The sequence below is a fragment of the Mesorhizobium sp. L48C026A00 genome, assembly GCF_000502375.1.
Lineage (GTDB): Bacteria > Pseudomonadota > Alphaproteobacteria > Rhizobiales > Rhizobiaceae > Mesorhizobium > Mesorhizobium muleiense.
On sequence record NZ_AYWU01000005.1, the window covers coordinates 1 to 114,641 of the forward strand.

The following is a 114,641-nucleotide window of genomic DNA, read 5'->3' on the forward strand; positions in this document are numbered from 1 at the left end:
CTTGCCATGATCGACATGGCCAATCGTGCCGATGTTCACATGAGGCTTTGTACGCTCGAATTTACCTTTTGCCATGTGATCTCTCCATTCCTGCTCGCCCGTGCGGGCTTTGAATTAAGTTAGCGCTGCAACCCGTTGGGGTTACGCGTATTTCTTCTGGACTTCCTGAGCGACCGCGGTGGGGACCGGCTCGTAGTGATCGAACTGCATCGTGTAGGCCGCGCGGCCCTGGCTCATCGAGCGCAAATTGTCGACGTATTTGAACATGTTGGCGAGCGGCACCATGGCGTTGACAACAACCGCCACGCCACGCGATTCCTGGCCCTGAATCTGGCCGCGACGGCCGTTCAGATCACCGATGACGCTGCCGACATAATCTTCCGGCGTCACCACTTCGACCTTCATGATCGGCTCAAGCAGCTGCACGCCAAGCTTGGGCGCCGCTTCACGGAAGCAGGCACGGCCGGCGATTTCGAAGGCGAGCACCGAGGAGTCGACATCATGGTAGGCGCCGTCGATCAGCGTCGCCTTGACGCCGATCATCGGGAAGCCGGCGAACGGGCCGGAGGTCATGACGCTGTTGATGCCCTTTTCGACACCGGGGATGTATTCCTTCGGCACGGCGCCGCCGACGATCTTGGATTCGAACAGGAATTCGCTGCTTTCCGGATTCGGCTCGAAGAGGATCTTGACACGGGCGAACTGGCCGGTGCCGCCGGTCTGCTTCTTGTGGGTGTAGTCCTGCTCGTGCCTGCGGGTGATCGTCTCGCGATAGGCCACCTGCGGCGCACCGACATTGGCCTCGACCTTGAACTCGCGACGCATGCGGTCGACGATGATGTCGAGGTGCAGTTCGCCCATGCCGGAGATGATCGTCTGGCCGCTTTCCTCGTCGGTCTTGACGCGGAAGGACGGGTCCTCGGCGGCCAGGCGATGCAGCGCAAGACCCATCTTCTCCTGGTCGTTCTTGGTCTTCGGCTCGATGGCGATCTGGATGACCGGATCGGGGAACTCCATGCGCTCGAGGATGACCGGATGCAGCGGATCGCAGAGCGTGTCGCCAGTCGTCGTGTCCTTGAGGCCGGCCAAGGCGACGATGTCGCCGGCGAAGGCCTCTTCGACGTCAGCGCGCGAATTCGCATGCATCTGCAGCATGCGGCCGATGCGCTCCTTCTTGCCCTTCACCGTATTGTCGACCGAAATGCCCTTGGTGAGCTTGCCCGAATAGATGCGGGCAAAGGTGAGCGAGCCGACGAACGGGTCGTTCATGATCTTGAAGGCGAGCATCGACAGCGGCTCGCTGTCGTCGGCGTGACGCTCGATCTCGGCGTCGGTCTTGGCGTCGACGCCCTTGATGGCCGGAACGTCGGCCGGCGACGGCAGATATTCGACGACTGCGTCGAGCAGCGGCTGCACGCCCTTGTTCTTGAAGGCCGAGCCGCAGAACATCGGGTAGAACTTCACCGCGATGGTGCCCTTGCGGATCAGAGCGCGGATCTCGTCATTGCTGGGCATCTTGCCTTCGAGGTAATTCTCGAGCGCCGTCTCGTCCATTTCGACGGCGGCCTCGATCATCTTCTCGCGATATTCTTCGGCGCGAGCCTTGAGGTCGTCGGGGATCTCGACGACGTCCCAGGCGGCGCCCAGCGTCTCGTCGCGCCAGACCAGCGCGTTCATCTCGACGAGATCGACGACACCCTTGAACTCGGTCTCAGCGCCGATCGGCAGCTGCATGACGACAGCCTGCGCACCGAGGCGCGAGCCGATCATTTCGACCGAGCGATAAAAATCCGCGCCGATCTTGTCCATCTTGTTGCAGAAGATCATGCGCGGCACGCGGTACTTGTCGGCCTGGCGCCAGACGGTCTCCGTCTGCGGCTCGACACCGGCGTTGGCGTCGAGCAGCGCAATGGCGCCGTCGAGCACGCGCAGCGAACGCTCGACCTCGATGGTGAAGTCGACATGGCCGGGAGTGTCGATGATGTTGAAGCGGTGCATCTTGCCGTCACGAGCCTTCCAGAAGGTCGTGGTCGCGGCGGACGTGATGGTGATGCCGCGCTCCTGCTCCTGCTCCATCCAATCCATGGTGGCAGCGCCGTCATGGACTTCGCCGATCTTGTGCGACTTGCCCGTGTAGTAGAGGACGCGCTCGGTGGTCGTCGTCTTGCCGGCGTCGATATGCGCCATGATACCGAAATTGCGGTAGTCTTCGATTTTATATTCGCGGGCCATGGGAGGTGCCTCTTCAGTCTCGTTCGCGCTTTACCAGCGGTAGTGCGCGAAGGCGCGGTTGGCTTCTGCCATCTTGTGGGTGTCTTCACGCTTCTTGACGGCGGTGCCGCGGTTGTTGGCCGCGTCCATCAGCTCGCCGGAGAGGCGGTCGACCATCGTGGTCTCGTTGCGGTTGCGGGCGGCGGCGATCAGCCAGCGGATGGCCAGCGCCTGACGGCGCTCGGGGCGCACGTCGACCGGAACCTGATAGGTGGCGCCGCCGACGCGGCGCGAACGCACTTCCACATGCGGCGCGACATTGTCGAGCGCCTGATGGAAGACCGTGACCGGCTCCTGCTTGGTCTTGGACTGGACCTGGTCGAGCGCGCCGTAGACGATGGTCTCGGCAACCGACTTCTTGCCGTCATACATGACGGCGTTCATGAACTTGGTGACGATCAGATCGCCGAACTTCGGGTCCGGATTGATCTCACGCTTTTCTGCACTGTGACGACGGGACATTTTTTCTCTGCCTCAATTCTGCGTGGTGGCCTGGATCCCGGATCGTCGCCTGGCGCCGTCCGGGATGACCTTGGCTACGCTTCGGTCACTTCGGACGCTTGGCGCCGTACTTCGAACGGCGCTGCTTGCGGTTCTTCACACCCTGCGTGTCGAGCACGCCGCGGATGATATGGTAGCGGACGCCCGGAAGATCCTTGACGCGGCCGCCGCGGATCATCACCACCGAGTGCTCCTGAAGGTTGTGGCCTTCGCCGGGGATGTAGCCGATCACTTCAAAACCATTGGTCAGGCGGATCTTGGCCACCTTGCGCAGCGCCGAGTTCGGCTTCTTCGGCGTCGTTGTGTAGACGCGCGTGCAGACGCCCCGCTTCTGCGGGTTCTGCTGCATGGCCGGGACCTTGTTGCGCTTCACCGGCGCAATGCGCGGCTTGCGGATCAGCTGGTTGACGGTAGGCATTAAACCCTCTTGTCTCTCAATTCCGTGTCTCGCCCGGTCAGGGCCGCTCAAAGCGTCATTTCCATACGCAAAGTCGGGCCACAAACCGCGCCTCGCGGTCTTACCCGAACAAATGGCAGAGGAAGCGGAAACCGCTTCATGCACGCCGGAAATGTCTTTTCGCTCGTAAAACGAACCCTGTTTGAGGCAAACTCCAAAGCGTGTCGCTTCGGAAGGGAGAGCCTCACATCGGTTCTGACTGGGCGGCTTCTACTCGCAAGCCTGTTGCCCGTCAACCCCGGAGCACCAAATATTACGCTGAAACCGAGGCTTGGCAGCCATGCGAAAAGCGCATGTAATTTTCTTTCGCCATTTTGCAAGAGCAAGGAAGAAAGTGACCGGCCGTCGGCTGTTGCATAGCCACGCTTCATGCGAAAAAGCGACATGAACAGCGCAAATCCCCTCGCCCGGAGGAATCGGCCCGTGAACGACAATGATGAGCGCCCGGTCACCATCATCACCGGCCGGGCGTGGAAAAGAAAGGGCGGCAAGCCGGAAGGCGTCCACCTCATGCTGGTCGCGCCCGACGACGATTCGGCGGTGCGCCGGGCGCTCGAATCACTCGCGGCCGAAGGCTACGCCGAGGCGGAGCTCGACCAGATCGGCGACCTCGACGGCGTGCCCGACGAAGAGCCGCATTTGTCGGCCTATCAGGGCGCGCTCGAAGGCGAAGTGTCGATCGTCACCTTCGACGTGCCGCTGTGACCAGCCATGTCCCTGGCCGTCGCGGTTTGGGGCCGTCGCGGTCTGGCACTGCTTGCCCGGTATCGGTTCTCTGGTAAGAACCAAGCGCAATATCAACCTGCGGAGTCCCCATGTCCCTGAATAGCGGTCCCATCAAGCTCGGCATCGTCGGCGTGGGAAAGATCGTTCGCGACCAGCACCTTCCGGCCCTGGCCAAAGACCGCGACTACCGCCTCGTCGCCGCCGCCAGCCGGCACGGCAAGGTGGACGGCATCGCGAATTTTCCTGATATCGAGACGATGCTCGACGCCGTGCCCGAACTCGAGGCCGTATCGCTCTGCATGCCGCCGCAGTTCCGCTACGACGCCGCGCGGACAGCGCTCGAAGCAAAAAAGCATGTTTTTCTGGAAAAGCCACCCGGCGCCACCGTCAGCGAGGTCGAAGACCTGAAAGCACTGGCGGCGGCAAACGGCGTCTCGCTGTTTGCCAGTTGGCATTCGCGCTATGCGCCGGCGGTTGAAGCGGCGCGCGCATTTTTAGGCTCGACCCAGATCAGGTCGGCCGCCATCAACTGGAAGGAGGACGTGCGCCGCTGGCACCCGAACCAGGACTGGATCTGGGCGCCGGGCGGCTTCGGCGTCTTCGATCCCGGCATCAACGCGCTGTCGATCGCGACCCACATATTGCCGGCGATGTTCATCAGCTCGGCGATCCTCGATTTTCCCGAAAACCGCGCCGCCCCGATCGCCGCCCATATTGCCTTCCGCACCTCGAACGGCTTGCCGGTGGCGATGGAACTCGACTGGCGCCAGACCGGCCCGCAAAGCTGGGACATCCTGGCCGAGACCGACAAGGGCGCGATGGTGCTGTCTGGCGGCGGCGCAAAACTCGCGGTCGACGGCCGCGTCGTTCACGACGAGCCGGAAGCGGAGTATCCGATGCTCTACAGGCGTTTCGCCGAGATTGTGCGCGCCGGCGTTTCCGACGTCGATCTCGCTCCGTTGCAGCATGTCGCCGACGCTTTTATGCTCGGCAAGCGCAATGTGGTGGAAGCGTTTTTCGATTGACGCCGCGGCGCTGCAAGGAGTGGCCTTCGCTCCGGCCCTGACCATCTTGCAAGCGTCGCGCCGCCCCTCATCTGGCTGCCGCCATCTTCTCCCCGTGAACGGGGAGAAGGACGCCGTCATCAAAGATTTCGCCGTACTCCAGCGTCCCTCCAGCCAGCTTCTTTCTCCCCGTTTACGGGGAGAAATGCCCGGCAGGGCAATGAGGGGCGCCGGAACGATCGAAACAAGTCGCAACACTCGACGACGCCTCCTCCAGTCCGTCGCCAACCTCAACTCACAAAAAAGCCGCCGGGTTGCCCCGACGGCCTAGTTGCCTGAGATCTTTACCCGCCGCGCTTACTGCGCGGCGGAAGCCATGTCGGTCAGCATCGGATCGGCGACCTCGACGCCCGACGCCTTGCGGCGCTCGTCGATGATCAGTTCGTCGCGCGAGGTGGCGATGCGCCGGATCTGGCTCATCGTGCCGCCGGTGCCGGCCGGGATCAGACGGCCGACGATGACGTTTTCCTTCAGCCCCTGCAGCATGTCGGTTTTGCCGGCAACCGCCGCTTCGGTCAGCACCCGGGTCGTCTCCTGGAAGGAGGCGGCCGAGATGAAGGACGGCGTCTGCAGCGAGGCCTTGGTGATGCCCAACAGCACCGGCTGGCCTTCGGCCGGCTTCTTGCCGTCCTCGACCAGGCGCTCGTTGACCTCTTCCAGCTCGATCACGTCGACGTGGTCGCCCGGAATGTAGGTCGAGTCGCCCTGCGCGGTGATCTCGACCTTCTGCAGCATCTGGCGAACGATCACCTCGATGTGCTTGTCGTTGATCGACACGCCCTGCAGACGGTAGACCTCCTGGATCTCGTTGACGAGGTAGGACGCAAGCGCCTCCACGCCCTTGATCGCAAGGATGTCGTGCGGCGCCGGATTGCCGTCGAGGATGTAGTCGCCCTTCTCGATGACGTCGCCGTCCTGGAGATGGAACGGCTTGCCCTTCGGGATCAGGTATTCGACCGGCTCAAGCGTCGAGTCATGTGGCTCGATGATGATGCGACGCTTGTTCTTGTAGTCGCGGCCGAAGCGGATCGTGCCATCGATCTCGGCGATGATGGCGTGATCCTTCGGACGGCGTGCCTCGAACAGTTCGGCAACACGCGGCAGACCGCCGGTGATGTCCTTGGTCTTGGCGCTTTCCATCGGGATACGCGCCAGCACGTCGCCGGGGCGAACCTGTGCACCCGGCTCGACCGAAAGAATGGCCTCGACCGAGAGCAGGAAGCGAGCGTCGCCGCCCTTCGACAGTTTGCCGACCTTGCCCTTGGCGTCCTGGACTACGATCGCCGGCTTGAGGTCGTTGCCGCGCGGCGTCGAACGCCAGTCGATGACCTCGCGCTTGGTGATGCCGGTCGATTCGTCGGCCGTTTCCTGGACGGAAATGCCGTCGACCAGATCCTCGAACGCCACCTTGCCCTCGATTTCGGTGAGGACCGGGCGGGTATAGGGATCCCACTCGGCGATGCGCTGGCCGCGCTTCACCTTGTCGCCATCGTCCACGAAGATGCGCGAACCATAGGTGAGGCGGTGCGTGGCGCGCTCCTTGCCGGCCTCGTCGAGGATCAGCACGGCCATGTTGCGGCCCATGACCATCTGCTGGCCGTCGGAGTTGCGCACCACGTTGCGGTTGCGGATCTCGACCTTGCCCTCATACGAGGCTTCAAGGAACGACGAGTCCACCACCTGCGCCGTACCGCCCATGTGGAAGGTACGCATGGTGAGCTGGGTGCCCGGCTCGCCGATCGACTGCGCCGCGATGACGCCGACGGCCTCGCCCTGGTTGACCGGGGTGCCGCGGGCCAGATCGCGTCCGTAGCAGACCGCGCAGACACCGACCCTGACGTCGCAAGTCAGCGCCGAGCGGATGCGGACCGACTGGACGCCGGCCTTTTCGATCTGCTCGACGTCGCGTTCGTCCATCAGCGTTCCGGCCTTGACCAGAACCTCACCGGTGACCGGATGCGTGATGTCGTCGAGCGCCGTGCGGCCGAGAACCCGCTGGCCGACGGAAGCGACGACCTGGCCGGCATCGACGATCGGCTGCATGGTGAGGCCCTTGTCGGTGCCGCAGTCGACGGAGTTGACGATGCAGTCCTGCGCCACGTCGACCAGACGACGGGTGAGGTAACCCGAGTTCGCCGTCTTCAAGGCGGTGTCGGCCAGACCCTTGCGGGCGCCGTGGGTCGAGTTGAAATACTCGAGCACGGTCAGGCCTTCCTTGAAGTTCGAGATGATCGGCGTCTCGATGATTTCACCGCTCGGCTTGGCCATCAGGCCGCGCATACCGGCAAGCTGACGCATCTGGGTGGGCGAGCCGCGCGCACCGGAGTGCGACATCATGTAGATCGAGTTCATCGGCTTTTGACGACCATTGTCCTCGAACTCGACCGCCTTGATGCGGGCCATCATCTCGTCGGCGACCTTTTCCGAGCACTTGGCCCAGGCGTCGACGACCTTGTTGTACTTCTCGCCCTGGGTGATCAGGCCGTCATTGTACTGCTGCTCGTATTCCTTGGCCAAGGCCTCGGTGTCGGAAACCAGCTTGATCTTGGCATCCGGGATCAGCATGTCGTCCTTGCCGAACGAAATGCCGGCGCGGCAGGCGTGGCTGAAGCCGAGGGCCATGATCCGATCGCAGAAAATGACCGTCTCCTTCTGACCGCAATGGCGGTAGACGGTGTCGATCATCTTGGAGATGTTCTTCTTGGTCATCTCCTGGTTGGCGGTCTCGTACGGCACGTTGGCGTTCTTCGGCAGAAGCTCGCCGATGATCATGCGGCCGGGCGTGGTGTCGTAGATTTTCGACACGACCTTGCCGTCGGCATCGACCGTGCGGAAGCGGCCCTTGATCTTGGAGTGCAGCGTCACCGCCTTGGTCTCGAGCGCGTGCTGGAGTTCGCCCATATCGGCAAACACCATGCCCTCGCCCGGCTCGTTCTGGTTGACGATCGAGAGATAGTAGAGACCCAGAACCATGTCCTGCGACGGCACGATGATCGGCGCGCCGGAAGCCGGGTGCAGGATGTTGTTGGTCGACATCATCAGCACGCGGGCTTCAAGCTGTGCTTCCAGCGACAGCGGCACGTGAACCGCCATCTGGTCGCCGTCGAAGTCGGCGTTGAAGGCCGTGCAGACCAGCGGGTGAAGCTGGATCGCCTTGCCTTCGATCAGGATCGGCTCGAACGCCTGGATGCCGAGACGGTGCAGCGTCGGCGCACGGTTCAAGAGCACCGGATGCTCGCGGATGACCTCGTCGAGGATATCCCAGACCTCCGGACGCTCCTTCTCGACCAGCTTCTTCGCCTGCTTGACGGTCGAGGAATAACCCTTGGCGTCGAGACGGGCATAGATGAAGGGCTTGAACAGTTCGAGCGCCATCTTCTTCGGCAGGCCGCACTGGTGCAGCTTGAGCTCCGGACCGGTCACGATGACCGAGCGGCCGGAATAGTCGACGCGCTTGCCGAGCAGGTTCTGGCGGAACCGGCCCTGCTTGCCCTTCAGCATGTCGGACAGCGACTTCAGCGGACGCTTGTTGGCGCCGGTGATGACGCGGCCGCGACGGCCGTTGTCGAACAGCGCGTCGACGGCTTCCTGCAGCATGCGCTTTTCATTGCGCACGATGATGCCGGGCGCGCGCAGCTCGATCAGCCGCTTTAGGCGGTTGTTGCGGTTGATGACGCGGCGATAGAGATCGTTGAGATCGGACGTGGCGAAGCGGCCGCCGTCCAGGGGAACCAGCGGGCGCAGGTCCGGCGGGATCACCGGGACCACCTTCATGATCATCCATTCCGGACGGTTGCCGGACTCCATGAAGTTCTCGACGACCTTGAGCCGCTTCAAATACTTCTTCTGCTTGAGCTCGGACGTGGTCGAAGCCAGCTCCGAACGCAGGTCGCCGGCGATCTTCTCCAGGTCCATGCCGGCCAGAAGGTCGTGGATGGCCTCGGCGCCGATCATGGCGGTGAACGAATCTTCGCCATATTCGTCGACGGCCATCATGTACTCTTCCTCGCTGAGCAGCTGGTGCTCCTTCAGCGCGGTGAGGCCGGGCTCAGTGACGATGTAATTCTCGAAGTAGAGAACGCGCTCGATGTCCTTCAGCGTCATATCGAGCAGCGTGCCGATACGCGACGGCAGCGACTTCAGGAACCAGATATGGGCGACCGGCGCGGCCAGCTCGATATGGCCCATGCGCTCGCGACGGACGCGCGACAGCGTGACTTCGACGCCGCACTTCTCGCAGATGACGCCCTTGTACTTCATGCGCTTGTACTTGCCGCACAGGCATTCGTAGTCCTTGATCGGGCCGAAAATGCGCGCGCAGAACAGGCCGTCGCGCTCCGGCTTGAAGGTGCGGTAGTTGATGGTCTCCGGCTTCTTGATCTCGCCGAACGACCAGGACAGAATCTTCTCAGGGCTGGCGAGCGAAATCCGGATGGAATCGAACACCTGTGCAGGCGCCTGGGGATTGAAGAGATTCATGACCTCTTGGTTCATGCCGTTCTCCTTTTCGGGGGCATCGAAAACCCCTTGCATCTAGCGCGGGCCAAACGCCCGCCGACTTGATCGGCCATCGGCCGAGAAAACTTTTGTTTGAGCATGATCTTGGCCGAAAACCGGTAACCACTTTTCGGGATCATGCTCGGCGTCCGGTCGCGGGGATCCGCGACCGGACGTCTTGCTTATTCGGCCGCGTCGGGCAGCCGGATCGNGTCCGGTCGCGGGGATCCGCGACCGGACGTCTTGCTTATTCGGCCGCGTCGGGCAGCCGGATCGGGTTGTCGTCGAGCTTGGTGTTCTCCAGCTCGACATTGAGGCCCAGAGAACGCATTTCCTTGACGAGAACATTGAAGCTCTCGGGGATGCCGGCCTCGAAGGTGTCGTCGCCTCTGACGATCGCCTCATAGACCTTGGTGCGGCCGGCGACGTCGTCCGACTTCACCGTCAGCATCTCCTGCAGCGTGTAGGCGGCGCCGTACGCTTCGAGCGCCCAGACCTCCATCTCGCCGAAGCGCTGGCCACCGAACTGCGCCTTGCCGCCCAGCGGCTGCTGGGTAACGAGCGAGTACGGCCCGATCGAACGCGCGTGGATCTTGTCGTCCACAAGATGGTGAAGCTTGAGCATATATATGTAGCCCATCGTCACTTTGCGATCGAACGGCTCGCCGGTGCGTCCGTCATAGAGCTGCGACTGACCGCTGGTGTGCAGGCCCGCCTGCTCCAGCATGATGTTGATGTCGGCCTCGTGCGCGCCGTCGAACACCGGTGTCGCGATAGAGACGCCGCGGCGCATCTGCTCGCTGAGGCGAACGACGCTCTCGTCGTCATAGTCGCGGACCGGCTCGTTGCGGTCGTTGGCCGGCATGAAGCTCTCGAGCGTCTTGCGCAGCGGCTTGATGTCGCCGCCTGTCTTGTACGCGTCGATCAGCTCGCCGATCTTCCTGCCCATTCCGGCGCAAGCCCAGCCCAGATGCGTCTCCAGGATCTGGCCGACATTCATGCGGCTCGGCACACCCAGCGGGTTGAGCACGATATCGGCATGCGTGCCGTCCTCGAGGAACGGCATGTCCTCGACCGGAACGATCCGCGACACGACACCCTTGTTGCCGTGCCGGCCGGCCATCTTGTCGCCGGGCTGCATCTTGCGCTTCACGGCCACGAAGACCTTGACCATCTTCATGACGCCGGGAGGCATCTCGTCGCCGCGCTGCACCTTCTCGACCTTGTCCATGAAACGCTGTTCGAGCGCCTTCTTGGAATCGTCGTACTGGCCACGCAGGGCTTCCAGTTCGCTCTGGAGCTTTTCGTTCTCCACCGCAAACTGCCACCACTGCGAACGCGGATACTCGTCGAGCGTATCCTTCGACAGCTTCGAGCCTTTCTTGAAACCCTTCGGCCCGGCAATCGCATCCTTGCCGACGAGAACGTCGGACAGGCGCGAATAGACGTTGCGGTCGAGGATCGCCTGCTCGTCGTCGCGGTCCTTGGCGAGGCGTTCGATCTCCTCGCGTTCGATCGCCATGGCGCGCTCGTCCTTCTCCACGCCGTGGCGGTTGAAGACGCGCACTTCGACGACGGTGCCGAAGGTTCCGGGCGGCATGCGCATGGAGGTGTCACGCACGTCCGATGCCTTTTCGCCAAAAATGGCGCGCAGAAGCTTTTCTTCCGGCGTCATCGGGCTTTCACCCTTCGGCGTGATCTTGCCAACCAGGATGTCGCCCGGCTGCACTTCCGCACCGATATAGACGATGCCGGCCTCGTCGAGGTTCTTCAGCGCTTCTTCCGAGACGTTGGGGATGTCGCGGGTGATTTCCTCCGGCCCGAGCTTGGTATCGCGCGCCATGACCTCGAACTCCTCGATGTGGATCGAGGTGAAGACGTCATCGGCGACGATGCGCTCGGACAAGAGGATCGAGTCCTCGTAGTTGTAGCCGTTCCACGGCATGAACGCGACCAGCACGTTGCGGCCGAGCGCCAGATCGCCGAGCTCGGTCGACGGACCGTCGGCGATGATGTCACCCTTGTTGACCAGGTCGCCCATGCGCACCAGCGGACGCTGGTTGATGCAGGTGTTCTGGTTCGAACGCTGGAACTTCATCAGCCGGTAGATGTCGACGCCCGACTTGCCGGGATCGAGATCTTCCGTGGCGCGGATGACGATACGCGTCGCGTCGACCTGGTCGACGATGCCGCCGCGGCGGGCGCCGATGGCGGCGCCGGAGTCACGGGCGACGATCGGCTCCATGCCGGTGCCGACGAACGGCGCTTCGGCGCGCACCAGCGGCACGGCCTGACGCTGCATGTTCGAGCCCATCAGCGCACGGTTGGCGTCGTCGTTCTCGAGGAACGGGATCAGGGCCGCGGCCACCGATACCATCTGCTTGGGCGACACGTCCATCAGATCGACGTTTTCGCGCGGCGCCATCATCACTTCGCCGGCATTGCGGCAAATGACGAATTCGTCGACGAAACCACCATTCTTGTCGAGCTCGGCATTGGCCTGCGCGACGTGGTGCTTGGCCTCTTCCATCGCGGAGAGATAGACGACCTCATTGGTCAGCTTGCCGTTGACGATCTTGCGGTACGGGCTCTCGATGAAGCCATACTTGTTGACGCGCGCAAATGTGGCCAGCGAGTTGATCAGACCGATGTTCGGGCCTTCCGGCGTCTCGATCGGGCAGATGCGGCCGTAATGCGTCGGATGCACGTCGCGCACCTCGAAGCCGGCGCGCTCGCGGGTCAGACCACCGGGTCCAAGCGCCGAGAGACGGCGCTTGTGGGTGATCTCCGACAGCGGGTTGGTCTGATCCATGAACTGCGACAGCTGCGAGGAACCGAAGAACTCGCGCACGGCGGCAGCCGCCGGCTTGGCGTTGATCAGGTCCTGCGGCATCACCGTATCGATCTCGATCGAGGACATGCGTTCCTTGATCGCGCGCTCCATGCGCAAGAGGCCGACGCGGTACTGGTTCTCCATCAGCTCGCCGACCGAGCGCACGCGGCGATTGCCGAGATTGTCGATGTCGTCGATCTCGCCCTTGCCGTCGCGCAGTTCGACCAGCGTCTTGACCACGGCCAGGATGTCGTCCTTGCGCAGCACGCGCACGGTGTCCTCGGCCTTGAGCTCGAGGCGCATGTTCATCTTGACGCGGCCGACGGCCGACAGGTCATAGCGCTCGCTGTCGAAGAACAGCGAGTTGAACATGGCTTCGGCGGTTTCCAGCGTCGGTGGCTCGCCGGGGCGCATGACCCGGTAGATGTCGAACAGCGCGTCCTGGCGGCTCTCGTTCTTGTCGACGTTGAGCGTGTTGCGGATATAGGCGCCGACATTGACGTGGTCGATGTCGAGAACCTTGATCTCGTCGTCGCCGGCGGCGAGAAGCACTTTTAGCGTCTTTTCGTCGATCTCGTCGCCGGCTTCGAGGAAAATCTCGCCGGTCGCATAGTTGACGATGTCCTCGGCAAGGTAGTTGCCGAGCAGATCCTCGTCGGTCGCCTTGATCGCCTTGAGACCCTTTTCGCCGAGCTGACGGGCCTGGCGTGCGGTGATCTTCTTGCCGGCCTCGACGACGACCTCGTTGGTGTCTGCATCGATCAGGTCGCCGACAGCCTTGAGGCCGCGGAAACGCTCGACGTTGAACGGGATGCGCCAGTGGTCGCCGGCGCGCTTGTAGGTGATCTTGTTGTAGAAGGTCGACAGGATCTCCTCGGCGTCCATGCCGAGCGCCATCAGCAGCGACGTCACCGGGATCTTGCGGCGGCGGTCGATGCGGGCGTGCACGACGTCCTTCGAATCGAACTCGATGTCGAGCCACGAACCGCGATAGGGAATGACGCGCGCGGCAAACAGCAGCTTGCCCGACGAGTGCGACTTGCCCTTGTCATGGTCGAAGAAGACGCCCGGCGAACGGTGCATCTGCGAGACGATGACGCGCTCGGTGCCATTGACGATGAAGGTGCCGTTCAAGGTCATGAGCGGCATGTCGCCCATGTAGACGTCCTGCTCCTTGATGTCCTTGATCGACTTGGCGCCGGTATCCTCGTCGATATCGAACACGATGAGGCGCAGCGTCACCTTGAGCGGCGCGGCATAGGTCAGGTCGCGCTGACGGCATTCGTCAACGTCGAATTTCGGTGCTTCGAACTCGTACTTGACGAATTCCAGCATCGAGGAGCCGGAAAAGTCGGAAATCGGGAACACCGATTTGAAAACCGCCTGCAGTCCCTCGTCAGGACGCCCGCCCTTGGGCTCCTCGACCATCAGGAACTGGTCATAGGATGCCTTCTGAACCTCGATCAGGTTCGGCATCTCCGCAACTTCCGGAATCTTTCCGAAGAATTTGCGTACGCGTCTGCGGCCATTGAAAGTTTGTGTCTGGGCCATCGTCGCTCCTTAGCTCGATTCTCGGGGCGAGCCTCGCCGCGGCTCGCCTTGCATTCTCGGCCACCTTCGGCGGCGGCCTTTATTTGTTCACCCGCCACCTGTCGGTGGCCGGCCAAAACGGGAGAAAACCCGTTTCCTGAAGGCCGGCTTACGGCCCTCAGGAAAGAGGTTTTCGTACTCTTCGCGTTACGCAGCCTCCCTTCGCGCCAAGGGAGCGGCGGACGGCGCGAAGCCGCCCGCCGATATCAAACGCTTACTTCAGTTCGACCTTGGCGCCGGCTGCTTCCAGCTGGGCCTTGAACTTGTCCGCGTCGGCCTTGGAAACAGCTTCCTTGACCGGCTTCGGAGCCGCCTCGACCAGGTCCTTGGCTTCCTTGAGGCCAAGACCGGTGATGGCGCGAACTTCCTTGATGACGTTGATCTTCTGAGCGCCCGCCTCGGTGAGGACGACGTCGAATTCCGTCTTTTCCTCGACCGGAGCAGCAGCAGCCGCAGCACCGCCGGCGGCAGCAACCGCCACCGGAGCAGCAGCGGAAACGCCCCACTTTTCTTCCAGAAGCTTCGACAGCTCGGCCGCCTCCAGGACGGTCAGCTTCGAAAGGTCGTCTACGATCTTTGCCAGATCAGCCATTGCAATATTCCTTCATAAGGTTCGAACGTGTGTTTGTGATAGCGAGGAACGGCCTCATGCCGCCTCGTCCTTCCGGGCGTAAGCGCCGATGACGCGCGCGACCGAAGCCGCAGGCGCATTGACGATCTGGGCGATCCGGGTTGCCGGCGTGGCGATCATGCCAACCAGCCTGGCGCGCAGCTCATCGAGCGACGGAAGTGTGGCGAGTGCCTTCACACCGTCGGCGTTGAGCGAGGTGGTGCCCATTGCGCCGCCGAGAATGACGAGCTTGTCATTTCCCTTGGCGAAATCGGACGCGACCTTCGGCGCCGCAATCGGATCCTCCGAATAGGCGATCAGCGTCTGTCCCTTGAACAGGTCGATGATCGATGCGGAGTCCGTGCCCTGAAGAGCGATTTTGGCGAGACGGTTCTTCGCGACTTTGACGGTGCCACCGGCGACACGCATTTTCGACCGAAGGTCGTTCATTTGCGCGACGGTAATACCGGCGTAGTGGGCCACGACGACTGAACCAGCGCCCGAAAACGCTTCATTCAGGCCCGTGACGAGTTCGCGTTTTTCCGCTCTGTCCACTGCCTATCTCCAGTTGACCCCAATCCTGTTAACGGGAACATTCCCATTACGAGGACAGGTGTCGGGTTGCCTTTTGCCGGCCGGGCCATCCAGTAACGGATCTCCCGAACGACGCTCGAGGATCCTGCCCCCTTTCGCCACACCAGCCGGCAAGCCGAATGGTGCGCAGACAAAAGGCAAACACGGTTCGAACCTTTCATTGGAGCAATCGCTCCGTTGTCCGGTCTTCACCCGTCTCATGCAGGCCCACATGAATTAAGGCCCCCCTTGAACCAAGGCCTGGGGCCGCCCGCAATCTCGGACAGGATGTCCGGAAGCCTTCCGACTTCCGGTACCGGGCCGCCGAGATAAATCGGAGGCCCGGAATTCTGTTTGCGGATCAGCCCTTTTAGCGGCAGATCCAAATGGTTCGTATCAGGACGCTGCCAGCGTCGAGACGTCGAGCTTGAGGCCAGGTCCCATCGTCGAGGTGACCGACACCTTCTTGACGTAGTTGCCCTTGGCACCAGGCGGCTTCGCCTTGGTTACCGCGTCAGCGAAGGCGCGAACATTCTCTTCCAGCGCCTTGACGTCGAACGAGATCTTGCCGACGCCGCCATGAACGATGCCGGCCTTCTCGACGCGGAACTCGACCGCGCCACCCTTCGACGCCTTGACGGCGGCGGTAACGTCGGTGGTGACAGTGCCGACCTTCGGGTTCGGCATCATGCCACGCGGGCCGAGCACCTTGCCGAGACGGCCGACCAGCGGCATCATGTCCGGCGTAGCGATGCAGCGATCGAAGTCGATCGTGCCCTTCTGGACGATGTCGACTAGATCCTCGGCGCCAACGATATCGGCGCCGGCCGCCTTGGCTTCCTCGGCCTTGTCGCCACGCGCGAAAACCGCGACGCGGACGGTACGGCCGGTGCCGTTCGGCAGGTTGACCACGCCACGGACCATCTGGTCGGCATGGCGCGGGTCGACACCCAGGTTCATCGCGATTTCAACGGTCTCGTCGAACTTCACCGAGGACCGGTCCTTGAGCAGCTTCAGCGCATCACCCAAGGCATAGGCCTTGTTGGGGTCGATGCCTTCGCGGGTCTTCGATACACGCTTTGCAATCTTTGCCATGATCTCAGCCCACCACTTCCAGACCCATCGAGCGGGCGGAGCCCTCGACCATGCGCATGGCCCCCTCGATATCGGTCGCGTTCAGATCCTTCATCTTCTGCTCGGCGATGGCGCGCACCTTGTCGCGGCCGATCGTGCCGGCCTTGACCTTGCCCGGCTCCTTCGAGCCCGACTTCAGGTTTGCGGCCTTCTTCAGGAAGTAGCTCACCGGCGGCGTCTTCATGACGAAGGTGAACGACTTGTCCTGGTAGTAGGTGATCACGACCGGAACCGGCGATCCCTTTTCCATTTCCTGGGTCTGCGCGTTGAACGCCTTGCAGAACTCCATGATGTTGATGCCGCGCTGACCAAGCGCCGGTCCGATCGGGGGCGACGGCGTCGCCGAGCCCGCGGAAACCTGGAGCTTGAGCTGGCCTGCAATTTTCTTAGCCATCTCTTCCTGCCTTTATCTCATGCCGGCCCAAAATCTGGGCAACACCGGCGGTTGCAGTCTGGTGGTGCGGTTCCTGCAGCGGGCTAAAGCCGCATTCGCCTCCCACCCGTTTTGGCGGCGATTTCCACGCCGCCTCCCTCACCGCCGAATTGGCGACAAGGATTTCGGATCAGCCCTTTTCGACCTGTCCGAATTCGAGATCGACCGGCACGGCGCGCCCGAAGATCGAAACCTCCACCTTGAGCCGCGCCCGCTCCTCGTCCACTTCCTGGACGAAACCGTTGAACGAGGCGAACGGACCGTCCGAGACGCGGATCGCCTCGCCGATCTCGAAAGTGACCGACGGCTTCGGCCGCTCGACGCCTTCCTGCACCTGGTTCAGGATGCGCTGGGCCTCGGCCTCGGTGATCGGCACCGGCTTCGAATCACCCAGGAAGCCGGTGACCTTCGGCGTATTCTTCACGAGCGAGAACACTGCGTCGGTCAGGTTGGCCTTCAGCAGCACGTAGCCCGGGAAGAACTTGCGCTCGGCATCGACCTTGCGGCCGCGGCGTATCTCGACGACCTTCTCGGTAGGCACCACGATCTGCTCGATGTCAGCGGACAGGCCTTTCTGCTTGGCCTTGTTCTCGATGTCCTCAGCGACCTTTTTTTCAAAGTTCGAATAGGCGTGGACGATGTACCACCGCGCAGTCATTTCAAGGCTTCTCCGTAATCGCCGGACTCAGCGTCCAATGCCCAGAATCTGCTCGACCGCGAGGCCCATGAGCTGATCGGCAGTAAAGAAAAAGATCATCGCGATCACAGCGAACGCCAGAACCATCACCGTCGAGATCATCGTTTCGCGACGCGACGGCCAAGTCACCTTGGCGGTCTCCGCGCGAACCTGCTGGAGAAAGACGAATGGATTTGTGGTTTTCGAAGCCATGTGCCGCTCTGTCTGCAAGACCCGTTGACCGGATCTCCTGGATGATCCCGCTGGCCGGGATGTGCCGCCTGAGCCTGTGTTCGCGCCGAATCAGCGCAATCATTTCGCCCATGCAAATCGGACGCGTAAAGCCGGCTTCCCAGCTCCACGCGTCGCGTGTCTGTTTCGTCTACATAAAACCGATTCTTGATCCACGCAAGTGGCAAGTGTCCGCTTTATGCCAAACGCCGCCTCGGAACCATCCAGTCGTCCCGTCCCGGCTATGGCGCTCTTATGCCTCAAGACAGCCTATATGGCAAGCCACCGCGCGATTTTCAAAAGGTCGATGCGCGGAAGACGAGAAATTTTTTCATGAATTGGCCATTTCGAAAAATGGCACGGGCAGCAGGGCTCGAACCTACGACCTGCGGTTTTGGAGACCGCCGCTCTACCAACTGAGCTATGCCCGTATCGCGCGCTGCTATTTCATAAAGCGGACAAGAACTCAAGTCGAGTTTTCAGGCGTGGCCGCGCCGGGCTGCAATCGTCGAAATCCGAGGGCCAGCGCCCAGGCGCATATCAGAAGTTCGAGGGCAAAAGTCCAATGCAACATGAAGCTCATGACCCAGTTGCGATACATCGCCGGAACCGTGACGAGTTCGAGCGCGCGCCGGTCGAACGGCATCAGCCACATGATAGGCGACGCCACGCTGTCCAGGATCATGTGTATCATTGCGGCGGCAAAGAAGGCGCCGACCGGGGCCAGATATCGCGGATTCCGCCATTTCGCGACCGACAGTGCCACAAGGCCAACCGCTGCCCAGAAGAGCGGCCAGTGCGTGACGTAGGCGTGGTGATGGGTTCGTCCGCCATCGACGAAATGGAAATAGACCATGTCGAGGTCCGGGACGACGCTGCCGAGCATTGCCGCCGCCATGATCCCCGATCTGCCGGGCCAACGGTTTCGTGCGAAACTACCGAGTATGTAGCCAGCCGGAAGATGAGCGATCAGCATCGTCAAACCTTGTTCATTGCCGAATCGGTCGAACGTCGCGGCGGATTGTGGCGCATTCAGGAAGGACTGCCCCGCCTCGCCTTATCGCGCTCGGCTGGGGTGTGACTGCGCCTTACAGCTTGACGGCCGCCTCAGCCTGAACCTCGAACGTCGACACGACGCGGCAATTCTCCGGCATTGGCTGCGACTTGCAGATGGTCGGGCCGGTAAATTCATCGGCCGAACCAAGCCCGGTCGTCAGCCCGATTTTCAGCATCATCTCGGGTTCGAGCTGCCGATGGCGCGAGGCCGGCACCGACCNGCACCGACCGCATCGCCACCAGCAGACCGGATCCGACCGCCATATCCCTGAGATAGGTTTTGACCCGCTGCTCCAACCCGATCGGGTGCACGGTCAACTGCGCGCGAGGACCGACAAGGCGTCTGACACCGCCGGCAAGCATGATCGGACAGGCCGCGCCACACGCGCCGCTCGCATCGATCGTCAGCCCGACATGGACGCCATCCTCGGCGGTGCAATCCGCCTTGTCCGGCTCGCATCCAATGAAGTCCGTCCGCGCAACCGCCACGTCGAGCTTGCGTTCTCGGATCAACCTTCCGGCGGCCAGAGCGCCAAGCACGTCGCCTCCCGGCGAGTTGATCACCACGGGAAGTCGCCGGTCACCGATCGTGTCCAGCAGTTGGCGCAGCCGTTCCGGCGTTTGAGCGCTGATCGTGCCTTCCGCCGAGATCCATTCGGGACAATTGGGATCGCAGAGAAAACTTCTGCCGCGAACCAGGACGAAGCGCATATCGCCAACATCGGCCTGCTGCCCGGTTTCAGGTTCGAGCGGCGCGGCGGGAGCGGGCTTGGCGTACGCCACCACATCGCCGGCCGGCGCCGGTATTTCCCTGCAGTTCGCGGCCACCGGATCGGTGTTGCACAGGGTTGTCGCGGTCAGCAGGTCGACGGCATCCAGGCTGGTCACCAGCTTCGCCTGCAGCATTTCGTAGGGGGCCAGCTGCTGGATGGTGCTGGCCGGGGTGTTCTTCATCGTCTCGAGCACGGCTTGGCCGACGCCCATTTCGTTCAGATAGTCAGCCAGTCTTTTCTCCACCGACTTGCTCATCTCGTAGGTCTTGTAGCTGCCGGCGTTCTTGCGGCCGACGATCTTCTTGCTGAGGATCTTCTTCTTGCCTCCGACCACGCGATAGGTAGTCCGGTACTGCAATTTCGTCTTGATGTAAGTCGTGGTGATCTGATGGACGCCGAGAAAGGCCCATTGCCCGACGACGCGCCTGATGCCGCCGGCAAACATCAGCGGACAGGCGGAATTGCAGATGGCGCCGTCGGCATAGGCATTGCCGAAATAGCGAGCGCCCTTGCCGTCGTTTTCCTTGCAGTCCTTGGCATCGGGCTGGCAACCGGTGAACCGGGTTTTGCCGACCGCGATATTGAGCTTGTTCTTGCGCAGCAGCCGGCCAAGCGCCAGCGCCGCTTCGACGTTGCCGCCGGGAGAATCCACGACAACGGGCAGTTTTCGGCCACCGAGTGCCTTGAGCGTGCGTTTGAACAGGGCCGGCGTGCCGGCCACTATCGAGCCTTCAGCCGATATCCATTCCGGGCAGGTCGGTTCGCAACCAGGCGCGCTGCTGCGGACGACGACAAACCGCATCGTCGGACCAAAATCCGGCGCGGATTTTTTGGTGTTCGCCGCGAAGGCAGCGTGTCCCATGACCAGGAACGACGCCAGGCAGATCACCATCCACCGTGCCTGGCCATTCAGACGGTGCCACGAAACCATTCGGGAAGCCCCCCGCAATGCAATCTATACTAGTTCAGCTTTGAAGGCTTGCAATAGGGTTTTGCGACGACGCCGCAGGCGCCGGCTATACCTAAAAAGGCAAGTCGTGTGTACGCAAATAAGCAAAAAGGGCAGCCCGAGGACCGCCCTTTTTGCATTCGATCTGACCGGCCAACGCCGGCGCCCACTACTCTTTGATGGTGACGACGATGCCGGCACCGACGGTGCGGCCGCCTTCACGGATGGCGAAGCGCAGCTTCTCTTCCATGGCGATCGGCACGATCAGCTCGACATCGACGGTGATGTTGTCGCCCGGCATCACCATCTCGGTGCCTTCCGGCAGCGACACGATGCCGGTCACGTCGGTCGTGCGGAAGTAGAACTGCGGCCGGTAGTTGGTGAAGAACGGCGTGTGACGGCCGCCCTCGTCCTTGGTCAGGATGTAGGCTTCGGCGACGAACTTCTTGTGCGGCTTGACCGTGCCCGGCTTGGCCAGAACCTGGCCGCGCTCGACACCTTCACGGTCGACACCGCGCAGCAGCGCGCCGATGTTGTCGCCGGCCTGGCCCTGGTCGAGCAGCTTGCGGAACATCTCGACGCCGGTGCAGGTCGTCTTGGTGGTCGGACGGATGCCGACGNACACGTCCTCGATCGGCATCAGGAACGGCTTGTCGAGCGGGCGAACCGGCGTCGGGATGTAGTCGTCGACCGCAGCCATCAATTCGCGGATCGAATCCTCGCCGATCTTCTTGTCGGAATCTTCCAAAGCCGCAAGCGCCGAACCCTTGACGATCGGAATGTCGTCGCCGGGGAACTCGTTCTTGGTCAACAGCTCGCGCACCTCCAGCTCGACCAGCTCGAGCAGCTCGGCGTCGTCGACCTGGTCGACCTTGTTCAAGAACACCACGATCGACGGCACGCCGACCTGGCGGGCCAGCAGGATGTGCTCACGGGTCTGCGGCATCGGGCCGTCGGCGGCCGACACGACCAGGATCGCGCCGTCCATCTGCGCAGCACCGGTGATCATGTTCTTGACATAGTCGGCGTGGCCGGGGCAGTCGACATGGGCGTAGTGGCGGTTGGCCGTCTCGTATTCGACATGCGCCGTCGAGATGGTGATGCCGCGCGCCTTCTCCTCGGGCGCCGCATCGATCTGGTCGTAGCGCTTGTATTCGCCAAAATACTTGGTGATCGCCGCCGTCAGCGACGTCTTGCCATGATCGACATGGCCAATCGTGCCGATGTTCACATGAGGCTTTGTACGCTCGAATTTACCTTTTGCCATNCTTGCCATGATCGACATGGCCAATCGTGCCGATGTTCACATGAGGCTTTGTACGCTCGAATTTACCTTTTGCCATAGTCTCTTTCCTTGGACGGCCGGGACCTTCAGTTCAGTCGAATGCGGGGCGATTAGCGACTGCGGCCGAAAAACACAAGTGTCTTGTGGCCGGGCTTTCTCACCCGGTCTGAACCCATGATCCGGTTTTCGGGGATGTGGCGCGGATATAGGAACGAACAAGAAGAAATGGAATGGCCGAAGATAGGTTCCGCGGGTATGGGCATTCGGCGGACAGATATTGCCGCTTCCGCCTGTACGCCTTGCCGGATGTACTGCCGGATCTGGCCCATTGCCGGTGTGACGCCTGTCTGATTTCCTGATCCGATGCATTTCATTCCGATCGCCATCCGCGGCCCGCTGTTCATGATCCTGTCGACCGGGTCCTATGTCGCCAACGACACCATGTTGAAGCTCGCGACGGTTGGGCTGCCGCCCTATGAAGTGCTGTTTTTGCGCGGGACGGCGGCAACGCTGTGGGGCATTCCGTTGCTGTTTGCGCTGGGCTACGCCAGGCAGATACCGCTGATCCTCGACAGGAGAGTGTTGCAAAGAAACCTGCTCGAGCTGGCGGCAATCCTTTGCTACGTGGTGGCGCTCGCCAACATGCAGATCGCCGATTCGACCGCCCTGGGACAGATCACGCCGCTGCTCATGCTGATTGGCTCCTCTGTCCTGTTCGGCGAACGGATCGGCGGCTTGCGCATGGCGCTGATCGGGCTCGGCTTCATCGGCGCGGTGATGGTGGCGCAGCCGACGATGCAGGGAATCTCGGTCTACGCCTTGCTGGCGCTCGGCAATGCGGCGTTCGCCGCCGCGCGCGATCTCGCCGGGCGCCGGGTCGCCGCCGACGAGCCTGGCATGATCGTCGCAATTTCCGCGGTGGTGGTGGTGCTGGTCGGATCAGGCGTCGCGCATCTGATGTCAGAGCGTTGGGTGACGCCCGAGACGCATCATTTGCTGCTGATGGCCGGGGCCGGATTGTTCTTGATCTTCGGCCATTTCTTCATCTTCATGGCCTATCGCGCCGGGCCAACCGGCGTCGTGGCGCCCTTCTACTACTGCTTCACCGTCTGGGCGGTCATTTCCGGCCTGGTGGTGTTCCAGCAATTGCCGAACGCGCTGGCGATCGGCGGTATCCTGCTGGTGGTGGCCAGCGGGCTGACCATCGTGTCGCTCGACGAGCGGCGGCGCCGACCGACCGTCGTCGCATAATTTGGGCAGTGGTGACCAAACGGTTACATCACAATTTTCAACTTGGCCGCTGCCCGCAAAAAATGGAGAAACCTGTGACAAGCCAGGAGAACGTCGGCAACCGCATGCTTGCCGGAAAATGCCTGTGCGGCGCCGTGCAATACGCGGTGGCCGACGAGTTCATCTACGCCGCCAACTGCCACTGCTCGGACTGCCGGCGCACCACCGGTTCGGCCTTCAAGCCGTTTGCCGGCATCGAGCGTGAGAGACTGAGCCTGACCAAGGGCGAGGACAACCTCCTGATCTTTGGCGATGAGACCGGCCACAACGTGCACTGCAAGACCTGCGGCTCATTGCTCTACTCGGTCGTCCGCGACGGCGCCTTCGTCCACGTCGCCATGGGGACCCTCGTCGACGAGCCGGCCATCCGTCCGACGCACCACATCTTTGTCGGCTCCAAGGCGAAGTGGTCCACGATCACCGACGACCTGCCTCAATATGAAGATCATGTCACCGAAGGCGCCGACTGAAGACCTGGCGATGCGGCTGACGGCATTGCCGCTCGGGCACTGCAGAACCGCCACAGACAGTGACACGGCGCATTTTCAAGGAAGCTATTTTATTTTCGATAATGACTTCAACAGCATGCTTGGAGCGGGTAGCGGGAATCGAACCCGCATATTCAGCTTGGAAGGCTGCTGCTCTACCACTGAGCTATACCCGCGCATTTCACCCGAAAACCGCTATGCACTTTTCGGTCCGAGGCTTTGCGTTTCAGGGCTTCCGGGCCGGCAGTGGTGGAGAGGGTTGGATTTGAACCAACGTAGGCATAGCCAACGGATTTACAGTCCGTCCCCTTTAACCACTCGGGCACCTCTCCAGTCTGCCGCCGGAGCCATGCAACGAGGCATCGACGCGTCGCGGCCGCAGGAGCAGCCCGTCGCGAAGCGCCTTATGGCGGCAGCGCCCAAAACTGTCAACCGCAACATCCCGGCAAAACGCGCTGAATTTGTTGACGACCCGACGAGCAGGGTTTTGCAGCTGTATCCTTAGACAGACGACACGGCTATAGAACCGGCCATGAGCAATGATAACAAGCCCAAGACCCCAAAAGACACCCACTACGCCAAGCTGCGCCGCGCGCATCGCGACGAGAAGAGCGGCGGCGCGCCGGCGTTCAGGCCGCGCCAGCCGGTACCACCAGGAGAGACCGCCGCGGATGGGCTGGTGCGGCTGTACGGCCTGCACACGGTGCGAGCAGCACTCGACAATCCGCGCCGGCGGATCAAGAAGATGCTGGTGACGCGCAACGCCGCCGAGCGGCTGGCTATCGCCGACCTCGCCGCCCTGCCCTTTGAGACAGAGATGGTCGAGCCGAAAGACATCGACAAGGTCACCGGCTCCGACGCCGTCCATCAGGGCGTGCTGATCGAAGCCGAGCCGCTAAAACCCAAGCGCCTCGATGCGCTCGGCGATACCACGCTGGTGCTGGTCCTCGACCAGGTTACCGATCCGCATAATGTCGGCGCGATCCTGCGCTCGGCGGTCGCCTTCGGCGCCGGCGCGCTGATCACCACGGCGCGCCACAGCCCGCATGAATCCGGCGTGCTGGCAAAGTCGGCCTCCGGCGCGCTGGAGCATATCGATCAGATCGAGGTGAAGAACCTCGCCGACGCGCTCGGCCAGTTGCAGGAGGCCGGCTTCCAGACCATCGGCCTCGATTCGGACGGACCGGCGGAACTCGAAAAGAGCTTTTCGGGAGAAAAGATCGCGCTGGTACTGGGCGCCGAGGGCAAGGGCCTGCGCCAGAAGACCCGCGAGACGGTGACGACGCTGGCCCGGCTCGACATGCCCGGCGCCATCCGCTCGCTGAACGTGTCGAATGCCGCCGCGGTGAGCCTTTATGCGGCGAGGAAGTTTTTGGGTTAGGGGAGTAGGGGAATAAGGGAGTAAGAATAAGGCAGCAAGAAAGGCGGGTTGCGGCTCGCTGCAAGCGCTATCCCTACTGCCTTACTGCCTTACTGCCCTATTCCCCTAACCCCCTATTCCCCTATTCCCCTATTCCCCTACTCCCCTATTCCCCTATTCCCCTACTCCCCTACTCCCCTACTCCCCTACTCCCCTACTCCCCTACTCCCCTACTCCCCTAACTCGTGCCCCGCCATTCGCTCCAGCGCCTTGACCAGCGCCGAATGATCCTCCTTGGCGCCGCCATTGGCCGCGCAGGCGTTGAACAATTGCTGCGTCGTCGAGGTGTTGGGCAGCGCCACGCCAAGCGCCTTTGCCCCTTCCAGCGCGAGATTAAGGTCCTTCTGGTGCAGTTCGATGCGAAAGCCCGGCGCGAAGCTGCGCTTGATCATGCGCTCGCCATGCACTTCGAGAATGCGCGAGGCCGCCAACCCGCCCATCAGCGCTTGTCTCACCTTGGCCGGATCGGCGCCGGCTTTCGATGCAAAAACAAGGGCTTCCGCGACCGCTTCAATGGTCAACGCGACGACGATCTGGTTGGCGACCTTGGTGGTCTGGCCGACGCCGTTCGGTCCGACCAGCGTGATGTTCTTGCCCATTTTTTCGAACACCGGCCTGGCGCGCTCGAAGGCCTTTTCCTCGCCGCCGACCATGATGGTCAGCGACGCGGCCTTGGCGCCGACCTCGCCGCCCGACACCGGCGCATCGAGATAGTCGCAGCCGAGGTCATCGATCTTCCTGGCGAATTCCTTCGTTTTGATCGGCGAGATCGAGCTCATGTCGATGACCAGCTTGCCCCCTGTCAGGCCCGAGGCGACGCCGTTGTCGCCGAACAGCACGTCGGCCACCTCAGGCGTGTCGGGAACCATGGTGATGACGATGTCGGCGGCACGTGCCACGGCGTGATGGCCGGAGACGGTTTTTAGACCCTTGGCGACGAGATCGGCCGGCGGTTTCGAGCGATGGTCGCTGGCGACGAGGGTGTAGCCGGCGTCGAGCAGATGCCCCGCCATTGGCGCGCCCATGATGCCGATGCCGATGAAACCGATGGTGTCCATTGATGTTTCTCCCTGGTATTTTCCTTGTTAAGGCCGCGTTCCGTCGCGCCCCCCTCTGGCCTGCCGGCCATCTCCCCCACAGGTGGGGAGATCGGCAGTTCCGGCGCCGGCTTTTACTTTTCCAACCTCGAAAATTGGCGAAAGCGGCGGTGACGTCCAATCTCCCCACCCGTGGGGGAGATGGCCGGCAGGCCAGAGGGGGGCGCGACGGAACGCGAGTTCAAACCGCTACGCCGCAGCGTTCCCCTGCCCTGCAAACTCCCGGAACCAGCCCAGCCCGGCTTCCGTCCCGCCCTTCGGCTGGTATTCCGCCCCGATCCAGCCGGTATAGCCGATGCGGTCGATGTGGCTGTACAGAAAAGGAAAATTGATCTCGCCCGTCCCCGGCTCATGACGGCCGGGATTGTCCGCAAGCTGGATGTGCGCAATGCGGTCGAGGTTTGTCTCGATGGTGCGGGCGAGATCCCCCTCCATGATCTGCATGTGATAGATGTCATATTGCAGGAACAGGTTTTTTGAGCCGACGCGCTCGATCAGCGCCAGGGCCTGGTCCGAATAGTTGAGGAAGAAGCTGGGAATGTCGCGCGTGTTGATCGGCTCGATCAACAGCCTGATGCCGGCCTGTTCCAGCTTCTCGGCCGCGAAAGCCAGGTTCTCGGCGAAGACGTCTTCCAGCACCGAACGCTCGACGCCTTGCGGCGCGATGCCGGCGAGGCAGTTGACCTGTTCGCAGCCCAGCGCCTGCGCGTAGGTTATCGCCCTGGCGACGCCTTGCCGGAACTCGGGAACACGATCCGGCAACACCGCAATGCCGCGCTCGCCCTTTGCCCAGTCGCCGGCCGGCAGGTTGAACAGCACTTGCGTCAGGCCGTTTTTCTTCAGCCTCGCCGCAACGACATCGGGCGCATGGTCATAAGGGCCGATATACTCGACACCCCCAAAACCGGCGCGGGCGGCGGCTTCGAAGCGGTCGAGGAAACCGTGCTCGCCAAAGAGCATCGAAAGATTGGCCGAAAACCGTGGCATTCTTTTTCTCCGTTCAGTCCAGCATGACAATCGCGGTCGGCGCGTCTTCATGATGTTCGGCAAGGTCCTCGAATTCGGTGATCTTGTCGATTTCAGTGCCCATCGAAACATTGGTGACGCGCTCCAAGATGAATTCGAGCACGACGGGAACCTGGTGCTCCTTCATCAGGCGCTGCGCCTGCTTGAAGGCGCCGGCGAATTCCTCCGGCCTGCGCACCCGGACCGCCTTGCAGCCCATGGCCTCGGCGACAGCAACATGGTCGACGCCGTAGCCGGCCTCGGGATCGTCCTTCCGGTTGACGTTCTCGAAGGCGAGGCTGACCTCGAAATCCATCGAAAAGCCGCGCTGCGCCTGGCGGATGAGGCCGAGATAGGCATTGTTCACGACGACATGGATATAGGGCAATTTGTGCTGCGCGCCGGCCGCCAGTTCCTCGATCATGAACTGGAAATCATAGTCGCCGGACAGCGCCACGATGTTGCGCTGCGGATCGGCGGCGCGAACGCCGAGTGCTGCCGGCAGCGTCCAGCCGAGCGGGCCGGCCTGGCCGCAATTGATCCAGTTGCGCGGCTTGTAGACGTGCAGGAACTGCGCGCCGGCGATCTGCGAAAGGCCAATCGTGGTGACATAGGTGGTGTCGCGGCCGAATGCCTTGTTCATCTCCTCGTAGACGCGCTGCGGCTTCAGCGGCACCTGGTCGAAATGCGTCTTGCGCTTCATCGTCTTCTTGCGGTCCTTGCATTCCCTGGCCCAGCCGGACCAGTCGCTTAGTTTCCCAGCCGTTTTCCACTCGGTGGCGACGTCGAGCAGCATTTTGAGCGCCGCACCGGCATCCGAGACGACACCGAGGTCCGGCGCGAAGACACGGCCGATCTGCGACGGCTCGATGTCGACATGGATGAATTTCTTGCCCCTGGTGTAGACGTCGACGGAGCCGGTGTGGCGGTTGGCCCAGCGGTTGCCGATGCCGAAGACGAAATCGGCCTCGAGCATCGTCGCGTTGCCGTAACGATGCGAAGTCTGCAGCCCGCACATGCCCGCCATCAGCCGGTGGTCGTCGGGGATCGCTCCCCAGCCCATCAGCGTCGGGATCACCGGCACGCCGGTGACTTCGGCGAACTCGATCAGCAGATCCGAGGCATCGGCATTGATGATGCCGCCGCCGGCGACGATGACAGGCTTTTCCGCCGCGTTGAGCATTTTCAGCGCTTTCTCGGCCTGGCCGCGCGACATTGCCGGTTTGAACGGCACCAGCGGCTCATAGGCGTCGATGTCGAACTCGATCTCGGCCAGTTGCACGTCGACCGGCAGGTCGATGAGAACCGGCCCCGGCCGCGACGAGCGCATCAAGTGGAACGCCTTCTGCAGCGCCATCGGCACCAGATAGGGTTCCATCACGGTGACTGCCCATTTGGCGACGGGTGCTGCGATGGCGGCGATGTCGACGGCCTGGAAATCCTCCTTGCTGAGACGCGCCCGCGGCGCTTGGCCGGTGATGCAGAGGATCGGGATGGAATCGGCCGCGGCCGAATAGAGGCCGGTGATCATGTCGGTGCCGGCCGGACCCGAAGTGCCGATGCACAGGCCGATATTGCCTGATTTGGCGCGGGTATAACCTTCGGCCATGTGCGAGGCCGCCTCGACATGGCGGGCCAGGATATGGCGGATCGTACCCCTCGCCTTCAGCGCCGAATAGAACGGGTTGATGGCAGCACCCGGCACGCCAAAGGCGCAGGAGACGCCTTCTTTTTCCAGAACGAGAACCGCTGCGTCGACTGCGCGCATCCTGGCCATGTCAGCCTCCACGGAATTGTTGATGGCCGAGAATGCCAGCGCGCCTATTATTTTTCAATTTTTTCAGAATATTTTTTCATTTCTAAGAAACCTGGACTATCTACTGATTTCATTAGATTTTCCGTTTTCCACAAAATTCGCATGCAAATCAGTGAAAAACTTTTTCATTGCGCATTTGGCGAAATCGGCAAGAATGCCACTATGGAGACCGCCGAAAAACGCCAGCGCGGACGGCCGCGCGCCTTCCACGGTCCGTCCGACACCGCTTCGGTGCAGTCGCTCGACCGGGCGCTGCGCATCCTGGCCATCGTCGCCGAAGGCAGCGGCCTGTCGCTGAGCGAGATTGCCGCGCAGAGCGGCCTCCCCGCCTCCACCGCCTACCGCATGCTGACGACGCTGGAAAACCACGGCATGGTCGAGTTCGACAGCAGCGACCAGCTGTGGTCGATCGGCGTCGAGACCTATCGCATGGGCGCGGCGTTCCTGCGCCGCCGCAAGCTGGTCGACCGCGCCCGCATCGTCATGCAGGAATTGATGGAGAAGACCGGCGAGACCGCCAATCTCGGCGTCGCCGAGGACGACTGCGTCGTCTTCGTCAGTCAGGTCGAGACGCATCAGGCGATCCGCGCCTTCTTCCGGCCGGGCACGCGCAGCTCCTTCCATGCATCGGGCATCGGCAAGGCGGTGCTGGCGCATCTCGAGCCGCAGCGCGTCGGCGCCGTCCTGCGCCGGACCGGGCTGGAGCGCTTCACCGAAAAGACGCTTTCCGACATCTCGGCGCTGGCCCGTGATCTGGTGACGATCAAGCTGCGCGGCTGGTCGGTCGACGACGAGGAACGGCACCCCGGCATGCGCTGCGTTGCCGCCGCCATCTTCAACGAGTTCGGCGAGCCGATCGGCGGCGTGTCTGTTTCGGGACCGACGGTGCGGGTCACGCCGGAGCGGCTGGCCGAGATCGGCCCGCTGGTGCGCGATGCGGCGGCGGCGGTAACGAAGATGATCGGCGGCAGGACGGCTAAGGCCTGACGCCATAAGCGCGAGCGGGCAACCCTCCAGACAAAGAAAAAGGGGCCGTGGGGTGCCCCTTCTTCCGGTTGCCTGAACGGTCCTCTCAAAGCCGGCAGCGGTGACGATAGCCGTCGTAGCCGACATAGGTGTCGGAGTACGGATCGTAGCTCTGATAGCGGTTAAGGCAGCGCCGGACGTGCCATGAGCCGCCATTTTCCTGGATGTAGACGGTGCGCGGCTGGGCGAGCGCGGTGCCGAGCAGGAAGCCACCGACGCCGGCGGCGATGCCGATGCCAAGGTGCTTGTTGTGATGGTGCTTGTGATGGGCGGCCGAAGGCTGAACGGTCCCGGCCAGCATGGCGGCGGCGACAGTGGTGGCGATGAGGCCGGAAACGATGGTGCGCTTGAACATGACGATCTCCTTGCTGCGTTGTGAGAGGCGATCCATCCGCCTCTTGACCATCTGTCGTGGCAGCAAGGAAAAAGGTTCGACGGTTTTTTGGATTTTTTCGAAAGTGCAAAGCTGCGGTCTGAACTGAGCTTGCGGCGCGTACCGGCGAGGAGCGCCGGTCGACAGAGCCTCTACAACCGTCCTCTTAACCGCAAGGAAAACGGTTCGACGCTTTTCGATTATTATGAACTGGGTTTGTGCCAGGCGCGCAATTACGACCGGCGAAGACCGGTCGGCAGTCCGGCGGCAGGAGGCCTCAGCCCATGCCGGTGATGTGGCGCAGCCAGAAGGCAAGCGCGATGAAGCCGATGATGGTGGTGACGCCGGTCCAGTCGACATTGGCGCTCTTCAAAACCTTGATGAGCTTCACCAGGAGAAACCAGGCCACGACGACGATCAGGGCAATGACGACAAGTCTGATCATGCGACACCCTCGCCCATGCGATTGCACCTTCGAACGATATAGGAAGCCAATTGGCCGTTTTCAGGATGCCCGCCGGCAGCTCCGGCGCGCTCAAAACCGAGTTTTGTCTTTACTGGCGCACCAAATATGCTAACCGGAGCGCCGTGCCCTTGTAGCTCAGCTGGTAGAGCAGCGGTTTTGTAAACCGAAGGTCGGCGGTTCGATTCCGTCCGGGGGCACCAAAGCCAGTCGTCTTGAATGAGGCTGGCCTTTCGGATTTTGCCGCGCTGCGCGAGGGGGGCAAGGGCTAATCGGGACCTCTAGATCCCATACATCATGGCAATGAAGAATACCGGTGCAAAGATCAGGAAGATCGCCATTACTATAATTACGGCAAGGGCCAGGCGCTCTGTTCGCCTGACGATTGCAACGACGTCGTCGTCGCTCGATGAAACAAGATCAACCGCCGAGAAGTCTGTTGGGTCAGGAGTTTGATTGTCATTGGCGGGTCGGCTTGCGACCGCATCGGCATTCTGTTGGCTCTGGATAAGGGTCACAGTTAATTCCGCCGTTAGGGTGCCACATCGGGTGCCCGCCGATGAGTATACAGCGGGGCCACCCGGAACCACCGATGAAGGGACTTTGCTCGGCGGCCAAATACCAATCCTTTGCCAAGATCTTGGTTGCCAGCCTCAGCCCTCTGTCTTTAACGCACAGACTTCAGTCTTACTGCGTCATGGACCATAGCCCGGCGCCGGAACTAAGTGCCCGCCGGTCCCGTTGCCGACCAGTGATAATTGAGAATAGGAGATAGTCATGGCTGACGGTCCCACCGTTGTTAACTCAGGCGGAAATGGCGCCGGCACCGCTGTCGCCGTGGTTCTCGCAATTATCGCAATCGTGATCCTGCTGTTGTTCACCGGCGTTATCAACATCAACGGCGGGGGCACCGGAAAGGACGTCGACGTAAAGGTTGAAGCGCCTACGGTCGAAGCGCCCAACGTCGAAGCGCCAGCCGCGTCCGCTCCGGCAGAGCCGAGCGCACCTGCCCCAGCCGCGCCCGCTCCGGCAGAGCCGGCCGCACCTGCTCCGGCAGCACCCGCTCCGGCAGCACCTGCTCCGGCAGCACCTGCTAACGGCGGCTGATTGTGACATCGGATATCAGGCCCGGCGGGATGCGCTTCCGGGCTTGATGTTGAGGGCCGTCCACACTCTGCAAAGCGGCCCACGCAACAGAAAGCCGTTCGACGGAGTTTCAATCAGTTGCGGAGACCAGCAAAAGGAGGATCGCTTATGAAGGTGCTCGTCACCCTCATGGCCGGCATTGCAATGGCCGGATGCATCAGCATGGCCGCTGCCGATCCGTGGAAGGACGAGAGCGGTCATGGCAAATGGCAGGGCCGCTACCAAGACGAAGATGATTATGAGCGGAAGCGCGAACGCTACAGCTACAAAAAAGAATTTCGGCGCGGCAATTGCAAGATTGAGCGCAAGTGGGAGGGCGATGAATACAAGGAAGAGGTGAAGTGCAAGCGCGGCTTCAGGAGGCCGGCTTACATCTATCGCTATTGAAAACAGACGCCGTCCGGGGGCACCAGCAAGAAACCGGCTTCTTGTGATTACGTGCCAGGGTCGGTCGAAACCTGCTCATCCCCGATTTCCACAGGCCGCGGCCATAGCCCATCAGCTTCAACGGATATATTCGCTAGCGGACCACAGGTAGTCCCCTTGTGGAGCAGAGGTATCCCGTAGCAGGAACCACAGGTATTCCCCTTGTGGAAACCATAGGAGTCGCCGTTGGAGCAGAAACGCACGATCGCACCGTTTATCGGCGGCATGTATGGTGGTCTTGCTGCCCTCGCGTTCGGGTTCGGCTTCCGCTTTCTGATGATTACCGATCCCGATCCGACCTCGCAGGCAACGATAGCCCTTGCGGGATTGGCCTTTTCGATCTGTTTCAGCCTGACCTTCCTTCGCGAGCATCGACGCCAGATCGCTGCCGCCAGAGAATTTCTAAGCCGTCCAAGATCGTATCAGGACTAATCCCCCGCGTTTCGCAAAGCAAAGCGCCCATGCCTCCGGTCCGGGGCATCAGAACCACGGGATGCAGCAGAGCGATGCGGACCGGCCGGCATCTCCTGCTCCCGGCCATTTGATGCCATTCGATTAAAATGCCCCTGTGTATATTAGCAATCGCTCAATTTAGCGCGCCGACAATGTCCGGGCGGTGGGCTAAACAACGGGTGGTGTCATGCGAAGCGACTTCGCTGCAGCGCGCGAGCTCTTGGAGTGTGCCCAAAACCGGCTCTGCGGCATGGACGAAACCAGCCAGCGCGTCAGCGAGGCACTCGACTTGCTGATTGAAGAAATAGCCATCGCGGAATTCCGTAAGGCGCCACTGACCGTCGTGCCGTTTCCACGTGCGCGGCCACCCCGGCATGCTCGGTAGAACACCGCCGATGTAGTCAACAGCGGAAGTGCTCCCACCAGCGAAATTGAACCGGCGCGATTGCGGCTTAGCGGCGTCCGGGCCACCAGAAATCCCATCGGGAGCCCCTCAAACCGCGATCGCCGCCACCAGAATCCGGTTCTGCCTTCGTATCGCGGCGCGCAGTTCGGCAATCCTCGCCTCGTCGCGCTTGACGAACTCGATGAACATCATGTTCATGTTGTTGAACACCAGTTCGCCCAAGGCGTGTCCATCGATATCCCGGCGCACCAGGCCGATCGCCTGCAGCCGGGCGATCAGCGCGCGGATCTGCTCGGTCAGCGCCCGGTCGAGCGCGGTATAGGCCTGGCCGAACGGGCTGTCGGGCAGTTGCGTCGAGATCGCCATCGCCTGCCGCCACATCTCCTTGCTGAGATAATGCAGCGAATGCTCGATATAGATGCCAAGCAGCGTGTCGAGCGCATCGCCGACATTGGCCGGCGGGTTGGCGACGACGCCCTGCCCGGCATTGAGCACCTCGTTGACCTCCATCGAGACGATGGCGCCGAGGATGTCGCCCTTGTTCTGGTAATAGTTATAAATCGTGCCGACCGAGACTTGCGCCTGCGCCGCGATCGTCTCGATCTTGGCGCCTTCATAGCCGGTGTCGCGGAAAAGTTCCGCCGCCGCCTCGATGATGCGGCGATGCCGATCCGCCTTTTGCCTTGCCCGCAATCCGCTCATGTCGGCTATCTGCCATAAAAACAGAATTGACTCAATTTTAGAATTGGTTCAATTTTTTGCCAGAAGCCAGAAAGGCAAGGGAGAACACTCGATGACCATCAATCCAAACACCCCGAATCCAACGACCAAGAAGCCGCTTTCGGTTCTGAAGAGCCACCTTCACGCCGCGTGTGCAGCGACAGCGCTGCTGCTGGCGACGGGCAGCCTCGCCCAGGCTGCCGATCTCAACGCCTTGATCTGGTGCGATCACGCCGACCCGGCGCTGCTGCAGCCCTTCGAAGAGGCCAATGGCGTCAAGGTCAATGTCAAGGAATTCGAAGGCACCGGCGCCGGCATGGCGATTGTCGAGCAGTCGCAGCCCGGCGACTGGGACGTGATGGTGATCGACAGCATCGACATACCGCGCGGCGTCGAAAAGGGCCTGTTCGAACCGCTGCCGGAAGACAAGCTGCCGCTGGCCGACCTCTTTCCCCAGGTGAAGATGGACAGCTCCACCGTGGTCGACGGCAAGCGCTACGGCATCACCGAAAAGTTCGGCTACAACACCATCGGCTACAACAAAACCAAGGTCGATCCGGCCGACATGCAGTCGCTGGCCGCGCTGACCGGCGACAAATACAAGGGCAAGATCGCCATCTACGACTATTACCTGCCGGTCATCGGCATGGCGGCGCTGGCGATCGGCAAGAAGACCGCCGAGCTCACCGAAGCCGACCTTCCGGCCATCAAGCAAGAGCTGCTCAAGATGAAGGCCAATGCCAAGCTGGTCGGCGAAGTGACCGCCAGCCAGACCGCGCTGGCGACCGGCGAGGTCGACATTCTGGTCGGCGGCGGCGAATGGGTGACGGCCGGGCTGGCCAAGGAGAACCCTGCCCTCGACTTCTCGATTCCCAGAGAAGGTGCTGTGCTGTGGTCGCAGTCGCTGNGGGCTGGCCAAGGAGAACCCTGCCCTCGACTTCTCGATTCCCAGAGAAGGTGCTGTGCTGTGGTCGCAGTCGCTGGCCATGTTCAAGGATTCCAAAAACAAGGACACGGCGCTAAAATTCATCCAGTACATCATGAGCCCTGAAGGCCAGGCGCGGCTTGCCACCTCTGCCTGCTATTGGGGCATGCCGGCGAATACCAAGGCGGCTCTGACCGATGAGCAGAAGAAGATCCTGCGCTTCGACGAGCAGCCGGATTTCCTCGCCCGCGCCCAGCCCTACCCGGCGCCGGATGCCGATCTCGACAAGAAGATGCAGGACGTCTGGACCGAAATGCTGCAGGCGCAGTGACCGGTCGCCGGTCGTGAACTTTGCCACGGACAGCGGGCGTGCCCTGCCCCGGGCGGGCCGTGCCCTGCCCCGGGCGGGCCGCGCCCTGCCCTGGGCGCTGGTCACGCCGGCGCTCGGCTGGACGCTGCTGTTCTTCGTGCTGCCGTTCGTCGCCATGGGGTTTTCCAGCCTGACGGCGCATGACGGTGGCGGCTTTACGCTCGCCAACTACAGCCAGTTCTTCACCGATCCGGCCTATTGGCAGGCGATGGTGAACTCGCTGCAGGTCACAGCGATCGTCACAGTGATTTCGGTGCTGCTCGCCTACCCCTTCGCCTGGATCCTGGCCGAACAGGTGCCGGAACGCTGGCAGCGGCTGGCGCTGATGCTGGCGGTGCTGCCGTTCTGGACCTCCTATGTCGTGCGCTCCTATTCCTGGCTGCTGGTGCTGGCGCAGAACGGCGTTATCAACCGCGCGCTGACCGGCTCCGGCCTGTTCAGCGAGCCGCTGCAGCTCGCCAACACACGGCTGGCCACGGTCATCGGCTTCGTGCATTTCTTCGTCATGCTTTTGACGCTGACGATCTTCGCCAATCTGAAGCAGCTCAGCCCGAGCTACCGCAAGGCAGCCGCCGATCTCGGCGCCGGGCCGGTGCGCACGTTCCTGCATGTCGTCCTGCCGCTGACCTTGCCCGGCATCATGGTCGGCGCCTTCCTCACCTTCGTGCTGTGCATCGGCGACTACATCACGCCGCAGATCCTCGGCGGCAACAACGAGCTTTTGATGCCGCAGCTGGTGATGATGCAGATCGGCCGGCGCGGCGATTTTCCGCTCGCCTCGGCGCTGTCGATCATCCTGATGGCGGTCGTCACCATTGCCTATCTCGCCTGCGCCCGCTGGCTCAAGATCGAGCGGTCCTGACCGTGCGCGCCCTTGTCCGCATCGTCTCCTGGTTCTACGCCGTCGCCATCTATGGCTTCATCTTCCTGCCGGTGGTCGTGCTGGTGCTGTTTTCGCTGCAGGCGACGTCGTTTCCGATCCCGCCCTTCACCGGGCCGTCGCTGCGCTGGTACGACGCCGTGCTCGCCGACACGCGGCTGACCTCGGCGCTGGTCAATTCGCTTCTGGTCGCGGCGCTCTCCTCGGCCGCTGCCGTCACGCTCGGTTTCCTCTCTGCCTGGGGTTTTGCGCGTTTCGCCCTGCCGGGCTCGGCCCTGCTGCGCGGGCTGATCACGCTGCCGCTGACCGTGAGCTATCTGATCATCGGCATGGGGCTGCTGGTGCTGTTCAACTGGGCCGGCATATCGAAATCGCTGCTTGCCGCCGGCATCGGCCATGTGGTGATCAACCTGCCGCTGTGCTTTGCCATCATCTACAGCCAGATGGGCGACCACCAGATCAACATCGAGCGTGCCGCGCGCGACCTCGGCGCGCCCGAATGGAAGGTGCTGCTGCTGATCACCGTTCCTGTCATGGCACCGGCGATCTTTGCCGGTTTCTTCCTGTCGATGACCTTCTCCTGGGACGAGTTCGTGATCTCGTTCCTGCTGACGCGCTTCGACACGACGCTGCCGGTCGAGATCTGGAACCTGCTGCGCTCCGGCCTCAATCCCAAGACCAACGCCGTCGGCTCGCTGGTCTTCGCCGTCTCCATCGTGCTGGTGGTGTTTTTTGAACTGATGCTGTTGCGGAGGAAGCCGGCATGACCGAGCCACTGGTCGATGTCCGCGCTGTCTCGCATCGCTTCGGCCAGCACACCGTGCTGAGGAATGTGTCGCTGCAAATCGAGCCGGGCAGCTACACCGTCCTGCTCGGCCCGTCGGGCTCCGGCAAGACGACGCTTTTGTCCATTCTCGGCGGCTTCGTCACGCCGAGCCAAGGCAAGGTGCTGATCCGCGGCGAGGACTGCACCGCCGTACCGCCGGCGAAGCGGCCGACGACGACGGTGTTCCAGGACTATGCGCTGTTTCCGCACATGAGCGTCGGCAGCAATGTCGGCTTCGGCCTGCGCATGCAAGGCGTCGATGCCACGACACGGACCGCCCGGGCGCGCGACGCGCTGGCGCTGGTCGGGCTGGCCACCGCCTTCGACAAGAAGCCGCACCAGCTTTCCGGCGGCCAGCGGCAGCGCGTCGCGCTGGCCCGCGCCCTTGTCGTCGAGCCTGCGGTGCTGCTGCTCGACGAACCGCTCGGCGCGCTCGACCTAAAATTGCGCCGGCAGATGCAGGACGAGTTGAAAGCGATCCAGAAACGCGTCGGCACCGCCTTCATCCATGTCACCCACGACCAGGAAGAGGCGATGGCCCTTGCCGACCATTGCGTGGTGATGAATGACGGGCGCATCGAGGACGAAGGTCCGCCGGAGCGCGTCTATGCGCGGCCGGCGACGCGCTTTTCCGCAACCTTCATGGGTGAGAGCACGCTGATATCGGGAACGGTGACGGCGGCGAAGCACGGAACAATCACTGTCGCGACGCAGGTCGGACCGCTTTCGCTGCCCGGTGCAGTGCCTGCTGGCGCTTCTGTCGCCCTCGCCGTCCGTCCGGAGCACCTTGTCCTCGGTGCGGCCGGCGGCGCGGTAAGGCTCGGCACGGCCAAGGTGAGCGACGTGGTGTTTCAAGGCAGCTTCAAGCGCGTGCTTGCTGTCTCCGAGAAAGACCCGGCGCTGCACTTCATCGCCAGGGTTCCCGCTGCTGCGGCCGTCCAGCCGGGCGACATCTCTGCGGTTTCGTGCGACGCTGGCGATGTCATCCTTCTGGCGGACTGAGCCATGGGCACGCTTCCGATCATCGACGCTGCGAATTGGTATGAAGCCATCCGTATGGGCGATGGCGTAACGCTGATCCACGAGCCGTGGATCAAGCCGTTCTTCCGCTGCAACATCTGGCATGTGCGCGGCCGCGATCGCGATCTTCTGTTCGACACCGGCCTCGGCCATTTCAGCCTGCGGCGCCACGTCCCGCTGGTGACGGAGCGAAAACTCGTTTGCGTGGCCAGCCACACGCATTTCGATCATATCGGCTGCCATCACGAATTCCCGGACCGCTGCGTGCATGCGGCCGAAGCAGAAATCCTCGCTGATCCGCGCAATGAATGGACGGTCGCCAACCGCTACGCGACCGACGCCATGTTCGACGCAATGCCGCAGGGCTGGGATGCCACGCGCTACCGGATCCAGCCGGCGCCGGCCGATCGTTTGCTTGGAGAAGGCGATTTCGTCGATCTCGGCGACCGTGCCTTCGATGTGATCCACACGCCGGGCCATTCACCCGGTGGCATCGCGCTCTACGAGAGGAAGACCGGCATCCTGCTTTCCGGCGACATCGTCTATGACGGCCCGCTGATCGACGATGTCTATCATTCCGCTGTCGACGACTATGTCGAGACGCTGCTGCGGATGCGCGAGCTCGATGTTACGGTCGTGCATGGCGGGCACTTCCCGAGCTTTGGCAAGGTGCGCTACCGCCAGCTTATCGACGAGTATCTCGCACAAAAGCGGCAGGCCGGCTGCCATCTGCTGCAGGCGCGCTAAGCACCGGCCTCCTATCGCGAGAAAGTGCTTGGCGAAGTCACAACGCCCGTTGCGGGCACGGCGTGCCGGCGGCATCGCCGCAGCGTGAAGCCGTGGGTTGGGGTCTCAAACTCGTCTGTTCCGACTGGCGCACCAGTTGGGCAAAGGCAAGCGCGAAACTTCCCAGCATCAGGACGATGACAATCAGGCGTGTTACCGGCAATAAATCGGTCCGACTAGCTGGCCCCCACGCCGCCCATCCACTGCCGGCTAACATGGTCGATCCGGCTTTACGAGAGTTTAATTCCCGTCTTAACCATCACATTCGCTTGTCACTCGACACGATGCGCGAGCAGCAGGCCGGCGGCTCCTCCCGGCGCTGTATCAAGCGGCGCCAGATGTCTCGCTTTGCAGATCTGCCAGCCCATGCTAACCCGGCGCTGGCGCGGCCCAAGCAAACCGGTCGCCACCGACCGGTCGCCATCAACACTCGCCATTGGGGAGCCATGAACAAAGCCGCCAGCCGCTTCGCTTTCGTCTCGTCCGACACCGCCGACGCCAAGGCGGCGCTGGAGAGCCTTTCGGCGCGCTATGGCCAGGCACCCATCGAGGATGCAGAGATCGTCGTGGCGCTGGGCGGCGACGGCTTCCTGTTGCAGACCTTGCGCGACACGATGAGCACCGGAAAAAAGGTCTACGGCATGAACCGTGGCACCATCGGCTTCCTGATGAACGAATACCGCGCCAGCGGTTTGACCGGGCGCATCGCCGCGGCGGTTGCCGAAACCATCCGTCCGCTGGAGATGCAAGCGGTCACGGCTGAGGGCGAAACGATCTCGGCGTTGGCGATCAATGAGGTTGCGCTGTGGCGCCAGTCCTACCAGACGGCCAAGATCCGTATCACCGTGGACGGGCAAGTGCGGCTGGAGGAATTGAACTGCGACGGTGTGATGGTCGCGACGCCGGCCGGCTCGACCGCCTACAACCTGTCCGCGCACGGACCGATCCTGCCGCTCGACGCGCCGCTGCTGGCGCTGACCCCGGTCAGTCCGTTCCGCCCGCGCCGCTGGCGCGGCGCGCTGCTCTCCAACAAGTCGACCGTTCGTTTCGACATTCTGGAGGCGGAAAAGCGGCCGGTGAACGCCGCCGCCGACCACACCGAGGTGAAGGCCGTAACCTCGGTTACGGTGCAGGAATCGCCTACGGTAACAGCGACGCTGCTGTTCGATCCGAGCCACTCGTGGAACGAGCGCATTCTCGCCGAACAGTTCCGCTATTGAGCCGGCGCAGCGACAGCAGATCGATTAAGTATCGCGATTAAGGTTACGACTTCACAATCGTGCCGTCCCCCGCCTGTTTGTGTTGACAAATCGTGGGCTTGCGCCTACCTGCAATGCCAATCTTGCAGGCGCGCGGCGCTTGCCGCGACCGCTTGCGTTGCGCCCCCGAACCAGCCAAAGACAGCCAAACTTGTCCTCAGACACCCAGATCGCTCAAGACGTGTTGACCTTCGCAGACCTCGGCCTGTCGCCGAAGGTCCTTTCCGCAGTCACCGACGCCGGTTACACCGAACCGACACCGATCCAGGCCGGCGCCATTCCGCACGCCTTGCTCGGCAAGGATATTTTGGGCATCGCCCAGACCGGCACCGGCAAGACGGCCTCGTTCGTGCTGCCGATGCTGACCCGCCTCGAAAAAGGCCGGGCGCGCGCGCGCATGCCACGCACGCTGATACTTGAGCCAACGCGCGAGCTTGCCGCGCAGGTTGAAGAGAACTTCATCAGATACGGCAAGAACCACAAGCTCAACATCGCGCTGCTGATCGGCGGCGTATCCTTCGACGAGCAGGACAAGAAGCTGGAGCGCGGCGCCGACGTGCTGATCGCGACCCCAGGCCGCCTGCTCGATCATCGCGAGCGCGGAAAGCTTCTGCTCAACGGCGTCGAGATCCTGGTCATCGATGAGGCCGACCGCATGCTCGACATGGGCTTCATTCCCGACATCGAGCGCATCTGCGAGATGATCCCGTTCACGCGGCAGACGCTGTTCTTCTCGGCGACGATGCCGCCTGAGATCACCAAGCTCACCGAGAAATTCCTGCACGCGCCGGTGCGCGTCGAGGTTTCGAAGGCGGCGTCCGCCGCGACCAACATCATCCAGCGGCTGGTGAAATCCGGCTCGAAACCCTGGGACAAGCGCGAGACGCTGCGCAATCTGATAAAGGCCGAGGATGCGGAACTGAAGAACGCCATCATCTTCTGCAACCGCAAGATCGAGGTCTCGGAGCTTTTCCGCTCGCTGCTGAAACATGATTTTGACGCCGGCGCGCTGCATGGCGACATGGACCAGCGCGCGCGCATGCAGATGCTGGCCAATTTCCGTGACGGCAAACTGCGCTACCTCGTTGCGTCGGACGTCGCGGCGCGCGGCCTCGACATCCCCGACGTCAGCCACGTCTTCAATTACGACGTGCCGATCCATGCCGAGGACTATGTCCATCGCATCGGCCGCACCGGCCGCGCCGGCCGCTCGGGCAAATCCTTCACCATCGCCACCAAGTCCGACACCAAATACATCGAGGCGATCGAACGGCTGATCGGCAACAAGATCGAGTGGCATGACGGCGATCTGTCGACAGTCGTCGCCAGCGAGAGCGGGGACGACGATGCTCCCCGCCGTGGCCGCGGCGCGCCGCGCCGCGCCGGCCGCAAGGACGATGGCAAGGAGAGGGGCGAACGCAGGCCACGCGAACGCCACGCCAAGCAAAGGGAAGCTGCAGCACCGGATGCGGCGCGCGAGGAACAGCCGGTGGCAGCCGAGCCCCCGGTCGCCGATGCCGGTGAGCGGCGCGCGCGCAAGGAAGCGATCCGCTCGGAAAACACCGAGCGCCACACTTCACCCGAACGCCAAGCTTCACCCGAACGCCAATCTTCCCCCGATCGCAAGGCTTCGCCCGATCGCCATCGCAACGAACAGCGCGCGCCGGAACGTGGCGACACCAGGCCGCAGCGCGACGGCAATCGCCCGGCCCGCCATCGCCAGGAAGACAACGATGGGACCGTCGGATTCGGTGACGACATGCCCGCGTTCATGCGCATCGTCGCCAAGGGCTGATCACAGCAGAAATTGGGCTGATCACAGCAGAAATTCTCAAAGACCAGCAAAAACGGCCCCTTGCGGGGCCGTTTTCATGTGCAAAGCCGTCTTCTTGCGTGTCTTGCTCAGGTGAGCGGTGAGAGCTGGATCTCGACGCGGCGGTTCTGGGCGCGGCCGGCGGCCGACGCGTTGGAGGCGATCGGACGCGTCTTGCCGAAGCCGGTGACGGCGAAGCGGCGGGTATCGACGCCCTGCCCGGACAGATAATTGGCGACCGCCAGCGCGCGGCGCTGCGACAGGTCGAAATTGTGTTCGTCGCCACCGGTCGAGTCGGTGTGGCCGAACACGTCGACGGTGGTCTGGCGGAACTTGTTCAGCACAAGCGCGACCGAATTCAGCACTTGATAGAAGCCGGGCTTCACCGCGTCCTGGTCGACGTTGAAGGTGATGTCGGACGGCATGTTGAGGATGATCTGGTCGCCGCTGCGGGTGACGCTGACGCCGGAACCCTGAAGCTGCCGGCGCAGTTCGGCCTCGTTCTGGTCCATCGTGGCGCCGATGGCGCCGCCAGCGAGAGCGCCGACGCCAGCGCCGATCAGCGCATTGCGGCGATCGTTGCCGCCGGCGAGCAGGCCGAGCCCCGCACCCGCCAGCGCGCCGATGCCGGCGCCGGCCGCAGTGTTGGAAACTTTCTGTTGTCCGGTATACGGATCGGTGGTGGTGCAGGCACTCACGAGCACAGCCGTCGCCACTGCGACGAGCACAGTCTTTTTCATCAGGTAGTCCCTCTCCAGTCCGCGGTCCCACCAGTGGGGCGCCGCATCCCTTGTGCGTCCAAGTGCACGCACGTCGCTCTATGCTTGTAACATGAAATGCGGCGAAAAATGGAAGGGGAAAAGCGGCTGGCCACGGCTTTTCCCGGTCAATTCAACCGCCGCTATTTGCGCAATTCCGATCGGCTGGCAGAGACTGTCGGCTACCAGAGATTCTTGCCGTCGATGACGACGACCTGATCGAGGTCGAAATCGTCGAACAGGCGAGAATTCACGCTGATTTTCGGATTGTCGAAATCCGGCTTGCCGGTCGACCAGTCCGGCGTTTCGGTGAAGGTGCCGCAGCCGCAGGTGGCGCAGAAACCATGTTTTACCGTTTGCGAGCCCCATTGATAGAAAGAGACATTCTTGAGCGGGCTGGTGAGCTTGAATTGCGACGGGACGTAATAGGCCCACAACGAGCCGCGTTTCGAGCAGAAGGAGCAGGTGCATTGCGTCACGGTTAGCGGCGCTTCCGAAACCTCGAACGTCGTCGCCCTGCAGTGGCAGCTTGCCTTTATGGTCATGACGCCTCCCTCGCGATTGCTTCGCGCCAGCGCGGTAAGGCAACATAAAGAGGCGCCATTGACAACCGTCTGTCAGCAGACTCGGCTTACCTGCGTCGGACGCGTGGCGCGCTTCACTCTTGTTGATGCATGTCGTATCCCAAAACCGCTGCGCAGCCTCGGGTCAGGCCATGGCCCTCGGAGCAAGCTTTTGGGCGACATGCATCAAAACGACGACGGTGGCACGAACAGGCAGATGGTCTTTCCGTCATTGGCGCCGGCGACCGAACACCAGTGATATTCGCCGTCGGGCGAATTCTTGATCCGTGCATCGCTGTAGCCCACGACCTCGCCTGTTCCCTTGATGACATAGCCCTCCGGACGCTCGCTGATCGACGTCTGCGAGACCGCGCGACAATCGTAGCCGGAACAACAGGAGAATGGGTAACTCCAGCCTTGCGGCTTCGCTGCAGTCGGCGTGGCGTCGTGCGCCAAAGCCGGCGCTGCAAATACAATGGTGGCGGCCGTCAGAACCACCACCGCAATGATCGAATTCAGGAGGCGGCGCGCCGTCTTGACGGCAGAGGCCAGTCGGGTTGTGGAAGCAGGCATGGGCGCAATTCCTATCACCGAGTTATCAAGCGTTTCGCTTGCCCGTTCTTGGAACGTATCTTCCCAGTGGCCGGCTCGTCAGGTCGCAGATACGCCGCGTCCGGCCATAAATGCTTTTTCCCCCAACGTTCGGATGCTGGCCTGATTCCTTTGCTGGCGCAAGAAATTGCTGTGCAATCGAGCACCGACATCTGCAGCCGGAACCAGCCTGCCGGGGCTGACGAGAGTGACTTCATCAACCCCGGCAGTGGGATCGCGCGGATAACGAGATTGAACTCGCAGTGGTTCCGGGCCAGGCGACGGCAGGCCTGCAACAATGAACCCGGAGGTAGAAGTAATTGTCGAAAATTCGATGAAAAAACAAAGCCATAAAGCACCCGCTCAATTACAGTGAAGAGCCTGTTACTCTAGCGTGATGTTCCTGCTGCTTGGGGCGTAGGAGCTTCAGTCGATGTCGGCCACCACTTCGCCGGCGCCGCCCTCGATGCGCTGCGACAGCGAGGCCTCCATGAAATCGTCGAGGTCGCCGTCCAGCACGCTCGACGGGCTTGTGCTCTCGACGCCGGTGCGCAGATCCTTCACCAGTTGATAAGGCTGCAGAACGTAGGAGCGTATCTGATGGCCCCAGCCGATATCGCTCTTCGACGCTTCGGTGGCGTTGGCCACCGCCTCGCGCTTCTTCAGTTCCTCCTCGTAGAGCCGCGAACGCAGCATCTCCCAGGCCTTCGCCTTGTTCTTGTGCTGGGAGCGCTCAGCCTGGCAGGCGACCGCGATGCCGGTGGCGAGATGGGTGATGCGGACCGCTGAATCGGTGGTGTTGACGTGCTGGCCGCCCGATCCGGACGAACGATAGGTGTCGATGCGGACATCCGATTCGGAAACGTCGATGTCGATCGTATCGTCGATCACGGGATAGACCCAGACGCTGGCGAAGGAGGTGTGACGGCGCGCATTGCTGTCATAGGGGGAAATACGCACGAGACGGTGAACGCCGGATTCCGTCTTCAGCCAACCATAGGCGTTGTGGCCCTTGATCAGCAGCGTGGCGGACTTGATGCCGGCTTCTTCGCCGTCATGCACCTCCAGCACCTCGACCTTGAAGCGGCGCCGCTCGGCCCAACGCGTGTACATGCGCAGGAGCATCGAGGCCCAGTCCTGGCTTTCGGTGCCGCCGGCCCCGGCATGGATTTCGAGATAGCTGTCGTTGGCGTCGGCCTCGCCCGAAAGCAGCGTCTCGATCTGGCGGGCCTTTGCTTCGCCGCGCATCGAGCGGATCGCCGCTTCCGCCTCGGCGACGACGCCCTCATCGCCCTCTTCCTCGCCAAGCTCGATCAAGCCGATATTGTCTTCCAGCGCCTGGGTGAGGCCTTTGACTGCGGCGATGCCTTCCTCGAGGCCCTGGCGCTCACGCATCAGCTTCTGCGCCTCCAGCGGTTCGTTCCAGAGGCTCGAATCCTCGGCACGCACATTCAGGTATTCAAGCCGCTTTATGGCTTGATCCCAGTCAAAGATGCCTCCTCAGCAGGGTTATCGCCTGCCTGATTTCGTCGACAATATTCTGCGTTTCCGCGCGCATGGCTGGCCGTTCTGTCCTGTGCTGAGATGGTGCCCTGTCGCTTAAGCAGAGCTTGGGTTGGCGCGATACATAGGGACGGCACCGCCGCCTGTAAAGCGAAATGGGCCGGCTCGAAAGCCGGCCCAAATACCCTATCCTATGTCAGTAGAGCCCGCCGCCGCCGGACTGGATGGCTTGGTTGGCCTGTGGCGACAGCGCGCCGCCGGAGGCGTTGGAGCCGTCCTCACCCATGCCGATCACCCAATAGCTGTCGGCGGGGCCGGTGCCCGGCTTGAAGGCTTCGATAAAGGCGCCGGCGTCGTCCGGGTTGGCCCGCATGCCGGTTTTGCGATTGATGGCGATCAGCTTCATGCCTTCGGGAACCTGGAAATCGACATTGGGCGTGCCATCCAGCGCCACGCGCATGAAGTCCTTGAAGATCGGCGCAGCAAGGCCGCCGCCGGTCGCGCCCTTGCCAAGACCTTTGGGCTGATCATAGCCCATATAAAGGCCGACAACGAGGTTGGGCGTATAGCCGATGAACCAGGTATCCTTCTCATCGTTTGTCGTTCCAGTCTTGCCGGCGATGTGGCGGCCGAGTTCGGCAACGGTAGCGCCGGTACCGCGCTCGACGACGCCCTCCATCATCGAAGTGATCTGATAGGCGGTCATCGGATCGAGCACCTGCTCGGAATTGTCGACCAGTTCCGGCTCAGGCTGGTTCTGCCATTCAGCCGCATTGCAATTTTTGCAGCCGCGTTCGTCCTGCCTGTAGACCGTCTTGCCGTAGCGGTCCTGGATCCGGTCGATCAGCGTCGGCTTGATCGACTTGCCGCCGTTGGCCATGATCGAATAAGCCGATACCATGCGCATCACGGTCGTCTCGCCCGACCCCAGCGCCATCGGCAGATACGGCGCCAGTCGATCATAGACGCCGAAGCGCTCGGCATATTCGGCGACCAGCTTCATGCCCATGTCGTTGGCCAGGCGCACAGTCATTAGATTGCGCGACCTCTCGATGCCGGACCGCAAGGTCGCCGGGCCCGCAGTCCTTCCATCGTAGTTTTTCGGCGTCCAGGTCGTGTTGCCGCTCTTGATGGTGATCGGGCCATCCATGATCACCGAAGCCGGCGTATAGCCATTGTCGAGAGCGGCCGCATAGACGATCGGCTTGAACGACGAACCCGGCTGCCGCATGGCCTGCGTGGTACGGTTGAATTCGGATAGCGAATAGGAGAACCCGCCGACCATGGCCAGAACGCGCCCGGTATGCGGATCCATGGCGATCAGGCCGCCCTCCACTTCGGGGGCCTGGCGCAAGATATAGGCCCCATCCGTATCTTCTTTCTTCTGCACGAAGATGACGTCGCCAGGCTTCAGCACGTCCGCCGGCGATTTGGCCTTGACGGTCTTGCCGCCGACCACATGACGCATGGCGAAACTCATGTCCTCGCGGCTGACGGTGCCTTCGATGCGACCCTTGACGAGTTCGCCCGAGATCTGCCGGGTCGGCCGAAGGCCGATCGACAGGCCGCTCTCCGAGCTGTCGAGCACGACGGCGAGCGACCATTCGGGCACGTCGTCCAGTCCCTTGACTTCGCTCAAAGGCACGCCCCAGTCGCCGGATACGTCGATGGTCTTCACCGGCCCGCGATAGCCGCGCAGCGTATCGAACTTCATCAGGCCGTTCTGCATGGCTTTGCGGGCGATGAGCTGCATCTTGGGATCGAGCGTCGTACGGACGGACAGGCCGCCCTCGTAGAGCGCATTCTCGCCGTAGCGCGCGCTGATCTGGCGACGCACCTCCTCGGTGAAATATTCGCCGGCGAACAGATAGGTGCCGGAGCGGCGTGGCTTGACGCCGAGCGGCTCGGCCTTGGCCTTGGCGCCTTCCTCTTGCGTGACGTAGCCGTTGCCGACCATCTGGTCGATCACCCAGTTGCGGCGCTCGATGGCGCGGTCGGCATATTTGAATGGGTGATAGTTGGAGGGGCCTTTCGGCAAAGCCGCCAGATAGGCTGCCTCCGCCACGGTGAGTTCATTCACCGCCTTGTCGAAATAGGTGAGTGCTGCGCCGGCGACGCCATAGGCGCCAAGCCCGAAGAAAATCTCGTTAAGGTAGAGCTCGAGGATGCGGTCCTTCGAATAGGCCTGCTCGATGCGGAAGGCGAGGATCATCTCCTTGATCTTGCGCTCGTAGGTCTGGTCCGAGGACAACAGGAAGTTTTTCGCCACCTGCTGGGTGATCGTCGAGGCGCCGACCTGGCGCTTGCCCGAGCCAGCATTCTGCAGATTGACCATGACTGCGCGGCCAAGGCCGGTCATATCGATGCCGGGGTGATTGTAGAAGTTTTTGTCCTCGGCAGACAGGAAGGCCGCCTTGACACGATCCGGCACCGCCTGGATCGGCAAATACAGGCGCCGCTCGCGCGCATATTCGGCCATCAGCGCACCGTCGGACGCATGGATGCGGGTCGTCACCGGCGGTTCATACTTGGCCAGGACCTCGTAATCGGGCAAATCCTTCGACAAATGGCTGGTATAGATCGCCACCCCGGCCGCGACCAAAAGGGCCAGCGCGGTGCCGATGCCGAAGAAATAGCCAATAAGACGAATCATGCCCGCTCCAGTCCTTGGTTCGGGAATTGCCTAAACGAAGCCGCCTTTCGCGCAAGCTTTCGAGACGATCCCGACCGGTAATCGAAAATCCATGTCGCCACCATGTGGGCAAAATGCGGCAGCCTGGAATTTCGGCTTCGAATGGCGAAAATATAAGTGCAAAGTGTTGTCGTCGTGCAACGCTGCCTCTGGTTGTGGCGAGGGCTGGCATCTCAGCCTCCGGTTCCGGCTCCGGCCTTGGCTGAAGCGAACAGGGCGATGGCATTGGTTATGCTCTGGGCCGCCTTGCTGCGCCAATCGGCGCTGAGCAGTTGTGCCTCGTCCTTGGCATTCGACAGATAGCCGAGTTCGACCAGCACGGAGGGAACATCCGGCGCCTTCAACACCTTGAAGCTGGCCGAACGCTGCGGATTGTTGATGAGGCCGACACTGGTGGAAAGCTGGCCGACCAGCGTTTGGGCAAAACTCATCGAGAAACTGTGCGTCTCGCGGCGAATCAGGTCGATCAGGATGTCGGTTACTTCCTTGTTGTCGTCCTTGATTTCCATGCCGGCGAATTGGTCGGAAAGGTTTTCACGGTCGGCGAGCGCCTGCGCTTCGGGATCGGAAGCCTTGTCGGAGACGGTGTAGACGGTTGCGCCGCGAAGGCCCTTGACCCTGATGGTGTCGGCGTGGATCGAAATGAGCAGGTCGGCCTCGTGCTGGCGGGCAATGCGCACGCGGTCGTCCAGCCGCAGGAATTGGTCCGTCTCGCGCGTCAAGAACACGTCGTATTTGCCGACTGCGGCGAGTTTGTCCCGCAATTCGGTGGCGAAAGCGAGCGTGACGTTTTTCTCGACGGTGCCGTTCATGCCCTCGGCGCCGCCGTCGATGCCGCCATGGCCTGGATCGATGACGACGGTGAAGCGATGGCCTGGATTGGAGACCGGGCCGGTGCCGACCCTGCCGCCCTTGTCGGAGGAGACCGTCGAGCCGGTGGTCAACGCCTGATTGGCAAGAGCGCTGTCGAACTCCCGCACGGACGCCGCCGACATGTCGATGGCGATGCGGTAGCCGTTGCCGTCATCGTTCTTGAGCACGTCGAACCTGTCGACGGCGAACGGGCCCTTGCCGGTGAGAATCAGCCGCGACACCCCCTCGCCGAGATCGCCGTAGCGCACGCTCCTGACCAGGCCGCGCGCCTTCACGTCCTTGGATTTGATGGCGAATCTCGTGCTTGGCAGGTCGACGACCAGACGGTGGGGGCCGCGCAGCAGGAACCATTTGACGTCGGGCTCACGATCGAAATTCATGACGATGCGCATCTTGGTGGCGTCACCGGCCATTTTGTAGCTCGTCACTGCCAGCGGCGCGTCGGCGGCAAAGGAAACTGGCGAAAGAGCCAGGCAAGCGACAACCAGCAACAGCAGACAAGCGGCGTGGAAGCGGGCGGCGTAGAAAAAAATGCCTCCGGCGCGACCACTCATGTGCGTGAAGACTGCCAGTGCCATCTCTTCCAGTCGCTCCGGTTTGGCGTGAGGCGCCCGATCCTGTTGTCGGCCAATCTTGCTTGTCGGAGTGTCGTCGTCTTGTCGAAACGCCGGTCAGGCCGCGAACTCGATTAACGGTTGGTAACCAGAGAAGGTTAACCAAGCCTTTTCACGCAACGCTTAAAGCCGTGCTTCCGTTGCGGAACTGCATTTTGCCGGCATCGGAAATCGGGGTTGCCTTCCAACCCGCCAAATCATAAAAGCGATGGTGGATCACTGCAATCCTGGAACCGTCCTTCTCCGCAGCTTCCTGCTACAGGTGAGATGAACGACGGCTCCTTTCGCGTCAGGCGAAAAGGCAACAGGTGATCGCGACGAATTTCGCAGGTGTAAGCCCGTGGCGGGGGAAGCGCCTGCGTGAGGAAAACGGCCGGGATTGTCCCGCGCCGGCTCTGTACGAGCAAACAAGCTGGTCCGGTTTTCCCGGGCTTTGGTTCAAAAAGGTTCTGCTGGTTACGATGGCTTCAAGCGCAATCATGGAAAGGTCCGCAGCAAACCGCGCCATTATGGCTGCGGGCGGCACCGCCATGGCGCTCAGGCAGCGGCCGGCGGACATTCAATTGCCCGGCACCCATGTTCATCCACACTCACAGCGGCGGGCTTTGCCTCGCAAGCTGCGGCTGACGGCTGCCGGGGGGAAACGAAATAATGCCCAACAAAATGCTGATAGACGCCTCCCACCCGGAGGAAACACGAGTTGTCGTCGTTCGCGGTAACCGTATTGAAGAATTCGACTTTGAATCCCAGGACAAGAAGCAGCTCAAAGGAAATATCTACCTCGCCCGCGTAACCCGCGTCGAACCCTCGCTTCAGGCAGCCTTTGTCGAATACGGCGGCAACCGTCACGGTTTCCTCGCCTTCAGTGAAATTCATCCCGACTACTACCAGATTCCGGTCGCCGACCGTCAGGCGCTGTTGCGCGCGGAAGCGCAGGAGGCTGAAGACGAGGACGATGAGGACGGCGATGGCGACGATCGCCAGAACCGCGATCGCGGCCGGCGCGGACGCCGCCGCGGCGGCAAGAGCCGCGACCGAGGCGAACACAAGCGTGATGCAGGTGCGGCCGATTCGGACGCTTCTGGCGATTCCAATGACAGCGGGTCCAATGACAGCGGGTCCAACGACAGCGGCTCCAATGAGGGCGGCGAACACGGCGAGGATGCGGTCGCGCAGAACGTCGATGCCTCAGAAAAAGTCGACACGCCGTCCGCTGCTTCGGAACATGGCGAGGATGTCGCCAGTCATAGCGAGGCAAGTCCTGATGAGACGAGCCGTGACGAGACGGGCCATGGCCGTGACGAAACTGGCGGTGACGAAACTGGGCCTTCCGAAGGCGGTCCGAACTCCATCGCCGCCAGCATCGAATCGGATGTGATTTCCGAAGCCGTGCCGCAGGCTGAGGCGGCCGGCGAAGCCACCTCCACCGACAATGATCGCGGCATGCTGGAAGAGGTGCAGTCATCGCATTCGGATGACCATGAGGTCGAATCGGTCGGCGCCGAGGATGCGCTGGAAGAAGCGCGCAACCGCCGCAAGCCGGTGCGCCGCCAGTACAAGATCCAGGAAGTGATCAAGCGCCGGCAGATCCTTCTGGTGCAGGTCGTCAAGGAAGAGCGCGGCAACAAGGGTGCGGCGCTCACCACCTACCTGTCGCTTGCCGGCCGCTATTCGGTGCTGATGCCGAACACGGCGCGCGGCGGCGGCATCTCGCGCAAGATCACCAACGCACAGGACCGCAAGCGGCTGAAGGAGGTCGTCGCCGATCTCGAAGTGCCGCAGGGCATGGGCGTCATCCTGCGCACGGCCGGCGAAAGCCGCACCAAGGCCGAGATCAAGCGCGACTACGAATATCTGATGCGGCTTTGGGAAAACGTCCGCAACCTGACGCTGCAGTCGACGGCCCCTGCCCTCGTCTACGAGGAAGGCAGCCTGATCAAGCGCTCGGTGCGCGACCTCTACAACAAGGACATCGACGAGATCCTGGTCTCCGGCGAAGAGGGCTATCGCGAGGCCAAGGATTTCATGCGCATGCTGATGCCGAGCCACGCCAAGGTCGTGCAGCCGTTCCGCGACACGACGCCGATCTTCGTGCGCAACGGCATCGAGGCGCAGCTCGACCGCATGCTGCAGCCGCAGGTGACGCTGAAGAGCGGCGGCTACATCATCATCAACCAGACCGAAGCGCTGGTCGCCATCGACGTCAATTCGGGCCGCTCCACCAAGGAGCACTCGATCGAGGACACAGCGCTTCACACCAATCTGGAAGCGGCCGAGGAGGTCGCACGGCAGCTGAGGCTGCGCGATCTCGCCGGCCTGATCGTCATCGACTTCATCGACATGGAGGAGAACCGCAACAACCGCTCCGTCGAGAAGCGGCTGAAGGATCACCTCAAGAACGATCGCGCCCGCATCCAGGTCGGCCGCATCTCGCATTTCGGCCTGATGGAGATGTCGCGCCAGCGCATCCGTGCCAGCGTGCTGGAATCGACGATGAAGCCTTGCCCGCATTGCGGCGGCACCGGCCATGTGCGGTCCGATTCGTCCGTCGCGCTGATGGTGGTGCGGGCGATCGAGGAATTCCTGCTCAAGGATTCGCGCAGCCACATCACGGTGCGGACGCCGGCGGCGACCGCGCTCTATGTGCTCAACCACAAGCGCGGCACGCTGGTGGAGCTCGAAAACCGCTTCGGCCTGACCATCACCGTCGAGGCCGACGACACGGTCGGCGCCCAGCACTATGCGATCTTCCGCGGCGCGCTGGCCGAAAAGCCTGAAGGCTTCGTCGAGGTGCGGACCTTGCCCGCCTATGTCGAGCCGGAAGAGCCCGCCGACGAAATCGTCATCGAGGAGGAGGAAGACGAGGTCGTTGCACCGGCGGAACAACCGCGCCAGGCGCAGCAGCCGCAGCAGCCAAGGCCCAGCGAGGATGGCGAAGGCCGCGACCGCAAGCGCCGCAAGCGCCGCAGACGGCGCGGCGGCAAGGATCGCGACCGCGAGCATGGCGCCCCCGTGGAAGGTGCGTCCATCTCGGCCACTGCCGATGGCGTCTCCGAGGCCGCAAGCGATGAAGGCGCCGAAGCAGACCACGAGGACCAGGTCGGCGTCACCGAGGCGGTGGAAGCGTCGGATGAGGGGCAAGGGCCTGATGTAGGTCGGGAGCCTGACGAAGGTCGGGAGCCTGATGAAGGTCTGGGCAAGAAGCGTCGGCGCGGCAAGCGCAATCGCCGTGAAGACGGCGAAGGCGAGGTCGATGCAGGCACTGCCGAGTCGGCTGACCGTCCCGAGGTCTTGGAGGCCGTCTCCGGCGAACCGGCAGCAGCAACGCCGGTCGAAGAGCCTGTGGACCTTGCTCCGGCCAATGACGACATGCCAAGCGCCGAAAAGCCGAAGAAGCCACGCCGCGCCGCCAAGCCGAAGAAGGCTGCGGCGGACGTCGTTGCCGAAACGCCGGTAGCCGAGCCGGAAATTTCTGCCGAGGCTCCCGCAGCTGTTTCAGAGGGAACAGCCGTGGCCGCCGTCGACGAAAAACCGAAGGCCCGCCCATCGCGACGCAAGCCCGTACCGGTCGATGCTCCGGTTGAGCCGATCGTGTCCTCGACTGTTGCCGAAGAGGAAAAGACCGAGGAGAAGCCGAAGCGTGCCGGCTGGTGGCAGCGGAAAGGCTTTTTCTAAGCTTTTCGGTAGCTTATCCTGATCTTTTGACCAAAAAAATCCCGCGCTGTCCCATCGACAGCGCNCTCTATGGCGCCCCCAAATCTCTATGGCGCGAAAACCGACCAGTTCATCATCTTCGCCAGCCTTTCCAGCGCAATCGACCCCAGCCTGGAATTGCCGTTGGCGTTGAGGCCGGGCGACCAGACGGCGAGCGAGGCCACGCCCGGGACGATCGCCAAAATGCCGCCGCCGACGCCGCTCTTGCCGGGGATGCCGACGCGGAAGGCGAAATCGCCGGAGCCGTCATAGTGGCCGCAGGTCAGCATCATCGCGCCGATGCGGCGCGCGCGCTCGGCCGACACCACGGAATGGCCAGTCGCCGGGTTCTTGCCGCCATTGGCGAGGAAGCGGCCGGCCAGAGCCAGTTGCCGGCAGCTCATCGCGATGGCGCAATGGTGGAAATAGACGCCCAGCGCCAGATCCGGCGCGTGGCTGAGATTGCCGAAGGACTTCATGTAGTTGGCGAGCGCCAAGTTGCGAAAACCGGTGGCTCGTTCCGAAGCCGCGACCTCGCGGTCGATGATGATGGTCTCGTCGTCGGCCAGGAACTGGATGAAGCGCAGGATCTCGCCGATCGCCTCGCGCGGCTGGTGACCGGCGAGCAGAATGTCGGAAATGACGATGGCGCCGGCATTGATGAACGGATTGCGCGGAATGCCGTTTTCGTGCTCGAGCTGGACGATCGAGTTGAACGGGTTGCCCGAAGGCTCGCGCCCGACACGCTGCCACAGCGCGTCGCCGACATTGCCGAGCGCCAGTGTCAGCGTGAACACCTTCGAAATGCTCTGGATCGAAAACGGCTCATCGGCGTCGCCCGCCATCAGCACGCGACCGTCATTGGTCACCGCGGCAATGCCGAACTTTTTCGGATCGACCTTGCCGAGCTGCGGTATGTAGGTCGCGACGTCGCCGCGATCCGTGCGCTCGGCCATTTCGGCGGCAATCTCGGTCAAAGCCTGCTCGAGGTCCGGCATCACGCTATCTCAGCCAGCGCTCGATGCGCATCATCGCCTCGACCATCTCGTCGTGGCTGCCGGCGTAGGAAAAGCGCATGGCTCGATGGCCTTGAAGCGGATCGAAATCGCGGCCGGGCGTCGCCGCCACATGCGCCTCGGCCAGCATCTTGCGCGCGAAGGCCATGCTGTCGTTGGTGTGCCTGGTGACATTGCAGAAGGCGTAGAACGCCCCGTCCATCGGTGCCGCCAGGGTAAAGCCGAGTTCGGGCAGGCGTTTCATCAAAAGCTCGCGATTGCCCGCGTAGCGCGCCTTCACAGCCTCCAATTCCGCGGTTGCCTTGAACGCCTCGATCGCGGCGATCTGGGACAGTTCCGGCGGTGAGATGTAGAGACTCTGGGCGATGCGCTCGACCGGCCGCACCAATGGTTCCGGCAGCACCATCCAGCCGATGCGCCAACCGGTCATGCAGTAGTATTTCGAGAAGGAATTGATCACCGTCACGTCAGGGCCGCAGGCAAGTGCTGTGCTGTCCGGCGCAGCGTAAGCCAGCCGGTGGTAGATCTCGTCGGAGATCACGGCGATGCCGAGCTCTTGTGCCGTCGTCACCAGCGCCGACAGCTCGTCGGCGGGGATAATCGCCCCGGTCGGATTGGCGGGGCTGGCAAACAACACGCCCTTCAGGTGCTTTTCGCGATGCGCAGCCTTCAGATGTTCGGCGTGGAGATAGGCATCACCGTCGAGCTCGATCTCGACGATCTCGATGCCGAGCGCGGCCATGATGTTGCGATAGGCCGGATAACCGGGTGCGGTGATGGCGACACGGTCGCCTGGATCGAACATCGCCAGAAATGCCAGGTTGAAGGCGGCCGACGATCCGGTGGTGACGGCGATCCGGCCGGGTGAAACGGCCAGCCCGTAGTGGTCGGCATAGTGCTGGGCGATAGCCTCGCGCAGGCCCGCAAGACCCAATGCGTCGGTGTAGCCGATGCGCCCCATCTTCAATGCGTTCGTCGCCGCTTGCCTGACTCCGGCCGGCGCCGGATCGGACGGCTGGCCAACGGCCATGGAAACGACCGGCACGCCCCTGGCCTTCAGCCGATTCGCTTCCGCCAGAACGTCCATGGCGTGGAACGGCTCGACGTCGCCGCGACGCGAAAGCGATACAACCATTTGACCTCATTTTCCTTGTTGGCCCTTTGGGTCGGCCCTTTGAGATCGGCCCTCGGGCCGGCGCTTGCCGGCTGCCGGCGCCGAGCTTTGGCGTCCCGCGCCGCACAAATGCCCGATTGATGTGAGGATCACAAGTTCAGTAAAAGTTTCAGTGCCGACTTTTCATCCTTCACCCGCTCGTCTACCAGTGGACCTGCCATGTTGAGCCGACCCAAATCGACGATAGCCAGGGCAGCGCGCGCCTTCGCGACGCTTTCGCTTGCCGCGACGGTCGCTGTGAGCAGCACCGTCAGCGCTTTTGCGCAAAACGTGCCGGTGGTGCGCGATGCCGAGATCGAGGCGCTGGTGCGCGCCTATGCGCGGCCGATCTTCAGGGCCGCGGGCCTGCCGGAAGACGGCGTCGACATCGTGCTGGTCAACGACCAGAGTTTCAACGCCTTCGTTGCCGGGTCCCGCCTGTTCATCAACACCGGCGCCCTGATGTCGGCGGAGACGCCCAACGAGATCATCGGCGTCATCGCCCATGAAGCCGGCCACATCGCCGGCGGCCACCAGCAAAAATTGCGCAACCAGCTCGAACGCGCCAAGACGATGGCCATCATCGCGACGCTGCTTGGCGCCGGTGCCATCGTTGCCGGCGCCACCAGCAAGAGCCGGGGCCTGGCCGGCGCCGGCATGGGGGTTGCCGCTGGCGGTGGCGAGATGGCGCAGCGCAGTATCCTCGCTTATCAGCGCACCGAAGAGATGACCGCCGACCGCTCGGCGATAACCTATCTCAATGCCACCGGCCAGTCCGGCCTGGGCATGCTGAAGACCTTCGGCCGCTTTCAGAGCGCACTTTCGCTGTCGGGGGCGCAGGTCGACCCCTACCGGATCAGCCATCCGCTGCCGCGCGAACGCATCGCCAACCTCGAAGTCCTGGTCAAAAAAAGCCCCTACGTCGAAAAGGTCGATCCGCCGGCGCTGCAGCAGCGGCACGACATGATGCGCATCAAGATCGCCGCCTATATGGGAGGTCAGGCCGCCGCATCGCGGCTGATGCGCAAGATGCCGGGCAGCCTCGCCTCGCAATATGGCGACGCGCAGACGAGCTATCTTTTCGGCAATCTGGCCGGGGCGCTTGCCAAGACCAACGCGCTGATCAAGGCACAGCCGAAGAACCCCTATTTCCAGGAATTGCGCGGCGACATCCTGATGAAGGCGAACAAACCGAAGGCTGCCGCGGAAGCCTATGCCAAGGCGGTCAGCCTCGACCCAGCGCGATCCGGGCTGCTGCCGGTTTCCTACGGCCAGGCGCTGATGGCAGTCGGCACGCCCGATTCCCTGGAGAAAGCGGTGGTGCAGATCAACAAGGGTCTCGCGCGCGACCGAGAAAACGCCGTCGGTTACCGCCATCTTGCGCAGGCCTATGGCGAGCTTGGCAACATTCCGGCCGCCGACCTTGCGACCGCCGAAGGCCATTTCTATTCCGGCGCCTACAAGGATGCCAAGATCTTCGCAATGCGCGCGCAGATGAAAATGAAGCGTGGCGAGCCGGGCTGGATCCGCGCGCAGGACATCATAAACTACGCACCATCAGGCAAGAAAAAGTGAACCTTCCGGCCGTGCGCGGCGACAAGTGGTTGGACCAATCGGGTAGTCGAACCAATCGGGTAGTCGGGCCAATCGGGTCGGACAACCCGGCCGGAAACCAGGCAAGAGGATCAGGATGATGAAGAAGGCAATTCTGCTGGGCACCACGGGCGTGGCGGTCGCTCTCGCCATGCTGGGTTTCGGGTTCGTGACCGGAAGTCCGCAGACGGCAAAGGCCGATGCCGCGCAGATCGCCCAGGCAGCCTCCGCCGAGACCAAGATCGACCGGGCTGAACTCGAAGGCATCATCCGCGACTATCTGCTGAAGAACCCGGAAGTGCTGCTGGAAGCTCAGGAGGCGCTCGAGGCCAAGCAGAAGGAGGCGCAGCGCGTCGCCAGTCTCGACGTCATCAAGGATGCCAAGGACCAGATCTTCAACTCGGCCTTCGACGGCGTCGTCGGCAATCCGAACGGCAAGGTCACCATCGTCGAATTCTACGACTACAATTGCGGCTACTGCAAACGCGCCATGGAGGACATGCAGACGCTGACAACAGCCGATCCGGATCTGCGCTTCGTGCTCAAGGAGTTCCCGATCCTCGGCCCGGATTCGCAGAAGGCAAGCGTCGTCTCGATGGCCTTCCACCTGATGATGCCGGAGAAATACGGCGAGTTCCACAACGCGCTGCTCGGCGCCCAGGGACGCGCCACCGAAGCGGCGGCCATCAAGGTAGCGCTTTCGCTCGGCGCCGACGAAGCGACGCTGCGCGAGAAGATGAAGGATCCGTCGATCGCCGAGGCCCTCTCCAAGACCTATGATCTTGCCAACAAGCTGGCCATCACCGGAACGCCTTCCTATGTGGTCGGCAACGAGGTGGTGTTCGGTGCGCTCGGCCAGGACGTGCTGGCGGAGAAGATCGAAGCGGCCAAGGCCGCACTCTGATCGGCGGCTGGCTTTCGGCGCAAGCCATTTTCCGCCTGTTGTGGACAGCGAAAGAACCCACTTGCGCTCTTTTCGCAGGCGTCTAAGCCCATTATAGAGGCCCGGTGCGCCGACTGATGCCGGCGCTGATGTGGTGGATTTGAAGTTCCTGCTGCTTTGGTGGCGTCAGTGTTCAGGAACTTTAAATCCACCACATCAGAAATGTATAAATTGCCAGTGTGGCTTTGAAGCCGAAATTCGTTCAAAGCGCTGCTCCAAGGTATTGCGAATTTCGGATTCGAAACCACACCGGGAAAAGGTCGGCATTTTGAAAACGGTTTTCGTCCTGAACGGTCCCAACCTCAACGCGCTCGGCAAACGCGAGCCGGGCATCTATGGCGGCAAGACGCTGGCCGCGATCGCCGACGATTGCAAGCAGGCAGGTGCGGCACTTGGGCTCGAGATCGATTTCCGTCAGTCGAACCATGAGGGCGACCTCGTCGACTGGATACAGGAAGCCGCCGACAAGGCTGTCGGCATCGTCATCAATCCGGGCGCCTACAGCCACACCTCGATCGCCATTCACGACGCCATCCGCTCCGTCGCGCCATTGCCCGTCGCCGAAGTTCATCTTTCCAACATCCATGCGCGGGAATCATTCCGCCACGTCTCCATGGTCTCGCCGGTCGCCGTCGGCGTGATCTGCGGGTTCGGGCCGCTCGGCTACACACTGGCGCTGCAGGCGCTGGCCGCACGCCTATGACCGGCCAACAAACAGAAGGCTCGAAAATGTCGATAAAGAAGAATGGTGTAGACCAGCAGCTTATCCGCGATCTGGCGGGCATACTGAACGACACCAACCTCACCGAGATCGAGGTCGAGCTGGGCGACTTGAAGGTGCGCGTGTCGCGACAGGCGCCGGCTGTCCATGCGGTCGCCGCAGCGCAGCCCGCCTATGCGCCGCCGGCCGCGCAGCCGGCTGGCGCAGCCGCCCCGGCAGCAGCCGACGTGTCCAAGAACGCAGTGGCCTCGCCGATGGTCGGCACCGCCTACCTGGCGCCATCGCCCGACGCCAAGGCGTTCATCGAAGTCGGCCAACAGGTCAAGGAAGGCCAGACGCTGCTGATCATCGAGGCGATGAAGACGATGAACCAGATACCCTCGCCGCGTGCCGGAACGGTGACGGCGATACTGTTCGAGGATGCGCAGCCGGTCGAATACGGCATGCCGCTCGTCGTGATCGAGTAGAGCCGGGAACAGCCGAAAAATGTTCCAGAAGATCCTCATCGCCAATCGCGGCGAAATCGCTCTGAGGGTGCTGCGCGCCTGCAAGGAGCTCGGCATCCAGACGGTGGTGGTGCATTCCACCGCCGACGCCGACGCCATGCATGTGCGGCTCGCCGACGAGAGCGTCTGCATCGGCCCACCGCCGTCGCGCGACAGCTATCTCAACATCCACCAGATCGTCGCGGCGTGCGAGATCACTGGCGCCGACGCGGTGCATCCGGGCTACGGATTCCTGTCGGAGAATGCCAAATTCGCCGATATCCTCGCCGCGCACAACATCACCTTCATCGGCCCGTCCGGCGATCACATCCGCATCATGGGCGACAAGATCGAGGCCAAGCGCACCGCAAAGCGCCTCGGCATTCCGGTGGTGCCCGGCTCCGACGGGGCGGTCACCGAGGAAAAGGAAGCCAGACGCATCGCCGCCGAGATCGGCTATCCCGTGATCATCAAGGCGTCGGCCGGCGGCGGCGGACGCGGCATGAAGGTGGCGCGCAGCGAATCCGATCTTTTGGTCGCACTGCAGACGGCGCGCTCGGAAGCCGGTGCCGCTTTCGGCGACGACGCCGTCTACATCGAGAAGTATCTCGAAAAGCCGCGCCACATCGAGGTCCAGGTGTTCGGCGACGGTGCCGGCCGCGGCGTGCATTTCGGCGAACGCGACTGTTCGCTGCAGCGCCGCCACCAGAAAGTCTGGGAAGAGGCGCCCTCGCCGGCGCTCAATGCCGAGGAGCGCGCGCATATCGGCGGCGTCTGTGCCAGGGCGATCGCCGATCTCGGCTACTCCGGCGCCGGCACCATCGAATTCCTCTATGAGAACGGCGAGTTCTACTTCATCGAGATGAACACGCGCCTGCAGGTCGAGCATCCGGTGACGGAGGCAATCACCGGCATCGACCTCGTGCACGAGCAGATCCGCGTCGCCTCGGGCGGCGGGCTTTCCATGCGCCAGGAAGAGATCCGCTTTCAGGGCCACGCCATCGAATGCCGCATCAATGCCGAGGATCCGCGCACCTTCACCCCCTCGCCCGGCACGATCACCCACTTCCACACGCCGGGCGGCCTCGGCATCCGCGTCGATTCCGGCGTCTATTCCGGCTACAAGATCCCGCCTTACTACGACAGTTTGATCGGCAAGCTGATCGTGCACGGCCGCAATCGCGTCGAATGCATGATGCGGCTGCGGCGGGCGCTCGACGAATTCGTCGTCGACGGCATCAAGACGACGCTGCCGCTGTTTCGCGATCTCGTCGGCAATGCCGATATCGCCAATGGCGAGTATGACATCCACTGGCTGGAAAAATATCTGGCCGATGAGGATTAGGACGTGAACTTATAGAATATAATGATGCGATGACCCGTCCTTACGCGCCAGGCTATCGCATCCCGACCGACCTGTTGCTCAAGGCCTACGCCTCGGGCGTCTTTCCGATGGCCGAAAGCGCCACCGATCCGGAAGTGTTCTGGGTGCGGCCGGAGACGCGCGGCATCATCCCGCTGGATGGTTTTCACACGCCCAAAAGCCTGAGGAAGGCGATCCGGAAAAACCTGTTCGATATCCGTTTCGATTTTGATTTCGAAGCGACCATCGACGGCTGCGCCGAGAGGCGCGAGGAACGCCGGTCGACCTGGATCAACGCGCCGATCCGCGAGGCCTATGTCGAACTCCATCGGATGGGCCATTGCCATTCGGTCGAAGCCTGGCGCGAGAGTCGGCTGGTTGGCGGCCTCTACGGCGTGTCTCTTGGCCGGGTGTTCTTCGGCGAAAGCATGTTCGCCAGGGAAACGGACGCGTCGAAGGTCTGCCTGGTGCACCTCGTCGAACGCCTGAAGGATCGACACTTCGCCTTGCTCGACACGCAGTTCACCACCGAGCACCTCAAACGCTTCGGCGCGGTCGACGTGCCAAGGGGCAAATACGAAAAGATGCTGGCCGACGCGCTGAAGGGCGAGACGGTGTTTTTCCCATGATCTGCGCCAAAGGTCGGGTTTTTGGTCAGGTTTTTGCGGCAGGCTCAAGAGGCGTGTGCGCGTGGAACATCATCTTCCAGCCATTGACGCGATGGACATCGCCGGTGCTGACCAGCGCCGCATAAGGCTCGCCATTCTCGCGCGTGGCATGGGCCTCATAAGTCAGCATGACAATGTCGCTGCCCGGCTCGATGATGCCCTTGAGGTCGATGTCGAGATCACGCCAGCGATTTAGGCCCGTCGCGGTTTCGGCCAGATCGGCGTTGCTCATCGTTTGCGCCATCTGTGGGAAAGCCACCAGGCATTTGGTGTCGGCATTGGCTTTGAAATAGGCAGCGTCGCCGGCCCAGAACCCTTTTTCGAGATCGAGGAGTTCGTTCTTGTTGGCCATCATCGGACATCTCCGTAACACCAGCCATGACCAACGCACGGAGAATAAGGCGGTTCCGGAAGGCTCAGTAAGTGATTGCGAACAGGCGATCCCGCACGCCAGGCATTATAACTGATCTTGGCTAATTGGTTTTGGCCGCGTCGGGTGCCGGCACTTCCGACTTCTGCTTGCAGCCCTTCAGCCAGACGTCGTAGACGGCGTGCTCGACGGCGTTGAGGCCGGGGCTTTCGGCAAACATCCAGCCGGTGAAGATACGGCGGATCTTGCGATCCAGCGTGATCTCGTCGACCTCGACGAAAGAATCGGTCTTCGGCTCTTCGGTTTGCGGCTGCGAATAGCAGATGCGCGGCGTCACCTGCAAAGCGCCGAACTGCACCGTTTCGTCGATATAGACATCGAACGTGATGATGCGGCCGGTGATCTTGTCGATGCCGGCGAATTCGGCGACAGGATTGGTGATGCGTTGTGGTGCGGCCGGTGCCGCCGGCGCCACTGTCGCATCCGGTTCCACTGTCGCATCCGGTTCCATTGGCGCATCCGGGTCCACTGGCGCCTCAAATTCCGTCGGCGCCCCCGGGTCCACTGGCGCCTCAAATTCCGTCGGCGCCCCCGGGTCCACTGGCGCCTCAAATTCCGTCGGCGCCCCNCCCCGGGTCCACTGGCGCCTCAAATTCCGTCGGCGCCCCCGGGTCCACTGGCGCCTCAAATTCCGTCGGCGCCCCCGGGTCCACTGGCGCCTCCAGCGTCTGAGCGGCGGCCATGGCGCAAGCGACAAAAGCGGCGGCCGTCGTCAGTCCGCCCATCGAAATTCGGCTGAAAATGCTCATGCAGGGATCCGGTGGTTTGCGCCCGGGGTGATTCTGTCGCGCCCAAGGCTAGTCGCTGCTGTCAGATCGACAAGCAGCTAAACGCCAATTGTGGCGATAAAGGATCGATCCGCCCTCGGCGACGTCCTTTGGACGCGCAAAGGACGCTGTAGCACTTTTGGTTTTGCGCATGAACCTTTCCGAAAATCTTTCGGATTTTCGGGGTCATGCGCGGGCTCACGGACCCAAATGTCCGCTCCGCGCCGGTTCTCGAGACCACCACCATATGACTCGCCAGAGCGAATTTCGAAACAGTCTCTTACGACCCCGGCGTCCAGGCGTCGTAATCGCCGGTCACCTGCGGGCGGTGCTGATTGCTGAGTATGGAGCCCTTGGGGCGATAGGCCGCGGCACTTCCGGTGAGGTTCGGCTGATGCGGCTTCTGCCAGTCGCGTGGCTTGTAGGTGTCGCTCGTCGGCGGGACATCGACGCGGTGATGCATCCAGCCATGCCAGCCGGGCGGAATCATCGAGGCTTCCGAATAGTCGCGATAGATGACCCAGCGGCGGGTACGGCCTTCCGAATCGACACCACCCTCGTAGTAGACGTTGCCAGCCTCGTCCTGCCCGACTTTCTTGCCATGCCGCCAGGTATGGAAGCGCGTGCCCAGCGTCTGGCTGTTCCACCAGGTGAAAAACTGCAGAAGGAAAGTCTTCATCCAAAATCCCCGTGGCAAATCCCCGCGGTGGCGACAGCGGCGGCGCCTGTTTCCTGCTTATGGCGTCAGGCCATCGCCAAGGCAAGGGTTTTGCCGCACGAGCCACGCAAATGGCCGTCGGAAAACCGACGCACCGTGGCAAGCCTTTCGCGTCCTTTCGAGGCATGCCTTGCCAAGGCTGCCGGGTCTTTCTAAAGCTCAGCGCGCCGCATGCAGGAACCAGCCTGATTGACGGTTGAGGGAGGGAATGATGGCCCCAGACGCATCCGGCGCCGATCCGCGGATCAGTGCCAGCTCCATTCGCCTACGCAAGGGCGGCGAGCCGATCGTCTGCCTCACCGCCTATACCTACCCCATCGCTCGCCTGCTCGACGATCATGTCGACCTGCTTCTGGTCGGCGACAGCGTGGCCATGGTTCTCCATGGCCACAAGACCACGCTGGGCGCCTCGCTGGAGATGATGATCGCCCACGGTCAAGCGGTGATGCGAGGGTCAGCCAAGGCCTGCGTGGTGGTCGACATGCCGGCCGGAAGCTATGAGGCGACGGCGCGCCAAGCCGTCGCCTCGGCGCGGCGGGTCGTCGGCGAAACCGGTTGCCAGGCCGTCAAGCTGGAGGGCGGCGTCACGGTTGCCCGACAGATTGCGGCGATTGTCGCTGCCGGCATTCCGGTCATGGGACATATCGGCTTGCAGCCGCAATCGGTGGAAAGCGACGGCGGCTACAGGATCAAGGGCCGGACCGACGAGAATGTGGCTGCGCTTTATCGCGACGCCGAAGCGGTCGAAAAGGCCGGCGCGTTCTCGGTGGTCATCGAAGGCACCGTCGAGACCGTCGCCGCCGACCTCACCCGCCACATTTCCATTCCAACCATCGGCATCGGCGCCAGCAGCGACTGCGACGGCCAGATCCTGGTCATCGACGACATGGTCGGCCTGACCGTCGACCGGGTGCCGAAATTCGTCAAGCAATATGCCGACCTGCGCAGCGTCATATCGCAGGCGGCAGCCAGCTATGCAGCGGAGGTGCGCAGCCGGACATTCCCCGGCCCGAGCCACGTTTTTTTGGCCGCAGCCGACAAGAGCGAACCGTGAGCGGGGCGAAGCATGAGCGGACCTCTCGTCATCGACAGCGTCGCCGCCCTTCGCGCGCAAATCCGAGACTGGCGTCGCGATGGCCTCAGCCTTGCCATGGTGCCGACCATGGGTGCGCTGCATGACGGCCATGTCTCGCTGATCAGGATCGCGCTGGAGAAGGCCGATCGCTGCGTCGTCTCGATCTTCGTCAACCCGACCCAGTTCGCGCCGAGCGAAGATCTCGACAAATATCCGCGCCAGCTCGGCCGCGACCTCGATCGGCTGGCCGAGGCCGGCGCACAACTTGCCTTCACCCCTGGTGCGGCGCAGATGTACCCGGCCGGCTTCGCCACCAGGATCTCGGTCGGCGGGCCAGCCGCCGGGCTGGAATCGGATTTCCGGCCGACCTTCTTCGACGGCGTCGCAACCGTCGTGGCAAAGCTCTTCCTGCAGGCGTCGCCCGACTGCGCGGTCTTTGGCGAAAAGGATTATCAGCAGCTTTGCGTCGTCAGGCAGCTCTGCAGCGATCTTGATTTGCCGGTGGACATCATCGGCGCGCCAACAATACGCGACGCGCACGGGCTCGCCATGTCGTCACGCAACGCCTATCTCGGCGAAACCGAGCTCGCGGTGGCGCGCCAGCTCAACGCCATCTTGCGCCGAACGGCGGCGGCACTCGCGGCAGGCGCGGATGAAGGCAGTGCGACCGCCGAGGCCAGCCGCGCGCTGGTCGAGGCCGGCTTCGACAAAGTCGACTATGTCGCGGCGCGCGAGAGCCTGACGCTCGTCCCGTGGCGGCCAGACCGCGACGGTCGCCTGCTCGCCGCCGCCTGGCTGGGCAAGACCCGGCTGATCGACAATGTGGAAGTTCCCTCCGCCTGAAGCGCGTGCCGTTTGGATGGATTCATGCGACGCGCTTCAGGTTGTTGCTTTGATGCATGTCGCTATTGCAAAACCGCTTCGCACCCTCGGTTCAAGCCCGAGGGCGTGCTTTTGCGCGACATGCCTTAGGGCCAATCAGGCATCAAGGCCAATCAGGCGACCTTGAGATCCTTCATCGCCTTCTCGTAGACATCCTTGATCGGCTTGGATACGTCTTCGGCGGCTTTCGTCGCCGCCGCCCGAAGCTCCTTGCTCTGCTCGACCGTCTTTTCCACCTGCTTGCGCAAGAAGTCTGTCTGCAGTTCGACGAACTCGGAGGGCGATTTCACGGTAACCAGGGCTTCGAGGTGAGAAAAGCTGGCCTCAACATTTGCGCGCAAAGCGGCGATCGTCTTCAGCGACAGCTCATTGCTAGCGGTCTTGGCTGTTTCGAAGGATGACTCGAGAGCCTTCTGGGTCGCCTCGGCGCCGGTCGCCAATTTCGATAAGGCTTCTTTCGATTGCTCGACGCCCTTTTCGGCGACAGCACGGAACTGATCGGTTACCTCGGTCTGGACTTCTGCATTCTCAACGTTTTCAGCAGTTTTATCAGCGGTCTTGGTCATAGTTTCCATCCTTTGCGGTGGGCGACCTTTGTAGAAAGGCCGTCTCGTTCATCTAGAACCTGACGTTACGGCATCTGCAGTGCATTGCAATATTTTTGTGCGTCGCACCATGCTTTTTGCCTCAGCGTTAGCCACTGGTGAATTTCTACCTTCGGGCGTGTTTTTTGCGGACCGCGATTCCGCAATTCAGCCCGCAACCGACCGGCGCCGCCCCGTAAAAACGCAACTGACTGCGACCTGTCAGGCCAGGCAAATCTATTCGATCGCCTTTTCCAAAATCAGCGCCGGCAGCCCTGAGCCACCGCCACAGTCAGCAGTATTCCCGGCTGGCAAAAACCCTTTCGAGCGATAGAAGGCGACGGCGGGAGCATTTGCCTCTTCCACTTCGACACGCAGCGTCCGCGCCTCGGGAAAGCTGGCCTCGACCTCTTCCAGCAGCGCCTGGCCGATCCCTTGCCTCTGGCAGGCCGGATGCACGTAGAGCTGGTTCAGCATGACGATCCTCGCATCCGTGGTGGCTGCGGCGAACGCCATGCCGCGAATGCGGTTGCCATCGTCTGCGACCAGGAATTCGGAGTTCGGCCGTGTCAGCCGCGCCTTGAGCGAGGCGATCGAATGCCATTCATCTGTTATCTCAGCGACTTTGGCAGCGCCATAGATGGCGTCGTAGGTGGCGTGCCACGTTTCGACCAGCAACGCCCGGACCGCGGCAAGATCGCGCTCGCCAGCGGTGCGAACGAACATCATCCTATTCGATCCCGAGCTTGGCCTTGACGAGGTCGTTGACGGCCTGCGGGTTGGCCTTGCCGCCAGTCGCCTTCATCACCTGGCCGACGAACCAGCCGGCCATGCTCGGCTTGGCGCGCGCCTGCTCGACCTTGTCGGGATTGGCTGATATCACCTCGTCGACCGCCTTTTCGATGGCGCCGGTGTCGGTGACCTGTTTCATGCCGCGGCTTTCGACCAGTTGGCGCGGATCGCCGCCTTCGTTCCAGACGATCTCGAACAGATCCTTGGCGATCTTGCCGGAGATGGTGCCCTCTTTTATCAGGTCAATGACCGCGCCGAGCTGATCGGGCGAAACCGGAGCATTTTCAATACCCTTGCCGGCTCTGTTCAAGGCACCGAGCAGATCGTTGATGACCCAGTTGGCGGCAAGCTTGCCGTCGCGACCAGCGGCCACCTTCTCGAAATAGTCGGCGACCGCCTTTTCCGACACCAGGATCGAGGCGTCGTAGGTCGACAGGCCGAGCGAGGAGATCAGCCGCGCCTTCTTGGCGTCGGGCAGTTCAGGCAGATCCTTTGCCAGCGCATCGACATAGGCCTGGTCGAATTCCAGCGGCAACAGGTCGGGATCCGGGAAATAGCGGTAGTCGTGCGCTTCTTCCTTGGAACGCATCGAGCGGGTCTCGCCCTTGTTGGGATCGAACAGCCGCGTTTCCTGGTCGATCTTGCCACCGTCCTCAAGGATGGCGATCTGGCGGCGCGCCTCGTAGTCGATGGCCTGGCCGATGAAGCGGATCGAGTTGACGTTCTTGATCTCGCAGCGCGTGCCGAATTCGCCGCCGGGCCGGCGCACCGAGACGTTGACATCGGCGCGCAGTGAGCCTTCGTCCATGTTGCCGTCGCAAGTGCCGAGGTATCGCACGATGGTGCGCAGCTTGGTGACATAGGCCTTGGCCTCGTCGGCGGATCGCATGTCGGGCTTGGAGACGATCTCCATCAGCGCCACGCCGGAGCGGTTGAGGTCGACATAGGACATCGTCGCATGCTGGTCGTGCATCGACTTGCCGGCATCCTGCTCCAGATGCAGGCGCTCGATGCCGACCTCGATGTCCTCGAACTCGCCCTGCCGGTCGGGACCGACGGAGACGATCACCTTGCCCTCGCCGACGATCGGCTGCTTGAACTGTGAAATCTGATAGCCCTGCGGCAGATCGGGATAAAAATAGTTTTTCCGGTCGAAGACCGATTTGTGGTTGATCTCGGCCTTCAGCCCGAGGCCGGTGCGGATCGCCTGCTTGACGCATTCCTCGTTGATGACCGGCAGCATGCCCGGCATCGCCGCATCCACAAGGCTGACATTGGCGTTTGGCGGCGCACCGAACGCCGTCGAGGCGCCGGAGAACAGTTTTGCCTGCGAGGTCACCTGCGCATGGACCTCGAGGCCGATGATGATCTCCCAGTCGCCGGTGGCGCCTGATATCAGGCGCTTGGCGTCGGGTGTGCGGGTGTCGATGAGGGTCATGGCGGCCTGCGCGTTATCGGTGACGGAATTCACGTGAATTCGACGTTTAAAGTGAAGTCATCCGCTAATGCAAACCGCAAAAGGAGACAAGCGTGAAGCCGCAGGCTGGTAGGGGCAACCGTTATTGGAAACGTTTGCGCTGCCCCTCACCTGCCTGCCGGCATTCTCTCCCCGTATAGTGACGGGGAGAGGGGCGCCCGCATCAACGATTTCGCCAATCTCCATTGTAGCAAGAAAAGCCGCCAAGGCTGCGGCCGGCCCCTTCTCCCGTCACTATACGAGGAGAAGTGCCCGGCAGGACGATGAGGGGCGGCGCCGACTTCGACAAAACTTACTGGCGATCTCACGCCGTCGCGATATAGGCCCTGATCTCCGCGGCCTCGCGCTCGACATCCTCGATGCGCCGCTTGACCACGTCGCCGATCGACACGATGCCGTCGAGCAGGCCGTCCTTTTCCACCGGCAGATGGCGGAAACGGCCACTGGTCATGATCTCCATGACCTCGTTGACGGTGTGGTTCTCATTGCAGATCTTCACTTTGGGGGTCATCGCCGAACGCACCGCGATATCCAATGCGGCGGCCCCTTCCCTGGCGAGGACCCGCACGACGTCGCGCTCGGAAAGGATGCCGACGATCTTGTGATCACCATTGGTGATGACCAGCGCACCGATCCTGTGCTCGGCCAGGATGCGAATGGCCTCGCTCAGTTTTTCGTTCGGCCCGAGCGTCAACACGTCGTGGCCCTTCTGCTCGAGAATTGCCTTAACAGTCATGGCGTCCTCCTCAGTTTACCTTGCCGGTTCCTGCCCTGACCGACTTTCCCTAGTGCCAGACATCGTGCGCCGCGATCGATTGGTTTTCAAGTGCGGCGAGGCTCAGGCCCTGAACTCGTCCGCCTGCTGCCGCCGATCGAAAGCCCGCAGGCCGAAGAAGCCGGCGACAAAACCGCCAATATGAGCCTCCCAGGCGATCTGGCTGTCGATGCCGGGCGCGAAGGCAACGAGGCCGGTGGCGAGATTGATCACCATCCAGATGGCAAGAAAAGTCACAACGCCGCGCGAGCGGAACACCACCGCCATCGGCAGCGGCGCGCCGGCGAAGGCGGCTTTGCCGGACGAGCGGTCGGTGCGGAAGCCGAAGCGCGCGGCGGCCCCCATCATGCCGGAAATCGCCCCCGATGCGCCGACCAGCGGCGCCTCGCCGAGCGGATGCACGGCCCAGAACAGCACCACGGCCGCCAGCCCGGTCGCGGCGAAGAACAGGCTGAAACGAAGCGCGCCGAAGCGGTTCGCCAGTGGTGAGCCGAAAGCCGCCAGCCACACCATGTTGACGGCCAGATGAGCAAAGCCACCATGCAGGAAGGCATAGGTGAAGGGCCGGGAAAACAGGAACCAGTCGAAGCCATATTGGCCAGTATAAAGAACTGGAATGAAGGCCGCATCGTACAACAATGTCAGCAGCTGGCTTTGGCTAAGCACGTACTCCTGGATGAGATAGAGGACGACGCAGATGCCGATCACCGCCAGCACAACGGGCGGCATGTTGAACACCGGCTCGCGGCGCGGCTCCGGCTCACGGCCGACAGGTCCGCCCTCGCCCTGTTCGATTTCCGAGGGGCTTGCTGGTTCGCTCATATGGCTCGCACTCAGTCGCTGGTTTCGACTTCGCGAGCATGTAGATCACGGTCACCCGATTCACAAAGGGCGAATCGCCCCACGCAAATCAAAACGGCGCGAATCAAAATTGGCGCGAATCAAAAAGAAGCCGTCCAAGGTTGCCCTTGAACGGCTGGTCGAGCCCCCATGCTCCCCCAAACTCTTGACTGAAATGCTGCCGATCGCTGCGAAACGACCGCTTCTGGAGTGGTTTTAACGTGCCACGGGCCTGGGCGGAGCGCAACGTAAACCACTTGTTAACCTTAACGGCCCCGACCCGTGAACAAGTGTTAACGATGCTGGCACGCATCCTGCTCCGCAACGCATGTAGGTCCTCGGAGGGCGCCCTTCTGTTCACCGATGGGACATCAGACGACAGATTGCGCGGAGCAGCATAACATGAACCAGAACGGATCGATCACGCTGTTCCATTATTGGAACCGGCTGCGTGACGGGCGCCCTGCCCCGAAGCGTTCGGAAGTCGAGCCGGCCGATATCAAGTCGCTGCTGGCCGACACATTCATCCTGGAAAAGGATACGCGCGGCGAAGCGGTATTCCGGCTCGCCGGCACCAGGCTTTGCGCGGTCTATGGCCGTGAACTCAAGGGGTTTTCCTTTCCCTCGCTGTGGCGCGAGAAGAACCAGCGGCTTATCTCGAAACTGATCCAGGGCGTCTTCGATCAAAAATCCGTCGTGCTCATCACCTATGAAGGTTTCAGCCGCACCGACCGTTCCAGCAAGTTCGAGCTGCTCGCCCTGCCGCTCGACGGCGGCGTCGACAATCCGCGCTGCCTCGGCGTGATAAGCGCCGCTGAAAAACCCTTCTGGCTGGGCGCGGATCCGATCGCCGACGCCCTGATCGATTCGATCCGTCTCGTCGATCCGGAGAAGGAACCGAAATTCCTAAAGAACCGGCCGGCCATCGACGTTCCCTCGCTTGTCCCGTCGGAACTCGATCCGTCCCAAGCGATTTCGGCGCTCGGCCAGGCGCGCCGCATCCGTCATCTGGTCGTATTCGACGGCGGGCGCGGGGAATAATCCAAAATCCTAAAGTAGCGGTATCAGGCTTTCCCCTTTGTTAACCCACTTCGCTGTAGCTTGCCGACGAAATTCCTCGCATCAACGCGCGGAATGCCAACCGGGTGTAGGCAGTCATGAGGTCAGCGGCGGTCGACACCGCGCCGTCCCAAGCTGAAAGGCGCAACTTTCAGCGCGTCCGCGTGAAGATCTATGGACGCTTCATGCTGGAGGATCGCACCGAACATCCTTGCCAGGTGGCCGACATGTCGCCGGGCAATGTAGCGCTTCGCACCGAGCGCATCGGCATGCCGGGCGAGAAAGTCATCGCCTATATCGATCACATCGGCCGCATCGAAGGCGTCGTCACCCGCATCTTGCAGGACGGTTTCGCGATGACGGTCATCGCGTCGGAACGCAAGAAAGACAAGCTTGCAGCGCAATTGACCTGGCTTGCCAACAAGCACGAGCTCGATCTGCCGGAAGACCGCCGCCACGAACGCGTGGCGCCGCGCAATCCGAACAGCGTGCTTCAACTCGGCGACGGGCGCCAATACCAGTGCCGCATCATCGACCTGTCGCTTTCGGGCGCCGCGGTCGAGATCGACGTCAAGCCGGCAATCGGCATTCAGGTCATGCTGGGCACCATGCGCGGCCAGGTGGTGCGCCATTTCGAGGACGGCGTCGCCATCGAGTTCGCGGTCATCCAGCGACCCGAAACACTTGATTCCGAATTCAACGCATCCGGCACCTGACAACTGCGAACCTTGCCGCAATCGAACCGGCCCATTTCGGCCGGTTTTTTGTTGCCTCGCGCCGGCCGACGCGGCCGGCCGGCCGATTCCGCGCCAGGGCGCGGCGCCGATGTGATCCCCGCGAAAAACGCATCAACAATTTTATACTGAAATGATTCAAATTTTATGTTTATTATAGCGACGTTTTACTTAATGTCTACTTCTGACCTTTGCGTCGAATAAATCCAATCGTGTCATTGTCTCCTCAAACGGGGAGACTGGACGATGAAGAAGACGAGGGGCAAGCTGTTGCTCTTGGCAATGGCGACGCAGCTTACCGCCTGGGGAACAGCGTATGCAGCGGGACCTGCCTTCATGCACACCGGCAGCCGCACCACACAGCCGGTCGGCCATTACGAGTTCTGCCAGAAAATTCCGCAGGAATGCAATCAGCGGACGCCGAAGCAGGCGCCGATCGAACTGACCCGCAAGCTGTGGGCGAAGATCGTGAGCATCAACAATTCGGTCAACAGCAGGATCGCGCCGCGCACCGATATGGAACTGTGGGGCAAGGAAGAGGTCTGGTCCTATTCCAACAGCGAATTCGGCGACTGCGAGGACTATGCGCTGGAAAAGCGCCGCGCGTTGATGAACATCGGCGTTCCGGCCGGCGACCTCTTGATGACGGTTGCGCGCCAGCCGAACGGAGACGGCCACGCGGTGCTGACCGTGCGCACCAGCCTCGGAGAGTTCATCCTCGACAATCTCGAAACCAGGGTGCTGTCCTGGACCAACACCGACTACACCTATCTGAAGCGCCAATCGAGCCAGAATTCTGGCGCTTGGGTAACGATCAACGACGGCCGCTCCGGCGCGGTTGCCAGCGTCCGCTAAGGACGCGACGCAAAAGCCCGGTCGAGCCCCACCTCCCCGTCCCCAACGACCGGGTTTAGGAGCCGGCCCCGTCCCCGGGCCGGCTCCACTTTTTTGAAGCGGCACGCTGTCCCGGAAGCCCCGCGCGTTTTTGCGCGACATGCATTTGCGACGGCCGCGCCAGATAGCGTCCGCACTCTAAAGCGCGTCGCGTTTGAGCGGCCTCATGCGACGCGCTTTAGGTCGTTGTTTCGCATTAGGGGCGAGCCTCCAGCACCATGTTGAACGGCGTCTCGGCGGCGCGACGGAAGCGCTTGAAGCCACCGCCGGTCACCACCTTGCGCAACCTCGCCTCGCCGGCCTGGGCGCCAAGCCCAAGCCAGACTTCCTGCGACAGCGAGGCGGGCGTGCACACGAATGTGGGCATTCTTCCGGGCCTCTATTTGCCGGCCTCGTTTTCCGGATCGACGCGGAAATCGGGGGACAATACCGGCAATCGCCGACGAGGCGGCCGGCCTCGCAGACCATCTCATCAAAAGGCGAGTCGGCTAGTTGTAGAGACGCTTGCAGTTCTCTAACGCTGCACCTCAGAATGTCAGCGACGTGGTCAGATCGTGGCCTCCCCTCCCGCCGGTAGCCGGGACGACGCACATACCGCGTACAGCGTCCTTGATACACCGGATTGATCCCCTAGTTACCCTCCATGGGCGGTTAGTCGCGAGGTTTGCCTGGGGGCGGCGGCGGTTGCGACTTTCTGACTGCATGGCGCGGAAAGACGGTTCGACCGACGCACTTTATGGAGGTGGTCGTGCGTCAATCCTCTGAATCCAGCTGGGCATATTTCGTATTCGTTTGCTCGATCGCGGTAGCTTGCGCAGGAGCTACCGCCGGCGGCGAGCGCGGCGGAGGCAAAAGCGGTGGCAACCATGGTGGCGGAGGCAATAGCGCTGCCAGCCAGGGTGGCGGAGGCAATAGCGCTGCCAGCCATCACGGTGAAGGCCGCAAAGACGGCGCGCACAAAGGACCCAGCGGCTCCAGCAGCAGGTCACCGGTGGATGACGATGGGACCAGCACCACTGCAACGGCGGCAGTTGCGGCAACCACGGCCGCCACTGCCGTCAGTGTCGCCCGGTCCGCAAGTGGACGGTCGCTCGACCTTCCGTCCAGCCTTCAGCCTCCTGGTGACGTCGACAGTCCAGCAACGGTCAGTCCAATCAGGGCGCTGCCGGGCGTCCCGGATGAAGTCGTTCGCGCCTGCCGTGATGCGATCGAGTCGGCCGCCGCCCCGTTTGGCGCGACCAGTGTGCGCGTCAGCAGCGCAGGTTCCATACGTCGGTTGAGCCCGGATACGATCTCAGCTCCCGTCGAGGTCAGCATCGACTATGGACGGCAAGGCGACGTGGAGACGCGGCAGGCGCCGATCAAATGCGAATTGAATGCTACAGGCAGTGTGATCGGGCTGACATAGCGTATCGCGCAGAACTACTCGCCGACGAGAGCAGAATGAATTCGAATGGGGTGATTCGATTCATCCTAGTCTACTCTCGCAATACACACGTGTCGCAATGATCTCAAAGAGCTTGGGCCTTCAACAGGAGGACCGCGCAGTCGTTTTGGAAATCACTCCAATGTCGCCTGTCTTGGCCTGAGGGGATAGGGAAGTGTGAGAGAACGCACCCCCGCAATCCGCGCCGGGTCGCGAGCCTTGCTGCGTGCAGTCTTCTGGCTGACAGCCTTCACCCCGCCGGCAGCGGCGGCTGCGCGGCCAGCGCGCCGCTTCAGCGGCGGCTCAATCTTGGCGCTGCGACGCTCAGCCCTGAGCCTGTCATTGTCCGCGCGCGCGGCGGCCAGGTCGCGGGAAAGAGAAACAGTGACGTCACGTTGCTTGTCCAAAGCCTCCTTCAGCTTGGCGACCTGTAGCAAAAGTGCTCGGGCGGCGTCGCGCTCGAGGCGAGCTTTATCGAGGTCCTCATGGGTCGAGACTGCCGCAGCGCGTTCTCGTGCCAGAGCATGCGCCGTCTCGGTTGCAGTCTGCTCCACTCGTTCTCTCGCTGCGACTGCTCTGGCTCGTTCCTGTTCAGCCGCGTCGCGCTCGATGCGAGTTTTTTTCAGCTCCTCCCCCGTCGAGACTGCTGCAGCGCGTTCTCTTGCCAGAGCCTGCGATGTCTCGGTTTCAGTCTGCTCGGCACGCTTTCTCGCTGAGACTGCCCTGGCTCGTTCCTGTTCAGCCGCGTCGCGCTCGAGGCGAGCTTTTTTCAGCTCCTCACGCGTCGACGCTGCTGCCGCCTGTTGTCGCGCCAGCGCCCGCTCCGTCTCGGCTGCCGTCTGCTCCACTCGTTCTCTCGCTGTGACGGCACCGGTCAATTCCTGCTCAGCCGCGTCCGCGCGCTCCATGAGCGCAGCATTGGACAGTTTCACTTTGGAGAGCTCGCCACGAAGTTCGTCTGACTTTCGGCGTTCGTCATCGAGCATTCCGCTCGCTTGCGCCAGCGAAGCCTTGGCCTTGGCGCGATCCTCGGCGGCCTCGGTCTCAAGCCGCTCAATTTGCGCCTGCGCTCGCGATAGATCGCGCGCCACCCATCCGGCTCGCTGACGCTCCAGGTGAGCAGCGGGCATCTCCGTAAAGACATAGTTGGTGGCCTCGCTCAGCATCGTGCGGGCATCTCCCGCAAGGCGCCGCAATGCGTCAGCTGTACGGGCTGCCGCGAGCTCGTTGCGCAATTGCTCCTGGCGTGCGTTGGCGGCGGCTGCCATGCTTGTCCTCAGCGCGTCGATCTCCTTGCGCGATTCGAGCAGCGCTCGCTGCAGAGCGGCGCTCCTGGCGCGCTCACCTTCCGCCGCCCGGCGCTCCTGGCCGTCCAATTCCTTCGCTGCGGCTGCCTGAGCACCAGCTGCTCCGACTTGCGCCCGGGCAGCCGTGAGATCCGGGCTGAGCAATTCGACACTCGTGCGCTCGTCTCCCTGGGCTGGCCTACGCACATCCAATGCAGCACTCGCCGGAAGCTCGAAGGATCGCGAAAGCTCCGGATTGACGTTGCCCTGGACCAGCGAAATGGCGGGGGCGCTTTCGACCCAGTTTTGTCTCGTCATCGCATAGCTAAGCGGCACGGCCAGACAGATTGCTGCGACGCCAAAGCGGGGCACAAGACCGATCGGCCTGCGAATGCGAGGAGGTGAGGCCGTCGCTGTGGTGGGGTCGGGATTCTCCGCGAGGGCGAGTTGTGTTGGCATACGGCTCAGAGCCGTCAATACTGGACTAGTTAGGGCGGCAAGATTTGCCGCCACCTGCCTATGAACATAGCCAGCGATTTCCCTGATCGATGTCGCAAGTCGGCCGGATTGCGCTATGTTCGTCGCGGAAGCGACAGCGTTGGTCTGGGTGACAGACGAGCTCTCGCAAGCTTCGGAGATCACGTCGAAATACTCGATTCGCACCCCGAACCGAAGGCAATTGGCATCCTGACGCCGAATATCCAGGTCTGCCGCGTCTGAGGGCACGGCAATCTGAGAAGAAGAAGCAGGCTCGGTTGCAAGGTCGACCGGGATTTCCCAATCCCAAGACACCTCCTCCTCGGGGAGGTCAGATCCGCGTTCGCTCACATCTGATTTGAGGCGACGCCGTTGCACCCCGATAAGGATACGCCTTAGCACAAGATAGAGGCACATCGAGGCAAATGCTGCTATCCCGCCCAGGACGGCGAGATCTGCGCTGTTTGCGTAAATTTCGGCAAGATGATTTGGCATTGCCGTGCCTGTGCGGTTTTGGGTGTAATCTTAAGATCGTGAAGCGTTGTTGGCCCCTCGCCTTGGTGCTGGCTAAAGCCTTTGGTCGCGTTCGAAGCTGTCACTTGCTTCGAGGTCCCTCCAGTGCTCGAATTGTTGTTGCATGGCGGAGCGGCGGTCGCGCGTTGATAGGCGTGCCGGCGCAGATGACTTTTGTTTGAAACGAAACTTGACAGGCCGTGGCCGCCGATTGTCGGCCGCCAAGGGCGCACAGGCTCTGAAAAGCCGACTTGCACCTCTGCATCTCAACGTCCCCAGAGTTCTCCCACGGTAGCGCGCCATCCCACCATTTCCGGCTCTGGACGGTCCGGCTAAGCTTTAAGCTAGGTCACAGGCCTCCACGGTCAACCGTCACCTTATAGTTAGCATCCATCGGCAGTACGTCGGCCATCTGGTGCCGAAGCCGTTTGCCTCGCTTCACGCTGACACCGCGTTAATCGGGCAGGCCCGCCTTGCGAAGTCCTTCGATATATCTGCTGCGATCGTCCGGTCGACAAAACGGCGGCAGCACCTCAGCGAGATTCGAAAGCCGCAACGTAGGGTCGAGTTCGCGCAGGCGGGCCATCATCTTCTCGGCTTCCGAAAGCCGACCGGCCAAGACGTAACTTGCCGTCGCCACACGCGTCGCACTCGCGTAGTTTGGTTGCGAGCGCAAAGACCTTTTCGCCCACTCAGCAGCATCGTTGTAGCGCCCGGCACAAAAGTGAGCGAGTGCGGTGCAAAATTCCCAAACAAAAAAGCGAGGATCGAACGGACTGAGGCGCATTGCCTGCGCGGCGCGCTCGACGGCTTTCTCCGGCTCACCTAAGCACGCTTGAACCCAGGCGCTGTAACCCCACGCCGCAGCCAAGTTCGGGTTCAGGCCAAGCGCGCGTTCGACGCACGCCGCGCTTTCCTCCACATCGCCGCCTACATAGCCGAGCACGTATCCGCCGTACGAAGGGGCAATTGCATCGTCCCATCCAAGTTCGATCGCTCTCTTTGCCAGTCGGGTCGCCTCGGCAGTCTCTTCTAGGCGATCGATCATCCAGCGGTTGCTCTTTCGCGCCGCATAGCAGCGCGCCGCCCGGGCATAGGCGGCAGCGAACACCGGGTCACAGCCGATCGCCTTCATGAAGAACCGCAGAGCGTCATCCATGGTTTCCTTGGTGTTGACCGCTCGGTCGTGGGACGCCAACCCGCGCAGATAATAGTCGTAGGCGTCGAGGTCCTCAGTCGGCTTGCGCTTGGCGCGCTCAATTTCGGCCTCCTCGACCTTTGGGGTGATCGCGCCGACGATGCTCGAGGCGATCTGGTCCTGAAAATCGAAAACCTCGGCTAGAGTACCTTCAAAACGGTCAGCCCACAGGTGGAGGCCGCTCGAAGCGTCGAGGAGTTGTCCGGTGATGCGCAGGCGCTCACCCGCTTTCCGCACACTTCCCTCGACCACATAGCGCACGCCCAGTTCACGCCCGACCTGCTTTATGTCTATCGACCGTCCCTTGTAGGTAAAACTCGAATTCCGTGCGACTACGAACAGGGCACGAAAGTGAGCCAGGGCGGTGACGATGTCCTCCACCATTCCGTCGGCGAAATATTCCTGCTCGATATCACCGCTTAGATTCTGAAACGGCAGCACCGCAATTGACGGCTGGTCGCCGTGTCTCGTTAGGACTGCCAGCACCTGTGCCGGCGCCGCGACGCCAGAGCTTGGCCCCGGCTGCTGATCCCCAGGTCGTTCCCGGGACTGCAGAGAAGCCGCCAGCGAGCTTGTCTGCGCCTCCGGCTCAGCATCCAGCTGCTTTTTCAGGGCAGTCCGACAAAGTTCGAACTGGCGCAAGGCGGCGTTTTCGTGGCCGCGATGCGCGTGGATCCGGATCAGCGCCCGATGGGCGGCCTCCGCGGTAGGATCTGAGGCGAGCAATCTCTCGGCGAGCCCTTCGCAGGCCGTCTCTTCCGCTGAGCCGGGTATCGGCAGCGCGAGGCTCAGCCGATCGACCAACTGCAGGGCCTTGCGCTGATACCTGTCCAGATAGGGTCCAAACCACTCATCCAGTTCCTCAGGAATGGCTTCCCCCGCAAGCACCCCACCGCGGTAGAGGTCGGCGGCGACGGCGAGATCGGCCGCCCCGCCCTGCTCCAGTTTCCGGTCGAAGATCGAAATGTCCGCGTCATCCGGACCGGCAATCAGCGCGATGGCTTCCTGATCCCCATCGATGTAGAGGGTGGCATCCTTGCTGGTCGGGAACGAGCGCCGGATGTCGACCAGCGCTTGCCGCAAACTATTGCGGGCCTGGCCATTGCTTCGTCCCGGCCAAAAGGCCTCGGAAAGCTGCTCGCGACGATGGCCGCGGTGGCCCGCCAGCACCAGGGCAGCAAAAAGAAGCGAAGTCTTGCGCGTGGCGAAACGGACGGGCCGGCGCTCCGGCGAAGTAACCTCGAGGCCGCCCAGCAACCTGATGCGCACAGATGGTCTCCAGACTTTGACCGCCGCGGCGGAATACATTTCGGAGGATAGTTTTAACACCGATTTAACGGCAGCTCGTCGGGCTTTTCGGTTTTTTTCACGCACAGCCGAACAGCCCGAAAACACCCGCGTGGCACGCTCTCATCCGCAAATCTCGAAATGGGAGACTAAAAATGGCTGACACGCAAACTCGCGCCGCCCGCACGTCGAAAAGACATCTGTTTGGACCCAGCCTGAAAAGCGTAACAATGATGATCGCCGATTTCAGGGGGTGGCGACGGACCGTCGCAAGACGCAGGGCACTAGCCGACTTGACGGCCGATCAGCTGAACGACATCGGTCATCCGGAGGCCCATCGACCCGCACTCGACATCAAGGCAGGTCTGATCACGAACTTGATGTCGATGCGATAAGTTCGGCGTACGGCTGCGCAAAGCTATCGACCTGCTCTCCAATCGCAACCCGCCCATGGGGCTTTCAGGCAGCGGCGGATGGGAGCAATATGGCGGCCAATTCAACCTCCGGATCGCTGCGATGTTGGAAATCCCGGAAGATCGATGCGAGCGCCACCGCCTGTTCAAGGCCATCGACGACGCGTTCAAGGCGGGCGACTTCGAGGCCCTCGGTGTGGCTCTCGGCGGCTCACCCGGCTGGTTCGACGAGCAGATGCCCTTTGAACTCGGCCTTGGGCATCCACTGGAGTATGCGATCTATTGGAGCCCCGCCGCTTTCATCTCGATCTTACTGGATGCGGGCTCGGACCCGAACTATCACCACCACGGCGGTTTTCCGGCAATCATTGCGGCACTCTCCGCCGACCGGGCTGACAGACTGGAAATAGCACGAACCCTGATCGATGGGGGCGCAGACCTGAACATGCGGGGCGTATACGACTGGACGCCGCTTCACTATGCGGTCGCCATCCGTAGCGTCGATGCCATCCGCCTGCTGTTGGCGGCGGGCACCGACCCATCGCTCGAAACCCGCATCGACGACTATACGACAGCCCTCGAGGACGCCGACAATGCCGGCTTTGAAGCCGGCGCTTCGTTGCTGCGCGATGCAATGACCAGGCGCGGCTCCAATGGACGGTGAGTTGGGCGACGATGCCGGTGAACCATATAGCCGAAGATTTGACCAAGGCTGGCCTCAGGTCTTCGTCAGCCCCGCCTTGAAACGTTTGCCGTTGGCGACGTAGTGGGCGGCCGAAGCGCGCAGGCTTGCCACCGCGGCATCGTCCAGTGTTCGCACCAAACGGGCGGGCGAGCCGATGATCAGCGAATAGTCGGGGAATTCCTTGCCTTCGGTGACCAGGGCGCCGGCGCCGACCAGCGAATTCCTGCCGATCTTCGCGCCGTTCAGCACGATGGCGCCCATGCCGATCAGGCTGTTGTCGCCGATCGTGCAGCCATGCAGCAAGGCGCGATGGCCGATCGTGCAGCCTTGCCCGATGGTCAGGGGAAAACCGACATCTGTATGCATGACCGTGTGTTCCTGCACATTGGTATCGGCGCCGATGATGATCGGCTCGTCGTCGCCGCGGATGACGACGCCGAACCAGAAGCCCGCGTTGCGGCCGATCTGTATGTCGCCGATCAGGGTAGCGTCGGGCGCGATCCAGTTGCTGTCGGCGTCCTCGAAACCGGGGGCTTTTCCATCGATCGCATAGAGCGGCATGTTTCTCCTCCGAATCGTCTCAGGCTGAAAGATCGGTCGACCCTAGGTGAGTGCCTGCCTGGGATGCAATGTCGATCAGCACGACGCCAACGCCAAAGATCGTCGCCGTGCAACCGCAAGAGATCAGCGCCGTCAGGCAACACTAAAAGCAACGAGTGTGTGTCCAACCGGACCTATCTTCACCTTCCATTTACCATGAAATCGCACAGTCGTGTTTCGACAGGCGTGCCGCAAGAGCCGTGCCACGCACATGGGTCGCTCAAGGACAGCCCAAGGGAACAGACACATTGAGACAGGCTGCCGATAATCGGGGATCGCGATGAAGCAGGCAGCCACCGCCAACGGTCCGCAACTCACCGTCGTCGATTCCAAGCTGATGAAGCGGGTGTTCTACGTGTTCGCTGCGCTGGCAGTGCTTTCGATGACGATCAGCCTTGGCGGCAAATGGTTGGGCCGCTCAATCGCCATGGCCGGATATACCGACGACACGACAGTCCACGAGGTGGTGATCGGCAACAACGTTATCGCCGTGCCGGCCAATGTCATCCGCTTCGACCAGGCGCGGCGCGACGGCATCGCCTCGCGCCTCGACCTCTATCTGCGTTATCCCGAAATGGACGGCTACAGCGAGGCGGCCCGCGACGATTTCAACCACACTGGACCCAGCAAGAGCATCATTTTTCTGTCGTTTGAACGACAGGTCATGTCGCGTGACATGAGCGGCCGCTTCGCGCCGATCTACAGCGCCCTGATCGTCGAGCCCGGCACGCCCGGTCCGGGCGGCACGACGCTTTACGGCTTCAATGAAAAATCGGGCTATTTCAACGAGGTGCTGGCGGTCGGCAATCGCCGGGGCAAGGACCCGTTCGTGGCCCGCTGCCTGAGCGGCCCAAGTGCTGCGCAATCGCTGGCGCCCTGCGAACGCGACATTCTGGTCGGCGACAATCTCAGCCTCACCTACCGCTTTCCCATGGAATTTCTGGGCGACTGGCAGGCGCTCGACGCAGCCATCGCCGCCAAGGCTGCGCGTATGCTGAAGGCCGGGCATTAGGATGATGATGAAGCGAACCGTGCGAGAATCTGCTCAGTGACTTTTGATCGCGCAGCAGCGCAGAAATTTGCGCGACGTCGGCGGGACAGCACCCCCCAGCACCCCCCTCTGCCCTACCGGGCATCTCCCCCTCAAGGGGGGAGATTGGCTATTCGTTCTTCTTTCGCCAATCGCCAACGTTGAAGAAGAGGGTGCGGCGAGCAAGCTGGCTCAAGGTCGGCCGGCACCGATCGCCTCCCGGCTCAGGCGAGGTCGATGTCGAGGATCGCCATCGAGAAATTATAGTCGCCGTCGTCCTCGTCCTTGAAGACGATGCCGAGGAATTCGTCGCCGACGTAGACCTCGGCCGAATCATCCTTGCGCGGCCGCGCCTTCACTTCAAGCTTAGGGTTCTGGAAGACGCGCTTGAAATAGGCGTCCAGCTTTCTGATTTCGTCCGGCTTCAAAAGTCTTCTCCGATCGTCGGTCTTGCTCGTTTGAGCGCGCTTCTGGCACGTCGACAATGGCGATGTAAAGGCAAGCCGGCGAGAGAGACAGGGCAATCGCTTGAGGTTTACGCTGCCCCTCATTGCCCTGCCGGGCATTTCTCCCCGTATAGTGACGGGAGAAAGACGCCTTTGCAAAGGGCCCCTGCCCGAGCGCTCAAATATCGAAGCTGACGACGTGGTCCATCGACTGCGACGGCAAAAGCTGGTCCATCTGCCGCGAGGGCCGGTCGCAGCCGGTCTCGCCGACGACGCGGGCCGGCACGCCGGCAACCGTCTTGTTATGCGGCACCGGCGACAGCACCACCGAGCCTGCCGCGATTTTGGAGCAATGGCCGACTTCGATGTTGCCGAGGATCTTGGCGCCGGCGCCGATCAGCACGCCGTAGCGGATTTTTGGATGGCGGTCGCCGCCGGCTTTGCCGGTGCCGCCCAGCGTCACGCCGTGCAGGATCGACACGTCGTCCTCGATCACCGCCGTCTGGCCGACGACGAGGCCGGTGGCGTGGTCGAGGAAGATGCCCTTGCCGATGCGGGCGGCCGGGTTGATGTCAGTCTGGAACACCGAGGACGACCGGCTCTGCAGGTAGAGCGCGAAATCCTGGCGGCCCTGGTTCCACAGCCAATGCGCCAGCCGGTGCGTCTGGATGGCATGAAAACCCTTGAAATAGAGCACCGGCATGATGAAGCGGTCGCAGGCCGGATCGCGGTCGTAGTAGGCCTGAATGTCGACACGCACCGTCGACGCCCAATCCTTGTCGTCGGCTGCCATCGCCTTGAATGTCTGGCGGATGAGATCGGAACCGATATCCTGATGGGCGAGCCGCTCGGCCAGCCGATGGATGACCGCTTCCTCCAGGCTTTCCTGGTTGAGGATGGTCGAATAGAGGAACGCCGCCAGCAGCGGATCGCGGTTGACCGCCTCCATCGCTTCGTCGCGGATCGAGCGCCAGATCGGGTCGATCGGCTTCACCATGGTCGGGCGGGCAATCGTAACGCTGTTCATCAATGGTCTCCGGCCTAATGTCTCCGGCTTGGCACCAAAACCGCTGCGCACTTTTGCGCGACATGCTCTATAAGCCAGATCATAGCACGGTTGAACTCAATTTTCCTTAGTGCTTTGTCAAATGGATTTGGTTCACGGAAATTCAAGCGGCGATGGAAGACCAAGCCTTGATCGACGAGCCGCTGAAGCGCGAGCTTTCCACGCTCTATGAGGCGGAGGGTCGTCACTATCACAACCTCGGCCATATCGAGGCGATGCTGGCGCTGGCCGGCCACTATCGGGCATCGTTGCACGATCCCAAGGCGGTCGAAGCGGCGATCTGGTTCCACGACGCCATCTATAACAGCCGGGTCAAGGACAACGAGGCGAGGAGTGCCGTCCTTGCCGAGAAAAAGCTCGCCGGCCGCACCGATGCGCAGCGCCTTGGCCGCATCACGACGATGATATCAGCCACCGCCACTCATGAGTTACCGCAGTTTGACGACGAAAATGCCGCCCGCGACGCAGCGCTGTTCCTCGACATGGACCTGGCGATCCTGGGGGCGCCGCCTGATGCGTTCGACGCCTATGAACAGGCGGTTCGCCGCGAATATGGCTGGGTGGAAGAGCCGATGTGGCGTGCCGGCCGCAGTGCTGTCCTGAAGGGCTTCCTCGCCCGCCCGCACATCTTCTACACCGAGGAGTTCCGGCAGCGGTTCGAGGCTCAGGCTCGGCAAAACATGGCGCGTTCGCTCGAAACCCTCGGGGCATGAGCGCTGCTGCGGGTGCAGCACCTTTGATGCCGGCCTTGGGTCACCCCAACTCAACCACCGATGTACTCACAGCGGATTATCGGCATAAAACTCCAGCACCCGCTGCTTGAAGGACTTGTCGCCGACGGCCAGCATGTGGTCGCGGCCCTCGATATGGAAAGCCCTGGCGTTCGGCATCAAGGCGGCCAGTTCGTCGGGCGAACCGCCGATATCGTCCTTGGTGCCGACGGCAATCAACGTCGGCTGGGCAATGCGCGCAATGTCGGCCTCGGCCAGCAATTCCCGCGAGGTGGCAATGCAGGCGGCCAGCGCCCGGCGGTCGCTCCGGGTCTGGTCGGCGAAGGCGCGAAACGAGCGGCCGCGTGGATGGCTGGTGCTATCTGGATCGTCGGCCAGAAGGGCGGCGGCGATCGGGTCCCAGTCGCCGACGCCGTCGACCATGCCGACGCCGAGACCGCCGAAGACCAGCGTCGCCACCTTATCCGGGTCGGAAAGCGCCAGGAACGCGGAAATCCGCGCGCCCATCGAATAGCCCATGACATGGGCGCGTTCGATGCCGAGATGGTTCAGCAACGCTGCCCCGTCGGACGCCATCCTTGCCGGCGTATAATCGGCGTCCTGATAGCTCTTCGACGAGGCGCCGTGGCCGCGATTGTCGAAGGCGATGGCGCGGTAGCCGGCATCGTTCAGCGCCTTGAACCAGCCGGGCGACACCCAGTTGACGTAATGGGTCGAGGCAAAGCCATGGATCATGAGCACCGGATCGCCCTGCCCCGATGCCGGCTGGCGGTCGAGGAAGGCAAGGTCAAAACCGTCATGGGCGAAAAACTGCATCTGCGATGGATCCTGCGCGTTCAGTTGTGCGCAGTGCCGATTGCCGGGTGACGCAACAGGTCGCCGTCCTCGATGCTGCTCCTGGCGGCCGTGCCCGCCTTGAGCTCGAGCACGAAGCGAACCGGCTCGCCGGGCGAGATCATCGCCTCGGATTGCGGCTCGCCTTGCTTGATCGCCCGGATTCTGCCGTCCTGACCGACAAAGATCAGGTCGAGCGGCATCGGCGTGTTCTTCATCCAGAAGCTGACATCCCGAGCCTCCTCGAACACGAACAGCATGCCATGATCGTCGGCCATCTCCTCGCGAAACATCAGGCCAGCCTCGCGCTCGGCCGAGGTGTCGGCGATTTCGACGGAGAAAGAGCGTTCGCCGCCTTTCGTCACCGCGACCAGCGGCTGCGGGTCGACGGCAAGGATCATCGCCCGGCTGTCTGCCGAAGCCGGTTGCTGCGAATGGAAGAAAGCGCCTGTGGCGATGACAAAGGCGATCGCGGCGCAGACTACGCCCGTTGTCAGCCAGTTCCTGTAAGTCATTCAGACTCCTCGGCCATCGTCCTAGGTATGTTGAAATTCAGGTGGTTCCAGCCTGTATATAGTTCCCTGCGCTTGCGACCCACCAATTGTTGATCTCAGCGCTGCCCCTCATCGCCCTGCCGGGCACTTCTCCCCGTATAGNAGCGCCCCTCTCCCCGTCACTATACGGGGAGAGGATGCCGGCAGGCAGGTGAGGGGCAGCGCAAACGTTCGAAAAGATCTGAGTAAGGCCTGAATATCAACGCACCCTAATGCGAGACGGGCAAGGTACCCATATCCGGGTGAATTTCGGCAGCCATAAGGCCTTTGTCGCCGCGCCCGAAGCGGACCAGCACGACCTGCCCCGGCCTGAGCTCGGTAATACCGTAACGGCGCAGCGTCTCCATGTGGACGAAAATGTCCTCGGTGCCCTCGCCCCGGGTCAGGAAACCGAACCCCTTGGTGCGGTTGAACCATTTCACCAGCGCCCGTTCGAGGCCGCTTTCCGGCGTCACCGAGACGTGGGTGCGCTGCTCCTGCATCTCCGCCGGATGGGTCGCCGTGGTGAGATCCATGGAGAGCACGCGGAACGCCTGCAATCCGCGCTCACCTTGCTTGACCAGGCAGACGACGCGCGCACCTTCCAAGGCGGTCTGGAAACCGTCTTTTCGAAGACAGGTCACATGGAGGAGAATATCGCCGGAAGAGCCGTCATCGGGAAGAATGAAACCGTAACCCTTGGCCACGTCGAACCATTTGATAGCGCCAGCAATCTCGACAAGACCGGCCGTGTCGCCGCTCTCGTCTCTTTGCAAGGCGTCGTGACCGGTTCCGTCCCGCCCCATGAAAGAGGCTTTTTCCCCCATAACAACGCCCCCCTTTTTCCAAGAATACCGCAACTGATTCTTGACGTTAGATTAACACTTCCGTTTCCGGTGTATGCAAGACCTGAGCTGCGTTTTTTCACGGTTCATTGCGGGAATACCGGATTTGTTGTTTGCCGGCAGGAGCGGCTATCGGGAATTGCCCTTTGGCCGGGTGGCCCCTATGTTCCGCCGCAAAGCAACATTTCGAGGAAAATCACATGCGCTACCTCCACACCATGGTCCGTGTCGCCGACATCGATGCCTCGCTCGATTTCTACTGCAACAAGCTTGGCCTCAAGGAAGTGCGCCGCCACGAAAACGAACAGGGGCGCTACACGTTGATCTTCCTTGCAGCGGACGAAGACGAGCAAAGCGGCATCACCGACAAGGCGCCGCTGATCGAGCTCACCTACAATTGGGATCCGGAAGACTACAAGGGCGGCCGCAACTTCGGCCACCTCGCCTACGAGGTCGACGACATCTACGCCACCTGCCAGCATCTGATGGACAAGGGCGTCACCATCAACCGGCCGCCGCGCGACGGCAACATGGCCTTCGTCAAATCGCCGGACGGCATCTCGATCGAGCTTTTGCAGAAAGGCCCGGCCAAGGCCAAGGCCGAGCCCTGGGCGTCGATGCCGAACTCTGGAAGCTGGTAACCAGCGACATTAGGGAAGAATCCATTCATGCCGACCAGCAATGCCACTGTCGTCACTGAACATGCGAGCCGCTATCTGCAGCAGCTCTGCAAGCACTGGGCGCACAAGTTTCCCGTCGCGTTCGATCCGAGCCACGGCACGATCGATCTCTCACTGGGCCGCACGGTTCTCGATGCCGACCCGGCAGCGCTGCATATCGCGGTGACCGCCGACGAAGCCGGCTCGCTGGAGCGCCTGGAGACGGTCGTCGCCGACCACATCAAACGCTTCGCTTTCCGCGAAGAGCTGACCTTCGATTGGAGAAAGGCTTCGGCAGCGTAGGCGACTACGCTCCGCCATTGCGGCCGGCCATCGCCAGCAGCATCAGCACCGTGCGCCAGTTGCGCGCGGTGGCGGGCACTTTCAGCGTGCGAGGGATGAGGTTGGCAAATACCGATTTGCCGAGGCCTTCCGGTGCGTGCAGGTAAAGCACGTCGCCCCTGATCTCGAACCGTTCGGGACCGGTGCATTTTTCGGCCAGCCGCGCGACCTCGTCGGCGGTCGGCGGGCGCTCCAGCACATAGGCGTGAAGCTTCGTCGGTTCCCCGGCGACTTCTGGATAGGGATTTTCCGCCACCAGCCGCTCGAACCAGCCGAGATCGCGCACCATGATGCGCGAGTGAAATCCCCATTTCTTCTCGAAGGCCGCTTCCATCTGTTTGGCCAGCGTGGCCGCGTCGCCCTTTGCCGAACGGAACACGACATTGCCGCTCTGCACATAGCTGGCGACGTCGCCAAAGCCGAGTTCCTCGAAGAACGACCGCAAGTCCGCCATCTTGACGATGCGGTTGCCGCCGACATTGATGCCGGAAAACAGCGCAACGAAAATCTTCGCCTGGGCGCTCATATGATGAACCCGGCCAGCGTCTCGTTGTCGGTGATGTCCTGATACTGGACGCCCTCGGCCTCGAAATTGGCGTTGAGCAGCTCGAAATTGCGGCGGTCCTTGGTTTCGATGCCGATCAGCACCGAGCCGAAATTGCGCGCCGATTTCTTCAGATATTCGAAGCGGGCAATGTCGTCGTCGGGACCGAGCAATTCGAGGAAGTCGCGCAGCGCGCCCGGCCGCTGCGGAAAGCGGATGATGAAATACTTTTTCAGCCCCTCGAAACGCAGCGCCCTTTCCTTCACGTCCGGCAGCCGCTCGAAGTCGAAATTGCCGCCCGAAACCACCGCGACGATGGTCTTGCCCCTGATTTCCTTCTTCGAAAAATCCTTCAGCGCGTCGATCGCCAATGCGCCGGCCGGCTCCAGCACCACGCCTTCGACATTCAGCATCTCGATCATGGTCGCGCAAAGCCGGTTTTCCGGGATCAGCCGCACGGCCTCGGTGGCAAAGTCCCTGAGATGCCGCAACGGCTCGCGGCCGATCTCGGCCACCGCCGCGCCATCGACGAAATTGTCGACCCTGGCAAGCTTGATGCGCTTGCCGGTGGCGAGGCTCTCGCGCAGGCTTGGCGCACCGGCCGGCTCGCAGAAGACGAAGCGCGTGTCGCGGCGCTGGTCGGCGAAATAATGCGTCACACCCGCAGCCAAGCCACCGCCGCCGACCGGCAGCATGATGATGTCGGGCATGCGCGCGCCCGGCATCTGGCCTGATATCTCGTAGGCGACCGTCGCCTGCCCCTCGATGATGTCCTTGTGGTCGAACGGCGGCACCATGTGCGCGCCGGCGCTTTCGGTGAATTCGGAGGCGGCGCGGTAGCAGTCGTCGAAAAAGTCGCCGACCAGCCTGATCTCGACGAATTCGCCGCCGAACAGCCGCGTCTTGTCGATCTTCTGCTGCGGCGTCGTCACCGGCATGAACACCACGCCTCGCTTGCCGAAATGACGGCAGACGAAGGCAAAGCCCTGGGCGTGGTTGCCGGCGGAAGCGCAGACGAACAGCTCGGCATCGTTGCCGGCCGCGAGCGACTTGCGGAAGAAATTGAAGGCGCCCCTGATCTTGTAGGAGCGCACCGGCGACAGATCCTCGCGCTTCAGCAGCACGCGCGCGCCGGTCTTCTTCGACAGATAATCGTTTTCCTGCAGCGGTGTTTCCGGGAAGATCTGGCGGATCGCGGCAGCGGCGACCGCGACGCGGGAAGAGAAACTAGTCATCGAAAAAATTACCCCGGATCGTCTGTGGTGTTCGCGAAGCTAGCACACGCCGTACGTGTTTGATCAGGGCAATCGTTCTGGCTTTCGCGCAACAGTGCGATGACTGTCGCAAGCCGCTGAGCGCATTTCGGCAGGAAACGACTTACTTCTGCCGCACTTCGGCTGTCCGGGAGGGGTCGCGGAGGTTGGATCAAGCCTTTCGGCCGGAGTGGAATTCTAGAGTTGAAGAAGATTTGTATCCTTGTCCTTGCCTTGCTCGTTGCCGGCTGTGGCGGCCGGCAGACCGAGGAACTGCTCGGCAGCGCCATGGTGTCGGCGCCGGTGACCGATATCGCCGGCAACCACAGCATCTTCATCGCCACGACGCGCAAGCGCTCCGACGATCCCAGCAAGGTTTTCGACCGCGAGCGCTCGGCCACGCTGAACTATGCCCGCGTCAACGTCACCGTGCCGGGGACCCACGAAGCCGGTCAGATCGAGCGGCGCTCACGCGGCAAGTCGAACGACCCTGCCAAATATTTCATGGCCTCCGACGTCGTCGGCTACGACACCGCGCCGAAATTCTCCAACGCGCTCAGTGCCGACATCGCCGCGCGCGGCGGCCGCGTCATGCTTTTCGTCCATGGCTACAACACCGGCTTCGACGCTGCCGTCTACCGCGTCACCCAGATCGCCCATGATTCCGGCTACCCGGGCACGCCGGTGCTGTTTTCCTGGGCATCGGGCGCCAAGACCCGGGACTATGTCTATGACAGGGAAAGCGCCAGTGCTGCCCGCGACCAACTGGAAGTCACGCTGAGAATGCTCTCGCAGACCGGCGCGCGGCGCATCGACATCGTCGCCCATTCGCTGGGGACCTGGGTTACCATGGAAGCGCTGCGCCAGCTCGCCATCAATGGCGACCGCGATCTCAGCGGCAAGCTCGGCGACGTCGTGCTGGCCTCGCCCGACATCGATGTCGACGTGTTCAAGAGCCAGATGCGCCGCTACGGCAAGCCGAACAAGCCATTCATCCTTCTGCTGTCCGACGACGACCGGGCGCTGCGGCTCTCCGGCCTGATCGCCGGCTCGCGGCCGCGGGTCGGCGATTACAAGGACGCCGCCGACCTCGCCGACTATGGCGTGAGCGTGGTCGATCTCTCCAGCGTCAAGGGATCGGATCGCTTCAACCACACCAAATTTGCCGACAACCCCGAGCTGGTGAAGATGATCGGCCAGCGGCTGCGCGAGGATGACGGATTTGCCAGCGACCGCGAGGTGACCGACCGCATCAGCCTGCTCGGGCAGTGAGGTGCGTTCGAAGACTTTTCTCGTCGTAGCGTTTGCGCTCGCGGTGACCGGCTGCGCCGGCCGCAAGACACACGACCTTCTCAACACGACGACCGTGACGGTGCCTGCCTCCGACATCGCCGCCACGCATGAGATCTTCGTCGCCACCACCCGAAAAAAGGCGACGAAGGACCCGCGGCAGGTGTTCGACGGTGACCGTTCACCGACCACCAGTTTTGCCAGTGTCGAAGTCACCGTCCCGAAAACCCATCAGGTCGGCGCCATCGAGCGGGTCAGGGGCTCCGCCAACAGCAACCCGACGAAGGACTTCACGGCAACCGAGGTCGAATTCTACGAAGGCGCCCCGCAATTCGCCAAGCGGTCGGCGCCGACATCGCCATGCGCGGCGACCGCGCTCTGGTTTTCGTGCACGGCTTCAACAACGGTTTCGACGACGGCATCTACCGGCTGACGCAGATCGCGCACGACACCAAATACTCCGGCACGCCGGTGCTGTTCTCATGGGCGTCGAGCGGCAAGACCACGGGCTATATCTACGACAAGGAAAGCGCCAACGCGGCGCGCGACGATCTCGAAGAGACGTTGCGGATGCTGGCCAAGACGAAGGCCAAGAGCATCGACATCATCGCTCATTCGATGGGCACCTGGGTGACGATGGAGGCGCTGCGCCAGCTTGCCATCACGGGCGACCGTGATCTCGGCGACAAGCTCGGCTATGTCATCCTGGCCTCGCCCGACATCGATGTCGATGTATTCAAGAAGCAGATGATCCGTTACGGCAAGCCCGACAAGCCTTTCGCCATCCTGCTTTCGGGCGACGATCGCGCCCTGAGGCTGTCCTCGCTGATCTCCGGCGACAAGCCGCGCGTCGGCGACTATGGCGACGCGGCCGACCTCGCCAGCTATGGCGTGTCGGTGGTCGACCTGAGCAAGACCAAAGGCGGCGACCGCCTGAACCACGCCAAATTCGCCGACAACCCGTTCCTGGTGCAACTGCTCGGTGACCGGCTGCGCGCCCCGGCTGGCCTGGCATCAGACGAGGTCGATCCGGCGCGGCCGATCGACAATCTCGGCCAGGGCATCGGCAAGGCCGTCGGCTCCGTCGCCGAGATCGTCATCACCACGCCGTTCAAGGTGCTGACCATCGCCACCGGCGGATGAGGAGCGGACACGCCCTTGGTCGTTGTCAGACGAACAGTTCGACCTTCTGGAACGTCGTCACATCGATCAGGCCGACATCCGAAATCCTCAGTTCCGGGATGACGACCAGCGCCAGCAGCGAGTGCTGCATGTAGGCGTTGTTCAGCGAGCAGCCCATCTGACGCATTGCCTCGGTCAGCTTGTCGGCCTTGGCGGCGACGATTTCGGCGCGCTCGTCCGACATCAGGCCGGCGATCGGCATTTCGACCAGCGCCAGTTCCTTGCCCCTGGAGAACAGCACGACGCCGCCGCCGACCTCGCCCAGCCGGTTGACCGCCAATGCCATGTCCTGCTTGCTGGTGCCGACGACGATGATGTGGTGCGCATCATGCGCCACGCTGGAGGCCATGGCGCAGTCGCTCATATAGCCGAAGCCGGAGACGAAGGCGTTGGTGACGCCTCCCGTGCCGCGGTGGCGCTCGACCAGCGCGATCTGGCAGACGTCGTTGCGACGGTCCATGGCGACCAGCCCGTCCTCGACCGGAAGATCGGCCTCGAGCGCCCGCGTCGGCGCCTGGTTCTCGATCACGCCGATGACCCGCACCCGAATTTCGTTGGCGCCGACAGGCGCCACGATGTCGAAATCCCCCGGTTTGAGCTTCTTGCCGAGCTTGACGGTGTTCTTTGCCGTCTTCGGATAGTCATATGCCGGAATGTCGATGTCGAGCTTGCCGCCCTTGGCCAGCCTGACGCCGCGGCCATAGACTTCGTCGATGGTCATTGCGGCCAGATCGGAGACGATCAGCAGATCGGCGAGCCGCCCCGGCGCGATCGAACCCAGCTCGCGCTCCAGCCTGAAATGCTGGGCGGTGTTGAGCGTCGCCATCTGGATCGCGGTCACCGGCTTCACCCCTTGGCTGATGGCGTGGCGGACCACCCGGTCCATATGGCCTTCATGGACGAGCGTCCCGGAATGGCTGTCGTCGGTGCACAGGATGAAGTTGCGCGGATCGAGCCCGCTCTCCGTCACCGCCTTGATCTGCGAGGCAACGTCGTACCATGCCGAGCCCAGCCTCAGCATTGCCTTCATGCCCTGGCGGACGCGGGCGATGGCGTCCTCGGCGCGCGTGCCTTCGTGGTCGTCCTCGGGGCCGCCGGCGACGTAGCCGTGGAACGGCAGGCCGAGATCGCGCGAGGCATAATGGCCGCCGACGGTCTTGCCCGCCCTCACCGTCGCGGCGATCTCGCCGGCCATCACCGGATCGTTGGCAGCGACACCGGGAAAGTTCATCACCTCGCCAAGTCCGATGATGTTTTCCCAGCCCATCGCCTCGGCCACATCGGCAACCGTCAGCTCGGCGCCGGCATGCTCCAGCCCAGGTGCGGAAGGCACGCAGGACGGCATCTGCACAAGGACGTTGATCGGCATGGCGACCGCCTCGTCATGCATCAGCCGCACACCCGGCAGGCCGAGCACGTTGGCGATCTCGTGCGGGTCGATGAACATCGAGGTGGTGCCATGCGGGATGACCGCGCGGCAAAACTCCGTTACCGTCACCATGCCGCTCTCGACATGCATGTGCGCGTCGCAAAGGCCCGGCACCAGATAGCGCCCGCCGGCGTCGACCACCTTGGTGCCCTGGCCGATGGCGTGACCGGCATTCGGCCCGCAATAGGCGAAACGGCCGCCGGCAATGGCAATGTCGGTGCCGGCGATGATCTCGCCGGAATGAACGTTGACCCAGCGCCCGTTGCGGATGACGAGATCGGCGGGCCTCCTGCCCATGGCGACGTCGACCAGATGCGTCGCCGCCTCGGCCCAGGGTTTTGGTTTCGTCGCACGCGCGGTCTTCGCCATGAGGAGACTCCTGTTTTCCCGACTGTGCCAAGCCGCGCGGATTTTGACCAGCGGGGAACTTGTGGGTCGTGTGCGGCTACGCGGTCTTCCCTCTCGATGCAGGAGGCGCCCTCGGCGGAGCTGCGAGGCGCCATCCACGACAAAATGCCTCAACCGGAAGACGAGTCCGGTTGCGGCAAATCAGCTTGTTCGGGAGTTTCGATCAGGAAAACGGGCGCTCAAGTATCGCCCCGTTGTTCCCTGTCGCGGCAGTTGAGAAGCTCGACCAGATCGTCGGCCTCTTCGATCGGCATGTCGATCAACGGGACGCCGACCTCGACAACCGGCTGCCCCGTGAACACATCGATGATGTCCCATGTGCCTTCAGGTGTCTTCTCAGTGTCGTAGCGTTGAGTCATGGGGTGCAGGAGAGATTAGCGGGTGCAGGAGAAGATTGGCGCGTTTTCTCGGTTATCGCTCGTTTGGGCTCCGGGAATGCGAAAACAGTTCCCGCCCGGCCTGATCAAGCGCCTCAAGCAATGGGACAAAGGTGCTGGGCAGTCGTGGGTCGACGGCAAGATTCAGCACGCCGTGTAAATGCCGGCGATAGTCTTCGGAACGCAGCAATTGCCGTACCGCGTTGGCAACAGACTTCCCTTGTCCTGTGTCAAACTCTGCCATGTCAGGGGTTCCAGTAGCTTTAGCCCGAAACTCAGCCGCTCCGAAATGGTTCCGGCGATCTTGTTTGAATGCCCGCGCCGGAGGGGATTGCCACTGGCCAGGTCGCGGCAGCTAGGCCGTGCATTTCGGCACGGCGCTGATTTGCGCCACGGACCTGCCGCCAAGGTGGCTTTCTTACCAAGTCGCTGCCGACCGGCCCGCAGCCGCCAATCTCCAACGTCTGCGATTAGCCGTAAGCTCCCGCGCCTTCGTCATCCTAGGGCAAGCAAGGAGCGAAGCGACGCGGCGCAGACCCTGGGATCCATTCCGTGACATCAGCCGAAGATCGCAGCGGCTCAGAAAAAGCGCTCCGTAGCGATCCTTCGCGCCCCCCTCTGTCCTGCCGGACATCTCCCCCACGAGGGGGGAGATCGGCCTTCATCACTGATTTCGCCAACACCAACCTGGCAAAAAAGGACGCTGTCCGCGAAGCTGCCGATCCCCCCCCAAGTGGGGGAGATGTCCGGCAGGACAGAGGCGGGCGCCTCGCTCCGCCATCAAAAGGTTCTGCACCGCAGCAGCGCACCAAGTTTGCCCGTGCCAATCCTGCTGAGAAACCTTCGTGACACAGTGCCACGGCTGTGCCAAACAGGGCCAACTGTGCCAGCGAGCGTGGAGAAACTGGTAAACTCAGCAGACTTAAAATCTGCCGCCACTACAATGGCTTACGGGTTCGATCCCCGTCGCTCGCACCACCTCACATCGGACTTAAAATCCCTCGATCTCTGATCGTACGGGTTCGATTCCCGTCGTCCGCACCAGCAACGCCGGCGCCACCGCGCTGGCGCATGCAGGTTCCGGCTTGGATCACACCCGGATCGGGTTCAGCTTCAGATGCTGGATCAGGATGATGGTCTTGGCGTCGATGATGCTGCCGTCGTGGATGCCGGCCAGCGCCTCGTCGAGCGGCATTTCCAGGACCTCGATGTCTTCGCCTTCGTCCGGCGCGCCGCCGCCGTCGGAGATGCGGTCGGTCGGCGAATAGCGGGCGACGAAAAACCAGAGCCGCTCGGTCACGCTGCCGGGGCTCATGAAGGGCGAAAACAGCCGTTCGACGTCCTTCAGCCTATAGCCGAGTTCCTCTTCCGCCTCCTTGCGGATGCAGGTTTCGGGATCATGTTCATCGAGCAGGCCGGCGCAGGCCTCGATCAGCGGCTCGCGGTGGCCGGTGGCGTAGGCCGCGTAGCGGAACTGCCGCACGAGCAGAACCGTCGAGCGCTCGGGGTCGTAAGGCAGGATCACCGCGCCGTCGCCGCGATCGTAAGTCTGGCGGGTCTGCGTCTCCCATTGCCCGTCGCGCCGGCGATAGTCGAGGACGGTCTTTTTCAGGACGGCCCAGTCATCGGAAAGGACTTCCTCCGAACGGATGCGAATGCGGTCTTCCATGGTGAACTCCGTGTTGCCGGCGAGGCGTAGCGGTGATCCAGCCTTTGCGCAATCCCGACAGCAATTCAGGGCAATCGCTTCAGCGAAGGATCGCGGCTTCATCCAGCAGAGGCGCGCTTCACCGCCTCGTGTATGGCGCGGGCGCAATCCATTGCCTAAATAGCGACAGCCCCTCCCCGGAGTTTCCTGATGACCCCTTCCCTTTTCCAGCCGATCACGCTTGACGGCCTGACCTTTCCCAACCGCATTGCGGTGGCGCCGATGTGCCAGTATTCCGCCGAAGACGGCTCGGCCAGCGACTGGCACCTGTACCACTGGATGAACCTGGCGATGTCCGGCGCCGGCATGGTCACCGTCGAGATGACCGACGTCGAGCGGCGCGGCCGCATCTCGCATGGCTGCCTCGGCCTTTATTCCGACGACAACGAGGCGGCCGCCCGGCGCGCGCTGGATGCGGCCAAGCGCGTCGCTGCTCCCGGCACCAGGTTCGGCACGCAGCTTGCCCATGCCGGCCGCAAGGCCTCCAACCAGAAACCTTGGGAAGGCGGCGGGCCGCTGAACGCCGATCAGGACCCTTGGCCGATCGTGTCGGCCTCGGCAATCGCCTACGACACGGGCTGGCAGGTGCCGAGGGCGCTGGAGGATGAGGAGATCCTGCAGATCATCGAACGCTTCGCCGAGGCGGCAAGGCGGGCCGAACGTGCCGGCTTCGATTTCATCGAATTGCACGCCGCGCACGGCTATCTGATCTTCCAGTTCCTGTCGCCGCTTTCCAACCAGCGCACCGACCGCTGGGGCGGCTCGCTGCAAAACCGCATGCGTTTTGTCGTCGAGATCGCCAAGGCGGTGAGAAAGGCAGTGCCCAGGCTGATGCTCGGGGCGCGCCTGTCGGTCAAGGAATGGGTCGATGGCGGCTTCGACGTCGACGACGCAATCGAAGTGGCCAAGGCGCTGAAGGCAACGGGCGTCGCCTATCTCTGCTGCTCGAGCGGCGGCAATTCGCCCCTGCAGAAGCTGCCGGCAGGTCGCGGCTACCAGGTGCATCTGGCGGAAGCCGTTCGCAACGGCGCCGGCATCCCGACACGGGCCGTCGGCCTGATCGACGATCCGAAGCAGGCCGAGGCGATCGTCGCCGAGGGCCGTGCCGACATGGTGGCCTTGGCCCGCGCCTTCCTCGCCGATCCGCGCTGGGCGTGGCGCGCCGCGGCCACCTTCGGCGAAAAAATCCAGCCGGCGCCGCAGCTTGCCCGCTCGGTGACGACGATGCAGCACTGGATGAAGGCGGCCGGCTGACCGGCCCGATTGCAGGGCTGCCGCCGCAACGACCGCTACCCCCCGAGACATTTGCGCACGCCGAGGGGCGTGCAACCAAATCAGCGGCTCCGCGTTGGCGGCGATGATGGACAGCAAGCCTTTTGAAAAGCCGGTCGTGGTCGAACTTGGCCGTGTCGGCAAATACCGTGAGATCCGCAGCACCCAGGAAGCTGCGGAGTGCCTGATGACCGTCTGGCCGCTCAATCGTGGCCCTCGGCATCGCGATGCTCTCGACACTTGCCTAAAAGTGCTGGAAGGTTATCGTTCGACAGCGGATGCGCGCCGGGCATTGGTCGAGGCCGCCATGGAATCGGACGTGCTGGTTCCCGAAGAGAGATTGCCCGAAGGCAAACTGCCCGACCGCAAACTGCCCCAAGGCAAACCGCATTGAGCAACCTGAGCTTTTTCCACTGGAGGATTTCATGGCCAAGCTGACCTACAAGATCGTCGAGCATGACGGGGGCTGGGCCTATAAGGTCGGCGAGACATTTTCGGAGACGTTCCCTACTCACGAGGACGCGCTGCGCGCCGCCGAGATCGCTTCGGCCGAACAGCAGGTCGCCGGCACCACCGACGGCATCCAGTACGAGGACGCCGAAGGCAAATGGCACGACGAGCTCGCCGACGGTCGGGACCGGCCGCAAACCGAAGTTTCCGATTAAGGCTGGTGTCGTTACTGATGGCTTCTCGCACCTCCGGTTTTAAGAGCTGGGGCTTGACAAGTCATGCTCTTGCTATGATCCCGGCCATGGCGAATTTCAGTCCCGCTGGGAACGCTCACGATCAGGCGCGACGAAGAAGGGCGCTTGCCACGCAACCGCTTTACAGGGCAGTCTGGTAGCGCTACCGTTTCATCATCGCGCGTGACCAGGGAGGAGCTTTGGGAACTGCCGCGGCCAGTCAGGAAAGCGGTTTCCTTCGAAGACGTCGCAGGAAGCATTCGGGAGGAAATCGATGGCGTCTGTCGCGATTGGCGATGTCTACAAATCATTCGGAACCGTCGAGATTCTCCACGGTGTCAGCGTCGATATAGAGGATGGCGAGTTCGTCACGCTGGTCGGGCCGTCGGGCTGCGGAAAATCGACGCTTCTCAGGATGATCGCCGGCCTGGAAAAGATTTCGCGCGGCCAGATCGCGATTGGCGAGCGCGTCGTCAACAACGTTGCGCCAAAAGAACGCGACGTCGCCATGGTGTTCCAGAACTATGCGCTTTACCCGCACATGACCGTGGCCGAGAACATGGCGTTCTCGCTGATGCTCAAGGGTGTTGCGAAAGCCGAAAGCGCTGCCAGCGTCAAGCGCGCCGCCGAAATCCTGGGGCTGGTGCCATTGCTGGAGCGCTATCCTAGGCAGCTTTCCGGCGGCCAGCGCCAGCGCGTCGCCATGGGCCGGGCGATCGTGCGCGATCCGGCGGTCTTCCTGTTCGACGAGCCGCTGTCCAATCTCGACGCCAAGCTCAGGGTGCAGATGCGCGCCGAGATCAAGGAACTGCACCAGCGCCTGAAGACCACGACGGTCTATGTCACCCACGACCAGATCGAGGCCATGACCATGGCCGACAAGATCGTCGTGATGCATGACGGCATCGTCGAGCAGATCGGGCCGCCATTGGAACTCTACGACCGGCCCAACAACCTTTTTGTCGCCAGCTTTATCGGCTCGCCCGCCATGAACATGCTGAGGGGCGAAATCGCGACGGATGGCGGCTCACCGTCTTTTCGCGGCTCCGGGGGGATTTCCCTGCCGCTGGCCGCAATACCGTCGACCGGCAGCGGCGAGCAGGTGGTGCTGGGGATACGCCCCGAGCATCTGCGGCTATCCCAAGACGACGGCATTCCAGTCACCGTCGTGGTGGTCGAGCCGACCGGGTCGGAAGTGCAGCTCATCGGCCGGACGGCCGGCGGTGACGAGATCGTCGCCAATTTCCGCGAGCGCCATTCCTTCACGCCGGGCGAGACCGTACGGCTCACGGCCGAGCCGGGCCTCATCCATCTCTTTCATGGCGAAACCGGGCAGCGCTTCGAACTGCGCGCCCGGCAGTAGGATCCATAAGGCAAGGACAACAAACAGGAGGAAACGAGCATGAAATTCACCAGACGTGACGTGATTCGCACGACCGCCGGCGTGGCGGCGGGAGCCTTGGGAAGCCGCTTCGTCGGCTCTTCCGCCTTTGCCCAGGAGGGGTTGACGTACAAGCCCGAAGACGGCGCAAAGCTGCGCATGCTGCGCTGGTCGCCGTTCGTTCAGGGCGATGAAGACCAATGGCTGGCCAACACCAAGCGGTTCACCGAGGCGACCGGCGTCGAGGTCCGCGTCGACAAGGAAAGCTGGGAGGACATTCGCCCCAAGGCCGCGGTCGCCGCCAATGTCGGCTCCGGTCCAGATCTGATGCTGGTCTGGTTCGACGACCCGCACCAGTACCCCGACAAGCTGCACGACGTGTCGGAACTGGGTGAGTATCTCGGCACGAAATATGGCGGCTGGCACGACGGACCAAAGCAATATGCGACGCGCGAGGGAAAATTCCTCGGCCTGCCCCTGGCCACCATCGGCAATGCCATCGTCTATCGGGAAAGCTGGGTGAAGGAGGCTGGCTTCTCGGAATTTCCGAAGGACACGGCGGGCTTCCTCGAGCTTTGCAAGGCCTTGCAGGCGAAGGGCCATCCGGCCGGTTTCACACACGGCCATGGCGTCGGCGACGGCAACAACTATGCTCACTGGCTGCTTTGGAGCCATGGCGGCCAGATGGTCGACGAGAGCGGAAAGGTGACGATCAACAGCCCCGAGACGCTCAAGGCGATCGAATACGCGCAGGAACTCTACAAGACCTTCATCCCCGGCACCGAAAGCTGGCTTGACGTGAACAACAACCGCGCCTTCCTGGCCGGCGAACTGGGCGTCATCGCCAACGGCATTTCCGTGTATAACACGGCAAAAACCAACAAGGACAATGATCCGAAACTGGCTGAAATCGCCAAGGATATGCGCACGACCAGCCTGCCGATCGGTCCCGTCGGGAAATCCGTCGAGCTGTTCCAGGTGACCACGGCCGTGATCTTCGACTACACGCCCTACCCCAACGCGGCAAAAGCCTATCTGCAGTTCATGTTCGAGGAACAGCAAATGGCGGAATGGATCACCTCCTCGGCCGGCTATTGCTGCCAGACACTCAAGGCCTTCGACAACAATCCGGTGTGGACGGCCGACCCGAACAATGCCGCTTACGCCAAGGCCTCGGCGACGCTGCGTCCCAACGGCTATGCCGGGCCGCTCGGCTACGCCTCGGCTGCGACCATGGCCGACTATGTGCTGGTCGACATGTTCGCCAAGGCGGTGACGGGCCAGGCGACGCCGCAGGAGGCGGTGGAAGAGGCGGAGAAACGCGCCAACCGCTACTATCGCGTTTGATCACAGCCGAGCCGGGCAGCCGCGACCGCGCTGCCCGGTCTGGTCCTGAAATCGCGTGGCGGCCTCTCAGGCCACCATGCCAGCAGACCGTATGAGGAGCCGTCCCATGGCCGTGTCGTCCGCCGCCGTTCAGCCGCGTCCGTCGATCCTGTCGCGGAGCCTGTCGCTCCTGGCCGACAGCAGGAACGCGCTTGGCTTCGGCTTCATGCTGCCGGCGGCAGCGCTGCTGCTGGTCTTCCTGACCTATCCGCTCGGGCTCGGCATCTGGCTCGGCTTCACCGATGCCCGCATCGGCCGCCCCGGCATCTTCATAGGCATCGAAAACTACCAATATCTATCGGACGACGCCGTCTTCTGGCTCTCCGTCTTTAACACCTTGCTCTACACGATCAGCGCGTCGATCCTGAAGTTCGCGCTCGGCCTCTGGCTGGCGCTTATCCTCAATCAGAACCTTCCCTTCAAATCGTTCTTCCGCGCGATCGTGCTGCTGCCGTGGGTGGTGCCGACGGTGCTGTCGGCCATCGCCTTCTGGTGGATCTACGATTCGCAGTTCTCCATCCTGTCATGGGCGCTCATGGAAATGGGCCTGATCGACCATCGCATCAATTTCCTCGGCGATCCGGAGAACGCGCGCGCTTCGGTGATCGCGGCCAATGTGTGGCGCGGTATTCCGTTCGTCGCCATCACGCTGCTAGCCGGCCTGCAGACCATTCCCCAGTCGCTTTACGAGGCCGCCACGCTCGACGGCGCCAGTCGCTGGCAATTGTTCCGGTTTGTGACGCTGCCGCTGCTGACGCCGATCATCGCCATCACCATGACGTTTTCGGTGCTGTTCACCTTCACCGACTTCCAGCTGATCTATGTGCTGACCCGCGGCGGACCGGTCAATGCCACCCATCTGATGGCGACATTGTCGTTCCAGCGCGGCATTTCGGGAGGCCAGCTTGGCGAGGGCGCCGCCATCGCGGTCGCCATGATCCCGTTCCTGCTTGCGGCGATCCTGTTCAGCTATTTCGGCCTGCAACGCCGCAAATGGCAGCAGGGCGGAGGAGACTGACACATGGCTGAGATCAAGACGGCTGAGATCAAGACGGCTGAGATCAAGAGCGCCGCGATCAAAAAAACCAAACGGCAGGAACTCGACGAAGGCGGCATGGGCTATCTTCAGAGCCTGCCGCGGCGCGTGGTGACGGTCTATCTGCCGTTGCTGGTGTTCGTCATCGTGCTGTTGTTCCCGTTCTACTGGATGACGATCACGGCGATCAAGCCCAATCACGAGATGACCGACTACGCCAATTTCAATCCGTTCTGGGTCGTGCATCCGACATTCCAGCACATCCGCTATCTCTTGTTCGACACGTCCTATCCGGGCTGGCTGCTCAACACGATCATCATCTCCACCGCCGCCACGTTCCTGTCGCTGCTGGCTGCGGTGTTCGCGGCCTATGCGATCGAACGGCTGCGGTTTTCGGGGGCGCGGCAGGTCGGGTTGGCGATCTTCCTCGCCTATCTCGTGCCGCCGTCGATCCTGTTCATCCCGCTGTCGGTGATGGTGTTCAACCTTGGGCTTTACGACACGCCGTTCGCGCTCATCCTCACCTACCCGACCTTCCTGGTGCCTTTCTGCACCTGGCTGCTGATGGGTTACTTCCGTTCGATCCCGTTCGAACTGGAAGAATGCGCGCTCATCGACGGGGCGAGCCGCTGGCAGATCCTCATCAAGATCGTGCTGCCGCTGTCGGTGCCCGGCCTGATTTCGGCCGGCATCTTCGCATTCACCCTGTCATGGAACGAATTCATCTATGCGCTGACGTTCATCCAGTCGTCCGAAAACAAGACGGTGCCGGTCGGGGTGCTGACGGAGCTTGTCCGCTCCGACGTCTATGAATGGGGAGCGCTGATGGCCGGAGCCCTGATCGGCTCGCTGCCGGTGGTGGTGCTTTATTCGTTCTTCGTCGAGCACTACGTTTCCTCGATGACCGGAGCGGTGAAGGAATAGCGCCCTGCCGCAGTTGGCGCTCTACTGGCCAATTGTCGAAGTCGGCGCCGCCCCTCATTGCCCTGCCGGGCATTTCTCCCCGTATGGTGACGGGGAGAAAGACGCCTTCGCAAAGGATTTCGCCAATCTCCAGCGTTGCAGAATGGGTGCCGAGGCCGCGGCCAGCCCCTTCTCCCCGTCACTATACGGGGAGAAGGTGCCGGCAGGCGGATGAGGGGCGGCGCCAACCAATGCGATTGCTCTGCTGCAGCAGCGTTATCAATACGGGCATTGCCGCCAACCATCCACCGCGTTATCTCAGGCGACCCTGTCTGCCCAGGCGACCCTGTCTGCCCAGGCGACCCTGTCTGCCTCGGGCGACCTGCCTGCCTCAACTGACCTTATGCCGGAGCCTGCCAATGCCCGAAATCGTCACCGCCGCCATGCTCGTCATCGGCGACGAGATTCTGTCCGGCCGCACCAAGGACAAGAATATCGGCCACCTCGCCGACATCATGACGGCGATCGGCATCGACCTGACGGAGGTGCGCATCGTTGCCGACGAGGAAGACGAGATCGTCGCCGCAGTGAACGCCCTGCGGGCCCGCTACACCTACGTCTTCACCACCGGCGGCATCGGTCCGACGCATGACGACATCACCGCGGATGCCATTGCCAAGGCGTTCGGCGTGCCCTGCGACTACGACTCCAAAGCCTATGCCATGCTGGAAGCGAGCTACGCGGCGCGCGGCATCGAATACACCGAGGCGCGCAAGCGCATGGCGCGGATGCCGCGCGGTGCCGACCATATCGACAATCCGGTGTCGATCGCGCCGGGTTTTCGCATCGGCAACGTCCATGTCATGGCCGGCGTGCCGGCGATTTTCCAGGCAATGCTCGACAATGTGGTGCCGACGCTGAAGGCCGGCACCAAAATGCTGTCGGCCACGGTGCACTGTCCGTTCGGCGAAGGCCTGGTCGGCGGACCGCTGGGCGACATCCAGAAGGCGCACCCGGACACGATCATCGGCTCCTATCCAAAATATGGCGACGGCAAGTTCTGGACCGAGCTGGTCGTCCGTGCCCGCAGCCAGCAAGCGCTGGACGCCGCCCGCGCCGATGTCGAAGCGATGGTCGCAGGCCTCACCAGCGCGGCCAGCTGATCTAAAGCGCGTCGCGTCTGAGACGATCCATGCGACGCGCTTCAACTTTCTTGTCTGTCTGCACGGCGCGATCCCAAATCCGCTGCGCACCCTCGTGCCCAAAGTATGCTTTTGGGCAACATGCATTAGCCCGTATCCGGGTTAGCCGGAACCAAGCATGGTGCAGTGACGTTTCATGCGGGCGAGGTTCGATCGCCCGTGAATTGAGGGGTTGCCATGCGATTCAAGACCATCGTCGCCATACTGCAGAACGAACAGGACGCGGAGCGCGTGCTCGAATGCGCCATTCCGCTTGCCGACAAGTTCGAGAGCCATCTCATCGGCATTCATGCCGAAGCGCTTCCCGTCCCCTACACCTCGGCCACCGGCTTTCCCGACACCGAGTTCCTGCAGGTCTCGGCCGACATGAACAAGGAGCGTGCTGAAAAATTGCGGGCGGTTTTCCTCCGGCATGTCGAGGAGTCCGGCCTGTCCTTCGAGTGGCGCAGCCTTGAGAGCTTTTCCGGAGACAGCGCGCTGACCGGCATCCCAACCGTGCGCACCGCGGACCTGATCATCGCCGCGCAGCGCGAGACGGGCGGCGATCCGAGCGCCGACGTCGACACGCTGGTCTATGACGCCGGCCGGCCGGTACTGGTCGTGCCGCACTCAGGCCCGCTCGTCACCAGCTTCAAGCATGTGCTGCTCGCCTGGAACGGCAGCAAGGAAGCGGCGCGCGCCGCCTTCGACGCCCTGCCCTTCATCATCGAGGCCGAAAAAACCGATATTGTCGTCATCGACCCGCCGGAAACGCTCGACGAGGCCCCGGAGGCGGCCGGCGCCGAAATCGCCGCCGCCCTGTCCAGGCATGGCGCCACGGTCAGCGTCTCGGTGCTGCAATCGGCCGGCCACTCGGTCGACGAGGTGATCCAGACCAGGGTTGCCGAAACCGGAGCCGACCTGCTCGTGCTCGGCGCCTACAGCCATTCCTGGCTGCGCCAGTTGCTGTTCGGCGGGGTCACGCGCACGGTGCTGCGCACAGTGCCGGTGGCAGCTTTCCTGTCACGGTAAGTCGACAAGCGGCAAGTCCAGAGGCGGCAAGTCCACAGGGATCGCCTGCCGCCACCACTTGCCAACGCCTAGGCTTTCCAGTTAATTCCGCGCGCATTCCTTCAGGTGTCTGCGCGCATTTTCGCGCGCTGCGGAGTGCGCAAAAATGTCCCTTCCCGAAAAGGCCTTTCCCGTCTCGTGGGATCAGTTCCACCGCGACGCGCGTGCGCTCGCCTGGCGGCTTGCCGGCGCCAACAAAGGCCAATGGAAAGCGATCGTCTGCATCACCCGCGGCGGCCTGGTGCCGGCCGCCATCATCTCGCGTGAACTCGGCATCCGGGTCATCGAGACGGTTTGCGTCGCCTCCTATCACGACTATGCCAGCCAGGGGCAGTTGCAGGTGCTGAAGGAGGTCACGCCGGCACTGCTCGCCGATGACGGCGCCGGCGTATTGATCATCGACGACCTCACCGACACCGGCAAGACCGCGGGCATCGTCCGCGCCATGATGCCCAAGGCGCATTTCGCCACCGTCTACGCCAAGCCGAAAGGCAGGCCGCTGGTCGACACCTTCGTCACCGAGGTCAGCCAGGACACCTGGATCTATTTTCCGTGGGACATGGGCTTCACCTACCAGAAGCCGATCGCCGACGACCACGCCGGCTGATTCGCGGCAGCTGCTTTTTCTCCTCCCGGAACATACCGGCGCGGCCTTCTTGCCGGCGCACTTCTTGAAAGAGTGCAGCGGCGCACGATATTCCTGAATCGACGTCTCGTGTGTGGTTAATTCGTGCGTATGAGGTTTTTTACTTTTATTGCTTATGATTAGCCGTAAGATTCACGAGACGGCAAGTGATTCTGGAGGCTGGGGCAAGCTTCTCCGATGTTGACGAGGCCAGTAACGCACAACCATTTGGCCGAAAGGGTCCAGCGGCTCTTCGGCACAGCGCCGTGCCGTTTGCAGGTTGCAGCATTGCCCTGGCGCGATACCGGGCATGGCGTCGAGATCATGCTGATCACCAGCCGCGATACCGGCCGCTGGGTGCTTCCCAAGGGCTGGCCTGAGGCCAAGGAACTGCTTTGCGAAGCGGCGGCGCGCGAGGCCGGCGAGGAAGCCGGGCTGCGCGGCACGGTCTCCCACCACGAAGCCGGCCGCTACTTCTATGCCAAGGCTTTGGCTTCCGGCGAGGAAGTGCCTTGCGAAGTCCTGGTGTTTCCGCTGCGGGTCGACAAGATCGCCGACCGGTGGAAGGAAAAGCGGTCGCGCATCCGCAAATGGGTCAGCCCAGCCGAGGCCGCGCGCATGGTCAACGAGCCGGACCTTGGCCAGATCATCGCCTATTTCTGTGCCGACCCGCACCAGTTCTCCTGAGCAAGCATAGACTCACCGGCCAAAGCCGCATCACCGGCGATGTTCTTTGGCAAAGGGAATCGATTTGGCCACTCCAGCTTTGGCATGCGTTGTCCGGCTGATGGCCTGCACGTGGGTAAAATCGAAAATCCTGCGGGCCACTTCTATCCCCGTTATCCACATATGTGACACACAAGATGTTGGGGTCACAAAAGCTACGCAAACGAATCCTTGACGGCGCAAAACGAGTCGCCTTTTATAGGTCATGCGCTCCTGTTGAGAGTGCGACCGGAAAGTTTTGAGCCCGGTCTTTTTTCCCGGATTATGTGCGTTTGGCCGCATTTCCGCCTGGCTAGGGGCCGGCGGAGGCGTCGGGATTGTGGGGTCTTTGGGGGACGAAAAGGGAAAAATGTCGGACTGGAATAAATTGTCTGTTAATACTATATTTAGTGTTTGCAGGTAGGTTCGACGCTAGATAGTGTGAAGTTCCCTCGATTGAGGGAGTCGCAAAAAAGTTTCAGTCTTGAGGGACCCGCAGGGTCCGTCGGCGCGTTGGACGACTACTTCGCAAGGAGTTCGACCAGCAGGGCGGGCGGAGCCTCGTGAAAAGGAGCCGGCCGTTTTGGAACGCCGGCAGACGGCGGACATGCGCGTTTCGCAATGGGGGCAGAAATCCCCTGGGAAAGGCGCTATATCTAGACACAAAGGGATAGGACCAATGCGCATCGAGCGTCGTTTCACCAAGCAAGGGCAGTCTGCTTATTCGGAGATCGAATTCCGCAAGGCGCTTTCGGAGATCAAGAATCCGGATGGCTCGGTGGTGTTCCGCTTGGACAATATCGATGTGCCGGCGCAGTTCAGCCAGGTTGCCGCCGACATCCTGGCGCAGAAGTATTTCCGCAAGGCCGGCGTGCCGGCACGGCTGAAGAAGGTCGAGGAGAACGACGTTCCCTCCTTCCTGTGGCGCTCCGTCGCCGACGAGGCCGAGTTGGCAAAGCTGCCGGAGGCCGAGCGCTACGGCTCCGAAATCGACGCCCGCCAGGTCTTCGACCGCCTCGCCGGCACCTGGACCTATTGGGGGTGGAAGGGCGGCTACTTCAAGTCGGAGGAAGACGCGCGCGCCTTCCGCGACGAGATCGCCTATATGTTGGCCACCCAGCGCGTTGCGCCGAATTCGCCGCAATGGTTCAACACCGGCCTGCACTGGGCCTACGGCATCGACGGCCCGAGCCAGGGCCACTTCTATGTCGACCCGTTCACCGGCAAGCTGACCAAGTCGAAGTCTTCCTACGAGCATCCGCAGCCGCATGCCTGCTTCATCCAGGGCGTGCAGGACGATCTCGTCAACGAAGGCGGTATCATGGATTTGTGGGTGCGTGAAGCGCGGCTGTTCAAATACGGCTCCGGCACCGGCTCCAACTTCTCGTTCCTGCGCGGCGAAGGCGAAAAACTGTCCGGCGGCGGCCGCTCGTCCGGCCTGATGAGCTTCCTCAAGATCGGCGACCGCGCGGCGGGCGCCATCAAGTCGGGCGGCACGACGCGCCGCGCTGCAAAGATGGTCATCGTCGACGCCGACCATCCCGATATCGAGGAGTTCATCGACTGGAAGGTCAATGAGGAGCAGAAGGTCGCTTCGCTGGTCACCGGCTCGAAGATCGTCAAGAAGCACCTCGAAGCGATCATGAAGGCCTGCATCAACTGCGAAGGCCAGGACGACGATTGCTTCGACCCGGCCATCAACACCGCGCTGAAGCGTGAGATCAAGCTGGCCAAGAAGGACGGGGTGCCGGAGAACTACATCTACCGCGTCATCCAGTTCGCCAGGCAGGGCTACACCTCGATGTCGTTCAAGACCTACGACACCGACTGGGATTCGGACGCCTACCTCACGGTTTCGGGCCAGAACTCCAACAATTCGGTCTCGCTGAAGGACGATTTCCTGCGCGCCGTAGAGCAGGACGGCGACTGGCATCTCACCGCCCGCAAGGACGGCAAGGTGATGAAGACGCTGAAGGCCAGGGATCTGTGGGAGAAGATCGGCTATGCCGCCTGGGCGTCGGCCGACCCGGGCCTGCACTTCAACACGACGATGAACGACTGGCACACCTGCGCCGCGGCCGGTGCGATCCGGGCGTCCAACCCGTGCTCGGAATACATGTTCCTCGACGACACCGCCTGCAACCTGGCCTCGATCAACCTGCTGCCCTATCGCAACGCCGACGGCACCATCGACATCGCTGCCTACGAGCACACGGTTCGGCTGTGGACCATGGTGCTGGAAATTTCCGTCATGATGGCGCAGTTCCCGTCGAAGGAGATCGCCAAGCTCTCCTACGAATACCGCACGCTCGGCCTCGGCTACGCCAATATTGGCGGCCTGCTGATGACCTCGGGCATTCCCTATGATTCCGACGAGGGCCGCGCCATCTGCGCAGCACTCACCGCCATCATGACCGGCACCGCCTATGCCACCTCGGCCGAAATGGCCGCCGAGCTCGGCGCCTTCCCCGATTACGACCGCAATGCCGAGAACATGCTGCGTGTCATGCGCAACCATCGCCGAGCCGCCTATGGCGACAAGGACGGCTACGAGAAACTCGCCGTCAACCCGGTGCCGCTGGTCGCCTCCGACCTGAAGCAGCCGGAGCTTGCCGCCCATGCCAAGGCTGCCTGGGACCGCGCCATCGAGCTCGGCGAGGAGCATGGCTACCGCAATGCGCAGGCGACCGTGATCGCGCCGACCGGCACGATCGGCCTGGTCATGGATTGCGACACCACCGGTATCGAGCCCGACTTCGCGCTGGTCAAATTCAAGAAGCTGGCCGGCGGCGGCTATTTCAAGATCATCAACCGCGCCGTCCCTGAAGCGCTGCGCACGCTCGGCTATTCGGAAAGCCAGATCGCCGAGATCGAGGCCTATGCGGTCGGCCACGGCAATCTGAACCAGGCGCCTGCCATCAACCCAGGCTCGCTTAGGGCAAAGGGTTTTACCGACGACAAGATCGCAGCGCTCAATGCGGCGTTGAAGTCGGCCTTCGACATCAAGTTCGTCTTCAACCAGTGGACGCTGGGTGCCGATTGGGTGAAGGAGACGTTTGGCTTCACCGACGAGCAGCTCAACGATTTCTCGTTCGAGATGCTGCCGGCGCTCGGCTTCTCGAAGAAGGACATCGAGGCCGCCAACATCCATGTCTGCGGGGCGATGACCCTCGAGGGAGCACCATTTCTGAAAGACCAACATCTGCCGGTGTTCGACTGCGCCAGCCCGTGCGGCAAGATCGGTAAGCGTTCACTGTCGATCAACAGCCACATCCAGATGATGGCGGCGGCGCAGCCGTTCATCTCCGGCGCCATTTCCAAGACCATCAACATGCCGAACGACGCGACGGTGGAAGACGCCAAGGGCGCCTACATGCTGTCGTGGAAGCTGGCGCTGAAGGCCAACGCGCTCTATCGCGACGGCTCGAAACTCTCGCAGCCGCTCAACGCCTCGCTGCTTGCCGACGTCGAAGACGACGAGGACGATGCCGTCGAGCAGCTGATCGCAGCACCTGCTTCACAGCGCGCCGTGCAGGTGACCGAAAAGATCGTCGAACGCGTCGTCGAACGCCTCTATCGCGACCGCGAAAAGCTGCCGAACCGCCGCAAGGGCTATACCCAGAAAGCGGTCGTCGGCGGCCACAAGGTCTATCTGCGCACCGGCGAATTCGACGACGGCCGTCTCGGCGAGATCTTCATCGACATGCACAAGGAAGGTGCGGCCTTCCGGGCGATGATGAACAACTTCGCCATCGCCATCTCGCTCGGCCTGCAATATGGCGTGCCGCTCGAGGAATATGTCGAAGCCTTCACCTTCACCAAATTCGAGCCGGCCGGCATGGTGCAGGGCAACGACGCGATCAAGAACGCCACGTCGATCCTCGACTACGTGTTCCGTGAGCTTGCCGTGTCCTATCTTGCCCGTCACGACCTCGCCCATGTCGACCAGTCGGATTTCGACAAGACCGCACTCGGCCGCGGCATCAACGAAGGCAAGGCGACGCCGTTCTCGAAGGGGCTGACCCGCGGCGTCTCGCCGGTCAAGCTGGTATCGGGCATGGGTGCCGACCCCAAGGGGTTCGGGGGTTCAAGCCCCTCTCCCGCTCCCACTCGCTCGGCGCCGACGGCGTTCTCAGGCTCCAACGTGCTGGCGCTGAAGCCGGCCAGCGACGAAGCGATCGCCTATAAGCGAGACTACGAGGAGCGGGCGAAGGAGTTGGTCGAGGACATCGTCTACGAGGAAGCAACCGACCCAACTGGGCTGTTCACCGACGATGCCGCAAAGGAAGCGGCCGAGGCCAAGGCGCTTGCCGCGACAAGGCGTCAGCAATCCTTGATGCAGGGCTACACCGGCAACGAATGCTCCGAATGCCACAATTTTACGATGGTGCGGAACGGCACGTGCGAGAAGTGCGACACTTGTGGCTCGACGAGCGGGTGTAGCTGAGGAGGAGCTAGAGCAATGAAGAACATTGTCGCACTTATCGCCCTCGGCAAAATGTTGGAGCGGGCGCGCCGGGAAAAACGCTTGACGTCGTATCAAGTGGGCCAAGCACTTGGCGTCGCGACTGCGTTCGTAAGCAGTGTGGAAAACGGGGAGATTGATCCGAGCCACGTTGATTTTGAGCGAGTTGTCGCGTTTGTTGGATTGCCGTTGAAGGTGGTCGACGACTGCAAGAGGCCGCCTCGGACAATCAAGCTTGACTCGTCGGAGAACCCCTCCTCCAACGAGCGGGTAAATGTGGTCGATCTGGAGCTCTACAGAAAGCAAAAATGGCAACAGATATCTTTGTTCGACAAGGACTAACGCAACATCAGATGGCGAAGGTGGCGAGCAAATATCGCCATGAATTTGATCTGGCTCACACCGAGTTTGTGAGCATTGTTGAAGTTCTCGAATTTAAGATACCCGTCACTTATCCGGGTTTCCGTCTTGTTGTCCGAAGTAGAGTTGACTTGGCTGAAGAGGCTGTCACTGAAACTAGAAACGACAGGATATTAGTTCGAGAGGATATTTATAACGGCGCTTGCGAAGGGGATGCTTATAGTCGCTTTGTCTTAGCTCACGAGCTTGGGCACTTTCTTCTCCACAGGGAAACTTTGAAAGATCTCCATACAGTTTCATCTGGAGAATATACTGAAAACATCAAAAACCTGAATGCAATTGAGAGCGCAGAAGATCAAGCGACCATTTTTGCGCGTCATTTTTTAGTACACCCAGCAGTTGCGTTCCGGTACAAAGAAGATGTCGATATCCTATGTAGGAAGACTGGGGTTCCACGCGACGAAGCGGCTGCCGCTATTACGATCTCAAAGCGCCAAGAGATGTTCAAGATTCGGAATGGCGAACTAGGATCTGAAGCCTGCTTTTAGCTTCGATGCCCTCGCTGCTTCGCCCAATCAAGTCGGCGACATTCGAGATTGGCCCAAGCGCAAATGCGGACGCTCTCCCTTCTCCGCTTGTGGGAGAAGGTGGCCGAGCGAAGCTCGGTCGGATGAGGGGTGTTCCAGCTTGGCACCGATGGCGATCCGTCCAACACCCCTCAACCGTCTCAGCGCTGCGCGCCAATCCACCTTCTCCCACAAGGGGAGAAGGGAAGACCGCGCTACCGCCACGGCTGCAAACTCTCATCGCGGACATAAGCGATGATGGTGTCGCAGACGGCGTTCAAATCCCGCAGCACCTCGTCGTTCCAGAAGCGCAGCACACGAAAGCTCCTTCCCTTCAATTCGGCGTCTCGCTCCCGATCGTAGTTCCGAACCCGCGTGCTGGCTGCCGTCATCTCGACGATCAGCCTGGCCTCGGCGCAAACGAAATCGGCGATGAATTTGCCGACGGGAGCCTGACGCCGGAATTTGATACGATCGAGCCTGCGTCCGCGCAGTTCGTGCCACAGGCGGTCTTCCGCCTCCGTTGGCTCGCGGCGCATCGAGCGGGCGAAACGACGTTTTTTCGGAGCGACGGGCTGATGCGGCATTGGGGCGAGATTACCCAGCCTTGGCGCTCCGTCCAGCACCATCGTACGCAAATCGCTGACGTTCGAGATTGGCTCCCCCTTCTCCCCTTGTGGGAGAAGGTGTCGCCGAAGGCGACGGATGAGGGGTGTTCCAGCTTGTCAAAAACCGCACTCCGTCCAGCACCCCTCAACCGTCTTGGCGCTACGCGCCAATCCACCTTCTCCCACAAGGGGAGAAGGAAAGAACCACCCTCAGTTCACGGCGCTGATATTGCCGAGGCGTAAAAACAGGGTTTCGCCGGAAGAATCGTCGACGCCGTCATTGTCGGTGGCGACGAAGATGTCGCCGTTCTTGTCGATGGTGAATCCTTCGACCTTGTCGGCGACATAGCCGTTGGTGGCTGATTTCAGGTCACCGACGATGTCGCGCACCAGCGTCTTTTCGACCAACGGCAGGTCGCCACCAAGCTTGGCCGGTTTGAAGGCGTCGAGCGCCACCGAATAGATGCGCTTCACCTTGGCCAGGTCGCCGATCTGGTTGTCGCGTTCGAGGATGTAGAGCTTGCCGTCATGCGTGGTGATCTCCGACAGGCCCATCCAGCCAGCTTCGGTCGCTTCGAGCGGGTAGCGCATCGCCGACCATTCCTTGGCCTTGGGCTTGTAGGCCAAGAGCTTGACCTGGCCCTTGGGGTCGTCGGCCCATTCGCGTTGCACGGCCATCACCAGCGTCAGGTCGTCGCCTTTGCCGATCGCGGTGATGCCTTCGAGACCGAAGCGGCTCTGGTGGGCGAGCAGTTCCGTCGGGAAGCCGATTTCCTGCTTGATCACGCCCTTGTCGTCGACGCGCAGGATGGCGTGTGGGACGAGCTTTGCCGGATCGCCTTCATTGGCCAGCCAGAAGCCGCCTTCACCGTCGGCGACAAGACCCTCGATGTCGATCTTCTGTGCAGGATGGCCATCACGCGTGACGATGGTCTTGCCGGTGATCAGCGCCGGCGTCTGGGTGGCATCGATCTCGAAGATCGAGGGCGCGTTGGCGTAGAAAGAGTCCGAGGCAGCGAACAGCTTGCCGGCAGTGTCGCCGGCCGCGAGCGCCGAAAGCGCGCCCCAGCCGAGCGGCGTGCCGTCTGCCGTGGGCTTTGCCGTGATCATCGGGTAAGTGGCGGGACCCTCGGAGCGCTCGTAGATCATCACGTGCGAGCGGGCGAGCCCGTCCTCGACCAGGTCGGCCTCGTTGGCGGTGACCAGGAGATTGCGCGACGGGATCGCGACCAGGCCTTCCGGGCCGATGCCGGACGGCAGGATCTGGACAAACCGAGGCTCCGCACCCGTGTCCTTGTAGACGCCGACAACGGAGCCACGCTCCGAAGCGACGAAAATCAGCCTGTCCTCGCCGAACGTGCCGGTCTCGAGACCTTCCGGCTCGACGCCCTTCTTGTTGCGGTCGTCGGGATAATGGCCGGCATTGGCGACCTGGTACTCAAGGGACGGACCGGATTCGTAGAGGACCTCGCCCTTCTTGCTGAAGATCGTGAAGCCGCGCGAGCCGCCCTTGTAGTCGCCTTCGTTGGCAACGACGAGGCGGTCATTGTCGAGCCATTTCACGGCGTCGGGCTCGCGCGCGACGTTTTCGATCTTGCCATCGAACGACAAGGCACCGTTCTTCCTGGTGTCGATCTTGTCCAGAGTGGCCGAGCCTGCGGAAAAGTGCGTGACGATCGCGCCGGTTTCGGCGTTGACGATGGCGATGTGATTATTTTCCTGCAGCGTGACCGCGATCTCGCCGGCCTCGTTGAAGGCGACGAATTCCGGCTCGGGATCTTCCCCAGCGACTTCGGCAATGCCCGCCAGGTTGACTGTCTTCATCGTCGCGCAATCAGGCTGGCCTCGGCAAGCATGAAAATCCTAAGGTCGCCCGCCGGCATCTGCGGAATTTCTCCGTCGTTCAGATCCTCGTCGCGCTCGTTCTCGATGGCGATGGCCAAAAACTTGCCGTCCTTGCTGAACGCCAGCGAGTCCGGTTGGCCGCCGAGGTCGCAAGTGCTTTCGATCGCCTTGGAGGCAAGGTCGATAACGGTGAGGTTGCCCGAAGGCCTGGCTTTGCTTTCCGACGTGTTGACGCCGGCCAGCACCTTGCCGCCGATGACCACAACCGGGTCGGCTCGCCTGCTATCTTGACGATGCCGCNCCCGAAGGCCTGGCTTTGCTTTCCGACGTGTTGACGCCGGCCAGCACCTTGCCGCCGATGACCACAACCGGGTCGGCTCGCCTGCTATCTTGACGATGCCGCCGGCCTTGGGCGCCTTGGGATCGGCGATGTCGATGAAGCCGACAGCACCGAGCGGGCTATCGGAATAAACCAGCGTCATGCCGTCTTCGCTCGCCGTGATGATCTCGGACGAAGTCGGCGTGGTGTTCTCGACGTTTCCCGGCAGGTTACCGGCGACTGCGAAGCTCGCGACCCGGTTGAACATCATGTCGGCATGGGCCGGCAGCGAAACCGAGGCAGCAAGCGCTGCCGTCAGGACGAAAAGCGCGGAATGGCGGGGCACGGGTGGCGTCTCCTGTTCGAATGGAAGCCACCTGATTGCGGGAACGACATTTCAATGCGATGACGGATCGATGACACTTCCGCGACAGGCGGCCAGGTCCGTCAATATTCACCTCATGCTGGCCTGCGAATGGGCGCTTTCCTCGGCCGCCTACTCCGCCTCGGCCACCATCTGCCGCCCGCCAGCCCAGTTCCGCCAGGCTCTCTCGTCGCCGTGGAAGACGTTGAGGTCGATGCGGCCCCTCACCCCATGCGACAGGCCGGAGCCGGAATACTGCCAGAACACCCATTTGCGGCCGGGATAGACCTTTGACGGGTGCTGTGCCACCGCGCGCAGCCAGAATGGATAGTCCAGAAATGCGCCTCTGAGATTGTCGCGGTAGAAATCAGGCGCGGTGTAGATGATGGGCCGCTGGCCGTAGTGGCGCTCGAGCTTGTCCATGAAGACCTGCATCTTCTCCAGCACCTTTTGCCGCGTCGGCCGCCGCTTGCAGCTGGATTCGCCGTTCCACTCGACATCGATCACCGGCGGCAAGGCGCCCTCGACCCTCGGCACGTTGCGGATGAACCAGTCAGCCTGCTCACCAGCGGTGCGGCACCAGTAGAAGAAGTGATAGGCGCCGCGCTTGAGGCCGGCGGCGTCGGCATTGCGCCAGTTCTTCCTGAACATCGGGTCGAGGTGATCGCCGCCGTCGGTCGCCTTGATGTAGGCGAAGTTCGCGCCCTGCGCGCGCAGCTTCGCCCAGTTCACGTTGCCTTGCCAGCGCGAGACGTCGACGCCGTGAACGGCGAGGTGTCTGGGCGATGCCCTGCCGAAATTGATCGGCTTGGCGTCACGGAAACGATAGCGCTGGACCGGCTCGGCGAGCATCGGTGCTGCCCGTGCCAGCCGCTTCGGCGCCACCAGGGCAATCGGCTCGAGGGGTGGCTCGATGCTTTCGGCAGGCTCCGGAGTGGCCATCGCCACAGTCTGCTCCGTCGCCTCCTCCTGCGCGAAGTCGGGTTCGACATCGGCAGCGCCGACCGACGCCACCGGCGCGGGCGGCCGCACAACCGAACTGGTCGTCTCGCTGGACGGCACTTGCAGCGCGTCGACGCCGGACGTGGACGTGCAGCCGGCAAGGCAAAGTGACGCGATCGAGAAGATGACGACGCCTGATAACCGCATCTGGACCTGTACGCAGAACACAACAGACCGAGGGCAAGACAACGCCGCCGGACAAACCAGTCCGGATTACTAACAAGAAATTACCAACAAAGTTTGAATCAAATTGTTAGGGCAGAGGGGCTGGGCAAGGCGCTCGCTCTATCACCGTAGCGGTGAGAGCCTGGAAACGCCGCAGGACCGAAGGCGCGCGAAGGATCGCCGACGCCTGCAGGCCGCTGCTTAGCCGCACAACCATAG

General features: G+C 62.3%; 100 protein-coding genes, 5 tRNA genes and 6 pseudogenes (1 of these 111 running past the window's edge). 52 read left to right on the plus strand and 59 right to left on the minus strand.

The annotated features are described in order from the left end of the window. The 4 genes and pseudogenes from X738_RS89010 to rpsL form a co-directional block, all read right to left on the minus strand. Window positions 1-75: pseudogene (locus X738_RS89010) on the minus strand (GTP-binding protein); the annotation flags it as partial. Window positions 76-141: 66 nt separating this feature from the next. Continuing rightward, window positions 142-2,232 carry an elongation factor G gene (gene fusA / locus X738_RS52350; protein WP_023798114.1) on the minus strand — a complete coding sequence of 697 codons (2,091 nt, stop codon included), beginning with the start codon at window positions 2,230-2,232 and terminating at the stop codon, window positions 142-144. Window positions 2,233-2,262: 30 nt separating this feature from the next. Beyond that, complete coding sequence (gene rpsG, locus X738_RS52355) at window positions 2,263-2,733, minus strand: 30S ribosomal protein S7 (protein ID WP_008875664.1); 471 nt, start codon at window positions 2,731-2,733, stop codon at window positions 2,263-2,265. A gap of 85 nt (window positions 2,734-2,818) precedes the next feature. Continuing rightward, window positions 2,819-3,190 carry a 30S ribosomal protein S12 gene (gene rpsL / locus X738_RS52360; protein WP_006333356.1) on the minus strand — a complete coding sequence of 124 codons (372 nt, stop codon included), beginning with the start codon at window positions 3,188-3,190 and terminating at the stop codon, window positions 2,819-2,821. 462 nt (window positions 3,191-3,652) lie between these two features. Here rpsL and X738_RS52365 point away from each other — a divergent pair, with 462 nt between their 5' ends. Together X738_RS52365 and X738_RS52370 are read left to right on the plus strand one after the other, a co-directional pair. Beyond that, on the plus strand, window positions 3,653-3,934 hold the full coding sequence (locus X738_RS52365; RefSeq protein ID WP_023798115.1) for a hypothetical protein: 282 nt from the start codon (window positions 3,653-3,655) through the stop codon (window positions 3,932-3,934). 110 nt (window positions 3,935-4,044) lie between these two features. After that, the gene (locus tag X738_RS52370; protein ID WP_023798116.1) at window positions 4,045-4,980 is read left to right on the plus strand and encodes a Gfo/Idh/MocA family protein; all 936 of its coding nucleotides are present in this window, start codon (window positions 4,045-4,047) and stop codon (window positions 4,978-4,980) included. A gap of 336 nt (window positions 4,981-5,316) precedes the next feature. Here X738_RS52370 and rpoC read toward each other — a convergent pair whose 3' ends face one another. From rpoC to X738_RS52430, 11 genes are all read right to left on the minus strand, one after another. Beyond that, window positions 5,317-9,513, minus strand: a complete 4,197-nt coding sequence (gene rpoC, locus X738_RS52375) for a DNA-directed RNA polymerase subunit beta' (RefSeq protein ID WP_023798117.1) — start codon at window positions 9,511-9,513, stop codon at window positions 5,317-5,319. Window positions 9,514-9,763: 250 nt separating this feature from the next. Then, the gene (rpoB, locus tag X738_RS52380; RefSeq protein WP_023798118.1) at window positions 9,764-13,900 is read right to left on the minus strand and encodes a DNA-directed RNA polymerase subunit beta; all 4,137 of its coding nucleotides are present in this window, start codon (window positions 13,898-13,900) and stop codon (window positions 9,764-9,766) included. A gap of 253 nt (window positions 13,901-14,153) precedes the next feature. Next, the gene (gene rplL / locus X738_RS52385) at window positions 14,154-14,531 is read right to left on the minus strand and encodes a 50S ribosomal protein L7/L12 (protein WP_023680442.1); all 378 of its coding nucleotides are present in this window, start codon (window positions 14,529-14,531) and stop codon (window positions 14,154-14,156) included. A gap of 54 nt (window positions 14,532-14,585) precedes the next feature. After that, entirely contained in the window at window positions 14,586-15,104 is a 519-nt protein-coding gene (gene rplJ, locus X738_RS52390; RefSeq protein ID WP_023798119.1) for a 50S ribosomal protein L10, read from the minus strand. A 414-nt stretch (window positions 15,105-15,518) separates the two neighbouring features. Beyond that, a complete protein-coding gene (rplA, locus tag X738_RS52395) occupies window positions 15,519-16,217 on the minus strand; it encodes a 50S ribosomal protein L1 (protein WP_023798120.1) in 699 nt (232 codons plus the stop codon). Window positions 16,218-16,221: 4 nt separating this feature from the next. Next, window positions 16,222-16,650 (minus strand): 50S ribosomal protein L11, encoded by a 429-nt coding sequence (rplK, locus tag X738_RS52400; protein ID WP_023798121.1) that lies wholly within the window; start codon window positions 16,648-16,650, stop codon window positions 16,222-16,224. Window positions 16,651-16,819: 169 nt separating this feature from the next. Further along, complete coding sequence (gene nusG / locus X738_RS52405; RefSeq protein WP_006333333.1) at window positions 16,820-17,347, minus strand: transcription termination/antitermination protein NusG; 528 nt, start codon at window positions 17,345-17,347, stop codon at window positions 16,820-16,822. A 27-nt stretch (window positions 17,348-17,374) separates the two neighbouring features. Next, window positions 17,375-17,578: a preprotein translocase subunit SecE gene (gene secE, locus X738_RS52410; RefSeq protein WP_013531408.1), complete on the minus strand. Its 204-nt coding sequence runs from the start codon at window positions 17,576-17,578 to the stop codon at window positions 17,375-17,377. Window positions 17,579-17,951: 373 nt separating this feature from the next. After that, window positions 17,952-18,027, minus strand: a tRNA-Trp gene (locus tag X738_RS52415). A gap of 35 nt (window positions 18,028-18,062) precedes the next feature. Further along, on the minus strand, window positions 18,063-18,572 hold the full coding sequence (locus X738_RS52420; protein WP_023798122.1) for a metal-dependent hydrolase: 510 nt from the start codon (window positions 18,570-18,572) through the stop codon (window positions 18,063-18,065). A 1,971-nt stretch (window positions 18,573-20,543) separates the two neighbouring features. Continuing rightward, on the minus strand, window positions 20,544-21,641 hold the full coding sequence (locus X738_RS52430) for an elongation factor Tu (RefSeq protein ID WP_023798123.1): 1,098 nt from the start codon (window positions 21,639-21,641) through the stop codon (window positions 20,544-20,546). 381 nt (window positions 21,642-22,022) lie between these two features. On the opposite strand from X738_RS52430, the gene X738_RS52435 reads away from it, so the two are divergent. Next, window positions 22,023-22,910: a DMT family transporter gene (locus tag X738_RS52435; protein ID WP_023798124.1), complete on the plus strand. Its 888-nt coding sequence runs from the start codon at window positions 22,023-22,025 to the stop codon at window positions 22,908-22,910. Window positions 22,911-22,972: 62 nt separating this feature from the next. Next, window positions 22,973-23,419 (plus strand): GFA family protein, encoded by a 447-nt coding sequence (locus X738_RS52440; RefSeq protein WP_023798125.1) that lies wholly within the window; start codon window positions 22,973-22,975, stop codon window positions 23,417-23,419. A gap of 120 nt (window positions 23,420-23,539) precedes the next feature. Here X738_RS52440 and X738_RS52445 read toward each other — a convergent pair. After that, window positions 23,540-23,613 (minus strand) — tRNA-Gly (locus tag X738_RS52445). A gap of 71 nt (window positions 23,614-23,684) precedes the next feature. Further along, a tRNA-Tyr gene (locus X738_RS52450) sits at window positions 23,685-23,769 on the minus strand. A 200-nt stretch (window positions 23,770-23,969) separates the two neighbouring features. On the opposite strand from X738_RS52450, the gene rlmB reads away from it, so the two are divergent. Further along, window positions 23,970-24,818 (plus strand): 23S rRNA (guanosine(2251)-2'-O)-methyltransferase RlmB, encoded by an 849-nt coding sequence (gene rlmB / locus X738_RS52455; RefSeq protein WP_023798127.1) that lies wholly within the window; start codon window positions 23,970-23,972, stop codon window positions 24,816-24,818. A 209-nt stretch (window positions 24,819-25,027) separates the two neighbouring features. On the opposite strand, the gene X738_RS52460 is transcribed toward rlmB, so the two are convergent. The 3 genes from X738_RS52460 to gcl all read right to left on the minus strand — a co-directional run bounded on the left by X738_RS52460 (window position 25,028) and on the right by gcl (window position 28,736). After that, window positions 25,028-25,915, minus strand: coding sequence for a 2-hydroxy-3-oxopropionate reductase (locus tag X738_RS52460; RefSeq protein ID WP_023798128.1), 888 nt, complete (start codon window positions 25,913-25,915; stop codon window positions 25,028-25,030). 228 nt (window positions 25,916-26,143) lie between these two features. After that, window positions 26,144-26,941, minus strand: a complete 798-nt coding sequence (gene otnI / locus X738_RS52465; protein WP_023798129.1) for a 2-oxo-tetronate isomerase — start codon at window positions 26,939-26,941, stop codon at window positions 26,144-26,146. Between the two features lie 13 nt (window positions 26,942-26,954). Next, window positions 26,955-28,736: a glyoxylate carboligase gene (gcl, locus tag X738_RS52470; RefSeq protein WP_023798130.1), complete on the minus strand. Its 1,782-nt coding sequence runs from the start codon at window positions 28,734-28,736 to the stop codon at window positions 26,955-26,957. 201 nt (window positions 28,737-28,937) lie between these two features. Here gcl and bhcR point away from each other — a divergent pair, with 201 nt between their 5' ends. Next, complete coding sequence (gene bhcR / locus X738_RS52475; protein WP_023798131.1) at window positions 28,938-29,762, plus strand: HTH-type transcriptional regulator BhcR; 825 nt, start codon at window positions 28,938-28,940, stop codon at window positions 29,760-29,762. Between the two features lie 85 nt (window positions 29,763-29,847). On the opposite strand, the gene X738_RS52480 is transcribed toward bhcR, so the two are convergent. Both X738_RS52480 and X738_RS82350 read right to left on the minus strand, forming a co-directional pair. Then, the gene (locus X738_RS52480) at window positions 29,848-30,156 is read right to left on the minus strand and encodes a BA14K family protein (protein WP_023798132.1); all 309 of its coding nucleotides are present in this window, start codon (window positions 30,154-30,156) and stop codon (window positions 29,848-29,850) included. Between the two features lie 295 nt (window positions 30,157-30,451). After that, complete coding sequence (locus tag X738_RS82350) at window positions 30,452-30,619, minus strand: hypothetical protein (RefSeq protein WP_023798133.1); 168 nt, start codon at window positions 30,617-30,619, stop codon at window positions 30,452-30,454. Between the two features lie 145 nt (window positions 30,620-30,764). Here X738_RS82350 and X738_RS52485 point away from each other — a divergent pair. Then, a tRNA-Thr gene (locus X738_RS52485) sits at window positions 30,765-30,840 on the plus strand. Between the two features lie 78 nt (window positions 30,841-30,918). Here the strand turns inward: X738_RS52485 and X738_RS52490 are convergent. Then, window positions 30,919-31,155: a hypothetical protein gene (locus tag X738_RS52490; RefSeq protein WP_023798134.1), complete on the minus strand. Its 237-nt coding sequence runs from the start codon at window positions 31,153-31,155 to the stop codon at window positions 30,919-30,921. 259 nt (window positions 31,156-31,414) lie between these two features. On the opposite strand from X738_RS52490, the gene X738_RS0141000 reads away from it, so the two are divergent. The 3 genes from X738_RS0141000 to X738_RS52500 all read left to right on the plus strand — a co-directional run bounded on the left by X738_RS0141000 (window position 31,415) and on the right by X738_RS52500 (window position 32,641). Next, on the plus strand, window positions 31,415-31,744 hold the full coding sequence (locus X738_RS0141000; RefSeq protein ID WP_023798135.1) for a hypothetical protein: 330 nt from the start codon (window positions 31,415-31,417) through the stop codon (window positions 31,742-31,744). Between the two features lie 147 nt (window positions 31,745-31,891). After that, window positions 31,892-32,170, plus strand: coding sequence for a hypothetical protein (locus X738_RS52495; protein WP_023798136.1), 279 nt, complete (start codon window positions 31,892-31,894; stop codon window positions 32,168-32,170). A 225-nt stretch (window positions 32,171-32,395) separates the two neighbouring features. Next, complete coding sequence (locus X738_RS52500) at window positions 32,396-32,641, plus strand: hypothetical protein (RefSeq protein ID WP_023798137.1); 246 nt, start codon at window positions 32,396-32,398, stop codon at window positions 32,639-32,641. 514 nt (window positions 32,642-33,155) lie between these two features. Here X738_RS52500 and X738_RS52510 read toward each other — a convergent pair. Beyond that, window positions 33,156-33,770, minus strand: coding sequence for a TetR/AcrR family transcriptional regulator (locus tag X738_RS52510; RefSeq protein WP_023798139.1), 615 nt, complete (start codon window positions 33,768-33,770; stop codon window positions 33,156-33,158). A 91-nt stretch (window positions 33,771-33,861) separates the two neighbouring features. Between X738_RS52510 and X738_RS52515 the strand changes: the two are divergent. The 7 genes and pseudogenes from X738_RS52515 to X738_RS52545 all read left to right on the plus strand — a co-directional run bounded on the left by X738_RS52515 (window position 33,862) and on the right by X738_RS52545 (window position 41,649). Next, window positions 33,862-35,044: pseudogene (locus X738_RS52515) on the plus strand (polyamine ABC transporter substrate-binding protein). 13 nt (window positions 35,045-35,057) lie between these two features. Next, complete coding sequence (locus X738_RS52520) at window positions 35,058-35,945, plus strand: ABC transporter permease (RefSeq protein ID WP_023798140.1); 888 nt, start codon at window positions 35,058-35,060, stop codon at window positions 35,943-35,945. A 2-nt stretch (window positions 35,946-35,947) separates the two neighbouring features. After that, complete coding sequence (locus X738_RS52525; RefSeq protein ID WP_023798141.1) at window positions 35,948-36,730, plus strand: ABC transporter permease; 783 nt, start codon at window positions 35,948-35,950, stop codon at window positions 36,728-36,730. Further along, window positions 36,727-37,791, plus strand: a complete 1,065-nt coding sequence (locus tag X738_RS52530) for an ABC transporter ATP-binding protein (protein WP_023798142.1) — start codon at window positions 36,727-36,729, stop codon at window positions 37,789-37,791. The genes X738_RS52525 and X738_RS52530 overlap by 4 nt, the downstream gene beginning before the upstream one ends. A gap of 3 nt (window positions 37,792-37,794) precedes the next feature. Continuing rightward, window positions 37,795-38,556 (plus strand): MBL fold metallo-hydrolase, encoded by a 762-nt coding sequence (locus X738_RS52535; protein ID WP_023798143.1) that lies wholly within the window; start codon window positions 37,795-37,797, stop codon window positions 38,554-38,556. A 485-nt stretch (window positions 38,557-39,041) separates the two neighbouring features. Further along, complete coding sequence (locus X738_RS52540) at window positions 39,042-39,815, plus strand: NAD kinase (RefSeq protein WP_023798144.1); 774 nt, start codon at window positions 39,042-39,044, stop codon at window positions 39,813-39,815. A 190-nt stretch (window positions 39,816-40,005) separates the two neighbouring features. After that, window positions 40,006-41,649, plus strand: coding sequence for a DEAD/DEAH box helicase (locus tag X738_RS52545; RefSeq protein ID WP_031254558.1), 1,644 nt, complete (start codon window positions 40,006-40,008; stop codon window positions 41,647-41,649). 107 nt (window positions 41,650-41,756) lie between these two features. On the opposite strand, the gene X738_RS52550 is transcribed toward X738_RS52545, so the two are convergent. The 6 genes from X738_RS52550 to X738_RS52575 all read right to left on the minus strand — a co-directional run bounded on the left by X738_RS52550 (window position 41,757) and on the right by X738_RS52575 (window position 49,225). Then, on the minus strand, window positions 41,757-42,407 hold the full coding sequence (locus tag X738_RS52550; protein WP_031254560.1) for an OmpA family protein: 651 nt from the start codon (window positions 42,405-42,407) through the stop codon (window positions 41,757-41,759). Window positions 42,408-42,607: 200 nt separating this feature from the next. Further along, window positions 42,608-42,970 carry a GFA family protein gene (locus tag X738_RS52555; protein WP_023798147.1) on the minus strand — a complete coding sequence of 121 codons (363 nt, stop codon included), beginning with the start codon at window positions 42,968-42,970 and terminating at the stop codon, window positions 42,608-42,610. Window positions 42,971-43,174: 204 nt separating this feature from the next. Next, window positions 43,175-43,561, minus strand: a complete 387-nt coding sequence (locus tag X738_RS52560; RefSeq protein ID WP_023798148.1) for a hypothetical protein — start codon at window positions 43,559-43,561, stop codon at window positions 43,175-43,177. Window positions 43,562-44,005: 444 nt separating this feature from the next. After that, window positions 44,006-45,137 (minus strand): peptide chain release factor 2 gene (prfB, locus tag X738_RS52565; RefSeq protein WP_128182291.1). Its coding sequence is split into 2 segments (ribosomal slippage): window positions 44,006-45,070 and window positions 45,072-45,137, totalling 1,131 coding nucleotides; the frame shifts between segments, so codons are not numbered across the junction. A 141-nt stretch (window positions 45,138-45,278) separates the two neighbouring features. Continuing rightward, complete coding sequence (locus tag X738_RS52570) at window positions 45,279-47,735, minus strand: penicillin-binding protein 1A (protein WP_023798150.1); 2,457 nt, start codon at window positions 47,733-47,735, stop codon at window positions 45,279-45,281. Between the two features lie 212 nt (window positions 47,736-47,947). Beyond that, window positions 47,948-49,225, minus strand: a complete 1,278-nt coding sequence (locus X738_RS52575) for an N-acetylmuramoyl-L-alanine amidase (protein ID WP_023798151.1) — start codon at window positions 49,223-49,225, stop codon at window positions 47,948-47,950. A gap of 687 nt (window positions 49,226-49,912) precedes the next feature. On the opposite strand from X738_RS52575, the gene X738_RS52580 reads away from it, so the two are divergent. Next, on the plus strand, window positions 49,913-52,936 hold the full coding sequence (locus tag X738_RS52580) for an Rne/Rng family ribonuclease (RefSeq protein WP_023798152.1): 3,024 nt from the start codon (window positions 49,913-49,915) through the stop codon (window positions 52,934-52,936). Between the two features lie 86 nt (window positions 52,937-53,022). Here X738_RS52580 and X738_RS52585 read toward each other — a convergent pair whose 3' ends face one another. Together X738_RS52585 and X738_RS52590 are read right to left on the minus strand one after the other, a co-directional pair. Next, window positions 53,023-53,952, minus strand: coding sequence for a glutaminase (locus tag X738_RS52585; RefSeq protein WP_023798153.1), 930 nt, complete (start codon window positions 53,950-53,952; stop codon window positions 53,023-53,025). Between the two features lie 4 nt (window positions 53,953-53,956). After that, window positions 53,957-55,105 carry a pyridoxal phosphate-dependent aminotransferase gene (locus X738_RS52590; RefSeq protein WP_023798154.1) on the minus strand — a complete coding sequence of 383 codons (1,149 nt, stop codon included), beginning with the start codon at window positions 55,103-55,105 and terminating at the stop codon, window positions 53,957-53,959. Window positions 55,106-55,303: 198 nt separating this feature from the next. On the opposite strand from X738_RS52590, the gene X738_RS52595 reads away from it, so the two are divergent. The 6 genes from X738_RS52595 (at window position 55,304) to aat (ending at window position 60,857) form a co-directional block, all read left to right on the plus strand. Then, entirely contained in the window at window positions 55,304-56,698 is a 1,395-nt protein-coding gene (locus X738_RS52595; protein WP_023798155.1) for a M48 family metalloprotease, read from the plus strand. Between the two features lie 118 nt (window positions 56,699-56,816). Further along, the gene (locus X738_RS52600; protein ID WP_023798156.1) at window positions 56,817-57,620 is read left to right on the plus strand and encodes a DsbA family protein; all 804 of its coding nucleotides are present in this window, start codon (window positions 56,817-56,819) and stop codon (window positions 57,618-57,620) included. Window positions 57,621-57,927: 307 nt separating this feature from the next. Then, entirely contained in the window at window positions 57,928-58,362 is a 435-nt protein-coding gene (aroQ, locus tag X738_RS52605) for a type II 3-dehydroquinate dehydratase (RefSeq protein WP_031254564.1), read from the plus strand. 26 nt (window positions 58,363-58,388) lie between these two features. Then, window positions 58,389-58,847, plus strand: a complete 459-nt coding sequence (gene accB / locus X738_RS52610) for an acetyl-CoA carboxylase biotin carboxyl carrier protein (protein ID WP_023798158.1) — start codon at window positions 58,389-58,391, stop codon at window positions 58,845-58,847. Between the two features lie 19 nt (window positions 58,848-58,866). Next, window positions 58,867-60,210 carry an acetyl-CoA carboxylase biotin carboxylase subunit gene (gene accC, locus X738_RS52615; RefSeq protein WP_023798159.1) on the plus strand — a complete coding sequence of 448 codons (1,344 nt, stop codon included), beginning with the start codon at window positions 58,867-58,869 and terminating at the stop codon, window positions 60,208-60,210. Between the two features lie 29 nt (window positions 60,211-60,239). Then, window positions 60,240-60,857, plus strand: a complete 618-nt coding sequence (aat, locus tag X738_RS52620; protein WP_023798160.1) for a leucyl/phenylalanyl-tRNA--protein transferase — start codon at window positions 60,240-60,242, stop codon at window positions 60,855-60,857. Window positions 60,858-60,882: 25 nt separating this feature from the next. Here aat and X738_RS52625 read toward each other — a convergent pair whose 3' ends face one another. From X738_RS52625 to X738_RS52640, 3 genes are all read right to left on the minus strand, one after another. Continuing rightward, entirely contained in the window at window positions 60,883-61,251 is a 369-nt protein-coding gene (locus X738_RS52625) for a hypothetical protein (RefSeq protein WP_023798161.1), read from the minus strand. Window positions 61,252-61,369: 118 nt separating this feature from the next. Beyond that, the gene (locus tag X738_RS52630; protein WP_023798162.1) at window positions 61,370-61,777 is read right to left on the minus strand and encodes a DUF2155 domain-containing protein; all 408 of its coding nucleotides are present in this window, start codon (window positions 61,775-61,777) and stop codon (window positions 61,370-61,372) included. 596 nt (window positions 61,778-62,373) lie between these two features. Beyond that, the gene (locus X738_RS52640) at window positions 62,374-62,772 is read right to left on the minus strand and encodes an NADH:ubiquinone oxidoreductase subunit NDUFA12 (protein ID WP_023798164.1); all 399 of its coding nucleotides are present in this window, start codon (window positions 62,770-62,772) and stop codon (window positions 62,374-62,376) included. 250 nt (window positions 62,773-63,022) lie between these two features. Here X738_RS52640 and panB point away from each other — a divergent pair, with 250 nt between their 5' ends. Both panB and panC read left to right on the plus strand, forming a co-directional pair. Next, a complete protein-coding gene (panB, locus tag X738_RS52645) occupies window positions 63,023-63,865 on the plus strand; it encodes a 3-methyl-2-oxobutanoate hydroxymethyltransferase (protein ID WP_023798165.1) in 843 nt (280 codons plus the stop codon). A 12-nt stretch (window positions 63,866-63,877) separates the two neighbouring features. Further along, window positions 63,878-64,729, plus strand: a complete 852-nt coding sequence (gene panC / locus X738_RS52650; protein ID WP_023798166.1) for a pantoate--beta-alanine ligase — start codon at window positions 63,878-63,880, stop codon at window positions 64,727-64,729. Between the two features lie 152 nt (window positions 64,730-64,881). Here the strand turns inward: panC and X738_RS52655 are convergent, their stop codons facing one another. The 5 genes from X738_RS52655 to X738_RS52675 form a co-directional block, all read right to left on the minus strand. Beyond that, a complete protein-coding gene (locus X738_RS52655; RefSeq protein ID WP_023798167.1) occupies window positions 64,882-65,334 on the minus strand; it encodes a phasin in 453 nt (150 codons plus the stop codon). Window positions 65,335-65,589: 255 nt separating this feature from the next. Then, window positions 65,590-66,078, minus strand: a complete 489-nt coding sequence (locus tag X738_RS52660) for a GNAT family N-acetyltransferase (RefSeq protein WP_023798168.1) — start codon at window positions 66,076-66,078, stop codon at window positions 65,590-65,592. A gap of 4 nt (window positions 66,079-66,082) precedes the next feature. After that, window positions 66,083-67,582 (minus strand): Asp-tRNA(Asn)/Glu-tRNA(Gln) amidotransferase subunit GatB, encoded by a 1,500-nt coding sequence (gene gatB, locus X738_RS52665; protein WP_023798169.1) that lies wholly within the window; start codon window positions 67,580-67,582, stop codon window positions 66,083-66,085. Window positions 67,583-67,925: 343 nt separating this feature from the next. After that, window positions 67,926-68,357 carry a CBS domain-containing protein gene (locus X738_RS52670; RefSeq protein WP_023798170.1) on the minus strand — a complete coding sequence of 144 codons (432 nt, stop codon included), beginning with the start codon at window positions 68,355-68,357 and terminating at the stop codon, window positions 67,926-67,928. 102 nt (window positions 68,358-68,459) lie between these two features. Next, complete coding sequence (locus X738_RS52675; protein ID WP_023798171.1) at window positions 68,460-69,218, minus strand: rhomboid family intramembrane serine protease; 759 nt, start codon at window positions 69,216-69,218, stop codon at window positions 68,460-68,462. A 420-nt stretch (window positions 69,219-69,638) separates the two neighbouring features. On the opposite strand from X738_RS52675, the gene X738_RS52680 reads away from it, so the two are divergent. The 3 genes from X738_RS52680 to X738_RS52690 all read left to right on the plus strand — a co-directional run bounded on the left by X738_RS52680 (window position 69,639) and on the right by X738_RS52690 (window position 71,884). Then, on the plus strand, window positions 69,639-70,277 hold the full coding sequence (locus tag X738_RS52680) for a PAS domain-containing protein (protein ID WP_023798172.1): 639 nt from the start codon (window positions 69,639-69,641) through the stop codon (window positions 70,275-70,277). Between the two features lie 116 nt (window positions 70,278-70,393). Next, complete coding sequence (locus tag X738_RS52685; protein ID WP_023798173.1) at window positions 70,394-71,011, plus strand: PilZ domain-containing protein; 618 nt, start codon at window positions 70,394-70,396, stop codon at window positions 71,009-71,011. Window positions 71,012-71,275: 264 nt separating this feature from the next. After that, window positions 71,276-71,884, plus strand: a complete 609-nt coding sequence (locus X738_RS52690; protein WP_023798174.1) for a transglutaminase-like cysteine peptidase — start codon at window positions 71,276-71,278, stop codon at window positions 71,882-71,884. 235 nt (window positions 71,885-72,119) lie between these two features. Here the strand turns inward: X738_RS52690 and X738_RS84630 are convergent. From X738_RS84630 to X738_RS52705, 3 genes and pseudogenes are all read right to left on the minus strand, one after another. Then, window positions 72,120-72,284 (minus strand): annotated as a pseudogene (locus tag X738_RS84630) (SAM-dependent methyltransferase); the annotation flags it as partial. Between the two features lie 1,199 nt (window positions 72,285-73,483). Further along, the gene (locus X738_RS85955) at window positions 73,484-74,953 is read right to left on the minus strand and encodes a hypothetical protein (protein ID WP_198032789.1); all 1,470 of its coding nucleotides are present in this window, start codon (window positions 74,951-74,953) and stop codon (window positions 73,484-73,486) included. Between the two features lie 1,126 nt (window positions 74,954-76,079). Then, a complete protein-coding gene (locus tag X738_RS52705) occupies window positions 76,080-78,092 on the minus strand; it encodes a BTAD domain-containing putative transcriptional regulator (RefSeq protein WP_023798178.1) in 2,013 nt (670 codons plus the stop codon). 534 nt (window positions 78,093-78,626) lie between these two features. Between X738_RS52705 and X738_RS52715 the strand changes: the two genes are divergently transcribed. Next, window positions 78,627-79,187, plus strand: a complete 561-nt coding sequence (locus X738_RS52715; RefSeq protein ID WP_023798180.1) for an ankyrin repeat domain-containing protein — start codon at window positions 78,627-78,629, stop codon at window positions 79,185-79,187. A gap of 54 nt (window positions 79,188-79,241) precedes the next feature. Here X738_RS52715 and X738_RS52720 read toward each other — a convergent pair whose 3' ends face one another. Next, complete coding sequence (locus X738_RS52720) at window positions 79,242-79,769, minus strand: gamma carbonic anhydrase family protein (protein ID WP_023798181.1); 528 nt, start codon at window positions 79,767-79,769, stop codon at window positions 79,242-79,244. 319 nt (window positions 79,770-80,088) lie between these two features. Here X738_RS52720 and X738_RS52725 point away from each other — a divergent pair, with 319 nt between their 5' ends. Next, window positions 80,089-80,820, plus strand: coding sequence for a hypothetical protein (locus X738_RS52725; protein WP_023798182.1), 732 nt, complete (start codon window positions 80,089-80,091; stop codon window positions 80,818-80,820). A gap of 242 nt (window positions 80,821-81,062) precedes the next feature. Here X738_RS52725 and X738_RS52730 read toward each other — a convergent pair whose 3' ends face one another. Continuing rightward, on the minus strand, window positions 81,063-81,266 hold the full coding sequence (locus tag X738_RS52730) for a DUF3126 family protein (protein WP_013531334.1): 204 nt from the start codon (window positions 81,264-81,266) through the stop codon (window positions 81,063-81,065). A gap of 196 nt (window positions 81,267-81,462) precedes the next feature. Then, on the minus strand, window positions 81,463-82,311 hold the full coding sequence (gene cysE / locus X738_RS52735; protein ID WP_023798183.1) for a serine O-acetyltransferase: 849 nt from the start codon (window positions 82,309-82,311) through the stop codon (window positions 81,463-81,465). A 152-nt stretch (window positions 82,312-82,463) separates the two neighbouring features. Between cysE and X738_RS52740 the strand changes: the two genes are divergently transcribed. Next, window positions 82,464-83,063, plus strand: coding sequence for an HD domain-containing protein (locus X738_RS52740; RefSeq protein WP_023798184.1), 600 nt, complete (start codon window positions 82,464-82,466; stop codon window positions 83,061-83,063). Between the two features lie 66 nt (window positions 83,064-83,129). Here X738_RS52740 and X738_RS52745 read toward each other — a convergent pair whose 3' ends face one another. The 3 genes from X738_RS52745 to X738_RS0141035 all read right to left on the minus strand — a co-directional run bounded on the left by X738_RS52745 (window position 83,130) and on the right by X738_RS0141035 (window position 85,254). After that, window positions 83,130-83,897, minus strand: a complete 768-nt coding sequence (locus X738_RS52745; RefSeq protein ID WP_023798185.1) for an alpha/beta fold hydrolase — start codon at window positions 83,895-83,897, stop codon at window positions 83,130-83,132. 20 nt (window positions 83,898-83,917) lie between these two features. Continuing rightward, window positions 83,918-84,430, minus strand: coding sequence for a DUF192 domain-containing protein (locus X738_RS52750; RefSeq protein ID WP_023798186.1), 513 nt, complete (start codon window positions 84,428-84,430; stop codon window positions 83,918-83,920). Window positions 84,431-84,678: 248 nt separating this feature from the next. Next, on the minus strand, window positions 84,679-85,254 hold the full coding sequence (locus X738_RS0141035; protein ID WP_329608822.1) for a cold-shock protein: 576 nt from the start codon (window positions 85,252-85,254) through the stop codon (window positions 84,679-84,681). A 239-nt stretch (window positions 85,255-85,493) separates the two neighbouring features. On the opposite strand from X738_RS0141035, the gene gloA reads away from it, so the two are divergent. Both gloA and X738_RS52760 read left to right on the plus strand, forming a co-directional pair. Then, on the plus strand, window positions 85,494-85,934 hold the full coding sequence (gene gloA, locus X738_RS52755) for a lactoylglutathione lyase (protein ID WP_023798187.1): 441 nt from the start codon (window positions 85,494-85,496) through the stop codon (window positions 85,932-85,934). 27 nt (window positions 85,935-85,961) lie between these two features. Next, window positions 85,962-86,255, plus strand: a complete 294-nt coding sequence (locus X738_RS52760; protein ID WP_023798188.1) for a DUF2218 domain-containing protein — start codon at window positions 85,962-85,964, stop codon at window positions 86,253-86,255. Window positions 86,256-86,259: 4 nt separating this feature from the next. On the opposite strand, the gene X738_RS52765 is transcribed toward X738_RS52760, so the two are convergent. Then, on the minus strand, window positions 86,260-86,820 hold the full coding sequence (locus X738_RS52765) for a DUF1697 domain-containing protein (RefSeq protein WP_023798189.1): 561 nt from the start codon (window positions 86,818-86,820) through the stop codon (window positions 86,260-86,262). Continuing rightward, window positions 86,817-88,073 (minus strand): threonine ammonia-lyase IlvA, encoded by a 1,257-nt coding sequence (ilvA, locus tag X738_RS52770; protein WP_023798190.1) that lies wholly within the window; start codon window positions 88,071-88,073, stop codon window positions 86,817-86,819. Before ilvA ends, X738_RS52765 begins: the two co-directional genes overlap by 4 nt. A gap of 222 nt (window positions 88,074-88,295) precedes the next feature. Here ilvA and X738_RS52775 point away from each other — a divergent pair, with 222 nt between their 5' ends. After that, window positions 88,296-89,363, plus strand: coding sequence for an alpha/beta hydrolase (locus tag X738_RS52775; protein WP_023798191.1), 1,068 nt, complete (start codon window positions 88,296-88,298; stop codon window positions 89,361-89,363). A gap of 1 nt (window position 89,364) precedes the next feature. Continuing rightward, window positions 89,365-90,524: pseudogene (locus tag X738_RS52780) on the plus strand (alpha/beta hydrolase). Window positions 90,525-90,549: 25 nt separating this feature from the next. On the opposite strand, the gene ade reads toward X738_RS52780, so the two are convergent. Both ade and X738_RS52790 read right to left on the minus strand, forming a co-directional pair. Continuing rightward, entirely contained in the window at window positions 90,550-92,361 is a 1,812-nt protein-coding gene (gene ade, locus X738_RS52785) for an adenine deaminase (protein ID WP_023798192.1), read from the minus strand. A 218-nt stretch (window positions 92,362-92,579) separates the two neighbouring features. Next, complete coding sequence (locus X738_RS52790; protein ID WP_023798193.1) at window positions 92,580-92,759, minus strand: hypothetical protein; 180 nt, start codon at window positions 92,757-92,759, stop codon at window positions 92,580-92,582. A gap of 22 nt (window positions 92,760-92,781) precedes the next feature. On the opposite strand from X738_RS52790, the gene X738_RS84635 reads away from it, so the two are divergent. Together X738_RS84635 and X738_RS52795 are read left to right on the plus strand one after the other, a co-directional pair. Continuing rightward, window positions 92,782-92,937, plus strand: coding sequence for a hypothetical protein (locus tag X738_RS84635; RefSeq protein ID WP_023798194.1), 156 nt, complete (start codon window positions 92,782-92,784; stop codon window positions 92,935-92,937). Window positions 92,938-93,666: 729 nt separating this feature from the next. After that, window positions 93,667-93,755, plus strand: a tRNA-Leu gene (locus X738_RS52795). A 112-nt stretch (window positions 93,756-93,867) separates the two neighbouring features. On the opposite strand, the gene X738_RS52800 is transcribed toward X738_RS52795, so the two are convergent. Next, window positions 93,868-94,446 carry an NUDIX domain-containing protein gene (locus X738_RS52800; RefSeq protein ID WP_023798195.1) on the minus strand — a complete coding sequence of 193 codons (579 nt, stop codon included), beginning with the start codon at window positions 94,444-94,446 and terminating at the stop codon, window positions 93,868-93,870. A 189-nt stretch (window positions 94,447-94,635) separates the two neighbouring features. Between X738_RS52800 and X738_RS52805 the strand changes: the two genes are divergently transcribed. The 14 genes from X738_RS52805 to X738_RS80760 all read left to right on the plus strand — a co-directional run bounded on the left by X738_RS52805 (window position 94,636) and on the right by X738_RS80760 (window position 110,101). Then, window positions 94,636-95,739: an NADH:flavin oxidoreductase/NADH oxidase gene (locus tag X738_RS52805; RefSeq protein WP_023798196.1), complete on the plus strand. Its 1,104-nt coding sequence runs from the start codon at window positions 94,636-94,638 to the stop codon at window positions 95,737-95,739. A gap of 103 nt (window positions 95,740-95,842) precedes the next feature. Next, the gene (locus X738_RS52810) at window positions 95,843-96,151 is read left to right on the plus strand and encodes a DUF982 domain-containing protein (RefSeq protein ID WP_051407746.1); all 309 of its coding nucleotides are present in this window, start codon (window positions 95,843-95,845) and stop codon (window positions 96,149-96,151) included. Between the two features lie 31 nt (window positions 96,152-96,182). Beyond that, on the plus strand, window positions 96,183-96,422 hold the full coding sequence (locus X738_RS52815) for a DUF2188 domain-containing protein (RefSeq protein WP_023798198.1): 240 nt from the start codon (window positions 96,183-96,185) through the stop codon (window positions 96,420-96,422). Window positions 96,423-96,714: 292 nt separating this feature from the next. Beyond that, the gene (locus X738_RS52820; protein WP_023798199.1) at window positions 96,715-97,803 is read left to right on the plus strand and encodes an ABC transporter ATP-binding protein; all 1,089 of its coding nucleotides are present in this window, start codon (window positions 96,715-96,717) and stop codon (window positions 97,801-97,803) included. Window positions 97,804-97,842: 39 nt separating this feature from the next. Beyond that, on the plus strand, window positions 97,843-99,168 hold the full coding sequence (locus tag X738_RS52825) for an ABC transporter substrate-binding protein (RefSeq protein ID WP_023798200.1): 1,326 nt from the start codon (window positions 97,843-97,845) through the stop codon (window positions 99,166-99,168). A gap of 205 nt (window positions 99,169-99,373) precedes the next feature. Then, on the plus strand, window positions 99,374-100,225 hold the full coding sequence (locus X738_RS52830) for a carbohydrate ABC transporter permease (protein ID WP_370463494.1): 852 nt from the start codon (window positions 99,374-99,376) through the stop codon (window positions 100,223-100,225). Between the two features lie 96 nt (window positions 100,226-100,321). Continuing rightward, window positions 100,322-101,167 carry a carbohydrate ABC transporter permease gene (locus tag X738_RS52835; protein ID WP_051407758.1) on the plus strand — a complete coding sequence of 282 codons (846 nt, stop codon included), beginning with the start codon at window positions 100,322-100,324 and terminating at the stop codon, window positions 101,165-101,167. 398 nt (window positions 101,168-101,565) lie between these two features. Further along, window positions 101,566-102,309: a competence/damage-inducible protein A gene (locus X738_RS52840; protein ID WP_023798203.1), complete on the plus strand. Its 744-nt coding sequence runs from the start codon at window positions 101,566-101,568 to the stop codon at window positions 102,307-102,309. Window positions 102,310-102,525: 216 nt separating this feature from the next. Next, entirely contained in the window at window positions 102,526-103,359 is an 834-nt protein-coding gene (locus tag X738_RS52845) for a universal stress protein (protein WP_023798204.1), read from the plus strand. Between the two features lie 145 nt (window positions 103,360-103,504). After that, a complete protein-coding gene (gpt, locus tag X738_RS52850; RefSeq protein ID WP_023798205.1) occupies window positions 103,505-104,005 on the plus strand; it encodes a xanthine phosphoribosyltransferase in 501 nt (166 codons plus the stop codon). A gap of 216 nt (window positions 104,006-104,221) precedes the next feature. Continuing rightward, window positions 104,222-104,710 (plus strand): NUDIX hydrolase, encoded by a 489-nt coding sequence (locus tag X738_RS52855; protein WP_023798206.1) that lies wholly within the window; start codon window positions 104,222-104,224, stop codon window positions 104,708-104,710. Window positions 104,711-105,407: 697 nt separating this feature from the next. Next, window positions 105,408-109,175 carry a vitamin B12-dependent ribonucleotide reductase gene (locus X738_RS52860; protein ID WP_023798207.1) on the plus strand — a complete coding sequence of 1,256 codons (3,768 nt, stop codon included), beginning with the start codon at window positions 105,408-105,410 and terminating at the stop codon, window positions 109,173-109,175. A 15-nt stretch (window positions 109,176-109,190) separates the two neighbouring features. Beyond that, a complete protein-coding gene (locus tag X738_RS52865) occupies window positions 109,191-109,535 on the plus strand; it encodes a helix-turn-helix domain-containing protein (protein ID WP_023798208.1) in 345 nt (114 codons plus the stop codon). After that, entirely contained in the window at window positions 109,502-110,101 is a 600-nt protein-coding gene (locus X738_RS80760; RefSeq protein WP_156942567.1) for an ImmA/IrrE family metallo-endopeptidase, read from the plus strand. Before X738_RS52865 ends, X738_RS80760 begins: the two co-directional genes overlap by 34 nt. Before the next feature lie 233 nt (window positions 110,102-110,334). Here X738_RS80760 and X738_RS52870 read toward each other — a convergent pair whose 3' ends face one another. From X738_RS52870 to X738_RS52885, 5 genes and pseudogenes are all read right to left on the minus strand, one after another. Beyond that, on the minus strand, window positions 110,335-110,706 hold the full coding sequence (locus X738_RS52870; protein WP_023798210.1) for an endonuclease domain-containing protein: 372 nt from the start codon (window positions 110,704-110,706) through the stop codon (window positions 110,335-110,337). Between the two features lie 231 nt (window positions 110,707-110,937). Further along, a pseudogene (locus X738_RS52875) lies at window positions 110,938-112,841 on the minus strand (esterase-like activity of phytase family protein); the annotation flags it as partial. 102 nt (window positions 112,842-112,943) lie between these two features. Beyond that, window positions 112,944-113,237: pseudogene (locus tag X738_RS84640) on the minus strand (esterase-like activity of phytase family protein); the annotation flags it as partial. Between the two features lie 150 nt (window positions 113,238-113,387). After that, a complete protein-coding gene (locus X738_RS52880; protein ID WP_023798211.1) occupies window positions 113,388-114,404 on the minus strand; it encodes a glycoside hydrolase family 25 protein in 1,017 nt (338 codons plus the stop codon). A 219-nt stretch (window positions 114,405-114,623) separates the two neighbouring features. After that, window positions 114,624-114,641, minus strand: partial view of a hypothetical protein gene (locus X738_RS52885; RefSeq protein ID WP_023798212.1) — the 3' end only. Its footprint extends 231 nt past the window's final position; only the last 18 of its 249 coding nucleotides appear in the window; the start codon falls outside the window, past its right edge; it ends in the stop codon at window positions 114,624-114,626.

Bases quoted from the DNA above. Each gene is read 5' to 3' on its own strand.
- cysE (WP_023798183.1), bottom strand. From the start codon at position 82,311: ATGAACAGCGTTACGATTGCCCGCCCGACCATGGTGAAGCCGATCGAC.
- X738_RS52830 (WP_370463494.1), top strand. From the start codon at position 99,374: ATGCTGCCGGCGGCAGCGCTGCTGCTGGTCTTCCTGACCTATCCGCTC.
- X738_RS52805 (WP_023798196.1), top strand. From the start codon at position 94,636: ATGACCCCTTCCCTTTTCCAGCCGATCACGCTTGACGGCCTGACCTTT.
- X738_RS52855 (WP_023798206.1), top strand. From the start codon at position 104,222: ATGTTGACGAGGCCAGTAACGCACAACCATTTGGCCGAAAGGGTCCAG.
- X738_RS52570 (WP_023798150.1), bottom strand. From the start codon at position 47,735: ATGATTCGTCTTATTGGCTATTTCTTCGGCATCGGCACCGCGCTGGCC.
- gloA (WP_023798187.1), top strand. From the start codon at position 85,494: ATGCGCTACCTCCACACCATGGTCCGTGTCGCCGACATCGATGCCTCG.
- bhcR (WP_023798131.1), top strand. From the start codon at position 28,938: ATGGAGACCGCCGAAAAACGCCAGCGCGGACGGCCGCGCGCCTTCCAC.
- rpsG (WP_008875664.1), bottom strand. From the start codon at position 2,733: ATGTCCCGTCGTCACAGTGCAGAAAAGCGTGAGATCAATCCGGACCCG.
- X738_RS52590 (WP_023798154.1), bottom strand. From the start codon at position 55,105: ATGGTTGTATCGCTTTCGCGTCGCGGCGACGTCGAGCCGTTCCACGCC.
- panB (WP_023798165.1), top strand. From the start codon at position 63,023: ATGGCCCCAGACGCATCCGGCGCCGATCCGCGGATCAGTGCCAGCTCC.
- gpt (WP_023798205.1), top strand. From the start codon at position 103,505: ATGTCCCTTCCCGAAAAGGCCTTTCCCGTCTCGTGGGATCAGTTCCAC.
- X738_RS52555 (WP_023798147.1), bottom strand. From the start codon at position 42,970: ATGACCATAAAGGCAAGCTGCCACTGCAGGGCGACGACGTTCGAGGTT.
- X738_RS52860 (WP_023798207.1), top strand. From the start codon at position 105,408: ATGCGCATCGAGCGTCGTTTCACCAAGCAAGGGCAGTCTGCTTATTCG.
- X738_RS52625 (WP_023798161.1), bottom strand. From the start codon at position 61,251: ATGATGGCCAACAAGAACGAACTCCTCGATCTCGAAAAAGGGTTCTGG.
- X738_RS52675 (WP_023798171.1), bottom strand. From the start codon at position 69,218: ATGAGCGAACCAGCAAGCCCCTCGGAAATCGAACAGGGCGAGGGCGGA.
- gcl (WP_023798130.1), bottom strand. From the start codon at position 28,736: ATGGCCAGGATGCGCGCAGTCGACGCAGCGGTTCTCGTTCTGGAAAAA.
- X738_RS52595 (WP_023798155.1), top strand. From the start codon at position 55,304: ATGTTGAGCCGACCCAAATCGACGATAGCCAGGGCAGCGCGCGCCTTC.
- X738_RS52560 (WP_023798148.1), bottom strand. From the start codon at position 43,561: ATGCCTGCTTCCACAACCCGACTGGCCTCTGCCGTCAAGACGGCGCGC.
- X738_RS52670 (WP_023798170.1), bottom strand. From the start codon at position 68,357: ATGACTGTTAAGGCAATTCTCGAGCAGAAGGGCCACGACGTGTTGACG.
- X738_RS52575 (WP_023798151.1), bottom strand. From the start codon at position 49,225: ATGGCACTGGCAGTCTTCACGCACATGAGTGGTCGCGCCGGAGGCATT.
- X738_RS52790 (WP_023798193.1), bottom strand. From the start codon at position 92,759: ATGACTCAACGCTACGACACTGAGAAGACACCTGAAGGCACATGGGAC.
- nusG (WP_006333333.1), bottom strand. From the start codon at position 17,347: ATGACTGCGCGGTGGTACATCGTCCACGCCTATTCGAACTTTGAAAAA.
- X738_RS52585 (WP_023798153.1), bottom strand. From the start codon at position 53,952: ATGCCGGACCTCGAGCAGGCTTTGACCGAGATTGCCGCCGAAATGGCC.
- X738_RS52810 (WP_051407746.1), top strand. From the start codon at position 95,843: ATGATGGACAGCAAGCCTTTTGAAAAGCCGGTCGTGGTCGAACTTGGC.
- X738_RS52835 (WP_051407758.1), top strand. From the start codon at position 100,322: ATGGGCTATCTTCAGAGCCTGCCGCGGCGCGTGGTGACGGTCTATCTG.
- X738_RS0141000 (WP_023798135.1), top strand. From the start codon at position 31,415: ATGGCTGACGGTCCCACCGTTGTTAACTCAGGCGGAAATGGCGCCGGC.
- X738_RS82350 (WP_023798133.1), bottom strand. From the start codon at position 30,619: ATGATCAGACTTGTCGTCATTGCCCTGATCGTCGTCGTGGCCTGGTTT.
- X738_RS52725 (WP_023798182.1), top strand. From the start codon at position 80,089: ATGAAGCAGGCAGCCACCGCCAACGGTCCGCAACTCACCGTCGTCGAT.
- X738_RS52550 (WP_031254560.1), bottom strand. From the start codon at position 42,407: ATGAAAAAGACTGTGCTCGTCGCAGTGGCGACGGCTGTGCTCGTGAGT.
- X738_RS52760 (WP_023798188.1), top strand. From the start codon at position 85,962: ATGCCGACCAGCAATGCCACTGTCGTCACTGAACATGCGAGCCGCTAT.
- X738_RS52535 (WP_023798143.1), top strand. From the start codon at position 37,795: ATGGGCACGCTTCCGATCATCGACGCTGCGAATTGGTATGAAGCCATC.
- X738_RS52540 (WP_023798144.1), top strand. From the start codon at position 39,042: ATGAACAAAGCCGCCAGCCGCTTCGCTTTCGTCTCGTCCGACACCGCC.
- X738_RS52825 (WP_023798200.1), top strand. From the start codon at position 97,843: ATGAAATTCACCAGACGTGACGTGATTCGCACGACCGCCGGCGTGGCG.
- otnI (WP_023798129.1), bottom strand. From the start codon at position 26,941: ATGCCACGGTTTTCGGCCAATCTTTCGATGCTCTTTGGCGAGCACGGT.
- rplL (WP_023680442.1), bottom strand. From the start codon at position 14,531: ATGGCTGATCTGGCAAAGATCGTAGACGACCTTTCGAAGCTGACCGTC.
- X738_RS52690 (WP_023798174.1), top strand. From the start codon at position 71,276: ATGAAGAAGACGAGGGGCAAGCTGTTGCTCTTGGCAATGGCGACGCAG.
- X738_RS52880 (WP_023798211.1), bottom strand. From the start codon at position 114,404: ATGCGGTTATCAGGCGTCGTCATCTTCTCGATCGCGTCACTTTGCCTT.
- gatB (WP_023798169.1), bottom strand. From the start codon at position 67,582: ATGACCCTCATCGACACCCGCACACCCGACGCCAAGCGCCTGATATCA.
- X738_RS52840 (WP_023798203.1), top strand. From the start codon at position 101,566: ATGCCCGAAATCGTCACCGCCGCCATGCTCGTCATCGGCGACGAGATT.
- X738_RS52750 (WP_023798186.1), bottom strand. From the start codon at position 84,430: ATGACTTACAGGAACTGGCTGACAACGGGCGTAGTCTGCGCCGCGATC.
- X738_RS85955 (WP_198032789.1), bottom strand. From the start codon at position 74,953: ATGACGAGACAAAACTGGGTCGAAAGCGCCCCCGCCATTTCGCTGGTC.
- X738_RS52820 (WP_023798199.1), top strand. From the start codon at position 96,715: ATGGCGTCTGTCGCGATTGGCGATGTCTACAAATCATTCGGAACCGTC.
- rplA (WP_023798120.1), bottom strand. From the start codon at position 16,217: ATGGCAAAGATTGCAAAGCGTGTATCGAAGACCCGCGAAGGCATCGAC.
- fusA (WP_023798114.1), bottom strand. From the start codon at position 2,232: ATGGCCCGCGAATATAAAATCGAAGACTACCGCAATTTCGGTATCATG.
- panC (WP_023798166.1), top strand. From the start codon at position 63,878: ATGAGCGGACCTCTCGTCATCGACAGCGTCGCCGCCCTTCGCGCGCAA.
- X738_RS0141035 (WP_329608822.1), bottom strand. From the start codon at position 85,254: ATGGGGCGGGACGGAACCGGTCACGACGCCTTGCAAAGAGACGAGAGC.
- X738_RS52660 (WP_023798168.1), bottom strand. From the start codon at position 66,078: ATGTTCGTTCGCACCGCTGGCGAGCGCGATCTTGCCGCGGTCCGGGCG.
- X738_RS52630 (WP_023798162.1), bottom strand. From the start codon at position 61,777: ATGGAACCGGATGCGACAGTGGAACCGGATGCGACAGTGGCGCCGGCG.
- accC (WP_023798159.1), top strand. From the start codon at position 58,867: ATGTTCCAGAAGATCCTCATCGCCAATCGCGGCGAAATCGCTCTGAGG.
- rpoC (WP_023798117.1), bottom strand. From the start codon at position 9,513: ATGAACCAAGAGGTCATGAATCTCTTCAATCCCCAGGCGCCTGCACAG.
- X738_RS52740 (WP_023798184.1), top strand. From the start codon at position 82,464: ATGGAAGACCAAGCCTTGATCGACGAGCCGCTGAAGCGCGAGCTTTCC.
- aat (WP_023798160.1), top strand. From the start codon at position 60,240: ATGACCCGTCCTTACGCGCCAGGCTATCGCATCCCGACCGACCTGTTG.
- X738_RS52600 (WP_023798156.1), top strand. From the start codon at position 56,817: ATGAAGAAGGCAATTCTGCTGGGCACCACGGGCGTGGCGGTCGCTCTC.
- X738_RS52580 (WP_023798152.1), top strand. From the start codon at position 49,913: ATGCCCAACAAAATGCTGATAGACGCCTCCCACCCGGAGGAAACACGA.
- X738_RS52865 (WP_023798208.1), top strand. From the start codon at position 109,191: ATGAAGAACATTGTCGCACTTATCGCCCTCGGCAAAATGTTGGAGCGG.
- X738_RS80760 (WP_156942567.1), top strand. From the start codon at position 109,502: ATGGCAACAGATATCTTTGTTCGACAAGGACTAACGCAACATCAGATG.
- X738_RS52870 (WP_023798210.1), bottom strand. From the start codon at position 110,706: ATGCCGCATCAGCCCGTCGCTCCGAAAAAACGTCGTTTCGCCCGCTCG.
- X738_RS52495 (WP_023798136.1), top strand. From the start codon at position 31,892: ATGAAGGTGCTCGTCACCCTCATGGCCGGCATTGCAATGGCCGGATGC.
- accB (WP_023798158.1), top strand. From the start codon at position 58,389: ATGTCGATAAAGAAGAATGGTGTAGACCAGCAGCTTATCCGCGATCTG.
- ilvA (WP_023798190.1), bottom strand. From the start codon at position 88,073: ATGACTAGTTTCTCTTCCCGCGTCGCGGTCGCCGCTGCCGCGATCCGC.
- X738_RS52655 (WP_023798167.1), bottom strand. From the start codon at position 65,334: ATGACCAAGACCGCTGATAAAACTGCTGAAAACGTTGAGAATGCAGAA.
- rpsL (WP_006333356.1), bottom strand. From the start codon at position 3,190: ATGCCTACCGTCAACCAGCTGATCCGCAAGCCGCGCATTGCGCCGGTG.
- X738_RS52715 (WP_023798180.1), top strand. From the start codon at position 78,627: ATGTTGGAAATCCCGGAAGATCGATGCGAGCGCCACCGCCTGTTCAAG.
- X738_RS52685 (WP_023798173.1), top strand. From the start codon at position 70,394: ATGAGGTCAGCGGCGGTCGACACCGCGCCGTCCCAAGCTGAAAGGCGC.
- X738_RS52765 (WP_023798189.1), bottom strand. From the start codon at position 86,820: ATGAGCGCCCAGGCGAAGATTTTCGTTGCGCTGTTTTCCGGCATCAAT.
- X738_RS52720 (WP_023798181.1), bottom strand. From the start codon at position 79,769: ATGCCGCTCTATGCGATCGATGGAAAAGCCCCCGGTTTCGAGGACGCC.
- X738_RS52420 (WP_023798122.1), bottom strand. From the start codon at position 18,572: ATGCTGATCGCTCATCTTCCGGCTGGCTACATACTCGGTAGTTTCGCA.
- rplK (WP_023798121.1), bottom strand. From the start codon at position 16,650: ATGGCTAAGAAAATTGCAGGCCAGCTCAAGCTCCAGGTTTCCGCGGGC.
- X738_RS52745 (WP_023798185.1), bottom strand. From the start codon at position 83,897: ATGCAGTTTTTCGCCCATGACGGTTTTGACCTTGCCTTCCTCGACCGC.
- X738_RS52800 (WP_023798195.1), bottom strand. From the start codon at position 94,446: ATGGAAGACCGCATTCGCATCCGTTCGGAGGAAGTCCTTTCCGATGAC.
- X738_RS52440 (WP_023798125.1), top strand. From the start codon at position 22,973: ATGGAGAAACCTGTGACAAGCCAGGAGAACGTCGGCAACCGCATGCTT.
- X738_RS52480 (WP_023798132.1), bottom strand. From the start codon at position 30,156: ATGTTCAAGCGCACCATCGTTTCCGGCCTCATCGCCACCACTGTCGCC.
- X738_RS52640 (WP_023798164.1), bottom strand. From the start codon at position 62,772: ATGAAGACTTTCCTTCTGCAGTTTTTCACCTGGTGGAACAGCCAGACG.
- X738_RS52460 (WP_023798128.1), bottom strand. From the start codon at position 25,915: ATGGACACCATCGGTTTCATCGGCATCGGCATCATGGGCGCGCCAATG.
- rpoB (WP_023798118.1), bottom strand. From the start codon at position 13,900: ATGGCCCAGACACAAACTTTCAATGGCCGCAGACGCGTACGCAAATTC.
- X738_RS52435 (WP_023798124.1), top strand. From the start codon at position 22,023: ATGCATTTCATTCCGATCGCCATCCGCGGCCCGCTGTTCATGATCCTG.
- X738_RS52680 (WP_023798172.1), top strand. From the start codon at position 69,639: ATGAACCAGAACGGATCGATCACGCTGTTCCATTATTGGAACCGGCTG.
- ade (WP_023798192.1), bottom strand. From the start codon at position 92,361: ATGGCGAAGACCGCGCGTGCGACGAAACCAAAACCCTGGGCCGAGGCG.
- X738_RS52370 (WP_023798116.1), top strand. From the start codon at position 4,045: ATGTCCCTGAATAGCGGTCCCATCAAGCTCGGCATCGTCGGCGTGGGA.
- X738_RS52530 (WP_023798142.1), top strand. From the start codon at position 36,727: ATGACCGAGCCACTGGTCGATGTCCGCGCTGTCTCGCATCGCTTCGGC.
- secE (WP_013531408.1), bottom strand. From the start codon at position 17,578: ATGGCTTCGAAAACCACAAATCCATTCGTCTTTCTCCAGCAGGTTCGC.
- X738_RS52845 (WP_023798204.1), top strand. From the start codon at position 102,526: ATGCGATTCAAGACCATCGTCGCCATACTGCAGAACGAACAGGACGCG.
- X738_RS52815 (WP_023798198.1), top strand. From the start codon at position 96,183: ATGGCCAAGCTGACCTACAAGATCGTCGAGCATGACGGGGGCTGGGCC.
- X738_RS52510 (WP_023798139.1), bottom strand. From the start codon at position 33,770: ATGAGCGGATTGCGGGCAAGGCAAAAGGCGGATCGGCATCGCCGCATC.
- rlmB (WP_023798127.1), top strand. From the start codon at position 23,970: ATGAGCAATGATAACAAGCCCAAGACCCCAAAAGACACCCACTACGCC.